At 55.8% G+C, this 115343-nt stretch carries 100 protein-coding genes and 1 riboswitch (2 of these 101 running past the window's edge); of the genes, 46 read left to right on the top strand and 54 right to left on the bottom strand.

Features of this window, described 5'->3' with window-relative positions; all coding sequences use genetic code 11:
* On the bottom strand, positions 1-1239 hold the 5' portion of the coding sequence (gene clcA / locus AC2FAJ_RS12605; protein WP_485454209.1) for a H(+)/Cl(-) exchange transporter ClcA. The gene continues 162 nt to the left of window position 1, outside the view; only the first 1239 of its 1401 coding nucleotides appear in the window; it begins with the start codon at positions 1237-1239; its stop codon lies off the left edge, out of view.
* Positions 1240-1416: 177 nt separating this feature from the next.
* Here clcA and hemL point away from each other — a divergent pair, with 177 nt between their 5' ends.
* Positions 1417-2697 carry a glutamate-1-semialdehyde 2,1-aminomutase gene (hemL, locus tag AC2FAJ_RS12600; RefSeq protein WP_041911201.1) on the top strand — a complete coding sequence of 427 codons (1281 nt, stop codon included), beginning with the start codon at positions 1417-1419 and terminating at the stop codon, positions 2695-2697.
* Between the two features lie 93 nt (positions 2698-2790).
* Here the strand turns inward: hemL and fhuB are convergent, their stop codons facing one another.
* The 10 genes from fhuB to hrpB all read right to left on the bottom strand — a co-directional run bounded on the left by fhuB (position 2791) and on the right by hrpB (position 19200).
* The gene (fhuB, locus tag AC2FAJ_RS12595) at positions 2791-4773 is read right to left on the bottom strand and encodes a Fe(3+)-hydroxamate ABC transporter permease FhuB (protein WP_041911202.1); all 1983 of its coding nucleotides are present in this window, start codon (positions 4771-4773) and stop codon (positions 2791-2793) included.
* Complete coding sequence (fhuD, locus tag AC2FAJ_RS12590; protein WP_028015564.1) at positions 4770-5660, bottom strand: Fe(3+)-hydroxamate ABC transporter substrate-binding protein FhuD; 891 nt, start codon at positions 5658-5660, stop codon at positions 4770-4772. The genes fhuB and fhuD overlap by 4 nt, the downstream gene beginning before the upstream one ends.
* A complete protein-coding gene (gene fhuC, locus AC2FAJ_RS12585; protein WP_028015563.1) occupies positions 5660-6457 on the bottom strand; it encodes a Fe3+-hydroxamate ABC transporter ATP-binding protein FhuC in 798 nt (265 codons plus the stop codon). The genes fhuD and fhuC overlap by 1 nt, the downstream gene beginning before the upstream one ends.
* Before the next feature lie 50 nt (positions 6458-6507).
* Complete coding sequence (gene fhuA / locus AC2FAJ_RS12580; protein WP_447087868.1) at positions 6508-8763, bottom strand: ferrichrome porin FhuA; 2256 nt, start codon at positions 8761-8763, stop codon at positions 6508-6510.
* A gap of 203 nt (positions 8764-8966) precedes the next feature.
* Positions 8967-9848: a fimbrial protein gene (locus AC2FAJ_RS12575; RefSeq protein WP_045631192.1), complete on the bottom strand. Its 882-nt coding sequence runs from the start codon at positions 9846-9848 to the stop codon at positions 8967-8969.
* A 135-nt stretch (positions 9849-9983) separates the two neighbouring features.
* Complete coding sequence (locus AC2FAJ_RS12570; protein WP_485454208.1) at positions 9984-12461, bottom strand: fimbria/pilus outer membrane usher protein; 2478 nt, start codon at positions 12459-12461, stop codon at positions 9984-9986.
* Between the two features lie 19 nt (positions 12462-12480).
* Complete coding sequence (locus AC2FAJ_RS12565; protein WP_041911205.1) at positions 12481-13194, bottom strand: fimbrial biogenesis chaperone; 714 nt, start codon at positions 13192-13194, stop codon at positions 12481-12483.
* A gap of 43 nt (positions 13195-13237) precedes the next feature.
* Positions 13238-13810 carry a fimbrial protein gene (locus tag AC2FAJ_RS12560; protein ID WP_193358511.1) on the bottom strand — a complete coding sequence of 191 codons (573 nt, stop codon included), beginning with the start codon at positions 13808-13810 and terminating at the stop codon, positions 13238-13240.
* A 333-nt stretch (positions 13811-14143) separates the two neighbouring features.
* Positions 14144-16669 (bottom strand): bifunctional glycosyl transferase/transpeptidase, encoded by a 2526-nt coding sequence (gene mrcB / locus AC2FAJ_RS12555; protein ID WP_485454207.1) that lies wholly within the window; start codon positions 16667-16669, stop codon positions 14144-14146.
* Between the two features lie 101 nt (positions 16670-16770).
* Positions 16771-19200: an ATP-dependent helicase HrpB gene (gene hrpB / locus AC2FAJ_RS12550; protein ID WP_485454206.1), complete on the bottom strand. Its 2430-nt coding sequence runs from the start codon at positions 19198-19200 to the stop codon at positions 16771-16773.
* Between the two features lie 73 nt (positions 19201-19273).
* Between hrpB and thpR the strand changes: the two genes are divergently transcribed.
* From thpR to AC2FAJ_RS12470, 16 genes are all read left to right on the top strand, one after another.
* Positions 19274-19828 (top strand): RNA 2',3'-cyclic phosphodiesterase, encoded by a 555-nt coding sequence (thpR, locus tag AC2FAJ_RS12545; protein ID WP_485454205.1) that lies wholly within the window; start codon positions 19274-19276, stop codon positions 19826-19828.
* Positions 19818-20522 (top strand): DNA/RNA nuclease SfsA, encoded by a 705-nt coding sequence (gene sfsA / locus AC2FAJ_RS12540; protein ID WP_041911210.1) that lies wholly within the window; start codon positions 19818-19820, stop codon positions 20520-20522. Before thpR ends, sfsA begins: the two co-directional genes overlap by 11 nt.
* Positions 20523-20698: 176 nt before the next feature.
* A complete protein-coding gene (gene dksA, locus AC2FAJ_RS12535; RefSeq protein ID WP_013095632.1) occupies positions 20699-21154 on the top strand; it encodes an RNA polymerase-binding protein DksA in 456 nt (151 codons plus the stop codon).
* Positions 21155-21213: 59 nt separating this feature from the next.
* Positions 21214-22104: a tRNA glutamyl-Q(34) synthetase GluQRS gene (gluQRS, locus tag AC2FAJ_RS12530; protein ID WP_041911211.1), complete on the top strand. Its 891-nt coding sequence runs from the start codon at positions 21214-21216 to the stop codon at positions 22102-22104.
* 42 nt (positions 22105-22146) lie between these two features.
* The gene (gene pcnB, locus AC2FAJ_RS12525) at positions 22147-23544 is read left to right on the top strand and encodes a polynucleotide adenylyltransferase PcnB (RefSeq protein ID WP_028015552.1); all 1398 of its coding nucleotides are present in this window, start codon (positions 22147-22149) and stop codon (positions 23542-23544) included.
* Positions 23541-24020, top strand: a complete 480-nt coding sequence (folK, locus tag AC2FAJ_RS12520; protein ID WP_485454204.1) for a 2-amino-4-hydroxy-6-hydroxymethyldihydropteridine diphosphokinase — start codon at positions 23541-23543, stop codon at positions 24018-24020. The genes pcnB and folK overlap by 4 nt, the downstream gene beginning before the upstream one ends.
* Before the next feature lie 123 nt (positions 24021-24143).
* Positions 24144-24935, top strand: a complete 792-nt coding sequence (gene panB / locus AC2FAJ_RS12515; protein WP_485454203.1) for a 3-methyl-2-oxobutanoate hydroxymethyltransferase — start codon at positions 24144-24146, stop codon at positions 24933-24935.
* An 11-nt stretch (positions 24936-24946) separates the two neighbouring features.
* On the top strand, positions 24947-25798 hold the full coding sequence (gene panC, locus AC2FAJ_RS12510) for a pantoate--beta-alanine ligase (RefSeq protein WP_041911214.1): 852 nt from the start codon (positions 24947-24949) through the stop codon (positions 25796-25798).
* Positions 25799-25831: 33 nt separating this feature from the next.
* Entirely contained in the window at positions 25832-26212 is a 381-nt protein-coding gene (gene panD, locus AC2FAJ_RS12505; protein ID WP_003856284.1) for an aspartate 1-decarboxylase, read from the top strand.
* Between the two features lie 319 nt (positions 26213-26531).
* Positions 26532-27116 carry a fimbrial protein gene (locus tag AC2FAJ_RS12500; protein WP_041911215.1) on the top strand — a complete coding sequence of 195 codons (585 nt, stop codon included), beginning with the start codon at positions 26532-26534 and terminating at the stop codon, positions 27114-27116.
* Between the two features lie 100 nt (positions 27117-27216).
* Positions 27217-27906, top strand: coding sequence for a fimbrial chaperone (locus AC2FAJ_RS12495; protein WP_223239617.1), 690 nt, complete (start codon positions 27217-27219; stop codon positions 27904-27906).
* Between the two features lie 55 nt (positions 27907-27961).
* Entirely contained in the window at positions 27962-30568 is a 2607-nt protein-coding gene (locus AC2FAJ_RS12490; protein ID WP_485454202.1) for an outer membrane usher protein, read from the top strand.
* Between the two features lie 27 nt (positions 30569-30595).
* A complete protein-coding gene (locus AC2FAJ_RS12485; protein ID WP_485454201.1) occupies positions 30596-31159 on the top strand; it encodes a fimbrial protein in 564 nt (187 codons plus the stop codon).
* A gap of 18 nt (positions 31160-31177) precedes the next feature.
* Positions 31178-31738: a fimbrial protein gene (locus AC2FAJ_RS12480; RefSeq protein ID WP_045631169.1), complete on the top strand. Its 561-nt coding sequence runs from the start codon at positions 31178-31180 to the stop codon at positions 31736-31738.
* Between the two features lie 23 nt (positions 31739-31761).
* Positions 31762-32364 (top strand): fimbrial-like protein, encoded by a 603-nt coding sequence (locus AC2FAJ_RS12475; RefSeq protein ID WP_072201797.1) that lies wholly within the window; start codon positions 31762-31764, stop codon positions 32362-32364.
* 24 nt (positions 32365-32388) lie between these two features.
* A complete protein-coding gene (locus tag AC2FAJ_RS12470) occupies positions 32389-33507 on the top strand; it encodes a fimbrial protein (protein ID WP_157844798.1) in 1119 nt (372 codons plus the stop codon).
* Between the two features lies 1 nt (position 33508).
* Here AC2FAJ_RS12470 and AC2FAJ_RS12465 read toward each other — a convergent pair whose 3' ends face one another.
* The 4 genes from AC2FAJ_RS12465 to AC2FAJ_RS12450 all read right to left on the bottom strand — a co-directional run bounded on the left by AC2FAJ_RS12465 (position 33509) and on the right by AC2FAJ_RS12450 (position 37059).
* Positions 33509-34756 carry a polysaccharide deacetylase family protein gene (locus AC2FAJ_RS12465; protein ID WP_047363486.1) on the bottom strand — a complete coding sequence of 416 codons (1248 nt, stop codon included), beginning with the start codon at positions 34754-34756 and terminating at the stop codon, positions 33509-33511.
* 63 nt (positions 34757-34819) lie between these two features.
* A complete protein-coding gene (locus AC2FAJ_RS12460) occupies positions 34820-35260 on the bottom strand; it encodes a PTS sugar transporter subunit IIA (protein ID WP_041911222.1) in 441 nt (146 codons plus the stop codon).
* Positions 35261-35365: 105 nt separating this feature from the next.
* Entirely contained in the window at positions 35366-36136 is a 771-nt protein-coding gene (locus AC2FAJ_RS12455; RefSeq protein ID WP_485454200.1) for an ABC transporter permease, read from the bottom strand.
* A complete protein-coding gene (locus tag AC2FAJ_RS12450) occupies positions 36133-37059 on the bottom strand; it encodes an ABC transporter ATP-binding protein (RefSeq protein ID WP_485454199.1) in 927 nt (308 codons plus the stop codon). The genes AC2FAJ_RS12455 and AC2FAJ_RS12450 overlap by 4 nt, the downstream gene beginning before the upstream one ends.
* A 107-nt stretch (positions 37060-37166) precedes the next feature.
* On the opposite strand from AC2FAJ_RS12450, the gene can reads away from it, so the two are divergent.
* Entirely contained in the window at positions 37167-37829 is a 663-nt protein-coding gene (can, locus tag AC2FAJ_RS12445; protein ID WP_485454198.1) for a carbonate dehydratase, read from the top strand.
* A gap of 91 nt (positions 37830-37920) precedes the next feature.
* Here the strand turns inward: can and hpt are convergent, their stop codons facing one another.
* Positions 37921-38457: a hypoxanthine phosphoribosyltransferase gene (gene hpt / locus AC2FAJ_RS12440; RefSeq protein ID WP_032644976.1), complete on the bottom strand. Its 537-nt coding sequence runs from the start codon at positions 38455-38457 to the stop codon at positions 37921-37923.
* A gap of 208 nt (positions 38458-38665) precedes the next feature.
* On the opposite strand from hpt, the gene AC2FAJ_RS12435 reads away from it, so the two are divergent.
* Positions 38666-41056 (top strand): glucose/quinate/shikimate family membrane-bound PQQ-dependent dehydrogenase, encoded by a 2391-nt coding sequence (locus tag AC2FAJ_RS12435; RefSeq protein ID WP_047363483.1) that lies wholly within the window; start codon positions 38666-38668, stop codon positions 41054-41056.
* A gap of 74 nt (positions 41057-41130) precedes the next feature.
* Here AC2FAJ_RS12435 and cueO read toward each other — a convergent pair whose 3' ends face one another.
* A complete protein-coding gene (gene cueO / locus AC2FAJ_RS12430; RefSeq protein ID WP_485454197.1) occupies positions 41131-42690 on the bottom strand; it encodes a multicopper oxidase CueO in 1560 nt (519 codons plus the stop codon).
* Between the two features lie 145 nt (positions 42691-42835).
* On the opposite strand from cueO, the gene AC2FAJ_RS12425 reads away from it, so the two are divergent.
* From AC2FAJ_RS12425 to speD, 3 genes are all read left to right on the top strand, one after another.
* Positions 42836-43183, top strand: coding sequence for a YacC family pilotin-like protein (locus AC2FAJ_RS12425; RefSeq protein WP_014882582.1), 348 nt, complete (start codon positions 42836-42838; stop codon positions 43181-43183).
* A gap of 115 nt (positions 43184-43298) precedes the next feature.
* Entirely contained in the window at positions 43299-44168 is an 870-nt protein-coding gene (gene speE / locus AC2FAJ_RS12420; RefSeq protein ID WP_028015536.1) for a polyamine aminopropyltransferase, read from the top strand.
* Entirely contained in the window at positions 44169-44963 is a 795-nt protein-coding gene (speD, locus tag AC2FAJ_RS12415; RefSeq protein WP_041911227.1) for an adenosylmethionine decarboxylase, read from the top strand. It abuts the gene before it with no gap.
* A gap of 31 nt (positions 44964-44994) precedes the next feature.
* Here speD and yacL read toward each other — a convergent pair whose 3' ends face one another.
* Both yacL and acnB read right to left on the bottom strand, forming a co-directional pair.
* Positions 44995-45357 carry a protein YacL gene (yacL, locus tag AC2FAJ_RS12410; RefSeq protein WP_041911228.1) on the bottom strand — a complete coding sequence of 121 codons (363 nt, stop codon included), beginning with the start codon at positions 45355-45357 and terminating at the stop codon, positions 44995-44997.
* Between the two features lie 190 nt (positions 45358-45547).
* Positions 45548-48145, bottom strand: a complete 2598-nt coding sequence (acnB, locus tag AC2FAJ_RS12405; protein WP_447087862.1) for a bifunctional aconitate hydratase 2/2-methylisocitrate dehydratase — start codon at positions 48143-48145, stop codon at positions 45548-45550.
* A gap of 891 nt (positions 48146-49036) precedes the next feature.
* Here acnB and AC2FAJ_RS12400 point away from each other — a divergent pair.
* Both AC2FAJ_RS12400 and AC2FAJ_RS12395 read left to right on the top strand, forming a co-directional pair.
* Entirely contained in the window at positions 49037-50593 is a 1557-nt protein-coding gene (locus AC2FAJ_RS12400) for a DUF3300 domain-containing protein (RefSeq protein WP_485454196.1), read from the top strand.
* A gap of 10 nt (positions 50594-50603) precedes the next feature.
* Entirely contained in the window at positions 50604-51395 is a 792-nt protein-coding gene (locus tag AC2FAJ_RS12395; RefSeq protein ID WP_041911231.1) for a DUF2950 family protein, read from the top strand.
* Between the two features lie 52 nt (positions 51396-51447).
* Here the strand turns inward: AC2FAJ_RS12395 and lpdA are convergent, their stop codons facing one another.
* The 4 genes from lpdA to pdhR form a co-directional block, all read right to left on the bottom strand.
* The gene (gene lpdA, locus AC2FAJ_RS12390) at positions 51448-52872 is read right to left on the bottom strand and encodes a dihydrolipoyl dehydrogenase (RefSeq protein WP_023332094.1); all 1425 of its coding nucleotides are present in this window, start codon (positions 52870-52872) and stop codon (positions 51448-51450) included.
* A 175-nt stretch (positions 52873-53047) separates the two neighbouring features.
* Positions 53048-54946, bottom strand: a complete 1899-nt coding sequence (gene aceF, locus AC2FAJ_RS12385; RefSeq protein ID WP_063438133.1) for a pyruvate dehydrogenase complex dihydrolipoyllysine-residue acetyltransferase — start codon at positions 54944-54946, stop codon at positions 53048-53050.
* A 14-nt stretch (positions 54947-54960) separates the two neighbouring features.
* Complete coding sequence (gene aceE / locus AC2FAJ_RS12380) at positions 54961-57624, bottom strand: pyruvate dehydrogenase (acetyl-transferring), homodimeric type (protein WP_041911233.1); 2664 nt, start codon at positions 57622-57624, stop codon at positions 54961-54963.
* Positions 57625-57747: 123 nt separating this feature from the next.
* Positions 57748-58512: a pyruvate dehydrogenase complex transcriptional repressor PdhR gene (gene pdhR / locus AC2FAJ_RS12375; protein ID WP_006173806.1), complete on the bottom strand. Its 765-nt coding sequence runs from the start codon at positions 58510-58512 to the stop codon at positions 57748-57750.
* 263 nt (positions 58513-58775) lie between these two features.
* On the opposite strand from pdhR, the gene AC2FAJ_RS12370 reads away from it, so the two are divergent.
* The 4 genes from AC2FAJ_RS12370 (at position 58776) to AC2FAJ_RS12355 (ending at position 62943) form a co-directional block, all read left to right on the top strand.
* Positions 58776-59003 (top strand): hypothetical protein, encoded by a 228-nt coding sequence (locus AC2FAJ_RS12370; RefSeq protein ID WP_485454195.1) that lies wholly within the window; start codon positions 58776-58778, stop codon positions 59001-59003.
* Between the two features lie 46 nt (positions 59004-59049).
* Positions 59050-60420 carry an aromatic amino acid transporter AroP gene (gene aroP / locus AC2FAJ_RS12365; RefSeq protein ID WP_028015528.1) on the top strand — a complete coding sequence of 457 codons (1371 nt, stop codon included), beginning with the start codon at positions 59050-59052 and terminating at the stop codon, positions 60418-60420.
* A gap of 164 nt (positions 60421-60584) precedes the next feature.
* A complete protein-coding gene (locus tag AC2FAJ_RS12360; RefSeq protein WP_045259469.1) occupies positions 60585-61982 on the top strand; it encodes a glycoside-pentoside-hexuronide (GPH):cation symporter in 1398 nt (465 codons plus the stop codon).
* A gap of 10 nt (positions 61983-61992) precedes the next feature.
* Positions 61993-62943: a glycoside hydrolase family 43 protein gene (locus tag AC2FAJ_RS12355; RefSeq protein ID WP_060573317.1), complete on the top strand. Its 951-nt coding sequence runs from the start codon at positions 61993-61995 to the stop codon at positions 62941-62943.
* A gap of 18 nt (positions 62944-62961) precedes the next feature.
* Here AC2FAJ_RS12355 and ampE read toward each other — a convergent pair whose 3' ends face one another.
* Both ampE and ampD read right to left on the bottom strand, forming a co-directional pair.
* A complete protein-coding gene (ampE, locus tag AC2FAJ_RS12350; RefSeq protein ID WP_485454194.1) occupies positions 62962-63816 on the bottom strand; it encodes a beta-lactamase regulator AmpE in 855 nt (284 codons plus the stop codon).
* Between the two features lie 9 nt (positions 63817-63825).
* Positions 63826-64377, bottom strand: a complete 552-nt coding sequence (ampD, locus tag AC2FAJ_RS12345; RefSeq protein WP_153656685.1) for a 1,6-anhydro-N-acetylmuramyl-L-alanine amidase AmpD — start codon at positions 64375-64377, stop codon at positions 63826-63828.
* A gap of 87 nt (positions 64378-64464) precedes the next feature.
* On the opposite strand from ampD, the gene nadC reads away from it, so the two are divergent.
* The 4 genes from nadC to hofC all read left to right on the top strand — a co-directional run bounded on the left by nadC (position 64465) and on the right by hofC (position 68537).
* Positions 64465-65358, top strand: a complete 894-nt coding sequence (nadC, locus tag AC2FAJ_RS12340) for a carboxylating nicotinate-nucleotide diphosphorylase (RefSeq protein WP_045259465.1) — start codon at positions 64465-64467, stop codon at positions 65356-65358.
* Positions 65359-65532: 174 nt separating this feature from the next.
* Positions 65533-65970, top strand: coding sequence for a prepilin peptidase-dependent pilin (gene ppdD / locus AC2FAJ_RS12335; protein ID WP_041911238.1), 438 nt, complete (start codon positions 65533-65535; stop codon positions 65968-65970).
* A gap of 10 nt (positions 65971-65980) precedes the next feature.
* Positions 65981-67363 carry a type II secretion system protein GspE gene (gene gspE, locus AC2FAJ_RS12330; protein ID WP_041911239.1) on the top strand — a complete coding sequence of 461 codons (1383 nt, stop codon included), beginning with the start codon at positions 65981-65983 and terminating at the stop codon, positions 67361-67363.
* Positions 67353-68537, top strand: coding sequence for a protein transport protein HofC (gene hofC / locus AC2FAJ_RS12325; RefSeq protein WP_045631157.1), 1185 nt, complete (start codon positions 67353-67355; stop codon positions 68535-68537). Before gspE ends, hofC begins: the two co-directional genes overlap by 11 nt.
* A gap of 41 nt (positions 68538-68578) precedes the next feature.
* Here the strand turns inward: hofC and AC2FAJ_RS12320 are convergent, their stop codons facing one another.
* A complete protein-coding gene (locus tag AC2FAJ_RS12320; RefSeq protein WP_028015519.1) occupies positions 68579-69622 on the bottom strand; it encodes a GMP reductase in 1044 nt (347 codons plus the stop codon).
* A 228-nt stretch (positions 69623-69850) separates the two neighbouring features.
* Here AC2FAJ_RS12320 and coaE point away from each other — a divergent pair, with 228 nt between their 5' ends.
* From coaE to yacG, 3 genes are read left to right on the top strand one after another with little or no spacing between them, the layout of a single operon-like run.
* A complete protein-coding gene (gene coaE / locus AC2FAJ_RS12315) occupies positions 69851-70471 on the top strand; it encodes a dephospho-CoA kinase (protein ID WP_041911241.1) in 621 nt (206 codons plus the stop codon).
* Positions 70471-71214: a cell division protein ZapD gene (zapD, locus tag AC2FAJ_RS12310; protein ID WP_028015517.1), complete on the top strand. Its 744-nt coding sequence runs from the start codon at positions 70471-70473 to the stop codon at positions 71212-71214. The genes coaE and zapD overlap by 1 nt, the downstream gene beginning before the upstream one ends.
* A 9-nt stretch (positions 71215-71223) precedes the next feature.
* Positions 71224-71418, top strand: a complete 195-nt coding sequence (gene yacG, locus AC2FAJ_RS12305) for a DNA gyrase inhibitor YacG (RefSeq protein WP_028015516.1) — start codon at positions 71224-71226, stop codon at positions 71416-71418.
* Positions 71419-71452: 34 nt separating this feature from the next.
* Here yacG and mutT read toward each other — a convergent pair whose 3' ends face one another.
* The 23 genes from mutT to leuO form a co-directional block, all read right to left on the bottom strand.
* Positions 71453-71845 carry an 8-oxo-dGTP diphosphatase MutT gene (gene mutT, locus AC2FAJ_RS12300; RefSeq protein ID WP_028015515.1) on the bottom strand — a complete coding sequence of 131 codons (393 nt, stop codon included), beginning with the start codon at positions 71843-71845 and terminating at the stop codon, positions 71453-71455.
* 57 nt (positions 71846-71902) lie between these two features.
* Positions 71903-74608, bottom strand: a complete 2706-nt coding sequence (gene secA, locus AC2FAJ_RS12295) for a preprotein translocase subunit SecA (protein WP_041911242.1) — start codon at positions 74606-74608, stop codon at positions 71903-71905.
* Positions 74609-74666: 58 nt separating this feature from the next.
* Positions 74667-75170 carry a secA translation cis-regulator SecM gene (gene secM / locus AC2FAJ_RS12290; RefSeq protein ID WP_028015513.1) on the bottom strand — a complete coding sequence of 168 codons (504 nt, stop codon included), beginning with the start codon at positions 75168-75170 and terminating at the stop codon, positions 74667-74669.
* 280 nt (positions 75171-75450) lie between these two features.
* On the bottom strand, positions 75451-76368 hold the full coding sequence (gene lpxC / locus AC2FAJ_RS12285) for a UDP-3-O-acyl-N-acetylglucosamine deacetylase (protein ID WP_006810110.1): 918 nt from the start codon (positions 76366-76368) through the stop codon (positions 75451-75453).
* 101 nt (positions 76369-76469) lie between these two features.
* Positions 76470-77621, bottom strand: coding sequence for a cell division protein FtsZ (gene ftsZ / locus AC2FAJ_RS12280; RefSeq protein ID WP_008501978.1), 1152 nt, complete (start codon positions 77619-77621; stop codon positions 76470-76472).
* A gap of 63 nt (positions 77622-77684) precedes the next feature.
* Positions 77685-78941: a cell division protein FtsA gene (gene ftsA / locus AC2FAJ_RS12275; protein ID WP_006173845.1), complete on the bottom strand. Its 1257-nt coding sequence runs from the start codon at positions 78939-78941 to the stop codon at positions 77685-77687.
* Positions 78938-79780, bottom strand: coding sequence for a cell division protein FtsQ (ftsQ, locus tag AC2FAJ_RS12270; protein WP_041911243.1), 843 nt, complete (start codon positions 79778-79780; stop codon positions 78938-78940). Before ftsQ ends, ftsA begins: the two co-directional genes overlap by 4 nt.
* A gap of 1 nt (position 79781) precedes the next feature.
* On the bottom strand, positions 79782-80702 hold the full coding sequence (locus tag AC2FAJ_RS12265; protein ID WP_041911244.1) for a D-alanine--D-alanine ligase: 921 nt from the start codon (positions 80700-80702) through the stop codon (positions 79782-79784).
* Positions 80695-82170: a UDP-N-acetylmuramate--L-alanine ligase gene (murC, locus tag AC2FAJ_RS12260; RefSeq protein ID WP_028015510.1), complete on the bottom strand. Its 1476-nt coding sequence runs from the start codon at positions 82168-82170 to the stop codon at positions 80695-80697. The genes AC2FAJ_RS12265 and murC overlap by 8 nt, the downstream gene beginning before the upstream one ends.
* 56 nt (positions 82171-82226) lie before the next feature.
* Positions 82227-83291: an undecaprenyldiphospho-muramoylpentapeptide beta-N-acetylglucosaminyltransferase gene (murG, locus tag AC2FAJ_RS12255; protein WP_028015509.1), complete on the bottom strand. Its 1065-nt coding sequence runs from the start codon at positions 83289-83291 to the stop codon at positions 82227-82229.
* Positions 83288-84532: a cell division protein FtsW gene (gene ftsW / locus AC2FAJ_RS12250; protein ID WP_028015508.1), complete on the bottom strand. Its 1245-nt coding sequence runs from the start codon at positions 84530-84532 to the stop codon at positions 83288-83290. Before ftsW ends, murG begins: the two co-directional genes overlap by 4 nt.
* Positions 84532-85848 carry a UDP-N-acetylmuramoyl-L-alanine--D-glutamate ligase gene (murD, locus tag AC2FAJ_RS12245; RefSeq protein ID WP_028015507.1) on the bottom strand — a complete coding sequence of 439 codons (1317 nt, stop codon included), beginning with the start codon at positions 85846-85848 and terminating at the stop codon, positions 84532-84534. Before murD ends, ftsW begins: the two co-directional genes overlap by 1 nt.
* Positions 85849-85850: 2 nt before the next feature.
* Complete coding sequence (gene mraY / locus AC2FAJ_RS12240) at positions 85851-86933, bottom strand: phospho-N-acetylmuramoyl-pentapeptide-transferase (protein WP_008501985.1); 1083 nt, start codon at positions 86931-86933, stop codon at positions 85851-85853.
* The gene (gene murF / locus AC2FAJ_RS12235) at positions 86927-88285 is read right to left on the bottom strand and encodes a UDP-N-acetylmuramoyl-tripeptide--D-alanyl-D-alanine ligase (RefSeq protein WP_045631155.1); all 1359 of its coding nucleotides are present in this window, start codon (positions 88283-88285) and stop codon (positions 86927-86929) included. The genes mraY and murF overlap by 7 nt, the downstream gene beginning before the upstream one ends.
* Complete coding sequence (gene murE, locus AC2FAJ_RS12230) at positions 88282-89769, bottom strand: UDP-N-acetylmuramoyl-L-alanyl-D-glutamate--2,6-diaminopimelate ligase (RefSeq protein WP_485454193.1); 1488 nt, start codon at positions 89767-89769, stop codon at positions 88282-88284. The genes murF and murE overlap by 4 nt, the downstream gene beginning before the upstream one ends.
* Positions 89756-91522, bottom strand: coding sequence for a peptidoglycan glycosyltransferase FtsI (locus tag AC2FAJ_RS12225; RefSeq protein WP_028015504.1), 1767 nt, complete (start codon positions 91520-91522; stop codon positions 89756-89758). Before AC2FAJ_RS12225 ends, murE begins: the two co-directional genes overlap by 14 nt.
* A gap of 15 nt (positions 91523-91537) precedes the next feature.
* A complete protein-coding gene (gene ftsL, locus AC2FAJ_RS12220) occupies positions 91538-91903 on the bottom strand; it encodes a cell division protein FtsL (protein WP_006173860.1) in 366 nt (121 codons plus the stop codon).
* A complete protein-coding gene (rsmH, locus tag AC2FAJ_RS12215; RefSeq protein ID WP_028015503.1) occupies positions 91900-92841 on the bottom strand; it encodes a 16S rRNA (cytosine(1402)-N(4))-methyltransferase RsmH in 942 nt (313 codons plus the stop codon). Before rsmH ends, ftsL begins: the two co-directional genes overlap by 4 nt.
* Positions 92842-92843: 2 nt before the next feature.
* The gene (mraZ, locus tag AC2FAJ_RS12210) at positions 92844-93302 is read right to left on the bottom strand and encodes a division/cell wall cluster transcriptional repressor MraZ (RefSeq protein ID WP_014882537.1); all 459 of its coding nucleotides are present in this window, start codon (positions 93300-93302) and stop codon (positions 92844-92846) included.
* Positions 93303-93901: 599 nt separating this feature from the next.
* Complete coding sequence (cra, locus tag AC2FAJ_RS12205; RefSeq protein WP_014168621.1) at positions 93902-94909, bottom strand: catabolite repressor/activator; 1008 nt, start codon at positions 94907-94909, stop codon at positions 93902-93904.
* 179 nt (positions 94910-95088) lie between these two features.
* Complete coding sequence (ilvN, locus tag AC2FAJ_RS12200; protein WP_045259452.1) at positions 95089-95580, bottom strand: acetolactate synthase small subunit; 492 nt, start codon at positions 95578-95580, stop codon at positions 95089-95091.
* 1 nt (position 95581) lies between these two features.
* The gene (gene ilvI / locus AC2FAJ_RS12195; RefSeq protein ID WP_485454192.1) at positions 95582-97306 is read right to left on the bottom strand and encodes an acetolactate synthase 3 large subunit; all 1725 of its coding nucleotides are present in this window, start codon (positions 97304-97306) and stop codon (positions 95582-95584) included.
* 380 nt (positions 97307-97686) lie between these two features.
* Positions 97687-98631, bottom strand: a complete 945-nt coding sequence (gene leuO, locus AC2FAJ_RS12190) for a transcriptional regulator LeuO (RefSeq protein WP_041911249.1) — start codon at positions 98629-98631, stop codon at positions 97687-97689.
* 608 nt (positions 98632-99239) lie between these two features.
* Here leuO and leuL point away from each other — a divergent pair.
* From leuL to leuD, 5 genes are all read left to right on the top strand, one after another.
* On the top strand, positions 99240-99326 hold the full coding sequence (leuL, locus tag AC2FAJ_RS12185) for a leu operon leader peptide (RefSeq protein WP_071993742.1): 87 nt from the start codon (positions 99240-99242) through the stop codon (positions 99324-99326).
* A gap of 91 nt (positions 99327-99417) precedes the next feature.
* Positions 99418-100989 (top strand): 2-isopropylmalate synthase, encoded by a 1572-nt coding sequence (gene leuA, locus AC2FAJ_RS12180; protein ID WP_028015499.1) that lies wholly within the window; start codon positions 99418-99420, stop codon positions 100987-100989.
* Positions 100989-102080, top strand: coding sequence for a 3-isopropylmalate dehydrogenase (leuB, locus tag AC2FAJ_RS12175; protein WP_485454191.1), 1092 nt, complete (start codon positions 100989-100991; stop codon positions 102078-102080). The genes leuA and leuB overlap by 1 nt, the downstream gene beginning before the upstream one ends.
* Positions 102081-102082: 2 nt before the next feature.
* Positions 102083-103483: a 3-isopropylmalate dehydratase large subunit gene (gene leuC / locus AC2FAJ_RS12170; protein ID WP_028015498.1), complete on the top strand. Its 1401-nt coding sequence runs from the start codon at positions 102083-102085 to the stop codon at positions 103481-103483.
* A gap of 10 nt (positions 103484-103493) precedes the next feature.
* The gene (leuD, locus tag AC2FAJ_RS12165; protein WP_485454190.1) at positions 103494-104144 is read left to right on the top strand and encodes a 3-isopropylmalate dehydratase small subunit; all 651 of its coding nucleotides are present in this window, start codon (positions 103494-103496) and stop codon (positions 104142-104144) included.
* A 47-nt stretch (positions 104145-104191) separates the two neighbouring features.
* On the opposite strand, the gene AC2FAJ_RS12160 is transcribed toward leuD, so the two are convergent.
* The 3 genes from AC2FAJ_RS12160 to sgrT all read right to left on the bottom strand — a co-directional run bounded on the left by AC2FAJ_RS12160 (position 104192) and on the right by sgrT (position 106012).
* A complete protein-coding gene (locus AC2FAJ_RS12160) occupies positions 104192-104344 on the bottom strand; it encodes a Hok/Gef family protein (RefSeq protein WP_010427008.1) in 153 nt (50 codons plus the stop codon).
* A gap of 216 nt (positions 104345-104560) precedes the next feature.
* Positions 104561-105739, bottom strand: coding sequence for a sugar efflux transporter (locus AC2FAJ_RS12155; protein ID WP_485454189.1), 1179 nt, complete (start codon positions 105737-105739; stop codon positions 104561-104563).
* Between the two features lie 120 nt (positions 105740-105859).
* Positions 105860-106012 (bottom strand): glucose uptake inhibitor SgrT, encoded by a 153-nt coding sequence (gene sgrT / locus AC2FAJ_RS12150; RefSeq protein WP_045631150.1) that lies wholly within the window; start codon positions 106010-106012, stop codon positions 105860-105862.
* A gap of 88 nt (positions 106013-106100) precedes the next feature.
* On the opposite strand from sgrT, the gene sgrR reads away from it, so the two are divergent.
* The 4 genes from sgrR (at position 106101) to thiQ (ending at position 111179) form a co-directional block, all read left to right on the top strand.
* On the top strand, positions 106101-107756 hold the full coding sequence (sgrR, locus tag AC2FAJ_RS12145; RefSeq protein WP_041911250.1) for an HTH-type transcriptional regulator SgrR: 1656 nt from the start codon (positions 106101-106103) through the stop codon (positions 107754-107756).
* A gap of 36 nt (positions 107757-107792) precedes the next feature.
* Positions 107793-107893, top strand: a riboswitch (TPP riboswitch).
* A 31-nt stretch (positions 107894-107924) separates the two neighbouring features.
* Positions 107925-108908 carry a thiamine ABC transporter substrate binding subunit gene (gene thiB, locus AC2FAJ_RS12140; protein ID WP_041911251.1) on the top strand — a complete coding sequence of 328 codons (984 nt, stop codon included), beginning with the start codon at positions 107925-107927 and terminating at the stop codon, positions 108906-108908.
* On the top strand, positions 108884-110494 hold the full coding sequence (gene thiP, locus AC2FAJ_RS12135; protein ID WP_485454188.1) for a thiamine/thiamine pyrophosphate ABC transporter permease ThiP: 1611 nt from the start codon (positions 108884-108886) through the stop codon (positions 110492-110494). Before thiB ends, thiP begins: the two co-directional genes overlap by 25 nt.
* Positions 110478-111179 (top strand): thiamine ABC transporter ATP-binding protein ThiQ, encoded by a 702-nt coding sequence (gene thiQ / locus AC2FAJ_RS12130; protein ID WP_485454187.1) that lies wholly within the window; start codon positions 110478-110480, stop codon positions 111177-111179. Before thiP ends, thiQ begins: the two co-directional genes overlap by 17 nt.
* A gap of 43 nt (positions 111180-111222) precedes the next feature.
* Here thiQ and AC2FAJ_RS12125 read toward each other — a convergent pair whose 3' ends face one another.
* Together AC2FAJ_RS12125 and araC are read right to left on the bottom strand one after the other, a co-directional pair.
* Positions 111223-111990 (bottom strand): DedA family protein, encoded by a 768-nt coding sequence (locus AC2FAJ_RS12125; protein WP_485454186.1) that lies wholly within the window; start codon positions 111988-111990, stop codon positions 111223-111225.
* Between the two features lie 118 nt (positions 111991-112108).
* The gene (araC, locus tag AC2FAJ_RS12120) at positions 112109-112954 is read right to left on the bottom strand and encodes an arabinose operon transcriptional regulator AraC (protein WP_028015490.1); all 846 of its coding nucleotides are present in this window, start codon (positions 112952-112954) and stop codon (positions 112109-112111) included.
* Between the two features lie 335 nt (positions 112955-113289).
* Here araC and araB point away from each other — a divergent pair, with 335 nt between their 5' ends.
* Both araB and araA read left to right on the top strand, forming a co-directional pair.
* Positions 113290-114999: a ribulokinase gene (gene araB, locus AC2FAJ_RS12115; RefSeq protein WP_485454185.1), complete on the top strand. Its 1710-nt coding sequence runs from the start codon at positions 113290-113292 to the stop codon at positions 114997-114999.
* A 10-nt stretch (positions 115000-115009) separates the two neighbouring features.
* Positions 115010-115343: the beginning of an L-arabinose isomerase gene (gene araA, locus AC2FAJ_RS12110; protein ID WP_485454213.1), read on the top strand. The gene runs 1169 nt beyond the window's last position; the window shows 334 of its 1503 coding nt (coding positions 1-334); it begins with the start codon at positions 115010-115012; its stop codon lies off the right edge, out of view.

Below are 115343 nucleotides of genomic sequence, written 5' to 3'. Positions count from 1 at the left end.
CAGCACCAGCACGATGCCGGTTAACGGCGCGCGCAGGGAGGCGGCCAGCAGCGCCCCCATCCCGGCCACTGCAAAGGTGCCGGCGTCCAGGTGGTAAGCGGGGAAACCTGCCTCAGCCGCCATACCAAACGCGGTGCCGAGCAGCGTTCCCAGCGCCAGCATCGGGGCAAAAATCCCGCCGGGCGCGCCGGAGGAGAAGCACAGTACCGTCGTAATGACCCTGGAGAAAAACATAAACAGCAGCAAACCCACGCTGAAATTCCCGGCTGCGGCAATGGGAATCAGCCCGAAACCGCCGCCCGCGGCATTCGGTTCGATAAAGCCGAGCACGCCACAAATGCCGCCCAGCAGGCCGCCCATCAGCACCCATTTCGTGGTATTGCCGCCGTGAACGCGCTGGAACATATCCTGAGCGCGTAAGATAAAGGTGTTAAACAGCGGGCCCACCACACCAAAAATCATGCCGAGGATCAGGTATAGCCACAGGGTGTTAACCGGTGCGTCGGTCAGTTTACCGACTTCAATCACCGCCCCTTCGCCATTAAAGATGCGAAAGACGATGCTCGACATAATGACGCCGGTAAACACCGCTTTAATGGAGATCAGGTTGTAGCGGAACTGCGCGCGCATCTCTTCGATGATGAACAAAATACCGGCCAGCGGCGCGTTAAACGCCGCAGAAAGCCCCGCCGCTGCACCGGTGGCCAGCAGCGTATGGCGCGCCTCGGCGCTGCGCATGCGGAACAGATCGCCCACCATGCGGCCGACGTTCCCCCCAAGCTGCACCGTTGGCCCTTCCCGGCCGAGCACCATCCCTGCGCCCAGCGTCCCCATGCCGCCAATAAACTTAACCGGGATCACCCGCCACCAGCGCACCGGGCGCAGCTCCTCCAGCGCGCCTTCAATTTCCGGGATGCCAGACCCGCCCGCCTCCGGGGCGAATTTACGCACCAGAAAATACCCCACCATGGCAAACAGCGCAGACAGGCCGAATGCCGCTACCCAGACCAGCCATTCGCGATCGGCAAAACCGGCTACGGTACCCACTCGCCAGTTGAGTACGGCGTTAACCGCTTTTTCAAACGCCACGCCAACCAGCCCTGCAAGGGTACCCACCACGGCAGCGGCTAGCAGGATCGCCAGCGGCGTTTTATCGCGATTGAGCAGCCGCCGAATGCTGATTCGGTGCTGGGCGCGCGTAAACTGTTGTTCTTCGAAAGACGGGGAATCTGATTTCATGTCCTGTTCTTATTCGTCATACAAAAAGCCGCGAAGATTTTACCAGAGACCTTCCCTGCGACGCCTGAAAAATACTTAACAAATCTTAAAGCATTAACAGGCTAAAAATTTCATAACCTTCTGCGGATCACTTAGAATAGTGTGCTTAATCATTTTATACGAACCAGGAACGACGCCATGAGCAAGTCTGAAAACCTCTACAGTGCAGCCCGCGAGCTAATCCCCGGTGGCGTGAACTCGCCAGTACGCGCCTTTACCGGCGTGGGCGGCACGCCGCTGTTTATTGAACGTGCTGACGGCGCGTATCTGTATGATGTCGATGGCAAAGCCTATATCGATTACGTCGGTTCCTGGGGGCCGATGGTTCTCGGACATAACCATCCTGCCATTCGTAACGCGGTCATCGAAGCCGCGCAGCGCGGCCTGAGCTTCGGTGCGCCGACCGAGATGGAAGTGAAAATGGCGGAGCTGGTTACCGAACTGGTGCCGACCATGGACATGGTGCGTATGGTGAACTCCGGTACCGAAGCCACCATGAGTGCCATCCGTCTGGCGCGCGGCTTTACCGGTCGCGACAAAATCATCAAATTCGAAGGCTGCTACCACGGCCATGCGGACTGCCTGCTGGTGAAAGCGGGCTCCGGCGCGCTGACCCTCGGCCAGCCAAACTCGCCTGGCGTACCTGCTGATTTCGCGAAGCACACCCTGACCTGCACCTACAACGATCTAAACACCGTTCGCGCGGCGTTCGAGCAGTATCCGCAGGAGATCGCCTGCATTATCGTTGAACCGGTTGCGGGCAACATGAACTGCATCCCTCCGCAGCCTGACTTCCTGCCGGGCCTGCGCGCGCTGTGCGATGAGTTCGGCGCGCTGCTGATCATCGATGAAGTGATGACCGGCTTCCGCGTGGCACTGGCGGGCGCCCAGTCTTATTATGAGGTTGAGCCGGACCTGACCTGCCTCGGCAAAATCATCGGCGGCGGCATGCCGGTCGGTGCTTTCGGCGGTCGTAAGGACGTGATGGAAGCCCTGGCGCCAACCGGACCGGTTTACCAGGCGGGCACGCTATCCGGTAACCCAATTGCCATGGCTGCAGGCTTCGCCTGTCTGACCGAAGTGGCGCAGCCGGGTATTCATGAAACCCTGACGGACCGTACCACGCAGCTGGCAAACGGTCTGCTGGAAGCCGCAGAAGAAGCGGGAATTCCGCTGGTTGTTAACCACGTGGGCGGCATGTTCGGGATTTTCTTCACCGATGCGAAAACCGTGACCCGCTATCAGGACGTGGTGAAGTGCGACGTTGAACGCTTCAAGCGCTTCTTCCACCTGATGCTGGAAGAAGGCGTGTACCTGGCACCGTCCGCGTTCGAAGCGGGCTTTATGTCCGTGGCGCACAGCGAAGAAGATATCAATAACACCATCGACGCGGCGCGTAAGGTATTTGCGAAGCTGTAAGATGTGCGGCTTGATGCCCTCACCCCAACCCTCTCCCACAGGGAGAGGGAGCAAACACTAAAACGGCAATCTAAAGATTGCCGTTTGCTTTTATTACCGACTCTGCTTTCTCAACAGATAGATAAAGTAAGGCGCACCGATAAAGGTCGACAGCAGGCCCGCCGGGATCTGATACGGGAACAGCACCATCCTTCCACACCAGTCGGCAAACACCAGAATGACCCCGCCCGTCAGGGCCGACATCACAATATGTGGCATCGTCCGTCGGAAACCCATCATTCTGGCGATATGCGGCGCCATCAACCCTACAAAGCTTAGTGGACCGATGGTCATGGTGGCGGTTGCCGTCAGACACGCCGCCAGCAGAAGAAGCGCGACGCGCGTTGGCGTCAGCGCTAAGCCAACCGCACGCGCGGTTTCGCCCCCCAGCGGCAGAATGGTCATCCAGCGACGGCACAGCGGTACCATCGCCAGCAGCACGATCATAACGCTTCCTGACCAGGCAACCTGGCTGGCGGTGGCGTTGTACGTTGAGCCGGAAATCCAGGTCAGGATCTTCGCCATGCGCGGATCGCCGCTCGCCTGCAGCATCATCAGCAGCATAGTAAAGGCGGTGCTGAGCGCCATACCGGCCAGCAGCATGCGGTGCGGAGAAAATCCGCCGCGGCCAGAGGCAACCAGAATAATCATCAGCGTGGCCGCCGCACCGATACTCCCGGCAGGCATCAGCCAGCCAAACGCATTGCCCGGCACCAGGAAGAGCATCAGCACCACGCCAAAGGCTGCGCCGGAACTGATCCCCAGCACTTCAGGGCTTGCCATCGGGTTACCGGTCAGACGCTGAATAATACAGCCCGCCACCGCCAGCATCACCCCGGCAATCAGCGCGGAGAGAATACGCGGCCAGCGCCACTGCAGCAGTTCGTTGAGTAAGTCACCCGTTGCCCAGTGCCAGCCTGCGGCATCGCGCCCAAACGCGAGGGCGGCAAACGAGGCGATAAGCAACACCGCAAGACCGGCAAGGCTGAACCACAGCACCGACTGACGTTCAGCGTAGACCTTATCGCCCGCGTCCATCGCTGGGGCGCTGATGCTGCGCAGACGCGGGAGCAGCCACAGCAGCAGCGGCGCCCCAATAAGCGCCGTTGCCGACCCGGTAGACACTTCCATCCAGACGCGCGCCAGCCAGATAATGATCTGATCGGAAAGCCAGAGGATCAGCGCCCCGATCAGCGGCGCCAGCAGCAGACGTGCCAGAAGGCGACGCGCCCCGAGCATTTTCGCCAGCAGCGGCGCAAAGAGGCCGATAAACCCGATGATGCCAACCGCGTTAACCAGCAGAGCGCTCAGCACAATCGCCAGCGTGAGCGCCGCCAGACGAGCCAGCGACAGCGCCAGCCCCAGGTTGCGCGCCACGCCATCATCCAGCCCCATCAGAGTGAGCGGGCGCAGCAGCAGCAGCGTGAGCACCACGCCGCCAAACAATTGTGGCCACAGGCGCTGGACGATACTCCAGTCGGTCTGGGTGAGCGTGCCGGTGCTCCACATAAACATGCTTTGCAGCTGGTCGTGGTGAAACAGCACCAGAAGCTGGTTGATCGCGCCGCAGTAGAGGCTGACGACCAGCCCGGCGAGGATCAGCGTGACCGGCGAGAGACGTTTTCCCCAGGCCACGCCAAAGACCAGCGCGCCCACGACGCAGGCACCTGCCAGCGCGGCAAACTGCGAGGTTAATGCCCCCGGCAGCGTCCAGAGGGTGGTGATGGTGATCCCCAGCTGTGCACCCGTCGCCACGCCCAGCGTGGTTGGCTCCGCCAGCGGGTTACGCAGCACCTGCTGGAACAGCACGCCCACCAGCCCCAGCCCCGCCCCGACCAGTAGGGAGATGCTAAGACGCGGCAGCAGGCTGTAGTGGAACAACATCTGCTGAATATTGTCGATATCCGGGGCGGCAAACGCGGCCGCCCACTGCTCGCGCGGCAGTGCCGTGGAGAGGTTGAACCCGGTTAGCGCCAGCGCCGCCAGAAAAATCAGCCCCAGCAGCAGCGCCGGGAAACGGGCAATACGCGTACTCATGCTTTGCCCCCCATCACGTTGTCCAGCACGCGGGCAAAGTGCATTGCCGACAGCGTCGCGCCGTAAAACCATACCGCAGGGGCGCGCAGGAAGCGCTGCTCGCGCACGAACGGCATCGCCTGCCAGAGCGGGGTCGCCATCAGGGTTTGCATTTCACGCTCGTTGCCGTGGTCAAAGCACAGCACGTCGACGTCGCGAAACGCCGCCAGGCGGTCGATGCCCACGGCGGTGCTTCCCCAGAACGTCATCTCGCCTTCCCAGGCGTTGCGAATGCCGAAGTTGTCGAGCACTTCCTGGAACAGGCAGTTCTTTCCAAAGACCAGCATATGGCGGGCATCCAGCAGCGTCACCATCAGCAAAGGCCGATCGCCACGGCGGGCAAAGCGCGGCTTAAGAGACTCAATCAGCGCGTCAAACTCATCGAGATGCTGTTTTGCTTCCGCTTCCCGGTTGAGGAACTGGGCCATCTCGTGGATGGAATTTTTTGCCATGGTCAGCGGCTTTTTACCGTCGCTAAAGGAAAAGCCTCGTCCCGGCGCAATCTTCGCCATGATCTCTTCCGACGGGCCATACCCCGCAGACCAGAATAAATAAGACGGTTTCATCTGCGTGAGAAGCTCAAGGTTTGGCTCCGTGCGCAGACCGATGTCGATGACCGAGTCCGGCAGTTTTGGCTCATTCACCCACAGGGTGTAGTTGGGAATGTCGGCCACGCCGTAGGGCGTGATACCCAGGGCCATCATCAGCTCGACGGGTAACCACTCCAGCGCCACGATGCGGTGCGGATCGATAGCGGCGGCGCGGGCCGGGGCCATCTTCAACAGCAGCGGTGAGAGCGCCATGGCCGTCAGCAGGCGACGGCGGCTAATGTATGTTGAATCCAGCATCAGTAGACAAAGCTCACGGGAGCAGCCCCGGCAGGGTGAGGCAAAATACCCATCGGAATACCGTAAATATGTTCCAGCGTTTCGCTGCGCATCAGCTCAGACGGCGTGCCCTGAGCGATCATTTCACCGCCGCGCAGCGCGACGAGGTAGTCACAGTAGCGTGCCGCCATGTTGATATCGTGCAGGACAGCGATCACCGTCAGGCCGCGCTGCTGGCTTAAGCGATGCACCAGCGCCAGCACGTCGACCTGATGGGCGATATCCAGCGCAGAGGTCGGTTCATCCAGCAGCAGGCAGCGGCTGTCCTGCGCCACCAGCATCGCAATCCACGCCCGCTGACGTTCACCGCCGGACAGACTATCCACCAGGCGATGCGCCAGCGGTTTTAGCCCTACCAGCGCAATCGCCTCTTCTACTTTCTCCCGGTCGGCGACGCCGAAGCGGCCAAGCGCCCCGTGCCACGGATAGCGGCCAATCGCTACCAGCTCACGCACCGTCATCCCTTCCGCCTGCGGCAGCTGCTGCGGCAAGTAGGCCACCTTGCGGGCAAAGGCTTTACTGCTCCAGCCCTCCAGCGGCCGATCGTCCAGCAGAATATCCCCTTCAGAAGGTGGCTGGTGGCGTCCCAGCATCTTGAGCAGCGTGGATTTACCGGAACCGTTGTGGCCAATCAGGCCCGTCACTTTACCGGCAGGAAACGTCAGAGAGAGCGGATGCAGCAGGGTGCGCCCGGGTACGCGAAAGGAGAGATTATTGAGCGTAAAGGTGGTGTCGGATTGCGTTTTATTATCCTGCATGTCAGCCAACTTAAATAAAAAGGGCACGGCGAACCGTGCCCATAAAGAGGTTAGAAGCGGAAGGTCGCGGTGGCGACAACCTGGCGTTCAGCACCCCAGAAGCAACCGTAGGTGTTGAAGCAGCTGGCAACGTACTCACGATCGAACAGGTTGTTCACGTGAAGCGCGACGTTTGAGCCGGCCATGCCTACACGCGCCAGATCATATCTGACCAGTGCATCAACCAGTGTATAGCTTCCAACAGTGAAGCTATTCGCCGGGTCACCTTTGCTGGAGCCGGTATAACGCACGCCGGTACCCAGCGTCAGGCCAGACAGTGAGCCGTCAAACATCGTGTAATCACCCCACAGGGATGCCATATGTTTTGGTACCTGCGCCGGTGTGTTGCCTTTGTAGTTGGTGTCAGTGGTGTACTCAGCATCGGTATAGGTATAAGAACCTACAACGTTAACGCTTGCAGAGAGCGCCGCTTTCGCTTCCAGCTCTACGCCACGGGCACGGATCTCACCACCCTCAACGGAGAAGGGTGAGCCCGCCGGGTCAGCCATCAGGTTGTTGGTTTTGGTCAGCTGATACACTGCACCGGTGATCACGATCGGACGATCGTTAGGCACGTATTTCACGCCCGCTTCGTACTGTTTGCCTTTAGACGGTGAGAATGGTTTACCTTGAGCGTCGGTCAGGGAAGCCGGTTCAAAGGATTCGCTGTAGCTGAAATAAGGAGTTACCCCGTTGTCGAACAGGTAGTTAACGCCGCCACGCCAGGTGAACTGAGTATCATCACGCTTGGCGGTGGTATTTAATACGCGGTTGTAGGACTCCTGATCGGCCCAATCGTAACGGCCGCCCAGTGTCACCAGCACTTTATCCCATTCGATCTGATCCTGAGCGTAAACGCCGGTCTGCTTCTGCTTGTTCAGCACCTGGTAAGCACCAGACGGTCCAGGGTGTGAACCGAAATCGAAATCGCCACGATCGAGATCGTAAATATCGGATGGCGCAACGGAGCCGGCGTAGCCAAACCAGGAGTTAATGTCATTACGCATGCGCATGAAATCAACGCCTGTCAGCAGGGTATGGTCGAGAGCCCCCGTCGCGAACTTGCTCTGAAGCTGCGTATCAACGGTGAAGTTTTGCAGCTTCTCGTCATCGATCACATACTGGCGAGTCAGCGTATGCCCCCATTGTGACTGAGGAATGCTCGCGCAAGGGCTGGATGCCGGATTACTCGAATAGAGCGGATCGGAACACATGCCGTAGCCGTAAACGCTGTTTTGCGAGGTTTTGTTCTCGGCAAAGCGCAGATTCTGACGTACGGTGAAAGTATCGTTGAATTCATGGTCGAAGCTGTATCCCACCATTTTCTGGTTACGGGAATAGGTGTTGTTCTTTGCGCCTTCATTGAAGTTAGTCGGCAGACGATCGCCGTTTGGCAGCGGGTCAACCGTCCCCTCTTTTGGCAGCCAGCCGTAGTAGCCCGTTTCAGGCTCGTTCTGGAAGTAGGAGAGGAACGTGAAGGTGGTTTTATCATCCGGACGCCAGGAGAACGATGGCGCGATAGCGTAACGCTGTTCGCCTTTACCTTCCTGCTGGGAATTGTTCGAGCGCGCAACACCCGTCAGGCGGTATGAATAGACGCCGTCATCGTCGATCGCATCGCTAAAGTCAAAGCCGGTCTGGAACAGGCTGTCCGTACCCACTTTAAACTGGATCTCTTTCAACGGCTCGGTTGTTGGGCGCTTACTTACCATGTTCAGCAGGCCGCCCGGGCTGCTTTTACCGTACAGAACGGAAACCGGACCGCGCATGATTTCAGCGCGCTCCAGCATATACGGGTCAATCACCGCGTCGTTGTAGAAGTTGCCCTGCAGCTTCATGCCGTCGAGGTAGTTATTCTGGCTCTGGCCGTCGGCCGCGAAACCGCGAATAACCAGGTAGTCGTAAGTATTGGAAGCACCACGGGTGCCTACTGCAACGCCCGGGGTATAGCTCAGAGCTTCTTTAACGGAACGTGGCTGATGCAGCGCCATCTCTTCGGCAGTTACCACAGAAATAGACTGTGGAACCTTTTGAATTGGGGTGTCTGTTTTGGTACCGGTCGCAGATTGGCGAGCGGCGATAGTCGCAGCAGGTCCCCAGGCACTTTCCTGTGCAGCAGGTGCAGCGGTAACGGTAATAGTATCTTCTTTTTTCGGGGTTTCGGCAGCGTTAGCAAATGCAGACATGCCGGCAACCGCTATGGCTACGACAACCGCGACTTTACGCAGCGACGTGTTAATTGGCTGAGCAGTATTGGAAAGCGCCATGTTTATCTCTGATGGAAAAGTGAATGATAACGTAAACGAGAATTATTATTATGACCGCAGAATAATATGCGAAACGCTGGTTGCATAGCAAGCAGTAAGCGGCCCTACAAGATTTAAGGGTTTAAGAATTAACCAGATGAAAAGAGAGGGTTAATGAGGTTAGCGAAATGATCGCTTAAGCCCGCCGAAACGGGCAGAGAGAATTAACGGTAAAACACCTCGAACGTGGCGACGGAGTCGACTTTGCCCGCTTTAACCTCTCCCGTTTTGACGTAGCGCGCCTTGAGGGGAATTTCGACAGGAACCTTGTCCTGCGTGCTGGTTATCGCCGTGTAGTTCCGATCAAACTGCAGCACGGTATTATTCTGGTCGAGGATCTGAATGCCAACGCCCTCGGCGGCAGAGTCTCCGCTAGCGATGCCCAAAATATTGCCGTTCGTTACGCCCGTCGAGCCCGCGCTCGTGAACTGATAATCAACCTTCGTCCCTGCCGCGCAGTCGGTGATTTCAATCTTAAAGCTACCGTCAGTGAGTACGTCGGAATATTGGCCGGTAAAATCCTGCGTATTGACCGTTCTTAGCGGCACATAGATGTTCCGGTCGACCAGATTACAGGTATTGGTCGTAATGTGGACGCTGGCAGGAGAAAAGCGCATTTCACCGATCGCCGCGTTGCCCAGGATATCCATTGACGTTAATCGCGACGTATCCAAATCCCCCTCCTGGATATCGCCCGTCACGACCAGCTGTGCAGCGGCGCGAAACGTCGATGTGCTCTGCGAATAACCATGTATCGAACCCAGATAGTGGATAGGCCGGACAATATCCTCTTCATTGTAACCGGGAAAGCGTTCGCTCGACGCAGCCGCGCGGATGCCAATACCCGGCACATTAGTCTGATAAACCCCGGGCATGACATCTTCTCGTGCATCGGTATCCGTGAGGTACAGATACCCTCGCCGTACTTGCGCATCACCGCTACAGTCCACCGTCACCGCTTTACTCTCAACGCTGGCGTCATAAATGACGGTGCCGACGGGCGTGTCGGGCGCAACAACGATCACCGGAGGAAGTTGAAACGTCACCACGGCATCCACATCAGAACTGCCGTTAAAGGTGCAGTCTGCTCTGGCTGTATGGAAAAAGGCCCCCGTCAGCACGAGCAGAACGGGTAAAAGAAAAGTGTTGACCGAACGACATAGATGCATGAAATACCTCTGTTAATAGCAGTTGACCGTGGCTTTCACGATCCCTGTCGGGCTCTGCGTGGAAATGTCCAGCGTCCCCTGGCACTGCCGATCGCGCTCTTCTCCCCACTGCACGCTAAACGTTGTTTTGCCGGACAGCCCGGTGAGGTAAACCTCGCCGTCATCCCCGACGATGGCCGTGGTGTTATCCAGCGCCACCACGGCACCAAACGGCACGGGCTTACCCGCGTAACGCAGCGTCACCAGCGCGCGTCGTCCAACGCGCGCATCGAAGGTTGCGCTCAGCGCAGCGCCTTTTGTCGGCACGAGATCCAGCGTTGCCGCGTCGATATCAATATCTTCCCGATCCTGGGTATTGACCGTGACGATGTTGTGCCGATAGGCGCTCAGGGAGGGAACAATGGCGTTACCAAAACGGTCCGTAGAGATGCCGCGTCCGTTTTGCACTTTGACGTTATCGCCATCCTTAATGTGCACAATGGCGAATGCGTCGCGGACGGGTTGTCCCAGCGTTACACCATGCTCGTGGGCAACGATTGAGCCCTGCGCGTTGTAGTTCCATTGTCGATTGTCGCCACCATAGCTGTAGCCCATTCCCACCTCACCGGAAGATCCGCGATAACGTCCTGACAGGCTGCCGCCGTAGCCCGTATCCTGGTTGGCATAGGTATGCTGGAGGTTATAGCTCAGCTTATTGTCCTCAAGCGCGGTACCGCCGAGCCCGACCTGGTGCGAGACAAACCCGCCGCTGGCGGTGTTGGCGCTGTAGGTTGCCCATGAATCAGGCAGCCACGTTGATAACGGAATGTTGACCGTCAACGCCATTTGCCGGTCGGTATCAGCGTCCGGCGTGCGAGTCAGGTTGTAGCTTATCGACCAGGTGATATTGCGCCAGCTGGAGCTCAACCCCGCGGTGACGCTACGCTCATGACCGTCCATATCCCAGTAATCCTGCTGATACCCGTTGAGATAGGCCGAGCCCCAGTCAGAAACCCGCTGGGAAAGGTTGAGCTGCATGCGGCTACGGCGGTTATTAGTTCTGCGGTAGGTATAAATGCCGTCATCGATTTCGCTGTCACGCTGATCGATAGCTTCCTGAAAGGTATAGAACCCCGATGTGGAGTAGCGATAGCTGGCAAGCGTGATGGTGGTATCCGTGTCGGGAATATCTTTTGAATACTGCGCCCGCCAGGATAAACCGCTGGCATCGTCGCGCCCGTCATCAAACGCGGTACGAGCGGCCGTGAGGTCGACAGAGGCGGAGCCGAAATGCCCCAGATCGGCACCGAGCCCCAGCAGCAGCGCGTGATACAGTGATGAACCCAGCGCGCCGGTATACGCCGTGACGCCGTAAGGCAGACCATAGATGGCTGTGCCTTGCGCAAAGGTGGGTTCGTCTTCACCTTCATTACCGCGATAGCGCCCTGCGGCCAGCGAATACTTAAAGCCGCCTTCCCGCTGTAACACCGGCACCGACGCGCTGGCCTGGATGAAGCTATGCTCGCTGCCGTCCGCCTCTTCGACGGTCACTTCCAGATCGGCTCCGGATGTTACCTGGCTTAAATCGCGGATCTCGAACGGCCCCGGTGAGACGTTTGTCTGATAGATGGTGTAGCCGTTTTGCTTGATAGTGACTTTCGCATCGCTATTGGCAATACCGCGCACGACGGGGGCAAAGCCCTGCTGACTAACAGGCAGCATAGAAGTATCCGTTTCCAGCTTCACGCCGGTCATCTGGACGCTGTCAAAAAGTTCACCATTGGTATATGTCTGACCAATCTCAAGCTGGCTTTTCAGCGTTTTGATGTCGCGTTGTAACGTGCTGGCAATGCCCTCCCAGCCAGAAGCGTCGCTCCAGGTGCTGTTATTCCGCAGCCGCCACGCCCCAAGGTTAATCCCCGACTCCAGGCCAAGCCAAGTCGAAGAGGTTTTGCCCGAACTGTAGTGCTGCTGAGAACCGCTGAGTTGATAGCTTGTCCAGGCGGCAGGCGCGCCGTCATCCCAGAATTTTGGATGTATCGCGCCAGCGGCAGCATGGTCGCGGTACGCCTGCGGGATGACCAGCTTCAGGGTCTGGTCATCCTGATTGTATTCGTAACGGGCATTTTCAATGAAATGGGAGATATCGCGGACGTAAGCGCCGTCATCCAGATCTTTTAAGTCCGGGATCGTGTCGACTTTCACGCCGTAATCGCGCAGATCCGCTTTCGTCAGCTCCGGCAGCAGGCGCTGTTTATCGTCAGACAGCACGAAAGCGATGGGACGTTTATCCACAACGTTCCGATCCCACATAACAGTCGTAAGGTAGCTTCCGGCAAGTAGCCCGTTATCGTTAATGAAGTTTTTTAATGTAAAGGTATTTTCGAGGGGCGTATCCAGCTCAAGGATCCGCAGGTTAAATTCGTCATCAGCACAGGCAGGCTGGATCGCGGCGAGCAGCGTCAGCGCGATCCCGTACAGTACCTGTTTGTGAAGCAGAGGTGACGACATAAAATACCAACATGATGATTTAAAGAGCCTGCTTGCGCTGTGGGGTTTGCCCACCGAAATCATTGATTGCCGTCCAGGTCACCGCGCCCTTTGCTGAATTCGGTAACGCGAAACGCTGCTCGCTGAACGGAGCCACCATCATTGAAATGGCGCCTGGCGTGGTTTTGGTCTCTTTCACCGGAACACTTTTCCCACCAACGGCAAGCTCGCCAAACGAGACGTAAAACGGGGTCGGGTTGTTTGCAATTAGCGTGTCGCCCTGACGCTGGAATGTGATTTTTGCGTAGGCTTCCAGGGCATCGCTTTCCTTCAGCTGAGCCGGACGCCAGAAAAGCTTCAGGCGCGTTTTCATCGCAAATTGCAGCGTGTTTTTCTCTTTCAGCTCCGGCGAGAGTGCCGATACGGATTTAACGTTTGCCAGAAACAGAGATTCCCGGTCTGCGGGCAGGCTTTTTTTATCGCCGGTAAAAATAACGTGCAAAAGGGTTTGACGATTTTCCTGCAATTTGTAAACAGGGGGAGTAATAATAAACGGCGCTTTCGCATCATTGGGGTAACTGACCCAGCTTTGCACCAGATAACGTGTATGCGGATCTTTATTTTTAAGTGCTATCTGAACTTCTGATTTATTCGATGGATAAATAATTCGCGTACCACCGAGAACAACACTTGCCTGTACTGAACAGCAGGAAATAATTAAACAACCACATAACAATTTAAATAAAGTCTTCATACAATGTTCCAAAAAGGCAGCCGTTCAGGCTGCCCGTCATTGCTTAGCGATAGACAACCTCGAATGTTGCAGAGGAGGAGTAATGGCCCGCGGTTGGCGCGGTATCACCCACCTGAATCACTTTCGCGGTGTAGTTAAAGACAGAAGCCGTTGCCCCGGTCGCGTCGTTATTCACATCCGTACCCGCATCCGGTACTGAGCCATCGAAAACCACATCGCCTTTCGCGCCGTTCTCATTGCTGACGATGATCCCTACGTTGGTGGCATTACCTGCGCCACTAAGATCGTTCTGGAGGCGCTTATAGGCTGCATCTGTGGTCGTGCCACTGAACTTGAGGTTCAGTTTAGCGACCAGCGGGTCACATTTTTTCACTTCAATCTTAAAGGCTTTTGAGGTGCCAACCGTACCGTCAGCGCCAAAATCCGAAGGATAGGTATCTGCGAAAGTGACGGTGGAAGCGTTAGTCCCTGTGCCATCAACGTTAATTTCACAGGTATCGGCAACAATTTTTCCGGCGAAGTTCACCGTACCGGAATCGTTTGATGCAAATACAGGCAGAGACAGCGCGGCCATAACGCTTCCGGCTAAAAATGTAGCGACAATTTTTTTGTTCATGAAAAATATCCTTATATTTGACAATTGTGGCATCCATTCGCACTACAAATATTTTGAGTCGAAATGTTATCCAGCATGTTACACATGACTGACTAAATAGGAATATCCTTTGAGCCAGTGAATTTCTTATGGCGATTACATCAGATTATTCTTCATTGTGTCCAGAGAGGATAAAGTTACGCAACATGTAGAAGATTTCAAATGCATGTTTTAGATGAAAAAAATGAGAACTTAAAAATTCTAAATTTGATATTTAATTTTTTTAAAAATTGCAGAATGTAAAAAACAAAAAAGCCGCTTTATATTAAAGCGGCTTTTTATTCAGGGAATTAATTAATTCCCACCAAACATATCCTTGATCCAGCCGGCCACGCCATCACTGTCTTTCTTCTCGTTCTGCTGCTGGGCCGGTTGTTGCTGCGGCTGCTGCGGCTGAGAAGATTGATCGAACGGGTTGCCCGTTGGCTGTTCAGGCTGGCTCTGCTGGCACAGTGAGTCCGGGTTGGTCGTCCAGACCGGGAGGGTTCGCATCCCGCCGCCGCAGATAAAGTTCCCGGAACCATCCACGCCCATATCGACGATATCTTCCGGCGCGACCAGGTTCAGCGGCACAGGTGACTGGTTCGCCAGGTAGCGCTGGTAAATCGACATCGCCCCGCTCGCCCCGTAAAGTTTGGTCGGCTGGTTGTTGTCACGGCCTACCCAGGTGATCACCACTTCACGGCCATCAATACCGGCAAACCAGGTATCGACGTTGTTGTTGGTGGTCCCGGTTTTACCCGCCAGATGCAGACCAGGATACTTCGCCCCCAGTTGACGACCGGTACCGCGCTGCACAACCTGCTGCATCGTCCACAGCGTCATGTAGGCCGCCTGCGCAGGAACGGCACGTTCAGCCTGCGGGAAGCTCTGATACAGGACAGAGCCATCTTCGGCAATCACCGAACGCAGGGCAGAGAGCGGTGCGCGGTTACCCCCGCTGGCAATGGTCTGGAACGCCTGCGCCACTTCGATCGGCGTCAGGTTAAGCGCCCCCAGAATCATCGCCGGAACAGGGTGCAGCTGATCTTTCGGTACGCCCAGCTTCTGCCAGGTGTCGACAATGGCCGGCAGGCCCAGCGCCATACCGAGGTTAACCGTAGGTACGTTCATGGAGCGGGTTAACGCATCCACCAGCATCACCTGGCCGCTGAACTGTTTATCATCGTTCTGCGGTGACCAGACCTGGCCGTTAGGCTGACGCAGGGAGATTGGCGCATCGGCGATCCAGGTGTTCAGGCGATACAAATTCGGCTGGCTCAGCGCGGTGAGATAGGTCGCCGGTTTAGCCAGAGAGCCAATCGAACGACGCGCCTGCATCGCGCGGTTGTAGCCCGCATACTGCGGCTCTGCGCCGCCCACCATCGCGCGCACTTCGCCGGTGTTACGGTCAACCACCACCATCGCGGTTTCCAGATCGCTCAGCTTGCGCTGTTTCTTCAGCGCCGGAATGCCTTCAACAGCCGCTTTTTCTGCCGCGTCCTGGGCTACCGAGTCAAAGGTTGTGAAGATCTTCACGCCGGAGAGATCTTTGACCTTATCACCGAGCTTGCTTTGCAGCTCCTGGCGCACCATCTGCATGAAAGCAGGCTGCGGAGAGATCACCCCACCGCGCGGCTGCACGCCCAGCGGACGTGCGCTAAGCATGTCGTATAATTCCTGGTCAATCACCTGCTGCTGTTGCAGCAGACGCAGTACCAGGTTACGACGCTCCAGCGCCAGTTTCGGGTTGCGCCACGGGTTATAAATGGACGCCCCTTTCACCATGCCCACCAGCAGCGCCTGCTGGTCAAGGCTGAGCTCTTCCACCGGACGGCCAAAGTAGTACAGGCTCGCCAGCGGGAAGCCGCGGATCTCGTTATCGCCGCTCTGGCCGAGGTACACCTCGTTCATGTACAGCTCAAGGATACGATCCTTGCTGTAGCGCGCATCCATCAGCACGGCCATGTACGCTTCGTTGGCTTTACGCCAGTAAGAACGCTCGCTGGAGAGGAACAGGTTCTTCACCAGCTGCTGGGTAAGCGTACTCGCTCCCTGCACGGTACGGCCCGCAGTCAGGTTCGCCAGCACCGCACGGCCGATGGAGTAGAGACTGATACCGTCGTGCTCGTAGAAATGGCGGTCTTCGGTTGCCAGCAGGGTATCCACCAGCAGATCCGGGAAGCCGTTACGCGCCACGAACAGGCGCTGTTCGCCATTGGCGGACGAGAGCATGGTGATCAGACGCGGATCAAGACGGAAGAAACCGAACTGGCGGTTATTGTCCATGTTCTCAATGGTTTCCAGCCGATCGCCGTCAAAAGTCAGACGCGCGCGCACCTGCCCCTCTTTGCTGTCCGGGAAGTCGAACGGGCGGCGGATCATCTCAATGCTTTTCGCCTGGACGGTAAATTCGCCCGGGCGGGTCATTTTCGTGACCTGACGATACTGCGTAGCTTGCAGCAGTTTCACCATCTCGTTCTTGCTGATGGACATGTCCGGCTCAAGGTTCACCATGCGACCATACACTGCCGCGGGCAATTGCCAGACTTTCCCGTCGATACGGCTGCGGATCTTCTGATCCAGATAAACGCCGTAAATCGCGATCAGCACAACAAAAACAATGAACAGCTTCAGCAGCAGCCAGAACCAGCCGCGCTTCCCACGAGGCTTACGCCCTTTGCCTTTTCCTTTACGCGGCATGGGTTCTTCATCCTCATAATCGTCTTCATAGTCATCGTCATACTCCTCATCTCTGAGGCGACGACAGCTTACCTTTTCTTTCGCCGGACGCGCGGGTTTTCCCTTACGTCCTATTGGCTCGCGGTCATTCCCCACCATGCTTTTTCTCCGCAACTTTCAGGCGCAAAGGCCAGATTTTCTTTTCTTTCACAGGCCTGTGGAAGAAGAAATCTCTCAAAATAAACAGCAAGACTTTCCTGTCAGGAATACTTCTTCGTCCGCCGCGTCGGCGCCGTATTCGCCGGATCGTCCGGCCAGACGTGTTTGGGGTAGCGCCCTTTAATCTCTTTCTGCACTTCACGGTAGCTTCCCGCCCAGAACGCCCCCAGATCGCGGGTGATCTGCAACGGACGATGCGCAGGCGAGAGCAGCTCAAGCACCAACGGCACCCGCCCTTCGGCAATAGACGGCGTGGTTGCCTCACCAAACATCTCCTGCATCCGAACCGCCAGCGCCGGAGGATTATCCTCATGATAACGAATGGCAATCCGGCTCCCGGTGGGCACAGTGTAATGCCCAGGAAGCTCACTATCCAGACGTTGACGTAATGACCAGTCCAGTAAATTCTGTAACGCGGTCTTAACATCAAGCGCCTTAAGGGCGCGCAGAGAGTGCACGCCGCTCATTTGCGGCAGCAGCCACTGCTCAAGCGTCGCCAGCAGCGTCTCATCATCCACCGCGGGCCAGGCGTATTCCGGTAGCCACTTCGCGGCGCAGTGCAGACGAATGCGATACTGTTCAGCTTCCGGCGTCCAGTTCAGAACGTTAAGGCCCTTTTCCCGAATGCCGTTCAGCATTGCCTGGTGTAACTCTTCTTCAGACGGCTTCGCCAGCGGTTTCGTCCCGAGGATCAGTTTGCCAATCTGACTACGCCGAAACGCCTTTAGCGTCCCCTGAGCGTCATCCCATTCCACGATGTCCGATTGCTGGAGCAGCTGCGGGCAGGTACGCGTCAGGGCATCTATGTCCACGGCAATCGCCTGTAAAATACGGGCATCAGGAGACTGGCTGCCCTGAAGCAGGAGCGGCGCGATCAGCCATTCATGTCGCGTCAGGGCATCATCGCTGTCCAGCATCGCCCCCATGCCGTTTGCCAGCTGGTAGCGTCCATCCAGCCCGCGGCGGCGCGCAATCCTGTCCGGGAAGGCCAGCGCCAGAAGGGAGGCAATCTTATCGCCGTCAGGTGAACCGCCCCGGCAGTTCAGGCGTTTGCACAGCTGCTGCGCCCGCTGCTGCCAGTTTCCCTGATTGCGCGAAAACGCCTGCCCCAGATCGCTGCTGCCTCCGCGCGGCGGCTCCTCAAGAATAGCCGCCAGTTTCGCCGCTGTGGCAATTTCATCTTCGCCCTGCGCGGCCACCAGCATCGCCGCCAGACGCGGATCGTTGCCCAGCGCCGCCATTTTCTGACCGCGCGCCGTCAGACGTTCACCTTCCAGCGCGCCAAGCTGGGTGAGCAGGCTGCGCGCGGCGGCGAGATTCACGACAGGCGGTGGATTAAGCCAGGTGAGCTGTTCAGGATCCGGGCAGCCCCACAGCAGGAGATCCATCACCAGCCCGGAGAGATCGCTTTGTAAAATCTCCGGCGTGCTTTGCTGTGCCGCGCGTTCAGCCTGCTCCGCGCTGGTCAAATGCAGGCAAATACCCGGCTCAAGACGCCCCGCACGGCCCGCGCGCTGCACCATTGACGCCTGACTGATGCGTTGTGTCAGCAGTTTAGTCAGCCCGGTGCGCGGATCAAAGCTCGCCACCCTCTCCTGCGCGCTATCCACCACCAGGCGAATGCCTTCGATGGTTAAACTGGTTTCGGCAATGTTGGTTGCCAGGACGACTTTACGCTGCCCCGCCGGGGCGGGAAGGATGGCTTTACGCTGTTCGGTCAACGACAGGGCGCCATAGAGCGGGCAAAGCAGTACGTCACTGCCCACCCTGGAGGCCAGCCGCTCCTGCACGCGCTGAATCTCCCCCACGCCGGGCAAAAACAGCAGCAGCGAGCCGGGCGCCTGGCGAAGCAGGTCAGCAGTGGCAATAGCTACCGCTTCGTCAAAGCGCTGATGGGCAGGAAGCGGCTGATAGCGACGCTCAACAGGAAATGCCCGTCCTTCTGAGCTGATGACCGGCGCATCGGGTAATGTCTGTCGTAGCCGCTCGTTATCCAGCGTCGCCGACATAATCAGCAGCCGCAGATCGTCGCGCAGCCCCTGCTGAACGTCGAGCAACAGCGCGAGGGCCAGATCGGCCTGCAGGCTGCGCTCGTGGAATTCATCCAGGATCACCAGCCCGACACCGTTCAACTCCGGGTCGTTTTGCAGCATGCGGGTAAGAATGCCTTCGGTGACCACCTCAAGCCGCGTGGACGGGCCGACGCAGGTTTCGGCGCGCATCCGGTAGCCTACCGTTTCGCCCGGTTTTTCATTCAGCAGTTCCGCCAGGCGCTGCGCCACGTTGCGCGCGGCCAGCCTGCGCGGCTCCAGCAGGATAATTTTCCCGGCAATCTTCCCCTCTTTAAGGATCTGCAGCGGCAGCCAGGTAGATTTACCCGCCCCCGTAGGCGCGTTAAGCAAAACCTGCGGGGCATGTTGTAAGGCAGCGAGAAGCTCAGGAAGAACGACGGCGACCGGCAATGAGGACACTAACAGCTCCAGAGGGTTAACATTAGTCGGCGTACATTGTAGCATCGGCGCATATCATTACCGAGTCCCCCGTATGTCTGATTCGAAACGGCTGTTTTTTGCCATTGAATTGCCCACCACCCTACAGCGGCAAATCGTTCGCTGGCGCGCGGAACATTTTCCACCGGAAGCGGGCCGGCCCGTTGCGGCGGCAAACCTGCACCTGACGCTGGCCTTTTTGGGTGACGTGAGCGCCGAAAAACAGCGGGCATTAGCCGCCATGGCCGGGCGTATTGTCCAGCCGGCGTTTACGCTGCACCTTGACGATGCGGGTCAGTGGCTGCGTTCGCGCGTGGTCTGGCTGGGTACGTGCCAGCCGCCGCGCGGGTTGTTACAGCTCGCCAATATGTTGCGCGCGCAGGCAGCGCGCAGCGGCTGTTACCAGAGCCCGCAGCCGTTTCATCCGCACGTCACGCTGCTGCGCGATGCCGGTCAGGCTGTTGCCATTCCGCCGCCGGGTTTTCACTGGGCTTTTCCGGTTAATGAATTCGCGCTTTATGAATCCGTCTTTGCACGGGGACGCACCCGCTACAGGCCGCTACAGCGCTGGACGTTGGGCGACACCACAAGGAATTCCGATGAAGTTTAGTCCTGCACTCCAGTCCGCCACGCTGATCCAACGCTACAAACGCTTCCTCGCCGACGTGGTGACGCCGGAAGGCGAAGAGCTCACCCTGCACTGCCCCAACACCGGCGCCATGACCGGTTGCGCCGCACCGGGTGACACGGTCTGGTATTCCACTTCAGAAAATACTAAACGCAAATATCCCCATACCTGGGAAATAACCGAAACGCAAAACGGGGCGTTTATTTGTGTTAATACTCTGCGTGCAAATCAGCTGGTTAAGGAAGCGCTGACGAATGGCGCCATTCCCGAACTAGTGGGTTACGGTACGCATAAAACAGAAGTGAAATACGGCGATGAAGGCAGCAGAATTGACTTCATGTTACAGGCGGAAGGCCGTCCTGAGTGCTATATTGAAGTAAAATCAGTGACGTTAGCGGAACAGGAAAACGGCTTCTTTCCGGATGCGGTAACGCTACGCGGGCAGAAGCATCTGCGAGAGCTAATGAGTGTTGCGGCGGCGGGCAAACGCGCCGTATTGCTGTTTGCGGTGTTGCATACAGCGATTGAACGGTTTTCCCCTGCCCGCCATATCGATCCTAAATACGCACAACTGTTGAATGAGGCACAAAAGCAGGGGGTAGAGGTTTTAGCTTATAAAGCGGAACTTTCTGCCGATAATATGACTCTGAGATCGTCTCTTCCCATTGTCTTATAAGGGATTAGACGATTGATGAATAAGTGTTCTGGCCGCGTGCGCAAATACGCTTTTCCTCACAGGCTTGTCAAGTGTTACGTTTAGATAATTGCCATACGGAAAAGCATCTGCTATTTATAGCGACCTGATTTTTCCCCCAACACGGGGATCGATAGTGCGTGTTAAGGAGAAGCAACATGCAAGAAGGGCAAAACCGTAAAACATCGTCCCTGAGTATTCTCGCCATCGCTGGGGTGGAGCCGTATCAAGAGAAGCCGGGCGAAGAGTATATGAACGAAGCCCAGCTGTCGCACTTCAAGCGTATTCTTGAAGCATGGCGTAATCAACTCAGGGATGAAGTGGATCGCACCGTTTCGCATATGCAGGATGAAGCTGCTAACTTCCCGGATCCGGTAGACCGTGCCGCTCAGGAAGAAGAGTTCAGCCTCGAACTGCGTAACCGTGACCGCGAACGCAAGCTGATCAAAAAGATCGAGAAAACGCTGAAAAAAGTCGAAGACGAAGATTTTGGCTACTGCGAATCCTGCGGTGTTGAAATCGGTATTCGTCGCCTGGAAGCGCGTCCAACCGCCGATCTGTGCATCGACTGTAAAACGCTGGCCGAAATCCGCGAAAAACAGATGGCCGGCTAACGCCAGCGCTGTTTATACACTTCAAAGGCGGGAGTCTCTCCCGCCTTGTTACTGTTGATATGTCTGAATCACACTATATTGGGCGCTTTGCGCCATCTCCTTCCGGTGAATTACACTTCGGCTCATTAATTGCCGCGCTTGGCAGCTACCTGCAGGCTCGCGCCAGTCAGGGTAAATGGCTCGTCCGCATCGAAGATATTGACCCTCCGCGTGAAGTTCCCGGTGCTGCAGACACCATTCTGCGTCAGCTGGAACATTACGGTCTTCACTGGGACGGCGACGTTCTGTGGCAGTCACAACGACATGAGGCTTATCGGGAACGTCTGGCCTGGCTCAGCGCTCAGGGGCTCTCCTATAACTGCACCTGCACCCGCGCGCGTATCCAGAGCGTGGGAGGTGTGTATGACGGCCACTGCCGCACGCTGAATCTTCCCCCGGAAAATGCCGCCGTACGCTTGCTACAGCGCGCGCCCATCACTCGCTTCCACGATCGGCTCTCCGGTGAGATTAGGGCGGATGAACGTCTGGCATGTGAAGATTTTATTATTCACCGTCGTGATGGTCTGTTTGCGTATAACCTGGCGGTGGTCGTCGACGATCATTTCCAGGGCGTGACGGAAATTGTGCGCGGGGCGGACCTGGTCGAACCGACCGTACGGCAAATCTCGCTTTATCATCAGTTTGGCTGGACGGCGCCGGATTACATTCATCTGCCGCTGGCGGTCAATGCGCAGGGCGTTAAGCTCTCCAAGCAGAACCACGCCCCGGCCCTGCCAGACGGCGATCCGCGTCCTGTTTTGATCGACGCGCTGCGATTTCTCAACCAGAATGTAACCAACGAATGGCAGGATCTGCGCATTGACGAATTGCTGAAAATAGCCATTGCCAACTGGACGCTCGCGGCAGTGCCAAAAATCCAGCATTCTCAAATGCGTTGCGCTGAGCTATGATTAGCCGCTTTTTTCATAACAAAACACACTACGAGGTGTACCATTTTTACCCGAGTCGCTAATTTTTGCCGTAAAGTGCTAAGCCGCGAAGAGAGCATGGCGAACGACGCTATTGCACAGCCACACATGTCGGTTATTCCGCGTGAGCAGCACAATATTTCCCGCAAAGATATCAGTGAAAATGCCCTCAAAGTACTCTATCGTCTGAATAAAGCGGGCTACGAGGCCTATCTCGTTGGCGGTGGGGTGCGTGATTTACTGCTGGGCAAAAAACCGAAAGATTTCGACGTGACGACCAGCGCCACGCCCGAGCAGGTGCGTAAATTATTCCGCAACTGCCGTCTCGTTGGCCGCCGTTTCCGTCTGGCTCACGTGATGTTTGGGCCGGAAATCATCGAAGTGGCGACCTTCCGCGGCCACCACGAAGCGGGTGCATCCGACCGCACCACGTCACAGCGCGGCCAGAACGGTATGCTGCTGCGCGACAATATCTTCGGCTCTATCGAAGAAGATGCCCAGCGTCGCGACTTCACCATCAACAGCCTTTATTACAGCGTGGCGGATTTCACCGTGCGTGATTACGTCGGCGGCATGCAGGACCTGAAAGAGGGTCTGATCCGCCTGATCGGCACGCCGGAAACGCGCTATCGCGAAGATCCGGTGCGCATGCTGCGCGCCGTGCGTTTTGCCGCCAAGCTGAACATGCGCATCAGCCCGGAAACCGCAGAGCCGATCCCGCGTCTGGCGACGCTGATTAACGACGTGCCGCCTGCCCGCCTGTTTGAAGAGGCGCTGAAGCTGCTGCAGGCCGGCTACGGGTTCGAAACCTACAATCTGCTGCGCGAATACAACCTGTTCCAGCCGCTGTTCCCGACCATTACCCGTTACTTCACCGAAAACGGTGACAGTCCAATGGAGCGGATGATTGCGCAGGTGCTGAAAAATACCGACACCCGCATCCATAACGATATGCGCGTGAACCCGGCATTCCTGTTTGCGGCAATGTTCTGGTACCCGCTGCTGGAAACGGCTCAAAGAATCACCCAGGAGAGCGGCCTCGCCTATTACGATGCCTTCGCGCTGGCCGCGAACGATGTATTGGACGAAGGGTGCCGCACGCTGGCTATCCCAAAACGTATTACCACGCTGGTGCGCGACATCTGGCAGCTTCAGCTGCGCATGTCCCGCCGTCAGGGCAAACGTGCCTGGAAGCTGATGGAGCATCCAAAGTTCCGCGCCGCCTTCGACCTGCTGTCGCTGCGTGCGGAAACTGAACGCAATCAGGAGCTGCAGCGCCTGGCGCAGTGGTGGGCCGAATTCCAGGTTTCCGCCCCGCCGGAGCAGAAAGATATGCTGACCGGGCTGGATGAAGAACCTGCCCCGCGTCGCCGTCATCGTCGTCCGCGCAAACGCGCACCGCGTCGTGAAGGGACAGCATGACCCTCGCGTATATCGCCATCGGCAGCAATTTAGCCTCTCCACTGGAGCAGGTGAATGCTGCCGTACAGGCGCTGGGTGAGATCCCGCAAAGCCGTATCGTGGCGGTCTCCTCCTTTTACCGCACGCCGCCGCTAGGCCCGCAGGATCAGCCTGATTATCTGAACGCCGCCGTGGTGCTGGAAACTACCCTTGATGCCGAAACGCTGCTGGACAACACCCAGCGCATCGAACTGCAGCAGGGGCGCGTACGCAAAGCCGAGCGCTGGGGACCGCGCACGCTGGACCTCGACATTATGCTGTTTGGAGATGAGGTCATAAACACCGAACGCCTCACCGTTCCGCATTACGACATGAAAAATCGCGGGTTTATGCTCTGGCCGCTCTTTGAAGTTGCCCCCGATCTCATCTTTCCGGATGACATCCCACTCAAGTCCATTCTGGACACCCTCAAAGCGGAAAAACCTGCCCGCTGGTAACACTCTTCCCTTATCGATTAACCATTAATATTTTGTGGCTAATCGGTTACCTAAAATCATTGTTCCCTCGAATGTTACTGTTAGAATGCGCAAAGATTCGCTTTTGGGCTATCAGGAAACAGTATGAAACCAACCACCATCTCCTTACTGCAGAAATGCAAACAGGAAAAAAAACGCTTCGCCACCATCACCGCGTATGACTACAGCTTCGCCAAACTGTTTGCCGAAGAGGGTATCAACGTCATGCTGGTCGGAGATTCGTTAGGGATGACGGTACAAGGACATGATTCCACCCTGCCGGTCACGGTTGAAGATATTGCATATCACACCCGTGCGGTACGCCGCGGTGCGCCAAGCTGCCTTCTGCTTTCCGACCTGCCGTTTATGGCTTATGCCACGCCAGAGCAGGCATTTGAAAACGCGGCGGCAGTGATGCGCGCTGGCGCTAACATGGTCAAAATTGAAGGCGGCGCCTGGCTGGTGGAGACGGTGAAAATGCTCACCGAACGCGCCGTGCCGGTGTGTGGTCATTTGGGCCTGACCCCGCAGTCCGTCAACATCTTTGGCGGGTATAAGGTGCAGGGCCGCGGCGACGCAGCGCAGACGCTGTTTGAGGATGCCCTGGCGCTGGAAGCCGCAGGCGCCCAGCTGCTGGTGCTGGAGTGCGTGCCGGTTGAGCTGGCGAAGCGTATTACTGAAGCCCTGTCCATTCCGGTGATTGGCATCGGCGCAGGTAATGTGACAGACGGTCAGATTCTGGTGATGCACGACGCCTTCGGGATCACCGGCGGCCACATTCCAAAATTCGCCAAAAATTTCCTGACAGAAGCAGGCGACATGCGTGCTGCTGTGCGGCAGTATATTGCCGACGTTGAATCCGGTGTTTATCCGGGCGAAGAACACAGTTTCCATTAAGGAGTCTCGTTGTGCTAATCATTGAAACCCTGCCGCTGCTGCGCCAGCATATCCGCCGCGCGCGTCAGGAAGGTAAACGTATCGCACTGGTCCCGACCATGGGCAACCTGCATGACGGCCACATGAAGCTCGTCGACGAAGCCCGTGCGCGAGCAGATATCGTGGTGGTCAGTATCTTCGTGAACCCCATGCAGTTTGACCGCGCCGACGATCTGGCACGCTATCCGCGCACTCTTCAGGAAGATTGCGAAAAGCTTAAAAAACGTCATGCGGATATCGTGTTCTCTCCGGCACCTGCCGATGTGTACCCGCAGGGTACGGAAGAGGCGACCTATGTGGATGTCCCGGGGATTTCGACCATGCTGGAAGGTGCAAGCCGTCCGGGCCATTTCCGCGGCGTTTCCACCATCGTCAGCAAGCTGTTCAACCTGGTGCAGCCGGATATCGCCTGTTTCGGTGAAAAAGATTTCCAGCAGCTGGCGCTGATCCGCAAGATGGTTGCCGATATGGGTTACGATATCGAAATCGTCGGCGTGCCGATCGTACGAGCCAAAGATGGCCTGGCGCTCAGCTCACGCAACGGTTACCTGACCGCCGATCAGCGTAAAATCGCGCCGGGCTTAAGCAAGGTGATGAACACCATGGCAGAACAGCTGCTGGCGAAAGAGTTGGCCGCAGAAGAGATCGTCGCCCTTGCAGAGCAGGCGCTGAACGACAAAGGCTTCCGCGCTGATGATATTCAAATCCGCGATGCTGATACCCTGCTTGAGCTGACGGAAACCAGCAAACGCGCGGTGATTCTGGTGGCGGCATGGCTCGGCCAGGCACGCCTTATCGATAATAAAGTGGTTGAGCTGGCGTAGTTCTTTCACCCTTGATAATTATAGGTATACGTAATGATTCGCAAAATGCTGCAAGGTAAGCTTCACCGAGTGAAAGTCACCCAGGCCGACCTGCACTATGAAGGTTCCTGCGCCATTGACCAGGATTTTCTCGACGCGGCGGGTATTCTCGAAAATGAAGCCATTGATATCTGGAATGTGAATAACGGCAAGCGTTTTTCCACCTACGCGATTGCCGCCGAGCGCGGGTCTAAAATTATCTCCGTCAACGGCGCGGCGGCACACTGCGCGGACGTCGGCGATATCGTTATTATCGCCAGCTTCGTCATGATGTCTGACGAAGAAGCGCGCCGCTGGCAGCCCAAAGTTGCTTATTTCGAAGGCGACAACGAGATGAAACGCACCGCGAAGGCGATTCCAGTTCAGGTTGCCTGATTTTTAAAGGGCTGTGGTATTATCACAGCCCTGAATAATAAACACCGCCCCAAAAATATTTATTTTAATAGTGAGCCAGACCTCACACATTAAAATCCATATTGCATTCAAAATACACCCCCTGCCAATATAGAAAGCACTAACAATTAAACACAACCCTTTGATTCCCTCGTCGAAATAAACACCTTTAAATTTACTTCATTCATTTTATAGCAAAACTTATTTAAAACCACCATGAAACAATAATATATTGAGCCAGTTTTATGCGTTAACCATAAACATCATGAATGATACTTTTTAATAAATGGATATTTAAAATATGTTCAAGAAAACAATTCTGGCTACAAGTGTCGCTGTATTAGCACTGGGTTCTGTTTCTGCAATGGCTTCTGACGTTGGCCTGATTACATTCGATGGCGCAGTAACCGATACCACCTGCGTTATTACCTCTAATAACGGTGTTGATGCCAACAACGTAACGCTAACTCTGCCAGTGGTCAAAAAAGCCGATGTAGAAGGAACCACTGTTGATGCAGGCGTAGGTTCAAAAGAGTTCGAACTGCACCTGAGCAAATGCCCGGAATCCCTGACCAAAGCGTCTGCCACCTTTACCTCTCAGCAGTTCGCTGAACTGTCTAACGGTACGCTGAAAGCTGACCCAACCGTAGCGGGCCATGCCAATAACGTCGCTCTTGCGCTGTACAACAACAGCTCAACCAGCACCGACCGCATCAAAGTGGGTCAGCCGAGCAATAACACCCAGAAAGCCACTCTTACCGCAGGCACGGGTACTCTGGCTTACCGCGTTGCTTATGTCCCTGCAGCAAACTGGGTCGCCACCACCAATCCAGTCAGCGCCGGTAAAGTCAGCAGCAACGTGACCTTTACCATGACCTACGAATAACAATTGATTGTTATTTCATGCGCTCACGGATGAGGTGGGCGCATTTCTTATTTAATGGATGAATATTATGCGCCCTTTTAATACCTGTATTACTGCACTCATGGTTTGTGCCGCTGTGACCGTTTCCCACGCAGCTTATGCCGACATTGTCATTTCAGGCACACGAGTCATTTACCCGGCATCGGCTAAAGACGTCACCGTAAAAATGGAAAACCGCGGTAACAAGCCGTTATTGGTACAAACCTGGCTAGATGATGGCCGCGACACAACGAACCCTCAAGAACTCAAACTGCCGTTTATCGTCACGCCACCGGTCTCACGTGTCGATCCTGCTAAAGGACAGACGGTACGTATTACCTGGCTTGGCCAGCCGTTGCCAACAGACAGAGAGACGTTGTACTGGTTCAACGTGCTGGAAGTACCGCCTAAAGCAAAAGCTTCTGAAGAAAATCAAAACATGCTGCAACTAGCGTTTCGCACACGTATTAAAATGTTCTTCCGTCCGGACGGCCTAAAGGGCGACCCGGCAATAGCCGCAGCACAATTGAAATGGTCCCAGCAGGCAAATGAGCTGGTGGCTAAAAATGATTCTCCATTCTACGTCTCCGTCGCCAAAATCGAAACGACCGTCGGCGGGAAGAACATCGAAATAGAGCCGCACGTGGTTGCGCCCTTTACCAGCCAGTCCTTCAGCCTTAAACCAGGCGATTCGGCACGTATTACGAAATTAACCTATACCTCGATTAATGATTTCGGAGGCGCAGAGAAACACGACGTCCCGGTTAATTAGAAAAATATTAAAAGTTTGCCCATAAATATTAGCAGCTAATGGATTAGTGATAGCAATGTTATTTCGCCGCTCAATTCTTTGTATTGCCATATGCACAGCATTTCAGTCTGCATCTTTCGCGGCTGAAGAAGTTGCTACGCCATCGTCGGGTAATGAAGAGGTCGAATTCAACGATCAGTTCCTCTTTAATACAGGAAACAGTATTGACGTGAGTCGTTTTTCACACGGAAACCCTATCGTACCCGGCACGTTTAAAACTCAGCTAATTTTGAATGGGCAAAAAAAAGCGCTGACAGACTTTACCTTTAAAGATAATGCTACGGTGCGTGCTGCCCCCTGCTTCACGCCAAAAGTATTGATGCAAATGGGCATTAAAGCGGATGCCCTGCAAAATGCGGTAGCCAACAAAAAGCCTGGAGAGAGTGATGAAACGGTCTGTATTGATATCAACAAGGCCTTCCCGGGTGCGTCCTGGGATTATAACTCCGGCTCACAGGAATTAAGCCTTAGCATGCCGCAAATTTATATCGAGCGGCACCATGGTGGCTATGTTGATCCTTCTCTTTGGGAAGACGGTATTACTGCAGGCATGCTCTCCTACGACCTCAACGCATGGCATTCGGACAGCACAGACGGTGGGCGCGACACCGCTTATGCAGGGTTAAAGTACGGTATCAACATGGGCCCCTGGCGTTTACGCTCACGCGGCACGCTGAACTGGGATGACGCAGAGGGTACCGACTACGCCAGCCAGGATATCTACCTGCAACGCGACATTACGCCATTGCGCGCTCAACTCTTGCTGGGTGATTCCTATACCCGCGGCGACACCTTCAACTCCATCAACCTGCGTGGCGTGCGCATGTATAACGATGATCGCATGTTGCCCGGGGGGATTTCAACCTATGCGCCCGTTATTCGTGGCGTCGCTAAAAGTAATGCGAAGGTCACAATTTCTCAAAGCGGAAACAAGATCTATGAATCGACGGTCCCACCGGGTGCGTTTGAAATTAACGACCTCAGTACGACGGGCTACGGTAGCGATTTGGTTGTCACCATTGAGGAGTCTGACGGCAGCGTGCGCACCTTTTCCGTCCCCTACTCTTCGGTCAGCCAGATGCTTCGCCCCGGATACAGCCGCTGGGACATTGGCGTGGGTGAGCTGAATGACAACGGACTGCGCGATAAGCCGCGTCTGGGCTATGCCACGGGTTATTACGGCCTCAGCAACATTTTCACCGGCTATGCTGGCTTCCAGTATATGGATACGGGCTATTACTCCGGGCTGCTCGGTATTGCCGTGAGCACAGGCGTAGGTGCTTTTGCGCTGGACGTAACGCATTCAGATGCAGACATCGACGGCATCGGCAATCTGACGGGGCAAAGTTACCGTCTCTCCTGGAGCAAACTGCTGGAAGAAACCAACACCTCCTTCAACGTGGCAGCGTATCGCTTCTCAACGGAAGACTACCTGACCCTCAATGATGCGGCATCGCTGACGGAAAGCATTAAATATCGTGACAGAGGCCGTAATCCGGATCATTCGGACAGCGATGTGTATAACCATTTCCAGCGAATGAAAAATCAGGTGCAGATCAACGTAAGCCAGCCGTTGTCGTCAGGAAAAACGGATTATGGTTCGCTGTATATGACCGGAAGCTGGCAGGACTACTGGTCAGAATCGGACTCAACGTCCCAATACTCAATCGGCTACAACAACGCATTCTGGTTGGGCAGCTACAGCGTATCGCTCCAGCGCAGCTACAACGAGTATGGCGATAAAGATGACAGCGTCTATCTGAACATCAGCATTCCTCTGGAAAACCTGCTGGGCCGCGGTAAGAAGCCGGGCGGTTTCTCCAGCGTGAACATGAGCGTCAACTCGGATTTCAAAAACAACTCGACCCTCAATGCCAGCGCGAACGGGAACACAGACGATTACCGCTTTAGCTATAGCGTTAACACCAGTTCCAGCCAGGGTGACAGTAGCGATCTTAACCAGATTGGCGGCTACGGCAGCTACAGTAGCGCGTATGGGCCGCTCAGCATATCGGCCTCCGCCACCGATGACAGCAGCCAGCAGTACTCGCTGAGTTACAGCGGCGGCATGGTTCTGCATTCAGGCGGCATCACGCTCTCCTCGGGCAGCATCGGCGATACCGATACTCTGGCGCTGGTCAGCGCGCCGGGCGCGAAAGGCGCGCAGCTTTCCATTGGCGATGGCGTCATCGGCAACTCAGGCTACGCGATCATGCCGTATCTGTCGGCTTACCGTGAAAACACCATTGGCATTGATATTTCTAAGCTGGAATCTGATGTGGAGGTGAAGAGCACCAGCTCAATCGCTGTACCGCGCAGCGGTGCGATTGTGCGCGTGGATTTCGAAACCGACCAAAGCCGCTCGCTGCTGCTTGATTTGCACCGCTCTGATAACGGCTTTATTCCGCTGGGCGCTGACGTTCTGAATGAACAGGGGCAATCCGTCGGCTCTGTAGGCCAGGCCGGGCAGGCTTATGTACGCGGTGCGGAAAATAGCGGTCATCTGCGTATTGTCTGGGGCAGTGATGTAGAAAGCGCGTGCACCGTGACCTATACCCTCACCCCTTCAGCCAGGAAGGTGGGTCTGACAACCATGCTGGATAACCAGACCTGTCAGATGTAATCGTTTTTTAACAAGGAGTTAATTTTAATGAAGAAAACAAGCCTAAGCGCGTTGCTTTTCGCGGCACTCAGTTCGCAGGCAACGGCAACGTCCACCAATCTGGATGTGACTTTTACCGCAACTCTGCGTGAAACCACCTGTGATATGGCCATCGAGGGTGGTACCGGCGACGGAAAAAATAATACGATTCCGATCGGTGCGGCAGGTAAAACGGCCCTGTCGGACATTATCAATAAAACAGACGGCGCCAGCACCGCGTTTAAGTTAAAAATTACTGACTGTCCGTCGAGCCTTGCAGCACTGAAGACGACAATTTCAGGCTCGAAATCAGGATACCTTGATACGGCCATCTTAAATGGTGCTACAGCCGGACCAGCTGATTATATGGGGGTCTCCATCGCACGCGCGTCAGCACCTACAGCGCCATTTACCATTAACTCAACTGACGATGCGAAACGCTTAGTCTGGACCACGGCTGAAATTAACAGCAATGAAGTTCCTCTGGTTGCCCGTCTTGTGGAAACCAAATCCGGCCTGGCGACAACCGGCAGCTTCAGTGCTATAGCCACATTCAACTTCGAATACCAATAAGCGGAAGGAAACGCGACGATGATTAAAAAATCTTTCCCCCTGATTGCACTGGCTGTCTCTGCGGGTCTGTTTAGTGCGGCATCACATGCCATTACCGGCACAAGCAGCGTGCAGGCGACATTTACCTCCACCATTGAAGCGGGCACCTGTACCGCACAAATCCAGAATGCCGGAGGCCAGCCAATCAGCACCCTGGCATTTGGTGACGTCTTCAAATCCGATCTGGTTGCCCAGACGCGCAGTGAACCTTTTAAAATCGCCTTTAGCGGCTGCGCTGGGGTGAAATCTGCAACCGTACAGGCCACCAAGGGAACGGGAGGCAGCTGTTCCGGCGCAGCGTTAACGGGTGACTCTTTTGCTGGTGGACACGAAACTGGCTTTGAAGTGTGGAAAGGTACAGCCGGAACAGGAACGCTGTTGAGCTGTAACACCACGCCCGTGCAGAACGTCACCATCAGTGGCGCAACGGCAAATGTCGATATGGCCGCGCGTATCGTTATCGCTAGCGGTAAAACGATCGCCGATGTCACCACGGGCGACGTCAGCGCGCCGGTGACGTTTGTTGTGACTTACCAGTAATACTGAGCAAGGGCAGAGCAGTCATGTCGCATCCCTATAGAAAACGAGTTTTCGGCAGATATACGCTTCTGGCCGGGCTTATAAGCTGGCACTGGTCTGCCCCCTGCCTGTCCGCAGAGGCAGGCATGGACGTTACGCTTAACGCCAATATTGTTGAAAACACCTGTCAGGTTTCCATTCCTGGCGATGGCAAGATCCACCTGCCTATTGTAGGCAAAAACTGGTTCTACAACGCGGACGGCAGTACGCGTCTGCAGCCGAGCGATGCGGCTTCCGGTACGGCGTTTACGGTTAAGGTCGACAGTTGCCCAGGTGAGGGAACCCAGGTTAACAGGCTGAAATTCAGTTTTCAGCCGCAAAGCAAAACGTGGCCAGCCGATAGTCGACAGATCTTTATCAATGAAACATCCGTTGATGAAGGCGGCGCGGCCAATACCGGCGTGGTTATTTTTTCAACCGACCTGAATACCAACGTGCTTAATACCGATGGCAGTTCAAGCGTTGTATTGAATGCAAAAACTGTATGGGCGACAGAATATGATTTCTACGCCCGCTTGCAGAATTTCGGCCCGGTCAGCGCCGGAAAAGTGACCAGTCGCGTGCTGGTCAACGCCACATACGAATAAATCAGAACAGGAAACAGGATGAGAATGTTCAGAAACATGACAGGACGTTGGTCTTTTCTCTCGTTTATAAAAATGGCGCTTGTAGGCTGGCTAAGTTTACAAGGGCAAGCATGGGCAAAGGAGTGTAAATTTTCCGACGGTGGGGGCGGTACAACCACCCTCGTAAACGGCAGCTATCCACAGGGCATCCGCTGGGCCGCCTGGGATGGCGTGAGTAACATGCGAGAACTGGCCACGTTCGAACTCAACCTTAGCCCGACGCTAACATCAAAATGTACATTCGCAGGGAATGATGGACAGCAGTTAAAGGAAAAAGATCCCAACGACTATACCTACCTTCATGGTCGCGGCCCTCAGGTTGACGGCGGTATGGGTAACTATTATTCCACCAATATTGAAGGCGTTGTATTTTCAGTGAAAATATTCTCCAGCGCAGGCGGGGGCTATTTTGGTGATGGGAATATGGAACCTAGCGGTTGGTCGACACTGGTTAGTCCCGGCCCTGATTACTACTGGGACAATCAAACCTGGAAAGCTAAAGTGACAATCTGGCAGGACGCCCGAGAGTTCCTCTATGCTAACGGCAACCGGAATAATAATCGCTACATTACGCCCGCGGCATCGTTTCCGCTGGGGCAGATGGCGATTGGCACACCTACTGACAGTAATAACCAACCCTGGACATTTATGGTCACACCCACAACCTTCCAGGTTCCCATCGTGACGTCGACCTGCCAGACCGCACAGCTGGATAAAGGCAATAACATCGATCTGGGCGAATACATGATGTCTGACTTTAACGTATCGCCCCGCACCACCAATTTCCGGGTGCAAATTTTGGGATGCGATAACGTCTGGGCGGTGGATGTAAAACTCCAGGCAAACAAAACCACGGGTTCACAGAATGAATTGCTGGGGAACACGCTGACGGGAGGCGCCGAAGGAGTGGGGGTTCAGCTTTACGCTTACAACTCAACGCCGTTACCGCCTAACGGGCTTGCTTTTACGCGTTATACCACTGCGACAGCGCCAGGGTCCGATTTCGGCATGATGGACTTTTCCGCCCAGCTCGTAAAAGACGGTAAACCGATGAAAGCAGGCGAATTTAAAGCCGTCGCGACCATCAACCTCTCCTACTATTAAGCTACCCCTGCGGCTGATTGCTGATCAGCCGCGACATCGTCTCCAGCGAATCCGTTCTTAATATATACAGGCGTTTCAGTAAGAACGGATTATCCCCCGGCTTCACCTTCCCTTTCACCGTGGTCACCGCCAGATGGAAACCGGCGTCGTTTGCCGCTTTTATCGCTTTATTGTCATAGCCACCAAAAGGATACGACAGATAAAGCACCCGCGGGTTGAACTGCGCCAGCGCGCGGCGGGAGCGCTCAAAATCAAACAGGATCACATGATAGCTGCGGCTCAATAATATGGGGTGTTTATACCCATCCACGCGATGCAGAAAGTGGGTGTGAGACTGAATGTCAAAGACATCCTGGATACTCTTGATCTCCTGGACGCTCATAAACTGCAGTGATTTAGGATCCCACTTCTGCGCATGGCCTTTGATACGTGACGAAATGATAAACGCCGTGGCGTTGAAGCCATATTCTTTCAGAACAGGGTACGCATAGCGGCTGACCGATTTCAGGCCATCATCAAAGGTGATCACCACCGCCTTAGCGGGCAGGTTCATTTTATTACGCACATACCCTTCCAGCTGATACATCGTCAGCGTGGTGTAGCCCTGGTCGCGCAGCCAGGCCATCTGGTTATTGAACGCCCTTACGCTGGTGGTCGTTGAGGTATGTCGAAAGCGCGTGTTTTCTTCATCACGCAAAATATGATGGTAGGTGAGGACCGGAAGCCCGTTATCTTCCTGCGCATCCAGGCTGCTGATCCATGCCAGGCGGTTACCAATACGGATCTGATACCAGGTCTGGTTCAGGCGATCTTTCAGTTTAGTCAGGATCGGATAGCGGAGGTTGGCGCTTAGCGTGCCAAAAGGCGCGCTGCCGCTGCTGGGGGCGTTAAAGACCGGCGTATCTTTCCAGGTAATCAGGTTCTGGTTACTGAGCGGCTTGTTCAGATCGCCCAGGCTGTCTTCAACGCGCTGTTTTCCCTGCACCTCATCCAGATGTCCTTTATCAATAAATCCGGTTCCGAAGCCGAAGCGAAATTCGTAATAATCGGCGGCAGTGGGAACAACGGCTAAGATCTGCCCGGCGCGGATATTGCCGACGTTCACCACGTCGTTACCTACCTGAGCCCAAATGGCAGCATCTTCAGTGGTTTGCATATATCGGGCGGGAAGCCCTTGCTGACTGATCAGACTGGCAGATGCGCCGCCGGATATCAGCAGTAACAGCAGGAAAACAACGCGCATGAGCATGGGATATAAATCGATACGGGAAATCAGTAGCCATTGTAACAAATGCGACATCAATACCAACGTTTAATGCTTATACAGATCGTGAAGCAGGACGAAAGGCGGGTTTTTCTGCTGCTGATGCCACAGGCTACTTAAGCCCGGAACCTGCATATTAACGAGGGTATTGCGAAATTCGGCGCTGCTCAGCGTCTCACGCAGCGGGTACATCGCTTCCAGCAGCGCATAGCTGATGCCGGAAATAACTTCGCAGTTTTCGTGCTTGTGGCTTAACAGCGCGGCGGAACGATAAGGCGCCGCGCCGGACTTATCGGTCAGAAAGATCACGCCATCGCCCGTGTCGGTTTCATGCAGCGCATCGCACATCATGCGGCTCAGCATGTTGGTGCTTAAACCGCGCCAGTAATTCACCGCACGGCATTGCGCCAGCGGACCAAATTTAGCTTCAAGCTTATCCAGCATATCCTGCGCGTGTTCATCGTGGCAGGTGATAACCCATCCCAGCATATCGTCTCTCCTTAGCAGGCGAGTAGTTTATCCAGGTGAAGGTTAGTTTACGGTGATAACTGTCAAAGAAAGTGCCCGGCAACCAGAACGTCACCGGGCAGAAGGTTAGCTACGCAGCCCACGTCCGCGCTGGATCAGATACCAGCACAGCAGGTAGAAGACGATGATGAACACTACCAGCACCGCCACCGTGGTAAACAGCGGCACATCGGTGATGCCGAGGAAGCCAAAGCGGAAACCGCTGATCATGTAGACGATCGGGTTCAGGTGCGACAGCGCCTGCCAGAACGGCGGCAGCAGCGTCAGGGAGTAGAACACCCCGCCGAGATAGGTCAGCGGCGTCAGCACGAAGGTCGGGATCAGGCTGATGTCGTCAAAGGTTTTGGCGAACACCGCGTTCAGTAACCCGGCCAGCGAGAACAGGATCGCAGTGAGCAGCAGCGTCAGCGCCACGAACAGCCATGAGTGCACCTGGAACGGCACAAAGAACAGCGAAATGGCCGTCACCAGGATCCCAACACACAGACCGCGCGCCACACCGCCACCGACGTAACCGGCAATGATCACATGCGTTGGCACCGGTGCCACCAGCAACTCCTCAATATTGCGCTGGAACTTGGCGCTGAAGAACGACGACGCCACGTTGGCATAGGCGTTGGTGATCACCGCCATCATGATCAGCCCCGGCACGATAAACTGCATATAAGTAAAGCCGTGCATCTCACCAATCCGGGAGCCAATCAGGTTACCGAAGATGATGAAATAGAGCGTCATGGTGATGACCGGCGGTACCAGGGTTTGCACCCAGATGCGCAAAAAACGGTTAATCTCTTTCGCCCAGATACTTTTCAGCGCGACCCAGTAAAGATGCGTCATGCCTTGTCTCCTTGTTTATCCTGCACCAGAGAAACAAACAGCTCTTCCAGTCGGTTCGCTTTGTTACGCATACTTAAAACCTGAATACCCTGCGCGCTCAGCTGGGAGAACACGCTGTTAATGCCCTGCTCGCGCAGCACCTCTACTTCCAGCGTCGAGGTATCGACCAGGCGATACTGATACCCTTCCAGCTTCGGCAGGGCGCTTTTCGCCGCCAGATCCAGAATAAAGGTTTCGGATTTCAGCTTGGAGAGCAGATTCTTCATCGAGGTGTTTTCCACCAGCTCGCCGTGCTGAATGATGCCGATGTTGCGGCACAGCATCTCTGCTTCTTCAAGGTAGTGGGTGGTCAAAATGATGGTGGTGCCTTTGTCATTAAGATCCTTTAGGAAACCCCACATAGAACGACGCAGTTCGATATCCACGCCTGCGGTGGGTTCATCAAGGATTAGCAGCTTCGGCTCGTGCATCAGCGCGCGGGCAATCATCAGGCGGCGCTTCATCCCCCCGGACAACATCCGCGCACGTTCGTTACGCTTTTCCCACAGATCGAGCTGTTTCAGGTACTTTTCGCTACGCTCAAGCGCCTCTTTACGCTCAACGCCGTAATAACCCGCCTGGTTAACGACAATCTGCTGCACCGTCTCAAACGGGTTGAAGTTGAACTCCTGCGGTACCAGCCCCAGCTGGCGCTTGGCGTTTACCACATCTTTTTGCAGGTCGTAACCAAAGACGCTCACCCGTCCGGACGTTTTATTCACCAGCGAGCTGATGATCCCGATGGTGGTGGATTTCCCCGCCCCGTTCGGCCCCAGAAGCGCGTAAAAATCCCCGGCCTCTACTTTTAGATCTATTCCGCGCAGCGCCTGAACGTCGCCCGGATAGGTTTTTTTAAGCTGCTCAAGCTCCAGTGCAATTGCCATGAAATTAACTTACCTTCAGTTCTGACACACGTTGTGTGGTTTCATTAAAAGTCGGGTTACCCTATAGTAGCGCAACGCAATTACTTGGTTACAGGTCGCTAACCTCCATGAACGACATAGATACACTTATTAGCAACAATGCACTATGGTCAAAAATGCTGGTGGAGGAAGACCCCGGATTTTTTGGAAAACTCGCACAAGCCCAGAACCCGCGCTTTCTCTGGATTGGCTGTTCAGACAGCCGCGTACCTGCCGAGCGCCTGACCGGCCTCGAGCCCGGCGAACTGTTTGTTCACCGCAACGTTGCCAACCTGGTGATTCATACCGATCTCAACTGCCTTTCCGTGGTTCAGTATGCCGTTGACGTTCTGCAAGTCGAGCACATCATCATCTGCGGCCACTACGGCTGCGGCGGCGTGCAGGCGGCGGTTGAAAACACGGAGCTGGGGCTCATTGATAACTGGCTGCTCCACATTCGCGATATCTGGTTCAAACATAGCTCACTGCTGGGCGAAATGCCGCAGGAGCGCCGCATGGATACCCTGTGCGAACTCAACGTGATGGAGCAGGTGTATAACCTTGGCCACTCAACGATCATGCAATCGGCGTGGAAGCGCGGGCAGAAGGTCTCGATCCACGGCTGGGCGTACGGTATTCATGATGGTCTGCTGCGCAACCTGGAAGTGACCGCCACCAACCGCGAAACGCTGGAGCAGCGTTACCGTTCGGGGATTGCCAACCTCAAGCTTAAGCACGTAAACCATAAATAAACAAAGCCGGGTGGCGGCTGCGCCTTACCCGGCCTATATGTGCCCATTCGTAGGCCCGGTAAGCGCAGCGCCACCGGGCAACAAACCGCAATTACTCGTCCAGCAATACCACTTTCCCAACATACGGCAGATGACGATAACGCTGCGCGTAATCAATGCCGTAACCCACCACGAACTCGTCCGGGATGGAGAAACCGACAAACTCCACCGGCACCTGCACTTCACGGCGCTCCGGTTTATCCAGCAGGGTGCAAATCGCCAGCGATTTCGGCTCGCGCAGGCTCAGGATCTCGCGCACCTTTGAAAGGGTGTTGCCGGAGTCGATAATGTCCTCAACGATCAACACATCTTTGCCACGAATATCCTCATCCAGATCTTTCAGGATTTTCACATCACGGGTTGTGGACATGCCGCTGCCGTAGCTGGAAGCGGTCATAAAATCGACCTCGTGCGGTACCTGCACTTCACGGCACAGGTCTGCCATGAACATGAAAGAACCGCGCAGCAGACCAACCAGCACCATTTCGCTGCCGCTGTCCTTGTAATGCTCGGTGATTTGACGACCCAGTTCGGCGATACGCGCTTTGATCTCGGCTTCCGGGATCATCACTTCAACAGTATGTTTCATATTACTAACCAAATGATTTTAATGAAAATCTCTCAATACGGATGAGTTAATATCCAGCACTGATACGCAAGCCAGCCATTATACCAGCAAATGGATAACCCTGGCGTATGAGTTATAAAAAGCAAATATTGTGATTCCGATCACACTTGTTAATACCTATAATTAGTTGCTAGCAAATTATTAACAAAAACTGACGAGTACACTTTCTATGGCTGAAACAAACTCTAAACAGCCGCGTCTACTGGTGACACTAACAGCGTTATTCGCCGCCTTCTGCGGCCTGTACCTGTTAATCGGTGGCGTCTGGCTGGTCGCGATCGGCGGCTCCTGGTACTACCCGATTGCAGGCCTGGTTATGCTTGGCGTAACCGTCCTGCTCTGGCGTAGAAAACAATCTGCACTGTGGCTGTATGCCGCACTCCTTCTTGCCACCATGATCTGGGGCGTCTGGGAAGTCGGCTTCGACTTCTGGGCGCTGACGCCGCGCAGTGACATCCTGGTCTTCTTCGGCATCTGGCTGATCCTGCCGTTCGTCTGGCGTCGCCTGATTGTGCCGTCCAGCGGTGCGGTCGCGGCGCTGGTGGTAGCGCTGTTAATCAGCGGCGGTATCCTGACCTGGGCTGGCTTCAACGACCCGCAGGAGATCAACGGTACGCTGAACGCAGAATCGACGCCTGCGGCGGCGATCTCTCAGGTTGCTGACGGCGACTGGCCTGCCTATGGCCGCAACCAGGAAGGTCAGCGCTACTCTCCGCTGAAGCAGATCAACGCGGACAACGTTAAGAACCTGAAAGAAGCCTGGGTATTCCGTACCGGCGACCTGAAGATGCCGAACGATCCCGGTGAACTGACCAACGAAGTGACGCCAATTAAAGTCGGCGATATGCTTTATCTGTGTACGGCGCACCAGCGTCTGTTCGCGCTCGACGCGGCCACCGGTAAAGAGAAATGGCACTTCGATCCGCAGCTGAACTCCAACCCGTCGTTCCAGCACGTGACCTGTCGTGGCGTCTCTTATCACGAAGCGCGCCCGGATAATGCGAGCCCGGAAGTCATTGCCGACTGTCCTCGCCGCATCATGCTGCCGGTGAACGATGGTCGTCTGTTCGCCATCAATGCCGAAACGGGCAAGCTGTGTGAAACCTTCGCCAACAAAGGCATTCTGAACCTGCAGACCAATATGCCGGACACCACGCCGGGTCTGTATGAGCCAACCTCCCCGCCAATCATCACCGATAAAACCATCGTGATTGCCGGTTCGGTAACGGATAACTTCTCCACCCGCGAAACCTCCGGCGTTATCCGTGGTTTCGACGTGAACACCGGTAAACTGCTGTGGGCCTTCGACCCGGGTGCGAAAGATCCGAACGCGATCCCGTCTGACGAGCACACCTTTACCTTCAACTCGCCGAACTCCTGGGCACCAGCCGCGTATGACGCGAAGCTGGACCTGGTCTACCTGCCGATGGGCGTATCCACGCCGGATATCTGGGGCGGTAACCGCACGCCGGAGCAGGAACGTTATGCGAGCGCTATCCTGGCGCTGAACGCGACTACCGGTAAGCTGGCCTGGAGCTACCAGACCGTTCACCACGATCTGTGGGATATGGATATGCCGTCCCAGCCGACGCTGGCGGACATTACCGTTAACGGCAAAACCGTGCCGGTCATTTACGCTCCGGCTAAAACCGGCAACATCTTCGTGCTGGATCGCAGCAACGGTAAGCTGGTTGTGCCTGCCCCGGAAAAACCGGTTCCGCAGGGTGCGGCCAAAGGCGACTACGTCAGCAAAACCCAGCCGTTCTCTGACCTGAGCTTCCGTCCGAAGAAAGACCTCAGCGGTGCAGACATGTGGGGTGCCACCATGTTTGACCAGCTGGTGTGTCGCGTGATGTTCCATCAGCTGCGCTATGAAGGCATCTTCACGCCGCCGTCTGAGCAGGGTACGCTGGTCTTCCCGGGCAACCTGGGAATGTTTGAGTGGGGCGGTATTTCCGTCGACCCTAACCGTCAGGTGGCGATTGCCAACCCAATGGCGCTGCCGTTCGTTTCCCGTCTGATCCCACGCGGTCCGGGTAACCCGATGGAGCAGCCGAAAGACGCGAAAGGCAGCGGGACCGAAGCCGGTATCCAGCCGCAGTATGGCGTACCGTTTGGCGTTACCCTGAACCCGTTCCTGTCTCCGTTTGGTCTGCCGTGTAAACAGCCTGCCTGGGGTTACATCTCCGGTCTGGATCTGAAAACCAACCAGATCGTCTGGAAAAAACGTATTGGTACCCCGCAGGACAGCATGCCGTTCCCGATGCCGGTTCCGGTGCCGTTCAATATGGGTATGCCAATGCTGGGAGGTCCAATCTCCACAGCCGGTAACGTGCTGTTCATCGCGGCAACCGCAGATAACTACCTGCGCGCGTACAACATGACCAACGGTGAAAAACTGTGGCAAGGCCGTCTGCCGGCCGGTGGACAGGCAACGCCGATGACCTATGAAGTGAATGGCAAGCAGTACGTTGTCATTTCTGCGGGTGGTCACGGTTCGTTTGGTACGAAGATGGGCGACTATATTGTCGCGTATGCACTGCCGGACGAAGGCAAATAAAAGCAAAACGGCAACGAAAGTTGCCGTATTTAGCAATCCAGGCCGGGTAAGGCGAAGCCGCCACCCGGCTTTTTTTATACGGTAAAACCGAGCATCATCCCCGTATCTTCATGCTCCAGCAGATGACAGTGCGCCATATAGGCAAACTCTTCAGGCGCTTCGTGGTCGAACTTCACCAGCACCTCGCTGACGCCGCCCTCCACTCTCACCGTATCTTTCCAGCCTGCTCGATGCGCTTCCGGCGCTTTACCGTTCTCAGACAGAATACGGAACTGCGTGCCGTGGATATGGAACGGGTGCAGCATCATGTCCCCTTCCCCTGAAACCACCCAGCGCTCAAACTGCCCCTTCGTGGCGGCAAACATCGGCGTGTTCATATCGAACGCTTTGCCGTTGATCTTGTTGGCGTTGTGGAAATCGAACCCGTGACCGCCGTGATCCATACCGCCCATTTTGCCGTGATCCATATTCATGTGGCCCATCATCTGGCCGTGGTGCATTCCCGCCATGGCCTGATAGCCATACTTTTTCATCAGCGCCTGCATGCCCATCATGTCGAGCATCGGGTCCATGGAGAGCTGAAGCTTACGCTGCGTGAGCCCATCCAGCGACGGGAGAGCTGGCAGCGTGGCTAAGGTGTCCGGCAGCGTACCGGAGGCCGTGACCTGTAGCGGCTGAATGCGCAGCACCGGATGCGGTTTATCAAACGGCGCCACTGCCATCCCCATCTGGCTGACAGGCAGCGTTACCAGGTCAAACGGCTTGCCGTCGCTGATGTCCACCAGCACTTCGAAGCGTTCGCCCATCAGCATCGGCAGCTCGCTTACTTTTACCGGTTCTGGCAGCAGGCCGCCATCGCTTGCCACCACGTAAAGCGGGCGCTTATCGCTGGTGGCGAAGTTCAACGAGCGGGCGTTACAGCCGTTAAGCAAGCGCAGGCGCAGCCAGCCTTTCGGGGCGGCGTGCTGCGGATAGATCGCACCGTTGGCCAGCAGCGTATCGCCAAACCAGCCGACCGCCGCGCTCATCACGTCCAGCTGGTAGTCAATCTGCCCGTCCGCGCTGAATTTTTTGTCCTGCACAATCACCGGCACATCGTCGATACCCCACTGTTTTGGCAGGCGCAGGAGACGGCTTTCGTCATCCTCAATCAACACCAGTCCGGCCAGCCCCATTGCCACCTGATGGCCCGTTTTGCCATGCTGATGCGGGTGGAACCAGCAGGTTGCCGCCCGCTGGTCAGGGGTAAAGGTTACGCTGCGTTTACCCCCAGGTTTGATAACGCCCTGGGGACCACCATCCACTTCGCCCGGAACTTCCAGCCCGTGCCAGTGCAGCGTGGTCTCCTCGGCAAGCGTATTGTGGATATCCACCGTCACCGCTTTCCCTTTGCGTAACTGAAGTGCCGGGCCGAGCAGATTGCCGTTGTAGCCCCAGGTAGTAGCGCTGTGCCCGGCGAAGGAGGTTTTACCGGCCTGAACAACGAGTTGAATACGGCTACGGGCGTCTGCGGTCAGTAAGTCAGGAATGGGTAAGGCAGGCCTTTCAGCCGCAAAAACCGCGCGGCTCCAGAGTGGTAATGCGCTGGCAACCCCCAGCACAGCGGAATATTTTAAAAAATCACGACGTTGCATGTTCATTTCCTTATTTCCAGCAGGCGATCTTTTGAGCATAAACCCTCCCCTTACCGGAAGGTCAAGTAAAGCGGCAATAATAAAGATCGTCGCACTGGCATCAAGTGTGCTAACGTTAATTTTCCGTGAAGAAGTGGTAGAAGCAATGAAGACGTTTTTCAGGACAATTTTGTTCGGTAGCCTGATGGCAATGTGTGCGAACAGCTATGCGCTCAGTGAAAATGAAGCGGAAGATATGGCCGATTTAACGGCGGTTTTTGTATTCCTGAAAAATGATTGTGGCTACCAGAATTTACCCAACGGGCAAATTCGCCGCGCGCTGGTCTTTTTCGCCCAGCAGAACCAGTGGGATCTCAGCAACTACGACAGCTTTGACATGAAGGCGCTCGGCGAAGACAGCTACCGTGACCTAAGCGGTATTGGCATTCCCACGGCTAAAAAATGCAAAGCGCTGGCTCGCGATTCGCTCAGCCTGCTCGCCTACGTCAAATAACCTTCCCGACGCCTCTTGTTAAACCTATAGCCGTGCAACCACGGTTATAGTTAGCTATCATGTTTCGCTCATTTTTTGTGAGCGTAACGGATGTTAACAAAGGAGGAGTCCGCGTATGGCCGACCACACGTTGTGGCATGAAACACTGCATGACCAGTTTGGTCAGTACTTTGCCGTTGATAACGTGCTCTATCATGAGAAAACCGATCACCAGGATCTCATCATCTTCGAGAATGCTGCCTTTGGCCGCGTCATGGCGCTGGACGGCGTCGTGCAAACGACCGAGCGCGACGAGTTTATCTATCATGAGATGATGACCCACGTTCCGCTGCTGGCCCACGGACACGCGAAGCATGTTCTGATTATCGGCGGCGGCGACGGCGCAATGCTGCGCGAGGTTTCACGTCATCGTTCCATTGAAACCATCACCATGGTTGAGATCGATGCGGGCGTGGTCTCTTTCTGCCGCCAGTACCTGCCCAACCATAATGCCGGCAGCTATGACGATCCGCGCTTTAATCTGGTTATCGACGACGGCGTTAACTTTGTTAACCAGACCACGCAGACCTTCGACGTGATTATCTCTGACTGCACCGACCCCATCGGCCCTGGCGCGTCGCTGTTTACCTCCTCGTTCTACGAAGGCTGCAAGCGCTGCCTGAACCCTGGCGGTATCTTCGTCGCACAAAATGGCGTCTGCTTCCTGCAGCAGGATGAAGCCCTCGACAGCCATCGCAAGCTCAGCACCTATTTCGGTGACGTCAGCTTCTATCAGGCGGCAATTCCGACTTACTACGGCGGGATCATGACCTTTGCATGGGCAACGGATAACGACGTGCTGCGTCATCTCTCTACCGAAATTATCCAGGCCCGCTTCCATCAGGCCGGGCTCACGTGCCGCTACTACAATCCGGCTATTCATACCGCAGCGTTTGCTCTGCCGCAGTACCTGCAAGACGCATTATCCACTAAGGGGGTGAGCTAATTGAAAAAGCTTAAACTACATGGCTTTAACAACCTGACCAAAAGCCTGAGTTTTTGTATTTACGATATCTGCTATGCCAAAACAGCGGAAGAACGCGATGGTTACATCGCATATATCGATGAACTCTACAACGCCAACCGTCTGACCGAGATCCTGTCAGAAACCTGCTCGATCATCGGTGCCAATATTCTGAACATCGCCCGACAGGATTATGAGCCCCAGGGTGCCAGCGTCACCATTCTGGTCAGCGAAGAGCCGGTCGACCCGAAGCTTATCGACAAAACTGAACACCCGGGTCCGCTGCCGGAAGTGGTCGTCGCCCACCTCGACAAAAGCCATATCTGCGTTCACACCTACCCGGAAAGTCACCCGGAAGGCGGGCTGTGCACGTTCCGCGCGGATATTGAAGTGTCGACCTGCGGCGTGATTTCCCCGCTGAACGCGCTGAACTATTTAATCCACCAGCTGGAATCGGACATCGTCACGATTGATTATCGCGTGCGCGGTTTTACCCGTGATATCAACGGCATGAAGCACTTCATCGACCACGAGATCAACTCCATTCAGAACTTTATGTCTGAGGATATGAAATCGCTGTATGACATGATGGACGTGAACGTGTACCAGGAAAACATCTTCCATACCAAGATGATGCTTAAGGAGTTCGACCTTAAGCACTACATGTTCCACACGAAACCGGAAGATTTAAGTGAAGAAGAGCGCAAGGTCATCACCGACCTGCTCTGGAAAGAAATGCGCGAAATCTACTACGGCCGCAATATTCCGGCCGTGTAAGTGTTGCCCGGAGCAGGGACGCTTCGGGGAGTTACTTCTGTTTCATGAACTCACGATAGGCATTCACTACCTGCAGGAAGTCTTCCACGCCGCACAGCGACAGGCTCTCTTCGTCGTAGTAGCTCATCCCCTCTTCCATCTCATCCCCTGAAAACTCAAGCTGGTTGGCGCGCACCATCACCTCTTCGCCGTCCATCCACAGGGTGTACTCATGCCCGGCACGTTGCCAGGAGCGCTCACTGCCTTTCACCGTATTTGCCGCCTGTTCGACTTCATCAAGAAGGGCGAGATTTTCTTTCACCTCTTCGTTAAACCAGTGTCCAACGGCTTCGTGCCCCATCGACATGCGCACTTTCACCACGCCGGTGATGTCGCGCAAAAATTCGTAATCCATAGCGTTTTCCTCTGCAAAGCCATTAGGGTAATTATCGCAGCAGAGGGAAAGAAAAAAAGCGGGAGAGGTGGGAGGAATGAAAATAAAAAGGTGAGAGCAAGGCCCTGCGGCCTGATGCCCTCACCCCGTCCCTCTCCCACGGGAGAGGGTGCAAACACTAAAAACCGTCTCGTAGAGACGGTTTTGCTGTTTATACTGCCGTCTGGAAGATAACCCCGTCAGCCTTCTCGGTGTACTGAGAGAGCTGGTCGAAGTTCAGATAGCGATAGGTATCCACCGCCGTCTTATCCACCTGCGCCACAAAGGTCTGGTACTCTTCCGGCGTTGGCAGTTTGCCAATCAGCGCCGCAACCGCCGCCAGCTCCGCAGAGGCCAGGTAGACGTTCGCACCAGTACCTAAACGGTTCGGGAAGTTACGGGTAGAGGTGGAAACCACCGTCGCACCGTCGGCCACGCGCGCCTGGTTACCCATACACAGGGAGCAGCCAGGGATTTCGATACGCGCCCCGCTCTTACCGAACACGCTGTAGTAACCCTCTTCGGTCAACTGAGCCGCGTCCATACGGGTTGGCGGTGCCACCCACAGGCGGGTCGGCAGCTGGCCTTTGTGGGTATCCAGCAGCTTACCGGCGGCGCGGAAGTGGCCGATGTTGGTCATGCAGGAGCCGATGAACACTTCGTCGATCTTATCGCCCTGCACGTCAGAGAGCAGACGCGCATCGTCCGGATCGTTCGGCGCACAGAGGATTGGCTCTTTAATATCCGCCAGATCGATGTCGATCACCGCCGCGTACTCTGCGTCAGCATCGGCTTCAAGCAGCTGCGGATCCGCCAGCCATTTCTCCATGCCCTGAATACGACGCTCCAGCGTACGACGATCGCCGTAGCCTTCCGCAATCATCCACTTCAGCAGCACGATGTTGGAAGTCAGATACTCAATGATCGGCTCTTTGTTCAGCTTGATGGTACAGCCAGCCGCAGAACGCTCGGCGGATGCATCGGTCAGCTCAAATGCCTGCTCAACTTTCAGATCCGGCAGACCTTCAATTTCCAGGATACGGCCAGAGAAGATGTTTTTCTTGCCTTTCTTCTCAACGGTCAGCAGGCCCTGTTTGATGGCATACAGCGGGATCGCGTGAACCAGGTCGCGCAGAGTGATGCCCGGCTGCATTTTGCCCTTGAAGCGCACCAGCACAGATTCAGGCATGTCCAGCGGCATTACGCCGGTCGCTGCAGCAAACGCCACCAGGCCGGAGCCCGCCGGGAAGGAGATACCGATTGGGAAACGGGTATGGGAGTCACCGCCGGTACCCACGGTATCCGGCAGCAGCATACGGTTCAGCCAGGAGTGGATGACGCCGTCACCCGGACGCAGTGACACGCCGCCGCGGTTCATGATGAAGTCTGGCAGCGTGTGGTGCGTGGTCACGTCAACCGGCTTCGGATAGGCCGCCGTGTGGCAGAAGGACTGCATCACCAGGTCAGAAGAGAAGCCCAGGCACGCCAGGTCTTTCAGTTCGTCACGGGTCATTGGGCCAGTGGTGTCCTGAGAGCCCACGGAGGTCATCTTCGGCTCGCAGTATGCGCCAGGACGAATACCGGCGACGCCGCAGGCACGACCCACCATTTTCTGTGCCAGCGAGAAGCCGCGGTTGCTTTCTGCCACGTCTTTCGCGTGACGGAAAACGTCGGAGTGCGGCAGACCCAGCGCTTCACGCGCTTTGGTGGTCAGGCCGCGCCCGATGATCAGCGGAATACGGCCACCGGCACGCACTTCGTCAATCAGCACGTCGGTTTTCAGTTCGAAGCTTGCCAGCAGCTCGTTGGTTTCATGGTTGCGCACTTCGCCTTTATACGGATAGACGTCAATCACGTCGCCCATGTTCAGGTTGCTCACATCTACTTCAATTGGCAGCGCGCCCGCATCTTCCATGGTGTTGAAGAAGATTGGCGCAATTTTGCCACCGAGGCACAGGCCGCCGCCGCGCTTGTTCGGCACGTGCGGAATGTCGTCGCCCATGAACCACAGTACGGAGTTGGTGGCGGACTTACGGGAAGAGCCGGTACCCACAACGTCACCGACGTAGGCCAGCGGGAAACCTTTCTTCTGCAGCGCTTCGATCTGTTTGATCGGGCCAACCACGCCCGGCTGATCCGGCTCAATGCCTTCACGGGCGTTTTTCAGCATCGCCAGGGCGTGCAGCGGGATATCTGGACGAGACCACGCGTCCGGAGCCGGAGACAGGTCATCGGTGTTGGTTTCACCGGTCACCTTAAAGACGGTCACGGTAATTTTTTCCGCCAGCGCAGGGCGGTTCAGGAACCATTCGGCATCGGCCCAGGACTGCATCACCTGCTTCGCATAGACGTTGCCCGCTTTGGCTTTTTCTTCTACATCGTAGAAGTTATCGAACATCAGCAGCGTGGAAGAGAGCGCTTTAGCGGCAATCGGTGCCAGCATGTCGTTATCCAGCGCGTCAATCAGCGGATGAATGTTGTAACCACCCTGCATGGTGCCGAGCAGTTCAATGGCTTTTTCAGGAGTAACCAGTGGGGAGGTGGCTTCGCCTTTGGCGATAGCAGCAAGGAATCCGGCTTTTACGTAGGCAGCTTCATCTACGCCAGGCGGTACGCGGTTGATCAACAGATCTAACAGGAATTCTTCTTCGCCCTTAGGCGGGTTCTTCAGCAGCTCGACGAGCGCGGCCATTTGGGTTGCATCTAAAGGTTTGGGTACAATTCCCTCGGCGGCACGTTCTGCTACGTGCTTACGGTATTCTTCTAGCACGACGGTTCTCCTCGCTCTCATTGTCATATGCGGCGGGCGTTCTCTTCACGCTCCTGTGAGACAGCAGTTTGTAGGGTAAATGCCCGATACCGCGTCGGGCAGCATAGCAGGATTTCTGCACAGTGTTAATCCGTTTACAAAAAAGCAACATTAAAAAGTTTGCTGAATCGTTAAGCATGGTGTAGCGGGGAGACGAGGTGAATTTTGGGGACAAAAAAACCGCCTGATAGCGGTTATTTTGTTGCCTTGCGGTGGTAGCACACCGGGTTGGCAGGTTTGCGGCAACCCCAACGCAATGAATTTTGCATCACACCCTGCAGGCTTGCAAGCCATTATGTCAATTTTGCGTAGCACCTTCCTGTTTCGAATGAAAAACCGGTTAACTTCATTTATCAACTTCAGAATTCCCACTGAGTCGATTACGCTTCATCTCGGCCTGCTTCGCTGGTGTAGCAACCAGTCACCGGGCCCGGGAGCAGTTCCGTAACCTACGCGGCAACACCAACTTGCCTGGTTCAGTCTTTCCCGGTGAAGAATGAACCCGCGTAGCCTGTACAGGAACGCACGCAATGGAGATGCGAGTCTATGCGCTGATCGTTGTGACCGGTTTACTGCTTACCGCACTGCACGGTGGCTGGAACATATCCGACATCACGGTGCTGTTTGTGGTTAACCTCGGCAACTAGCTGCTGGCCGCTCGCAAGAGCGGCCTTCTGAATTCCCGGCGCCTTTTCCCGCATCGCATATAATTGTGTAATAAATACTCACACTCTTTATCCGGACGTACCGGACGCTTCCCAATAAAAGTCAAAACAGTAAAAGACGGGTGAATAATACTCACGCCAACCGTAACGCCTCACGGCACAGCGCCTGTCTCGTTGGAGTCATTTTATGAAGTTGCCCTTTAAGCCACATCTGCTTGTCCTTCTGTGCAGTGCCGGGCTGTTTGCCGCCTCAGGCGTCATGTTTGTCAAAAGTCGTGCAACGGAACCCGTTGCGCCAGCCCCCGTCGCGCAACAGCCAGTTGCTTCGGCTACGCCGGCAGTAGCACAACCCGCCCCTGTCGTCGCGCCAACCTACACTGCCGCGCAAATCGATCAGTGGGTTGCCCCCATCGCGCTCTACCCGGATGCTCTGCTGTCACAGATCCTGATGGCCTCGACCTACCCGGCCAACGTGATTCAAGCGGCGCAGTGGTCCAAAGACAACCCCAAAATGGAAGGGGACGCCGCGATTCAGGCCGTTGCCAGCCAGCCCTGGGATCCCAGCGTAAAATCCCTGGTCGCGTTTCCTCAGCTTATGTCGCTGATGGGAGAGAATCCGCCGTGGGTACAAAATCTGGGCGATGCGTTTCTCGCCCAGCCGAAAGATGTAATGGATTCTGTTCAACGCCTGCGCGCGCTGGCGCAGAAGACCGGCGCCTTGCAATCTACGCCTCAGCAGACGGTCACCACGGTAACGAAACCCGCACCGGCAAAAACCAGCACCACCGAGTCAACGTCAACCACCACGTCCGCACCGGCCCCGACGGTGATCAAAATTGAATCTGCCGACCCGCAGGTGGTTTACGTCCCCACCTATAATCCCAATACGGTTTACGGGACCTGGCCCAACACCGCCTATCCTCCCACCTATCTCCCGCCCACGCCCGGAGAGCAGTTTGGCAACAGCTTCGTCAACGGCTTAGGTTTCAGCCTGGGTGTCGCCACAACTTATGCCATCTTCAGCAACATCGACTGGGATGATGACGATGACTGGGACCATCATCATGACGGTGACTGGGATAATCACGGCGGCTACAACCGCAACGGTGATAACAACATCAATATTAACGTTGAGAACTTCAATAAAATCAGCGGACAACGCCTGACGGACGCCAACCGTATCTGGCAGCACAACCCGGCCTATCGGGAAGGTGTCCCCTACCCGACAAACCAGCTCAACACGCGTTTCCACTCCACCAACACGGCCACGGGGCTTAGTGCAACGCAACAACCGGTTAATCGCGATAGCCAGCGTCAGGCGGCGCTGAGCCAGATGGAGAAATCGACAGGTAAAACCTTCCCACAGACTGCTCGCCCGGGCACGAAAGCGGCGCAGCGACAGGCCTCAAGTGAACAGCTGAAACAGATTTCTCAGCGCAATAACTACCGTGGCTATGACACCAAACCGCAGACGGCGAAGCGGGCCACCACGCAGCAGCGAGAAAACCGCCAGACCACCGCGCAGAGACAAGAGAAACGGGTTCAGCCCTCTCAGCAACGTCCCTTCCAGCAGCGAAACAGTCAGCTCCGGGCCAATGCACTGAGCGGCAACGACAGCCGTTCCGCCAACTGGCAGGCGCAGCAGCAGCGTGGGGCGCAAAGCAGACACCTCGCCTCTCGTCAGCAGCAGCTACGCCCGGCAGCGGCTGGACGTGCTGAACACCGTGAATTCCGTCATCGCTAAGGGAGCCGACATGAAACGTAAATTACTCAGTGGAATGGTGTTGTTCATGGTCTCGGCGACCGTCATGGCGCAGCAATCCTTCAGCTCACCAGAACAGGCTACCAATGCGCTGGAAAGCGCCATCCGCGAGCAAAACGAAAGCGCGATGAACAACCTGCTCGGCGAAAACTGGCGCGATTTTCTGCCATCTGAAGGCGTTGATCCTGACGCAGTCGATCGCTTTCTGCGCGACTGGAAAGTCCGTCATAACACCATTGTCGAAGGCGATAAAGCGCATCTGGTTGTCGGAGACAGCGGCTGGCAACTTCCCATTCCGGTGATCAAAACCGCCTCCGGCTGGCAGTTTGACATCAAAGAAGGCGCCGAGGAGATCCTGACCCGCGAAATTGGGCGCAACGAACTTGCCGCCATCGAAGCCCTGCATGCTTACGTGGCCGCTCAGCAGAGCTATTTTGCGATGAATCAGAAATACGCGCAGAAGATTGTCAGTTCTGAGGGGAAAAAGGACGGTCTGTACTGGCCCGTCTCGCCCGGCGAAGCGCCAAGCCCGCTTGGCCCGGCATTTAGCCCTAAAGAGCCAGGCGCGGGTTACCATGGCTATCGCTTCCGCATCCTGCCAGATAATCACGGTTTCGCGATGGTGGCGTGGCCTGTCAGCTATGGTCAGACAGGCGTCATGAGCTTTGTGATAAACCAGGACGACAAGGTGTACCAGTCCGATCTCGGCAGCGATTCGGAGCAGAAGGCCCGGGCGCTGGCCTCATACGCACCTGATAACTCCTGGCAGCCTGTAGTCCCCTGAACGCCGCGCATAAAAAAAGCGGCCTCAGGCCGCTTTTTTCATCTGAAGAAACTTATTTCTTCTTCGCTTTCGCGTTTGGCAGGTCCGTAATGCTACCTTCAAACACTTCTGCCGCCAGACCCACGGACTCGTGCAGAGTCGGGTGCGCGTGGATGGTCAGCGCGATGTCTTCCGCGTCACAGCCCATTTCGATAGCCAGACCGATTTCACCCAGCAGCTCGCCGCCGTTGGTACCGACAATCGCACCACCGATGACGCGGTGAGTCTCTTTGTCGAAGATCAGCTTGGTCATACCGTCTGCGCAGTCGGAAGCGATAGCACGGCCAGAAGCAGCCCACGGGAAGGTGGCGGTTTCGTAGCTGATGCCTTTCTCTTTCGCTTCTTTCTCGGTCAGACCGACCCATGCAACTTCTGGCTCGGTGTACGCGATAGATGGGATCACTTTCGGATCGAAGTAGTGCTTCATGCCGGCGATAACTTCAGCGGCAACGTGACCTTCGTGAACGCCTTTGTGCGCCAGCATTGGCTGACCGACGATGTCGCCGATAGCAAAGATGTGCGGCACGTTGGTGCGCAGCTGTTTGTCAACGCGGATGAAGCCACGGTCGTCCACTTCCACGCCAGCTTTGCCCGCGTCGAGGTTTTTACCGTTCGGTACACGACCGATAGCCACCAGCACGGCGTCGTAACGCTGTGGTTCGGATGGGGCTTTTTTGCCTTCCATGGAAACGTAAATACCGTCTTCTTTCGCTTCAACGGCAGTCACTTTGGTTTCCAGCATCAGGTTAAACTTCTTGCTGATGCGCTTGGTGAAGACTTTAACGATGTCTTTGTCAGCAGCCGGGATAACCTGGTCGAACATTTCAACCACGTCAATGTCTGAACCCAGCGCATGGTACACGGTACCCATTTCCAGACCGATGATACCGCCGCCCATAACCAGCAGACGCTTAGGAACGGTTTTCAGCTCCAGGGCATCAGTGGAATCCCACACGCGTGGATCTTCATGTGGAATGAATGGCAGTTCGATTGGGCGAGAGCCTGCCGCGATGATCGCGTTGTCGAAGTTGATAACGGTTTTGCCGTTTTCGCCTTCCACTTCCAGGGTGTTCGCACCGGTGAATTTACCCAGACCGTTAACCACTTTGACCTTACGGCCTTTCGCCATACCCGCCAGACCGCCGGTCAGCTGAGTGATAACTTTCTCTTTCCAGGTACGGATTTTGTCGATATCGGTTTTTGGCTCGCCGAAGACGATACCGTGTTCAGCCAGCGCTTTGGCTTCTTCGATAACTTTCGCTACGTGCAGCAGCGCTTTAGAAGGGATACAGCCGACGTTCAGACAAACACCGCCGAGGGTGCTGTAACGCTCTACGATGACGGTTTCCAGACCTAAATCCGCTGCACGAAATGCTGCGGAGTAACCTGCCGGGCCTGCCCCAAGTACTACGACCTGAGTTTTGATTTCTGTGCTCATCATGACCTCTTAGTTTATACCCGTCGTCCACCGGGTCGTTCTATCCGCCCGCAGTTTACAAAATTGTTAACAATTTTGAAACAACAAACGGCTCACGAATTGTCGCTTTCACCAATAACCTCATAAACACCATGAGATTATCAGAAAAAAGCCGGCCGACTGGCCGGCTTTTCGATTACATCACCAGGCGGCGAATGTCGCTCAGCATGTTGTTGATGATGGTGATGAAACGCGCACCATCAGCCCCGTCGATCACGCGGTGGTCGAAGGACAGAGAGATTGGCATCATCAGACGCGGCACGAACTCTTTGCCATTCCACACCGGCTCCATCGCGGACTTGGACACACCGAGGATAGCCACTTCCGGCGCGTTCACAATCGGCGCGAAGTGGGTAGTACCCAGGCCGCCGATGCTGGAGATAGTGAAGCAGCCGCCCTGCATTTCGCCGGCAGTCAGCTTACCATCACGCGCTTTTTTGGAGATGGTGGTCAGTTCACGGGACAGCTCAGTGATGCTCTTCTTGTTCACGTCTTTGAAGACCGGAACAACCAGACCATTTGGCGTATCAACCGCAACACCGATGTTGATGTATTTCTTCAGCGTCAGCTTCTGACCGTCTTCGGACAGGGAGCTGTTGAAGCGTGGCATCTGCTCCAGAGCCGCAGCAACCGCTTTCATGATGAAGACCACTGGGGTGAATTTCACGTCCAGTTTACGCTTCTCAGCTTCGGCGTTCTGCTGTTTACGGAACGCTTCCAGATCGGTGATATCGGTTTTGTCGAAGTGCGTAACGTGCGGGATCATTACCCAGTTACGGCTCAGGTTAGCACCAGAGATTTTCTGGATGCGGCCCAGTTCCACTTCTTCAATTTCGCCGAACTTGCTGAAGTCCACTTTCGGCCATGGCAGCATGCCCGGGATACCACCGCCAGCGGCTGCCGCAGGTGCAGCTTCGGCGCGTTTCACCGCGTCTTTCACGTAAGCCTGAACGTCTTCGCGCAGGATACGACCCTTACGGCCGGTCCCTTTCACTTTCGCCAGGTTCACGCCGAATTCGCGCGCCAGGCGACGAATCAGCGGAGTCGCGTGGACGTAAGCGTCGTTTTCAGCGAACTCTGATTTTTCTGCTTTTGCAGCAGGGGCAGCGGCTGGTTTAGCAGCCTGAGCCGGTGCAGCAGCCGGTGCTGGAGCAGCCGCGGCAGCCGGAGCTGCGGCAGGCGCAGCGCCTTCCACTTCGAAGACCATGATCAGGGAGCCGGTAGACACTTTGTCGCCAGTGCTGATTTTGATCTCTTTAACGGTACCGGCGAACGGCGCAGGCACTTCCATGGAAGCCTTGTCGCCTTCAACGGTGATCAGTGACTGTTCAGCGGCAACTTTGTCGCCCACTTTTACCATCACTTCGGTGACTTCAACTTCGTCACCGCCGATGTCCGGTACGTTAACGTCTTTCGCACCGCCAGCAGCGGCTGGTGCAGCGGCCGGAGCCGGAGCAGCGGCCTGTGCAGGCGCGGCAGCAGGTGCAGCACCCGCCACTTCGAAGACCATGATAAGCGACCCGGTAGACACTTTATCGCCGGTGTTGATCTTGATCTCTTTAACGGTACCGGCGAATGGCGCTGGTACTTCCATAGAGGCTTTGTCGCCTTCTACGGTGATCAGTGACTGCTCGGCCGCAACGGTATCGCCCACTTTCACCAGGATTTCAGTGACTTCAACTTCGTCACCGCCGATGTCAGGCACGTTCACTTCTTTCGCTGCCGCGGCAGCTGCTGGAGCAGCGGCGGCCGGAGCGGCTTCTTTCTTCTCTTCCTGCGCAGGTGCAGCAGCTGCTGCACCGTCGGCGGAATCGAAAATCATGATCAGTTTGCCAGTCTCGGTTTTATCGCCAACAGAGACTTTGATCTCTTTAACGATGCCAGCCTGAGGAGACGGGACTTCCATAGAGGCTTTGTCGCCTTCTACGGTGATCAGCGACTGTTCAGCTTCAACTTTGTCGCCCACTTTGACCAGGATCTCGGTGATTTCAACTTCATCAGCCCCGATGTCCGGTACATTGATTTCGATAGCCATTATTCTTTTACCTCTTACGCCAGACGCGGGTTAACTTTTTCTGCATCGATGTTGAATTTGGTAATTGCGTCCGCAACCACTTTCTTATCGATTTCGCCACGTTTAGCCAGTTCGCCCAGTGCTGCTACAACCACGTAAGAAGCATCAACTTCGAAGTGGTGACGCAGGTTTTCGCGGCTGTCAGAACGACCGAAGCCGTCAGTACCCAGAACGCGATAATCATCAGCTGGAACGTAAGTACGAACCTGCTCAGCGAACAGTTTCATATAGTCAGTGGACGCCACCGCTGGCGCGTCGTTCATCACCTGAGCGATGTACGGAACGCGTGGGGTTTCCATTGGGTGCAGCATGTTCCAGCGCTCACAATCCTGGCCATCACGCGCCAGTTCAGTGAAGGAGGTCACAGAGTACACATCGGAACCCACACCGTAATCTTTCGCCAGGATCTGCGCTGCTTCACGAACGTGACGCAGGATAGAACCGGAGCCCAGCAGCTGAACTTTACCTTTGCTACCTTCGATGGTTTCGAGTTTGTAGATACCTTTACGGATACCTTCCTCGGCACCTGCTGGCATTGCCGGCATGTGGTAGTTTTCGTTCAGGGTGGTGATGTAGTAGTAAATGTTCTCTTGCGCTTCACCGTACATGCGCTGCAGGCCGTCATGCATAATGACAGCAACTTCGTACGCGTAGGACGGGTCGTAAGAGATACAGTTAGGGATAGTCAGAGACTGAATGTGGCTGTGGCCATCTTCGTGCTGCAGACCTTCACCGTTCAGGGTCGTACGACCGGAAGTACCACCGATCAGGAAGCCGCGAGCCTGCTGGTCGCCTGCCTGCCAGCACAGGTCACCGATACGCTGGAACCCGAACATGGAGTAGTAAATGTAGAACGGAATCATCGGCAGGTTGTTGGTGCTGTATGAAGTCGCAGCAGCCAGCCAGGATGCACCTGCGCCCAGCTCGTTGATACCTTCCTGAAGGATCTGACCTTTCTCGTCTTCTTTGTAGTATGCAACCTGCTCACGGTCCTGCGGGGTGTACTGCTGGCCGTTCGGGCTGTAGATACCGATCTGACGGAACAGACCTTCCATACCGAAAGTACGCGCTTCGTCGGCGATGATTGGCACCAGGCGATCTTTGATCGACTTGTTCTTCAGCATCACGTTCAGGGCACGAACGAAAGCGATAGTGGTAGAGATCTCTTTGTTCTGCTCTTCCAGCAGCTGAGAGAAGTCTTCCAGCGCTGGCAGTTCCAGCTTCTCGGTGAAGTTAGGCTGACGAGCTGGCAGGTAGCCTTTCAGCGCCTGACGACGTTCGTGCAGGTACTTGTGCTCTTCAGAGCCTTCCGGGAAGGTGATGTAAGACAGGTTTTCTACCTGCTCATCGGTCACTGGAACGTTGAAACGGTCGCGGATATAGCGCACGCCGTCCATGTTCATTTTCTTAACCTGGTGAGCGATGTTTTTACCTTCTGCGGTATCACCCATGCCGTAACCTTTGATGGTGTGGGCCAGGATTACAGTCGCTTTACCTTTGGTTTCACGCGCTTTTTTCAGTGCAGCGTAGATTTTCTTCGGATCGTGACCACCGCGGTTCAGGGCCCAGATCTGCTCATCAGTCCAGTCTGCAACCAGGGCTGCGGTTTCTGGATATTTGCCGAAGAAGTGCTCACGCACGTAGGCACCGTCTTTGGATTTGAAGGTCTGGTAGTCACCGTCAACGGTTTCGTTCATCAGCTGGATCAGTTTACCGCTGGTGTCTTTACGCAGCAGTTCGTCCCAACGGGAACCCCACATGACTTTGATCACGTTCCAGCCAGCACCTGCGAAGATGCCTTCCAGTTCGTTGATGATCTTGCCGTTACCGGTTACCGGACCATCCAGACGCTGCAGGTTACAGTTGATGATGAAGCACAGGTTGTCCAGCTTCTCACGGGTCGCGATGGTGATCGCACCTTTAGATTCTGGCTCATCCATTTCTCCGTCGCCCAGGAAGGCGTATACGGTCTGTTCAGAAGTGTCTTTCAGACCACGGTGTTCCAGATACTTCAGGAATTTCGCCTGGTAGATAGCACCGATTGGGCCCAGACCCATTGATACGGTCGGGAACTGCCAGAATTCAGGCATCAGTTTAGGGTGCGGGTAAGAAGACAGACCTTTACCGTGAACTTCCTGACGGAAGTTGTTCATCTGCTCTTCAGTCAGACGACCTTCCAGGAATGCACGTGCATAGATGCCCGGAGAGATGTGGCCCTGGAAGTACACCAGATCGCCGCCGTCTTTCTCGTTCGCTGCACGGAAGAAGTGGTTGAAGCACACTTCGTAAATGGTCGCAGAAGACTGGAAGGACGCCATGTGGCCACCCAGTTCCAGGTCTTTCTTGGATGCGCGCAGAACGGTCATGATGGCGTTCCAGCGGATTGCAGAACGGATACGACGTTCCAGATCCAGATTGCCCGGGTATTCCGGTTCGTCTTCTACGGCAATCGTGTTTACGTAGTTGCTAGCCCCTGCACCTGAAGCAACCTTCACGCCGCCTTTGCGGGCTTCAGAAAGCAGCTGATCAATCAGATACTGAGCGCGCTCAACACCTTCTTCACGGATGACCGATTCGATCGCCTGTAGCCAGTCGCGAGTTTCGATCGGATCCACGTCATTTTGGAGACGTTCTGACATGGGGGTATTCCTTATCTATCTAATACGTTGATTTGTCTGGAACCTGTCCCATTGTGCTCTTGGGCAAGAACACAATAAGACAGGTTCTGCGTTTAGTTGCCGCGCTCTAAAAGTACCTGGCGCTTAATCCTTTCGTTGCTGTATGCGGCGTAATGAACGTTCGCGACGCGATTGTTCACGGCTGCGGTCCAGCAAGATTTCCTCAATGAAAGCCAGGTGACGGTGCGACGCTTCGCGCGCCTGCTCCGGCTCCCCGGCCATTATCGCCTCGAATACTCGGGTGCGATGGTTGCTTACCAGCGGGAGCATCTCCCGACGGGCATACAACAATTCAAAATTCTGACGAACGTTCTGGGCCAGCATCGGCTCCATGCAGCGTAGCAGATGGAGGAGCACCACGTTGTGTGCCGCTTCGGTGACGGCGATTTGATACTGGACAACGGCGCTGGACTCGGCGTCTAAATCGCCGGACTGCTGTGCCCGTTCAATGGCCTGATGCAGTTCGCGGATACGCACGCGATCTTCATCAGTGCTGCGAAGGGCGGCGTAATAGGCCGCAATACCTTCAAGCGCGTGACGGGTCTCAAGCAGGTCAAACTGGGATTCTGGGTGGTCAGAGAGAAGTTCTACCAGCGGATCGCTGAAGCTCTGCCACAGGCTGTTTTGCACAAAGGTTCCGCCGCCCTGGCGACGAAGCAGCAAGCCCTTTGCTTCGAGGCGTTGAATCGCCTCACGCAGAGAGGGACGTGAAACGTCGAACTGTTTTGCCAGCTCGCGTTCTGGCGGAAGTTTCTCACCCGGGCGCAGAGTCCCTTCGAGGATTAAAAACTCCAGCTGCTGCTCAATCACATCAGATAGTTTTGGTTGGCGAATTTTGCTGTAGGCCATATTCCCTGTCTTACGCCTTTTTGCCCGGAGTCAATTGGTCTTACCAATTTCTAGTTCGTATCGCTAAAGTAACAAAGTATTCACCTTCTGTCCATATTGGTTTTGATTGAAATCAGTAAACCCTGCACATTTTAACAACCTTACAGAAATAACGTTTCAGAAATGTAACTTTGCACAAATGAGTTGATTACTCCCAAAGAGGGAGTTTTAACCATAATGAAACGAGGGGTTTTGCAATCTGAAGCGATTCAACATGGCAAATAATGAAAATTCGCCCACTTAAGAAGCATTTCTATTCTATAGGTTGGGTTAGGAAGAATAAGCGGGCCGATTTACAAATGCTTTCTTTTTATTCAAGTCGTCAGCATCCCTTCATAAAGCAGGTGCATTCGCAGGCGCTTACCACTATTCTGGCGCGTACGGAAGTCATCTCCGCTTTTTTCGGTTTGTTTAACCGTAAAGAAATAAATACAGAATATGGATTTTCATAATTACACACGCACAGCGTGAACATAACAACCACACACGAGGTTTCAAATGGAAGCTCAACAGCACGGCGATCAGCTAAAGCGCGGACTTAAAAACCGCCATATACAGCTCATCGCACTGGGCGGTGCGATTGGTACCGGCCTGTTTCTGGGCAGCGCATCCGTTATCCAGTCAGCCGGTCCGGGTATTATTTTGGGTTACGCGATTGCGGGTTTCATTGCTTTTCTGATCATGCGCCAGCTTGGCGAAATGGTCGTTGAAGAGCCGGTCGCAGGCTCGTTCAGCCACTTTGCCTATAAATACTGGGGCAGCTTTGCGGGCTTCGCCTCCGGCTGGAACTACTGGGTGCTGTACGTTCTGGTTGCTATGGCCGAGCTGACCGCCGTCGGGAAGTACATTCAGTTCTGGTACCCAGAGATCCCCACCTGGGCGTCTGCTGCAGCCTTCTTCGTGATTATCAACGCCATTAACCTGACCAACGTAAAAGTATTCGGCGAGATGGAGTTCTGGTTTGCCATTATCAAAGTCATTGCCGTTGTGGCGATGATCATCTTCGGTGGCTGGCTGCTGTTCAGCGGCAACGGCGGCCCGCAGGCTACCGTGCGTAACCTCTGGGAACAGGGCGGCTTCCTGCCTCACGGCATGACCGGTCTGGTGATGATGATGGCGATCATCATGTTCTCCTTCGGCGGCCTGGAACTGGTGGGTATTACCGCCGCCGAAGCCGATAACCCGGAGCAAAGCATTCCGAAAGCCACAAATCAGGTTATCTACCGTATTCTGATCTTCTATGTGGGCTCACTGGCCGTGCTGCTCTCCCTGCTGCCGTGGACGCGCGTGACCGCTGACACCAGCCCGTTTGTTCTCATCTTCCACGAGCTGGGCGATACCTTTGTCGCCAACGCCCTGAACATCGTGGTGCTGACCGCAGCGCTCTCCGTTTACAACAGCTGCGTATACTGCAACAGCCGTATGCTGTTCGGCCTGGCCCAGCAGGGCAACGCGCCGAAGATGCTGCTCAACGTGGATAAACGCGGCGTGCCGGTGAATACCATCATTGTTTCAGCCATCGTGACCGCGCTGTGCGTGCTGATTAACTACATGGCACCGGAATCGGCGTTTGGCCTGCTGATGGCGCTGGTAGTCTCCGCTCTGGTTATCAACTGGGCGATGATCAGCCTGGCGCACATGAAGTTCCGCCGCGCGAAACAGCAGCAGGGCGTCACCACGCGCTTCCCTGCCCTGCTCTATCCGCTGGGTAACTGGATTTGCCTGCTGTTTATGGCGGCCGTGCTGGTGATCATGCTGATCACGCCGGGCATGGCGATTTCCGTCTACCTGATCCCGGTCTGGATTGCGATCCTTGGCGTTGGCTATCTCTTCAGCCAGAAAAGCCGTAATGCCATGAAGGCGCACTAAACCTCTCGCCGCGGCACCTGTTTTTGAGGGTGCCGCGCGTTGTTACCTCCTTCACACTTTCACGCCAACAGCACATTTATCCATATCACCGCCCTGATACTGCAACGCATATATTCCTTTGCCAGCGAATAATTCTCCCCATACCGTAAACCGGAGAGCTGTCGATGGATAACAACAAACTGTCAGTAAAAGAAAAGATCGGCTATGGGATGGGCGACGCGGGATGCAACATCATCTTCGGCGCCATCATGCTGTTTGTTAACTATTTCTATACGGATATTTTTGGCCTGGCGCCTGCGCTGGTCGGCGTGCTGCTGCTGTCTGTCCGCGTGATTGACGCCGTAACGGACCCGATCATGGGGGCGATTGCCGACCGTACCCGCAGTAAATATGGCCGGTTTCGTCCATGGCTGCTGTGGATTGCGTTCCCCTACGCGCTGTTCAGCATTCTGATGTTCACCACCCCGGAGTGGAGCTATAACAGCAAAGTTATCTATGCGTTTGTCACCTACTTCCTGCTCTCGTTAACCTATACGGCCATCAACATCCCTTACTGCTCGTTAGGTGGAGTGATCACCAACGATCCAAAAGAGCGCGTGGCCTGCCAGTCGTATCGCTTCGTGCTGGTCGGCATCGCCACGCTGCTGCTCTCCTTAACGCTGCTGCCGATGGCCGACTGGTTTGGCGGGGATAACAAAGCCAAAGGCTACCAGATGGCGATGACCGTCCTGGCGCTGATTGGTACCTGTATGTTCCTGTTCTGCTTCGCCACCGTGCGCGAGCGCGTGCGTCCGGCAGTGCAAACCAACGACGAACTGAAAAACGACCTGAAAGACGTGTGGAAAAACGATCAGTGGGTGCGCATTCTGCTGCTGACGCTGTGCAACGTCTGCCCGGGCTTTATCCGCATGGCGGCGACCATGTATTACGTCACCTGGGTGATGGGCCAGAGCACACACTTCGCCACGCTGTTTATCAGCCTGGGCGTTGTCGGCATGATGCTTGGCAGCGTGCTGGCGAAAGTGCTGACCGACCGCTGGTGTAAGCTGAAGGTCTTCTTCTGGACCAATATCGTGCTGGCGGCATTCTCCTGCGCCTTCTATTTCTTCGACCCGAAAGCCACCGTTACCATCGTGGTGCTCTATTTCCTGCTTAATATCCTGCACCAGATCCCGTCTCCGCTGCACTGGTCGCTGATGGCCGACGTGGACGACTACGGCGAATGGAAAACCGGGAAGCGCATCACCGGGATCAGCTTCTCGGGTAACATCTTCTTCCTGAAACTGGGCCTGGCGATTGCCGGGGCGATGGTCGGCTTCCTGCTCTCCTGGTACGGTTATGACGCGGGCGCAAAAGCGCAAAGCGCGGACGCCATCAACGGGATCGTGCTGCTCTTTACCGTCATTCCGGGCATTGGATACTTAATTACCGCTGGGGTGGTACGTCTGCTGAAGGTGGACCGCGAAACCATGAAGCAGATCCAGGCCGATCTGGAAAAGCGTCGCACCAACTACCGCGAACTGAACGACTATCAGGAACTCAAAGCCGCTGAGACTAAATAAGGAAAGCCGCATGCATAACTGGCCAAACCCGTTTATCGAACAACGTGCCGACCCGTACATTTTACGCCATGAGGGACAGTACTATTTTATTGCCTCCGTGCCTCAGTACGACAGGCTGGCGATCCGCCGCGCGGACTCGCTGGAAGGCTTACGTCATGCCGAAGAAGTGGTGGTCTGGCGTAAACCCGACGTTGGAGCAATGAGTCAGCTGATTTGGGCACCGGAACTGCACCACATTGATGGAAAGTGGTACATCTATTTTGCCGCGGCGCACACCCAGGCGCTCGACGCACTCGGGATGTTCCAGCACCGCATGTTTGCGATTGAGTGTGCGGACCGCGATCCGCTCAGCGGTACCTGGATCGAGAAAGGGCAAATCAACACCCCGTTCGACACCTTCGCCCTGGACGCCACCACCTTTGTTCATCAGGGCAAACGCTGGTACCTGTGGGCGCAAAAAGCCCCGGATATTTCCGGCAACTCTAACCTCTATCTGTGTGAAATGGAGAACCCGTGGACGCTGAAAGGCGAGCCGGTGATGCTCAGCAAGCCAGAATACGACTGGGAATGCCGTGGTTTCTGGGTCAACGAAGGTCCGGCGGTGCTGGTTCACAGCGATAAGCTGTTTATCAGCTACTCCGCCAGCGCCACCGATGAGAACTACTGCATGGGGTTACTGTGGATAGACCTGAACGCCGATCCGCAAAACCCGGCAAACTGGCACAAATCCCCTCGCCCGGTTTTCGTCACCAGCTACGAGAACCGCCAGTACGGGCCTGGCCACAACAGCTTTACGCAAACGCCGGAAGGGGAAGATGTATTGGTGTACCACGCAAGAAATTACACCGAAATTGAAGGCGATCCGCTTTACGATCCGAACCGTCATACTCGCCTGAAGCTTGTCCGCTGGGACGAAAACGGGATGCCTGATTTCGGCATCCCGCCTGCGGATACGTTATAGCGTCTGCGGCGCGCTGGGTTACACCAGCGTGCCGTAAATCGTCAGCAGCGCCACAATCACCACCACCACAAACGAGGTTTTCTTCGCCATGGAGACGGCGGCTTTTGGCGTTTCGATCTTGTCGGTATGCGGTTCGCGCGCCAGCGAGAACTGCGCCAGGCGCGTCAACACCTGGTACTGGGACGTATGGCGGTCCCCAAGAGAAGCGAACCATGCGGGCAGCGCTTTTTCACCGTGGCCAATTAAGGCGTACACCACGCCCACCAGACGCACCGGGAGCCAGTCGAGCACGTGCAGGATGGCATCAATGCCGGACAGCAAACGCTCATGCGGCGTCAGATAACGGGCAAGCCAGGTCTGCCAGGCGCGCAGGAACGAATAGCCCATCAGCAGTACCGGCCCCCACAGGCCGCCCACCACAAACCAGAACAGCGGAGCAAGGTAGTAGCGGAAGTTAATCCACAGCAGCGCGTTTTGCAGCTCGCGCAGGAACTCGCGCTCGTCGCAGTCCGGCGGCACGCCGTGGATCATCGTCAGCTCGCTCGCCATCGCGCCGCGCGCGTGGGCATCGTCACGGGAGGCGGCTTTCAGGTAGGCGTGATAGTGCAAACGCACCTTGCCCGCACCAATGCACAGCACGCCGAGCAGGATCCACACCACCAGCAGCGGCACGTTGAAAAAGAGTCCGTACAGCGAGCGCAGCAGCAGGAAGGTAATCAGCATGACGCCCGCCATCATCAGCAGCGTGCGCAGCATGGAAAAGTGCTTGATGCGGCGGAATAACACCTCCAGCCGGTGATCCAGTTGCCAGTGCTCGCCGAGCTTGAACAGGCGTTCAGCGATGATAACCAGCAGCATGGTAAACAACGTCATGGTATCTCCTTATTCTGACGACGCGGCAAGCATGGCGCGAAACCGCGACCAGTCAAATGCCGGGCCGGGATCGGTTTTTCTCGCCGGAGCGATATCGCTGTGCCCGGTAATATTGTCGGCGATTGCCGGGTAGAGTCCGATAAGCGTGTGGGTAATAGCAACCAGCTGCTGATACTGGGCATCGGTGTAGGGGGTACTGTCCGTGCCTTCCAGCTCGATCCCAATCGAGAAATCGTTGCACCGTTCGCGCCCGTGATACATCGATACCCCGGCATGCCAGGCGCGCTTATCAAAAGGAACATACTGAACCACCTCACCATCACGGCGAATCAGGCAGTGAGCCGACACGCGCAGATGCGCAATCTCAGCGAAGAAGGGATGAGCATTGGGATCTATCTTTCCCGTGAATAACGCATCGATCCACGGGCCGCCAAACTCACCCGGCGGGAGGCTAATATTATGAACCACCAGCAGTGTGGGCTTTTCATCCTCCGGGCGGCAGTCGTGGTGCGGCGAGGGCACATGCCGCGCATCCACCAGCCATCCGTTTTCTAACAACATGCTGGAACTCCTTCTGTATGGTGCAATGACTCGGTTCAGAGTAGCATGTTTCAATATTATGATTCGTTACCAATTTGGAGTTTTATCATGCCGCCTCGCCGCTACAACCCCGACCACCGACGTGAAGCGCTTCTGGAACGTATTAATATGGATATTCCGGCAAGCGTCGCCCATGCGTTGAAAGAAGACCTGGGGGGTGACGTTAACGCCGATAAAGATATTACCGCACAATTGTTGCCAAAAGAGACACGCTCGCACGCGGTCATTATCACCCGTGAGGAGGGCGTTTTCTGCGGCAAGCGTTGGGTTGAAGAGGTCTTTACTCAGCTGGCGGGTGACGATGTACAGGTGACATGGCACGTTGATGATGGTGATGCAGTGACCGCCAATCAGCCGCTGTTCGAGCTGGACGGTCCTTCCCGCGTATTACTGACCGGCGAGCGTACCGCGCTCAATTTTGTCCAAACGCTCTCTGGCGTCGCCAGTGAAGTGCGCCGCTACGTTGACCTGCTGGCCGGCACCCGTACCCAGCTGCTTGATACCCGCAAAACGCTGCCGGGCCTGCGCACTGCGCTGAAGTACGCGGTGCTCTGCGGCGGCGGCGCAAACCATCGTCTGGGCTTATCCGATGCTTTCCTGATTAAAGAGAACCACATTATTGCTTCTGGCTCCGTGCGTCAGGCGGTGGAAAAGGCCTTCTGGCTGCATCCGGATGTGCCGGTTGAGGTGGAAGTTGAAAGCCTGGAAGAGCTGGAGCAGGCGATCAAGGCCGGGGCCGATATCATCATGCTCGATAACTTCGAGACGGAGCAGATGCGCGAGGCGGTGAAACTGACCAACGGCCGGGCCCAGCTTGAAGTGTCCGGAAACGTCACTTTCGAGACGATCCGTGAGTTCGCCGAAACCGGCGTGGATTACATCTCCGTTGGCGCGCTGACCAAGCACGTTCGCGCCCTCGATCTCTCAATGCGCTTCAAATAACGCACGCTCCCCTCTCTGCCCGGAGAGGGGGATTTCAGCCTCGCTCGCAAATCCATTGTCCTTCTCTGCAACACGGAATGAATTCTCTGAAGCTCCTTTCTCGTTCTCTTTTTTGCCCCTCGTTTCTGCCCTGTCCCGCTGACAAACTAGCGCCACTTTGCATAAGGAGCAGATATGGACAGACAACAAGGATTCACACTCATTGAGCTGATGGTGGTCATTGGCATCATTGCGATTCTGAGCGCCATCGGCGTTCCCGCCTATCAGAACTACCTGCATAAAGCAGCTCTCACCGATATGCTGCAAACTTTCGTTCCCTATCGCACTGCCATTGAGCTTTGCGCGCTCGATCGCGGCGGCGTGGAAAGCTGCGATGCCGGCAGTAACGGTATTCCCTCTCCTGCCACGACGCGTTACGTTTCAGGAATGAGCGTGGCGAAAGGGATCGTGACCTTAACAGGCCAGGAGAGCCTGAACGGGCTGACGGTAACCATGACGCCGCAGTGGAGCAACGGCAACGGTATGACGGGCTGGACGCGTGACTGCAATATCAGTGCTGACAGCGCGCTTAAGCAGGCCTGCGAAGACGTCTTCCGCTTCGACACTAACTAAGGAGCGGATAATGAACACCGATCAACTCGTGGCGCTTTGTCTTCGCCACCATGCCCTGCTGCTCACCAGCGACAGCGACATGATTAGCATCGCCGTCGTGGGAACCCCCGCGCCTGAACTGATGGAGGCCCTGCGCTTCGCGACCCAGAAGCGGATTGATATCGAATGCTGGAGCGCTGAACGCATGGAAAAGCACCGGCAGTTAACCGCGCAATCGCATCTGCCCGTCGTTTCGCAACCCCACTCCGCGGTGGACATCCTCAACCATACGCTGCAGCAGGCAGTAAACCAGCGCGCGTCTGACATCCATATCGAACCAATGGAGCACGCGTGCCAGATCCGCTTACGTATCGACGGGGTACTTTATCCGCAGCCTCCCCTTTCCGCCGCGCTGGCGACGATGCTCAGCGCCCGGTTAAAAGTGCTGGGTAATCTGGATATTGCGGAACGGCGCTTACCTCAGGACGGTCAGTTTACGATTGAGCTGACAAACGAGCCGGTCTCGTTTCGTATCGCCACGCTTCCCTGCAACGGCGGTGAGAAAATTGTGCTGCGTTTGCTACATCAGGTTCAGCAGGCGCTGGAACCGAACGCGCTTGGCATGAGCGCTAAACAGCTGGCCTGTTTTAATGAGGTACTCCACCAGCCTCAGGGGCTAATTCTGGTCACCGGCCCGACGGGCAGCGGCAAAACCGTAACGCTCTACAGCGCGCTGCAGGCGCGTAACACCCCTGACGTCAACATCTGCAGCGTGGAGGATCCCATCGAGATCCCGCTTGCGGGGTTAAATCAGACGCAGGTTAATCCCCGCGCGGGCTTAACATTCCAGAACGTACTGAGAGCGCTGCTCCGTCAGGATCCGGACATCATTATGGTCGGGGAAATTCGCGATGGTGAAACGGCAGAAATTGCCATTAAAGCCGCGCAGACCGGGCATCTTGTATTGTCGACGCTGCACACCAACTCGACGACGGAAACCCTCATTCGTCTGGAGCAGATGGGCGTGGCGCGCTGGATGATCTCTTCCGCGCTCTCGATGGTAATTGCCCAGCGGCTGGTTCGGCGCCTTTGCCCGCACTGCCGACAGAAAACAGGCGAGCATACGGACCTGCCGCGCTCGATTTGGCCGCGGCAACTTCCTCGCTGGCAGCCTGCAGGCTGCGATCGTTGTTATCATGGTTTTTACGGGCGCGTGGCCATTTTTGAAGTACTTGCGATCGATAATCCCCTGCGCCAGGCTATTGCCAGCGGGGCAGGCACCGAGGTGATTGAAGCCAGCGCCCGACAGGCTGGACTCATCTCGCTGTTTGAACACGGCTGCATGGCCGTTGAACAAGGGATGACCACGCTTGAAGAGTTAGTGCGTGTTCTGGGTATGCCCGATGGCTGCTAATCAACTCTGGCGCTGGCGAGCAATCTCCGCTGAAGGAGAACCCCGAAACGGGGTTCTCTGGGCCACCGACCGCAACGCAGCCTTCACCAGGCTGATGCGTAACGACCTCCATCCTCTGGCCCTGACCCGATGCGCTCAAAGGCACCGCTGGCGTCCACATCACTGCTACGAGATGTTTCGTCAGCTCGCAACGCTCCTGCAGGCCGGGCTGACGCTCGCGCATAGTCTGCAAATGCTGGCAGACCAACATCCAGTAGAACCGTGGCGGGGGCTACTGCAAAACGTTGCCGATGAACTCAGTGAAGGCTGTCCTTTTTCTGAGGCGCTCAAACGGTGGCCAGCAGTCTTTAGCCCACTGCATATCTCAATAGTGAAAACCGGAGAGCTAACGGGGAAGCTTGAAGCGTGCTGCCGAGAGCTTGCAGAGCAGCAAAAAGCGCAGCAGCAGCTCAGCGCGAAGGTGAAAAAAGCGCTGCGCTACCCGGCGATCGTCCTGACGCTGGCCGTGCTCGTCGTGCTGGCAATGGTCACCCTGGTTTTGCCCGAATTTGCCGCGATCTACAAAACCTTTAATACCCCGCTTCCGGCGCTGACGCGAATTGTTATGGGGATAGCCGCGTTTATGCAGTCATATGCCCTTGCGCTGTTCGCGATGCTGCTTGTTCCCGTAACCGCAGCCTGGCCTCTGCGACACCATCCTCGCTGGCAGCGTATTCTGCTGAGTTTTCCCGTAATGGGCGCGCTGGCGAAAGGGCAAAAACTGGGGCAGATCTTCACCGTGCTGTCGCTCACGCAGCAGGCGGGCATTGCATTCTTACAGGGGCTTGAAAGTGCAGAAGAGACTGTTGAAAGCCGGTACTGGCAGGGAATACTCCGCAGCATACGCGAGAACATTGAAAAAGGTCTCCCCGTCTGGTCATCTTTTCAGAAGGCGGCAATGTTTACCCCGCTCTGTATTCAGCTTTTACGAACCGGTGAGATGTCAGGTTCGCTGGACGTCATGCTGGCAAACCTTGCTCGCCATCACACGGAACAGACCTTTCAACGGGCAGACAACCTGGCGGCGCTTCTGGAGCCACTGCTCCTGGTTGTTACGGGGGTTATCATCGGCACGCTGGTGGTGGCAATGTATCTGCCGATTTTCCATCTGGGTGATGCGATGAGCGCGGGGTAGTGCAGCAGCGCTGGCGCACGAGCATGCGCCAGCGAAAGCCATTACAGGCTATTGAAAACGCGGTTTTCCTGCTCCTGAACGCGAATAAACGTTGTGCGTTTCGTCAGCTCTTTCAGGCGGGATGCCCCCACGTAGGTACAGGCTGAGCGCAGGCCGCCCAGGATGTCGCGCGCGGTGTTTTCAACCGGGCCGCGCAGAGGCAGCTTCACGGTTTTGCCTTCTGCCGCACGGTATTTAGCCACGCCACCGACGTGACGGGTCATAGCGGATTCAGAGCTCATACCGTAGAACAGCATGAACTTCTCGCCGTTCTCTTCCACCACGGTGCCGCCGCTCTCTTCGTGGCCTGCCAGCATACCGCCGAGCATCACGAAGTCCGCGCCGCCGCCAAAGGCCTTTGCGACATCGCCCGGCATAGTGCAACCGCCGTCGCTGATGATCTGGCCGCCCAGGCCGTGCGCCGCGTCGGCACATTCAATGACCGCGGAAAGCTGCGGATAACCCACACCGGTTTTCACGCGCGTGGTGCATACGGAGCCCGGGCCAATGCCCACTTTCACGATGTCGGCACCGGAAAGGATCAGCTCTTCACACATTTCACCGGTCACCACGTTGCCCGCAATGATAGTTTTGGTCGGCCAGGCTTCGCGCGCCTTGCTGACGAACTGCACGAAGTGCTCGGAGTAACCGTTCGCCACATCAATACAAACGAAGCTAAGCGCCGGGTTGGCATTCAGGATCTGTTTGGTTTTCTCGAAATCGGCATCGGAAGTACCGGTGGAAACCATCACGTGCTTCACCACGTCAGCAGAGGCGGACGCAACAAACGCATTCCACTCTTCAGGAGTGTAGTGCTTGTGGACTGCAGTAAGAATATCGAACTGAGCCAGCGCCGTTGCCATCTCAAAGGTACCGACTGTATCCATGTTGGCAGCAATGATTGGCACGCCAGACCACGTCTGACCGGAGTGTTTAAAGGTGAATTGACGTTCGAGTTCAACGTCTGAGCGACTTTTCAGTGTAGAGCGTTTAGGGCGGATAAGAACGTCTTTGAAACCTAACTTCAGATCTTCTTCGATACGCATGTGCGGATTCCTGGGGTTAGAGGCAAATATGTTAAAAGCACAACTCCAGTGACGCTATCATACGCACTAATACCTGCTCCGCAAGACTGCGAAATTCTCTTTTTTTACGCTACAATCCTATAAATTTACCTGGTAAAAAGCCGGTAAAGAGAATCAAACAATTACTGTCGCACGTTTGTTTTTTAAGCAACTGATTTCCATAATGAATAATTCCCAGGATTTGATTTAATGGGGTATATCGTCGCAGTAACCGGCGGCATCGGTAGTGGCAAAAGTACCGTTGCGGACGCGTTTTCTCGTCTCGGCATCGCGATTATTGATGCTGATATTATTGCCCGTCAGGTGGTAGAGCCCAATACACCCGCGCTAAAGGCCATCGCCGACCATTTCGGCCAGGCAATCATCAATGCCGATGGCACACTGAACCGCCGTCAGCTTCGCGAATATATTTTTTCCGATTCTGCGGAAAAAGCCTGGCTTAATGCCCTGCTCCACCCCATTATCCACCAGGAAACTCAGCGTCAGATAGCCGCAGCCCGCTCGCCCTATGTCCTGTGGGTGGTTCCGCTCCTGGTAGAAAATCAGCTGTATAAGAAAGCCAATCGGGTATTGGTGATTGATGTCACACCCGAGACGCAAATCCAGCGAACCATGACGCGCGACCACGTCTCGCGTGAACATGCTGAACAAATTCTTGCCGCTCAGGCCACTCGCGCTCAGCGCCTTGCCGTTGCGGATGATGTTATTGATAATAACGGCGCACCAGATGCCATTGCATCGGATGTTGCCCGCCTGCACGAGCAGTATCTAACCTTCGCCGCGCAGGCCGTTGCACAGGAAAAACCATAATGTCGACTCACATCCTTTTTGAGCACCCGCTTAATGAAAAAATGCGTACCTGGCTGCGCATTGAATTTCTCATCCAACAGCTTTCACAACATCTGCCTGTTAACGATCATGCCACGGCGTTGCACTTCTTTCGCAACGTAGGCGATCTGCTGGATGTGATTGAACGTGGCGATGTCCGCACGGAGCTGTTGAAAGAGCTGGAGCGCCAGCAGCGTAAATTACAGGCCTGGGCCGAAGTACCGGGCGTGGATCAAAGTCGAATTGACGCCTTACGCCAGCAGTTGAAAAATAGCAGCACGACGCTGATGGCCGCGCCGCGCGTTGGGCAATATTTACGAGAAGACCGTTTGATAGCGCTGGTGCGCCAGCGCCTGAGCATACCGGGCGGTTGCTGTAGCTTTGATCTGCCAACGCTGCATATGTGGCTGCATATGCCGCAGGAACAGCGCGATCGCCAGGTAAACAGCTGGCTGGGTAGCCTGGAGCCGATGAATCAGACGCTATCGCTGATCCTCGATCTTGTGCGTAACTCTGCCCCGTTCCGCAAGCAAACCAGTCTCAACGGTTTTTATCAGGACAACGGCGACGACGCCGATCTTCTGCGTCTAAATTTGTCTCTTGGCGAGCAGCTTTATCCGCAAATTTCCGGGCATAAAAGCCGTTTCGCGATCCGCTTTATGCCGCTGGACAGTGAAAATGGCACCGTGCCGGAACGCCTCGATTTTGAACTGGCCTGTTGTTAAGGAGTGCCAATGTCTGACGTCACCACCGTAAACTGCCCAACCTGTGGGAAAACTGTCGTCTGGGGAGAAGTGAGTCCGTTTCGCCCGTTCTGCTGCAAGCGCTGTCAGCTCATTGATCTGGGCGAATGGGCGGCGGAAGAGAAACGAATTCCGAGCGAAGGCGACCTCTCGGATAGCGATGACTGGAGCGAAAGCCAGCAGTAACGTTCAAAGCCTGCTGGCGATTCGTTCGGCAGGCCTACATGTTTGTCGCTAAGCGGCGGATCACAGGCTCATTGGCTGGCGGGAATTTGTCGGCATCACTGACCTGAAGTTCCACCCAGTTACCCGGCTGTCCCTCTTTTCCCCAGGGTTCACCTTCCCAGCTTTCCACCAGCCAGAACCACAGCGTGATGTGCCTGTCGGGAAACTGATACTCCAGCTTATCGAACAGCGTGGCGCCAAGCGGGGTAATCCCCACCTCTTCCTGCAGCTCACGCACCAGCGCCTCTTCCGGGGTTTCTCCTGATTCGATTTTCCCGCCAGGAAACTCCCACTTGTTCGCCATATGGGCGTCAGCAGCGCGCTGGGTGATGAAGATTTGGTTTTGCGGGTTGCGAATGATCCCGACGGCAATTTGCAGTATTTTCATAGCGTCACTTCCATAAAAAAGGCGCAGATATCTGCGCCTTTTCAGTTAGTTATGTTCTTAGCTCAGGCGGCCGTGGCACGCCTTGTATTTTTTACCGGAACCACACGGGCACGGATCGTTACGACCGACTTTACGATCGCCGGTCTGCGCGGCGATCGCTGCTGCGGCTTCGCTTTCGTCAGTCTGGTGGCTCAGCTGCTGCATCTGCGCCAGACGCTCAGCTTCTTCACGGCGCTGCTGCTCCATCGCTTCCACTTCTTCCGGCATGCGCACCTGAACCTTGCTCAGGGTGCTGATCACTTCGTACTTCAGTGACTCCAGCATAGAGGCAAACATGGAGAAGGATTCACGCTTGTACTCCTGCTTCGGATCTTTCTGCGCATAGCCGCGCAGGTGGATACCCTGACGCAGGTAGTCCATCGCCGCCAGGTGCTCTTTCCACAGGGAGTCCAGCGTTTGCAGCATCACCCCTTTCTCGAAGTGACGCATCATCTCAGCGCCAACCACTTCTTCCTTACGCTTATAAACCTCCAGCGCGGTTTCAAAGATACGTTCGCGCAGGGTCTCTTCATGCAGCTCAGGCTCTTTGTCCAGCCACTCTTTGATTGGCAGATCGAGATCGAAGTCGTTTTTCAGACGTTCCTGCAGGCCTTCAACGTCCCACATCTCTTCCAGAGACTGCGGTGGAATATGCGCGTCGATGGTGGCTTTGAACACATCTTCGCGGATGCTGTTGATGGTTTCGCTCACGTCGGACACGTCCAGCAGTTCGTTACGCTGGGTGTAGATCGCGCGACGCTGATCGTTGGCCACGTCATCATATTCCAGCAGCTGCTTACGAATATCGAAGTTGCGGCTTTCAACTTTACGCTGGGCGTTAGCGATCGCTTTAGTCACCCATGGGTGCTCAATGGCTTCACCAGGCTTCATGCCCAGCTTACGCATCATGCCGGACACGCGGTCGGAGGCGAAAATACGCATCAGCGCATCTTCCATAGACAGGTAGAAGCGGGAAGAACCGGCATCACCCTGACGGCCCGCACGGCCGCGCAGCTGGTTGTCGATACGACGAGATTCGTGACGCTCGGTACCGATGATGTGCAGACCACCGGATGCCAGCACCGCGTCGTGACGCACCTGCCAGTCGGCTTTGATCTGCTCGATCTGCTCTGGCGTTGGGTTTTCCAGCTCAGCGACTTCAGCCTGCCAGCTACCGCCGAGCATAATATCGGTACCACGACCCGCCATGTTGGTGGCGATGGTCACGGCTGCCGGATAGCCCGCCTGAGCAACAATGTCCGCTTCTTTAGCGTGGAACTTGGCGTTCAGAACGTTGTGCTTGATGCCTGCTTTGGTCAGCTCATTGGAAACCACCTCGGATTTCTCGATGGAGATGGTCCCCACCAGAACCGGCTGACCATTGGCAGTACGGTCGCGAATATCTTCGATGATCGCCTGAATTTTTTCCGCTTCGGTCATGTACACCAGGTCCGGCATATCCTTACGGATCATCGGACGGTTGGTTGGCACCACCACGGTATCCAGCTTGTAGATGGAGCTGAATTCAAACGCTTCGGTATCTGCGGTACCGGTCATCCCCGCCAGTTTCTCATACAGACGGAAGTAGTTCTGGAAGGTGATTGAGGCCAGCGTCTGGTTTTCGTTTTGAATGTCCACGCCTTCTTTCGCTTCCACCGCCTGGTGCAGGCCATCGGACCAGCGACGACCCTGCATGGTACGGCCGGTGTGTTCATCGACAATGATGACTTCACCGTCTTTCACGATGTAGTCAACGTCGCGGGTGAACAGCGCGTGGGCGCGCAGCGCGGCGGTCACGTGGTGCATCAGCATGATGTTGCTCGGGGAATACAGGGACTCGCCCTCTTCCATAATGCCTTCAGCCACCAGCAGCTCTTCGATTTTCACCAGACCGCGTTCGGTCAGGTTCACCTGGCGCGCTTTTTCATCTACGGAGAAGTGGCCTTCACCCTGGAAGGTATCGGAGTCTTCTTTCTCCTGACGCAGCAGGTGTGGAATGATTTTGTCGACTTTACGGTACATGTCAGAACTGTCTTCGGCCGGGCCGGAGATGATCAGCGGGGTACGCGCTTCATCGATCAGAATGGAGTCAACCTCATCCACCAGCGCATAGTGCAGCTTACGCTGGACGCGCTCTTCCGGGCTGAACGCCATGTTGTCACGCAGGTAGTCGAAGCCGTATTCGTTGTTGGTGCCGTAGGTGATGTCCGCGTTGTAGGCTTCGCGCTTGGCGGGTGCCGGCAATCCGGACATGTTGATGCCGACGGTCATGCCGAGGAATTCGAACAGCGGACGGTTGTTTTCGGCATCACGCTGGGCCAGATAGTCGTTGACGGTAACGACGTGAACGCCCTTACCGGTCAGTGCATTCAGGTAAGCCGGCAGCGTTGCGGTCAGGGTTTTACCTTCACCGGTACGCATTTCCGCGATGCAGCGTTCGTTAAGCACCATACCGCCCAGCAATTGAACGTCGAAGTGACGCATGCCGAACACGCGTTTGCTCGCTTCGCGCACCACGGCGAAAGCTTCCGGGATCAGGCTCTCTAAGGTTTCGCCTTTTTCCAGGCGTGCACGGAACTCCGCGGTTTTCGCCTTCAGCTCATCATCAGAGAGCTTCTCCATCGCCGGTTCCATACCGTTGATGACGTTTACAGCTTTGCGCATACGGCGCAGAGTACGATCGTTACGACTACCAAAAACTTTGGTTAATAATTTGATTAGCATAATAAATTCTCAAACGCCCCAGACGGGCAGATAAATTAAGGTATTGAAAAAGGTTAATTTAGCTGAGGCGTTGAGGCCCGGCACGGATGCCGTGAACCTGGCTAATCCATGTCGAAACGGAGAATGATACAGGAGGAACAAACCAGGTTTGCGCCGTCTGACTCACGGTTACAGGCGGCTGGTTATCCTGCGTCAGAAGCGCATTAAGCGTATCGAGCAGGGCAAGGTGCTGAGCCTGAACCGGCAGCGACTCTTCAGCAACAGGCATCGTCTGCGGCGCCATCGCGAACGACAGATGACGAATAACCGTGCGGATGGCGTGCTGCTGCCAGTAATCAACGGAGAAATTAGGACGACGGCTGGCTTCAAGCCACGCGAGATTAGTAAAGTTAACCCGCGTCGAGAGATCGTGTTTAGTTGTCGTGGAACGTGCTGGCGTCGCCGCTTCCGCACTGTTGCTGAGCGCAGGCAAGCCGAAACTTGCCGCGACCATCCCTAATAAGAGATGCGGCCAGAAGTAACGTCTGCCAAATTGTCGCCAGCGCGTCAGTATTCCGCTCACTTGCTCCACCACAATCGCCCGCCAGTGCAGGCTGAGTTCAGTTATTCTTTTTTAGCGCCCAGATATTACCACTAAAGCCAATACGCAGCAGCAGGAATGACACCTTGCAGCAGGTAAAAACGGTCAATAATGCAGCGAACACACCGTTATTCGGCACCCGACAATGGCCAGGGAGTAGAGGGGCAAATCAAAGAAGGGCAGAAATAAAAACGACTGGCTTCCCTGGTCGGAGAGAGTACCAGGTGAACCAGTCGCTTTTCTTACGAAACGGCGTTAACCGTTACGCCAGGACCATAGTCGGTGCTTTGAACGCCAGCGGCAGTTCCGCTTCGTCTTCAAAGGTCACATATTCCCAGGCTTCCTGTTTTGCCAGGACGGCCTGCAACAATTTGTTGTTCAGTGCATGACCGGATTTGAATGCGGTAAATGCACCAATGATGTTGTGACCACACATGAACAGGTCGCCGATCGCATCCAGCATTTTGTGACGAACGAATTCATCTTCAAAACGCAGGCCGTCTTCGTTCAGTACGCGATAATCGTCAACAACGATGGCACAATCGAAGCTGCCGCCCAGGCACAGGCCGCGGGACTGCAGATATTCGATATCACGCATGAAGCCAAACGTACGAGCGCGGCTGATCTGGCGCATAAACGCATCAGCAGAGAAGTTCATCGCGTAGCGCTGAGTGCTGGAGTCAATCGCCGGATGGTTAAAGTCGATGGTAAAGTCCAGCGAGAAACCATTGTACGGTTTGAATTCAGCCCACTTGTCGCCATCTTCGACGCGAACGGTCTCTTTGATGCGAACAAATTTCTTCGCACAGTTCAGCTCTTCGATGCCGGCATCCAGCAACAGATAAACGAACGGCGCAGCACTACCATCCATAATCGGGATTTCTGGCGCATCGACTTCAACAATAATGTTGTCGATACCCAGCCCCGCCAGGGCGGCGTTCAGGTGCTCTACGGTAGAAATCCGCACGTCATGCTCGTTCACCAGACAAGTACAGAGCATTGTATCACGCACAGATTTGGCATCGGCCGGAAAATCTACCGGTGGATTCAAGTCGGTGCGACGATAGATGACCCCGGTATTGGCCGGCGCAGGGCGTAACGTCAGTGTGACTTTCTTGCCGGTATGTAAACCGACACCCGTCGCCTGAACGATACGTTTAAGTGTCCTTTGTTTGATCATCGTATAATCTCGCCAAATTAACTATCCAACCGAGAGTGTATATCACTAACGGTGGGCCAGTTTAGCACAAAGAGCGCAAATCCCCAAATTCCAGCCAATTCTTAGTCAGCTTGCTTACGCAGGAACGCCGGGATGTCCAGATAATCTGGCTCTTTTGCAGTTTGCGGCGTTGGGTCGTTCACCACTTTCGCGGCCGGTTTTTGCTCCTGAGTCAGAGGAGACATACCGTGCTGCTGATAACGATCCATTACCGGTTGCTGAGTCTGCTTGTTGGTCACGAGGGTGATCTCAGGACGCTTGTCCATACCGATACCGGTCGCAACAACGGTAACACGCAGCTCGTCGTTCATTTCCGGGTCAAGGGAAGTACCAATTACCACGGTCGCGTTGTCAGAGGCGAACGCGCGGATGGTATTACCGACGGTTTCGAACTCATCCAGACGCAGGTCAAAGCCAGCGGTAATGTTGACCAGCACGCCGCGCGCACCGGACAGATCGATATCTTCCAGCAGTGGAGAAGAGATAGCCATTTCAGCCGCTTCTTCCGCACGGTCTTCGCCGCTCGCCACGCCAGAGCCCATCATCGCGTAGCCCATTTCGGACATCACGGTGCGAACGTCTGCAAAGTCAACGTTCATCAGGCCAGGACGGGTAATCAGTTCTGCGATACCCTGGACAGCGCCTTTCAGCACGTCGTTTGCTGCGCCGAAGGCGTCAAGCAGGGAGATACCACGACCCAGAACTTTCAGCAGTTTGTCGTTCGGGATGGTGATCAGCGAGTCCACATGCTTGGACAGCTCGGTGATACCCTGTTCCGCGAAGGCCATACGCTTTTTGCCTTCGAAGTTGAAAGGCTTGGTCACGACAGCAACGGTCAGGATACCTAAATCTTTAGCTACTTCAGCGACAACAGGTGCTGCACCGGTACCGGTACCGCCGCCCATGCCTGCTGCGATGAAGACCATGTCCGCACCTTCCAGTGCAGCACGCAGGGCTTCACGATCTTCTTCAGCCGCGTTGCGACCGACTTCCGGGTTAGCCCCAGCGCCCAGCCCTTTGGTGATGCCACCGCCGATCTGGATAGTCTGGCCAACTGCCGTTTTACGCAGTGCCTGCGCATCGGTGTTAACTGCGAAGAATTCAACACCTTCAATGCGTTCACGCACCATATGCTCTACGGCGTTACCGCCGCCGCCACCGACGCCGATGACTTTAATCACCGCGTCGTTGGTCAGTTCCATAGGTTCAAACATAATTTCTCTCTCCGTTGTGCCTGTCGCCCGAGACCGCTAATTCTCTCCGGTCTCTTTAAAAAATTAAAACTCTTTTCGCAGCCAGTTGTTCAGTCGTTTGACCCACGACCCCACTGAGACGCGTTTTTCCACTTCTGCTTCACCACTGAGATGAGATTCCTTCCCGTAGTGGAGCAGGCCCACAGCCGTTGAATAGTACGGCTCCTGAGCATAATCCGTTAAACCGGTAATATTCAGCGGCGCACCAATACGCACCTGCGTATGGAACACGCGCTGAGCGCAGGCCGCAAGACCTTCAATTTGCGCTGCACCGCCGGTTAATACAATCCCCGCCGCAAGATGATGCTTAACACCCTGCTGACGAAGCTGTTCCTGAAGCTGTAAAATCTCTTCGTTGACCAGGTTGAGCAGCTCGGTATAGCGCGGCTCAATTACCTCTGCCAACGTCTGGCGCTGCAGGCTACGCGGCGGACGGCCGCCCACGCTCGGCACCTCAACGCTCTCATCTTTACCAACGATAGACCCCAGCGCACAGCCGTGGCGTACTTTAATCGCTTCTGCATCGCTCGGTGGCGTACCAAAAGCGTAAGCAATATCGCTGGTCACAACGTTCCCTGCGTAAGGGATCACTTTGGTGTGGCGCAGCGCACCGCCGGTATACACGGCCATGTCCATTGTACCACCACCGATATCGACCACACAGACACCCAGTTCACGTTCGTCTTCGGTCAGCACGGAATAACTTGCCGCCAGACCGGCGAAAATAAGTTGGTCAACTTTCAGGCCACAACGTTCAACGGCTTTTACGATGTTCTTCGCCATATCGTTGTGACATGTGATCAGGTGCACTTTTGCCTGCATACGCACGCCAGACAGACCAACCGGGTTCTTGATCCCTTCCTGGTAGTCAATCGCATATTCCTGCGGGATCACGTGCAGCACGCGATGCTCATCGCGAACGCGCACGGACTTCGCCGTATGCACAACGTTTTCAACGTCTTCCTGCGTCACTTCTTCTTCAGAAATCGGCACCATACCGATTTCGTTCTGGCAGCTAATGTGCTTGCCAGAAAGGGCCAGATAGACAGAAGAAATCTGGCAATCTGCCATTAATTCAGCCTGGTCGATGGCGCGCTGTACGCATTTCACCACCGACTCAAGGTCGTTTACCCCACCTTTATCCATACCACGGGACGGGCAACTGCCCACGCCAATGATATTGACCATACCGTCGGGCAGAACTTCCCCTACTAAAGCGGCAACCTTCGCGGTGCCAATCTCCAGTCCAACTACCAGTTTTCTGTCCGTCGCCTTGATCATTGTTGTTCTGCCTGTACCTGTGCCTGATTCTGTTGCTGATTAGGTTCCTCGACCGGAGCCGGCTCCCAACCGACTGCTGCGCCTGAGTCATAGCGCAAATCAACGTAGCTTATCCGTTTGCCGTCCGCCTGCGCCTGCTGTTGTAAAACCGGGTAAAGTTCTACAAAACGCGCAAGACGTTTCATTGTGTCGCCGCGTCCCAGGTTGAGCTTAATGCCGTTTGTCAACGTCAGCTGCCAGGAGCGGCGCGCCGTCATCGCAGCATCTTTTAACGTAAACCTGTCCTTCGCCAGCACCTGCCCCATTTCACGAAAACCCTGCAATACTTCGTTTTCGCTGCCTTCAGGGCCATACAACATCGGTAAATTTTGCTTGTTGACACGATCGCTCGGGACGCTGAAGGAATTTCCATCTACGTCAACCATGTGCTGATCATTCCAACGCGCAATGGGCACATATTCAACCAGATGAATCTTCAATTCATCAGGCCATTGTTTTCTGACACTCGCCTGTTTTATCCATGGCAGACGTTCAATCTGGCTCTGGATAATATTGACGTCCTGCGTCATAAAGGTGCCGGGCGATCCCAGCGCCAGAATAGACTGGCGAATATCATCGTTACGCGTGTAGTGACGCTCGCCGGTCACCACCAGCTTTGACAGCGGCAACCGCTGTGCGTCTTCCATCCAGCCCAGCACCATCCAGCCGCTGATAAACACGGTGCACAGCACCCCGAGCAGGAAAATAATCCCTGCAAGACGCGTTCCATTACTCCGGCGTGAAGACGTATATTCTTCCTCTTCATCGCGGTTGCGCGTGTTCAATGCAGCCTGAGACATATCAGCCCGCCTGGTCCAGAATACGTACGACTAACTGCGAGAAGCTCATTCCCGCCTGACGCGCCGCCATCGGCACAAGGCTGTGGCTGGTCATTCCCGGTGAGGTATTGGCTTCCAGCAGATAAAACTGCCCGTCATTGTCCTGCATCACATCAATGCGCCCCCAGCCGCTGCAGCCCAAAACATTCCAGGCTTTAAGCACCAGGGACTGTAATTCGGCTTCGCGCTCTGCTTCAAGACCACAAGGGCAGAAATATTGCGTCTCATCAGAGAGATACTTCGCCTCATAATCATAGAAGACTCCGGCGGGTTGGATGCGAATTGACGGTAAAATTTCTTCTCCAAGCATCGCGACGGTAAATTCCGGCCCGCTGAGCCATTTTTCAATCAGAACTTCTTCATCGTGTTGAAATGCCAGCGCTAAAGCAGATGTTAAATCTTCAGCTTTATCGACCTTTGACATCCCGACGCTCGACCCTTCCCTGCTCGGCTTTACAATAACCGGTAAGCCCAGTGCCGCAATGCGTGTATTAACGCTGTCCGACAGGCCCAATTCAAATTCGCCGCGCGTCAGCGCCACCCACGGCGCAACGGGTAAACCCGCTCCCTGCCAGAGTAACTTACTGCGCAGTTTATCCATAGAGATGGCGGATGCCATCACGCCGCTGCCGGTGTAAGGCAGGCCGATCAGCTCCAGAAGCCCTTGCAGGGTTCCGTCTTCACCGCCACGACCATGTAACGCGATAAAGACCTTATCGAAGCCCATCGCTTTTAATTGCGTCACGTCGACCTCTTTTGGATCGACAATATGTGCGTTTACGCCGCCTTCACGCAGGCCCGCCAGCACGGCAGCGCCGGAATTCAGAGAAACCTCGCGCTCGGCGGAGTTGCCGCCAGAGAGGACTGCAATCTTATCAGCCATGATGCTCATCCTCCTGGGTTTGCGGCTTCAGTTTGATTTCAGCTAAGGTACGGGCGATCTTGCCGATATTTCCCGCACCCTGAATCAGGATGAGATCGTTACCGGTCAGGACCGGTGCCAGAATTTCCGCCACCTGTGCCGGGTCAGAAACCAGAATAGGGTCAACTTTACCGCGCCCGCGGATGGTACGACACAGGGAACGGCTGTCTGCGCCTGGAATTGGCGTTTCGCCGGCGGCGTAAACATCCAGCATCAGCAGGGTATCTACCTGTGACAGCACGCTGGCGAAATCGTCATACAGATCGCGGGTACGCGTGAAGCGGTGCGGCTGGAAGATCATCACCAGATTCTTCTCCGGCCAGCCCGCGCGTGCGGCTTTGATGGTCGCGTCCACTTCCGTCGGATGGTGACCGTAGTCGTCCACCAGCATCGCGGTACCTGGCTTACCATTCACCGCATCCAGCGGGAACTCGCCGAGGAAGTCGAAGCGACGCCCCGTCCCCTGGAAGCTTTCCAGCGCGCGCAGGATCGCCTCATCATCAATGCCTTCTTCCGTCGCAACAGCCACTGCCGCTGCGGCGTTGAGCGCGTTATGGCGCCCTGGCGCATTCAGCGTGACGTGCAGCAGCTCTTTGTCCTGACGCGCCAGAGTGAAATGCCCCTGCGCACCAATCTGTTTGTACTCTTCCACGCGGACGTCAGCGTCTTCGCTGAAGCCGTAGGTGGTGATTTGACGACCTACACGCGGCAGCAGCTCGCGGATCACCGGGTCGTCCACGCACATCACCGCGCGGCCATAAAACGGCAGGTTGTGCAGGAAGTTGATGAAGGTCTGCTTTAAGTTTTCGAAGTCGCCCTGGTAGGTATCCATATGGTCAGCTTCGATATTGGTGACAATCGCCACCATCGGCTGCAGGTGCAGGAACGACGCGTCGCTCTCATCCGCTTCCGCAATCAGATAACGGCTGTGGCCCAGACGCGCATGGACGCCTGCGGCTTTCACCAGACCGCCGTTGACAAACGTCGGATCGAGACCCGCTTCCGCATAAATGCTGGAAACCATCGCCGTGGTCGTGGTTTTACCGTGGGTACCGGCAATCGCAATGCCGTGACGGAACCGCATCAGTTCCGCCAGCATTTCTGCGCGGCGGATCACCGGAATGCGCGCTTCGTGCGCGGCAACGATTTCCGGATTGTCAGAGGAGATGGCGCTCGATACCACCACCACGCTTGCATCGCGCACGTTTTCCGGGCGATGGTTGAAATAGATAGTCGCCCCAAGCGACGCCAGCTGCTGCGTGACAGGGTTTGGCGCCAGGTCAGACCCGCTGATCTGATAGCCTTCGTTAGCTAACACTTCGGCAATACCGCCCATGCCGGCACCACCGATGCCAACAAAGTGAATGTGCCGGACGCGACGCATCTCGGGCACGATTGAACGCAGTTTTGCCAGTTGTTGTGTATTCATTCTCTAAACGCCATCGACTACTTAAAATTCGTGCAGCGCAACACGCGCTGCGAGGGTTAAGCCTGGGCTGCCAGGCTCACTTCTTTTGCCACCCGTTCTGTCGCATCCGGGATAGCGGCAGCGCGCGCGCGCTGCGCCATCTCCAGCAGTGCGTCTCTGTTCCAGCCCGCCAGGGTGGTGGCGACCGCATCGGCGGTAAAGTGTGGCTGCTCAAAAATTTTCGCCGCGCCGGCTTTCTCAAGCGGCAGCGCGTTCCAGTACTGCTGTCGGTCTTTGTGCTGGAACGGCACGAACAGCGCTGGCAAGCCGGCGGCGGCGATTTCGCTCACCGTCAGCGCGCCAGAGCGGCAGACCACGACATCGGCCCAGGCATAGGCTGCGGCCATATCGTCAATAAATTCCGTCACTTTATGCTGCGGCTGGCCTTCATCAGCGTACGCCTGCTCAACGGTCTGCTGAGCGCCTTTACCGCTTTGGTGCCAGATAGTCACGGCATCACCCAGCTTTGCCGCCACCTGCGGCATTGTCTGATTCAGAATGCGCGCACCCTGAGAACCACCAACGACCAAAACACGAACCGGGCCTTCACGTCCCGCCAGGCGGGCATCCGGTAGAGGCAGCGCCAGCACGTCGACGCGCACCGGGTTACCCACCACGTCCGCTTTCGGAAACGCGCCGGGAAACGCCTGCATCACTTTGGTGGCGATTTTCGCCAGCCACTTGTTGGTCAGACCGGCAATACCGTTCTGCTCGTGCAGAACAACGGGAATGCCTAACGACCACGCGGCCAGCCCGCCGGGACCAGAAACATAGCCGCCCATACCCAGCACCACATCGGGCTTAAAGCGCTTCATGATGGTGCGCGCCTGACGCCAGGCGTTAAAAATACGCACCGGCGCCAGCAGCATGGCCTTGAGGCCTTTGCCTCGCAGGCCGGAAATACGAATAAAGTCAATCTCAATACCGTGCTTCGGTACCAGATCGGCTTCCATGCGGTCTGCGGTTCCCAGCCAGCGTACCTGCCAGCCCTGCTCCATTAAATGGTGCGCAACCGCCAGCCCCGGGAACACGTGTCCACCGGTACCGCCTGCCATCACCATTAACCGCTTCGGTTGATTCATCGTGAACCTCGTGTAAACGCCTGGGCTTTCTCCAGACGCGTCTCATAATCTATGCGTAACAAAAACATAATGGCCGTCGACATGATCAACAGGCTCGAACCACCATAGCTGATCAGCGGCAACGTCAGACCTTTGGTCGGCAGCATACCCGCTGCGGCCCCGACGTTAACCAGCGCCTGGAAGCTAAACCAGATACCAATTGAGCAGGCTAAGAAGCCTGAGAAGCGGTGATCGATCTCCAGCGCTTTTCGGCCAATCGACATGGCGCGGAAAGCGACGAAGAATACCATTAAAAGCGCTAATACCACACCGATATAACCCAGTTCTTCCCCAATAATGGAGAAGATGAAGTCGGTGTGCGCCTCCGGTAAATACTCCAGTTTCTGTACCGAGTTGCCCAGACCTTGCCCCCAGACTTCACCGCGGCCAAACGCCATCAGCGACTGCGTCAGCTGGTAACCGCTACCGAACGGATCTTCCCATGGGTTCCAGAACGAGGTCACGCGGCGGATACGGTAAGGCTCGGCGAGGATCAGCAGCACCACTGCTGATATTCCCATTCCGATAATGGCGATGAACTGCCACAGCTTGGCTCCTGCCAGGAACAGCATCGCCAGCGTGGTGACAAACAGTACAACAACGGTCCCGAGGTCAGGCTGCGCCAGCAGCAGGATCGCCAGCACCAGAATGACGCCCATCGGCTTTAAGAAGCCGCGAAGGTTGTTACGCACCTCATCGACTTTTCGTACCAGGTAGTTTGCCAGGTAGCAGAATAACGAAAGCTTGGTGAACTCCGCAGGCTGAATACGCAGCGGGCCGAAGGCGATCCAGCGTGATGCCCCGTTAACGGAGCTCCCGACAACCAGCACGATCAGCAGCATGATAATGGAGGCGATCAGCATCGCGGTACTGTGGCGCTGCCAGAACGCCATCGGCAGACGAAGCGTTACCAGCGCCAGGCAGAACGCCAGAATGATGTACAGCCCGTCACGCTTGGCGAACAGGAAAGGATCGTTCGCCAGACGCTGTCCAACGGGCATAGAGGCCGACGTCACCATGATAAAGCCGATCGCCGCCAGCCCCAGCGTCAGCCAGAACAGGGTGCGGTCGTACATAATCAGGCTATCGGAATCTTTATCCCGTGAAGCCATCACCCAGCCTTTCAGCGCCGCAAACAGCCACACCAGAATTCCAAATCCTGGCAGGCGCGGCATTTTCAGGCGAGGGAGAGATAAACGCATCAACCTAACTCCTTCGCAAGGCGGGTAAAGACATCGCCACGCTGTTCGAAATTCTTAAACTGATCGAGGCTGGCGCACGCCGGGGAGAGCAGAACCATGTCGCCAGGCTGCACGCGCGGGGCAATCAGGCGCATCGCCTGTTCCATCGTTTCAGTTTGCTCAGCAACTTCCGGGCGTAGTTCAGCCAGCTCGCTGCCGTCACGGCCAAAGCAGTACAGGCGGATGTTATCGCCGGTGAGGTACTGTTTCAGGGAGGAGAAATCAGCGGATTTGCCGTCGCCACCCAACAGAAGATGCAGGGTGCCGTCAACGTGCAGACCGTTCAGCGCGGCCTCCGTGCTTCCCACGTTGGTCGCTTTGGAGTCGTTAATCCAGCGCACGCCGTTATGCTCCAGCGCCAGCTGGAAACGGTGTGCCAGGCCGGAAAACGTGGTCAACGCTTTCAGGCTGGAAGAGCGCGGCAGCCCTACGGCATCTGCCAGTGCCAGCGCCGCCAGGGCATTGGTATAGTTGTGCTGGCCGGAAAGCTTCATCTCCTTCACGTTCAGCACCTTTTCACCTTTCACGCGCAGCCAGGTTTCGCCCAGCTGGCGGTTCAGATGATAATCACCCATGGTGATACCAAAGCTGATGCAGCGCTCGTCCGCGCCGCGCACCGGCATGGTCAGCGCGTCGTCGGCGTTAACCACGCAAACTTTGGCATTTTCGTAAACACGCAGCTTGGCCGCGCGATACTGCTGCAGACCAAACGGATACCGATCCATATGATCTTCCGTCACGTTGAGGATCGTTGCCGCCGCCGCATGCAGGCTGGAGGTGGTTTCAAGCTGGAAGCTGGAAAGTTCCAGAACGTACAGCTCGCAGCCTTTGTCCAGCAGCATCAGCGCGGGCAGACCGATATTGCCGCCTACCCCTACGTTCATGCCTGCGGCTTTCGCCATTTCACCCACCAGGGTAGTAACGGTGCTTTTGCCGTTAGAACCGGTGATCGCGATAACCGGCGCCTGCGCTTCGCGGCAGAACAGCTCGATATCGCCGACAATCTCAACGCCCGCATCCGCAGCAGCGCTCAGTGAAGGGTGCGCCAGCGCCATACCCGGGCTGGCGACAATCAGATCGGCTGCCAGCAGCCAGTCATCATTCAGACCACCAAGGTGGCGTTCAACCTGTTCCGGCAGTTTGTCCAGACCCGGCGGAGAGACACGCGTATCCATCACACGCGGCGTCACGCCGCGCGCAAGGAAAAAGTCCACGCAGGAGAGGCCAGTGAGGCCTAACCCGATGATAACGACTTTTTTACCCTGGTAATCTGCCATGATTAACGTACCTTCAGCGTTGCCAGGCCAATCAGCACCAGCATCAGCGAAATAATCCAGAAGCGCACAATCACGCGCGGCTCCGGCCAGCCTTTCAGTTCATAGTGGTGGTGGATCGGCGCCATACGGAAGATGCGCTGACCGCGCAGCTTGAAGGAGCCGACCTGCAAAATCACCGACAGGGTTTCAACCACAAACACGCCGCCCATGATCACCAGCAGGAACTCCTGACGCAGCAGCACGGCGATAATGCCGAGCGCGCCGCCCAGCGCCAGAGAACCGACGTCACCCATAAAGACCTGCGCCGGATAGGTGTTGAACCAGAGGAAGCCCAGCCCCGCGCCGACAATCGCCGTACAGACGATCACCAGCTCACCCGCATGACGCAGATAAGGGATGTGCAGGTAGTTCGCAAAGTTCATGTTACCGGTCGCCCACGCCACCAGCGCAAAACCAGCCGCCACGAAGACGGTTGGCATAATCGCCAGACCATCAAGGCCATCGGTCAGGTTAACGGCGTTACCGGTACCAACAATTACAAAGTAGGCCAGCAGGATGTAGAACAGCCCCAGCTGCGGCATCACGTCTTTAAAGAACGGCACCACCAGTTCGGTGGCGGGCGTATCTTTTCCTGCCAGATACAGCGCGAAGGCAACGCCCAGCGCAATCACTGACATCCAGAAATACTTCCAGCGGGCAATCAGGCCCTTCGTGTCTTTGCGGACGACTTTACGGTAATCATCCACAAACCCGATAATGCCGTAGCCCACCAGTACGGTCAGCACGCACCAGACGTACGGGTTAGACGGATAGGCCCACAGCAGTACGGAAACGACGATCGCGGTCAGGATCATGATCCCGCCCATCGTCGGCGTACCGCGCTTGCTGAAGTGCGACTCCGGACCGTCGTTACGTACGACCTGGCCGAAAGAGAGTTTTTGCAGACGGGCAATCATGCGCGGGCCCATCCACAACGAGATGAACAGCGCAGTCAGCAGGCTGACGATGGCGCGAAACGTCAGATACGAAAAGACGTTAAAGCCTGAATAATATTTGACCAAATGTTCGGCCAGCCAAACTAACATGTCCCGTTCTCCTGTAATGCGTGCACAACCTCTTCCATGGCGGCACTACGTGAACCTTTCACTAACACTGTCACAATTTGTTTTTCTGTAATTAATGCCTTAAGGCGCTCAATCAACGCGGCTTTGTCGGCAAAATGTTCGCCAACGCCGCTGGCATGGCTAATCGCCTGGCTCAGTTTTCCTGCGCTCAGCACACAGTCCAGTCCCGCCGCTTTCGCCGCTTCACCCACCTGGGTATGACAGGCTTCGCTTTCCTCGCCCAGCTCCGCCATGTCGCCAACCACCATGACGCGGTAGCCCGGCATTTCAGATAGCACCTGCACCGCCGCCGTCATTGAGCCGACGTTCGCGTTGTAGGAGTCATCCAGCAGCAATTTGTTTTCTGCAAGCGGGATCGGGTACAGGCGTCCCGGCACGGCTTTCAAATTCGCCAGTCCGGTTTTAATCGCCTCGTGTGACGCTCCCACCGCCGTCGACAAGGCCGCTGCCGCCAGCGCATTGGCGATGTTATGGCGTCCCGGCAGCGGTAACAGCACGTCTACGTCACCCGTTGGGGTAGCAAGCGTGAATTCCGTACCGTGCGACGTCACATGGATATTGGTCGCGGTAAAGTCACTGTTGGCCGCATTCGGCGAGAAGCGCCAGGTTTTACGCGAGCCAATGATGCTCTGCCAGTTCAGCCAGTCGTTGTTGTCGGCATTGAGAATGGCAATGCCGTCAGCAGGCAGACCGGTGTAGATTTCGCCTTTCGCTTTCGCCACGCCTTCCAGCGAGCCAAAACCTTCCAGATGCGCTGCCGCAAGGTTATTCACCAGCGCCGCTTCCGGGCGAGTCAGGCTCACGGTCCAGGCGATTTCGCCCTGGTGGTTTGCCCCTAACTCGATCACCGCAAACTCATGCTCTTTGGTCAGGCGAAGTAATGTCATCGGCACGCCGATGTCATTATTGAGGTTGCCTGCGGTATAAAGCGTATTACCGCACTGGCTGAGGATGGCCGCCGTCATCTCTTTCACTGACGTTTTGCCCGATGACCCGGTCAGCGCGACAACGCGAGCAGGCACCTGATGACGAACCCAGGCGGCCAGTTCACCGAACGCGAGACGCGTATCGTTCACCACTATCTGCGGTAAATCGATATCCAGCCTGCGGCTGACCAGCAGCGCGCCAGCGCCGTTTTCTTTGGCCTGTCCGGCAAAATCATGCGCGTCAAAACGTTCGCCTTTCAGCGCCACAAACAGACAGCCCGCGGTCACTTTGCGGGTGTCGGTGGTGACCGCGTCAATGGTCAGATCCTGGCCCAGCAGCTCGCCGTGCAGTACCGCAGCGGCCTGGCTTAAGGTGATGCTAATCATGCGACGACTCCCAGCAGACGCGCTGCTGTTACGCGGTCGGAGTAGTCCAGACGACGATTGCCAACAATCTGATAGTCTTCATGGCCTTTACCGGCCAGCAGAACGACATCATTTTCTTTTGCCTGCATGATGGTGTTTGTCACGGCTTCCGCGCGGCCTTCCACCACACGGGCGCGACCGGCGTCCAGCATACCCGCCAGAATGTCGTTAATGATGGCGCGCGGCTCTTCGGTACGCGGATTGTCATCGGTGACCACAGGAATGTCCGCGAACTGCTCCGCAATGGCGCCCATCAGGGGACGTTTACCTTTGTCGCGATCGCCACCGCAGCCGAAGACGCACCAGAGTTTACCGGTGCAGTGCAGGCGTGCCGCTTCCAGCGCTTTTTCCAGCGCATCCGGCGTGTGGGCATAATCGACAACCACGGTCGGTTTGCCCGGCGCGCTAAACACTTCCATACGGCCGCAAACCGGCTGGAGACGCGCTGACGTTTTCAGCAGTTCCGCCATCGGATAACCCAGCGCCAGCAGCGTTGCCAGCGCCAGCAGCAGGTTGCTGACGTTGAACGCCCCCATCAGGCGGCTTTCGATTTCACCGTCCCCCCAGGAAGAGGCAAAGCGGATCGTCGCGCCACTGTCGTGATAGTTAACGTCTACGGCCTTCAGCCAGCGGCCGTGGCAGTTCGGATTGATATGGTCTTCCATCGACACCGCTACCGCGTCTGGCAGCTTCGAAAGCCAGCGGCGGCCCACTTCGTCGTCGGCGTTGATGATAGCCTGGCCGTAATGGTGAGTAGAGAACAGCAGCCATTTGGCGGCTTCGTAGTGTTCCATATCACCATGATAATCAAGGTGATCGCGGCTCAGGTTGGTGAACACTGAAGCAGCAAACTTCAGTGCCGCGACGCGGTGCTGTACCAGGCCGTGCGAAGAAACTTCCATCGCGGCAAAGGTTGCCCCCTGCCCTGCCAGACCGGCAAGCACGTGCTGTACGTCAACCGCAGAACCGGTGGTGTTTTCCGTCGGGCTCACTTTGCCCAGCAGGCCGTTACCCACGGTCCCCATCACCGCGCCGGTTTCACCCAGCAACTGAGCCCACTGCGCCATCAACTGCGTGGTGGTGGTTTTTCCGTTCGTGCCCGTCACGCCAACCAGACGCAGTTGGTCGGAAGGTTCGTGATAAAAGCGTCCTGCCAGTGCAGAGAGACGCTCATTCAACTGGCTGAGATAGATAACCGGCACCCCGTGCATTTCCCGGATCTCACCGTCGGTTGCCTCGTCTTTAGCCTCAGCAATAATGGCAGCCACACCTTGCGCAATCGCCTGCGGGATATAACGACGCCCGTCCGCCTGATGACCAACCACTGCCACAAAAAGATCGCCAGAAGCAGCCACGCGGCTGTCCAGTACCATCTCTCGCAGTGCTCGCTCCGGTGCATTTGGCACCCACGGAGCGAGAAGGTCGCGCAAATTACGATCTGCCACCTGTACCCTCGCCTTGATTAATTACAAATTCACTTTTTTCGCCCGTCGCCAGCGCATCTGGTTCAACGTTCATGGTGCGTAACACGCCACCCATGATGGCGCCAAACACAGGCGCGGAAACGGCGCCGCCGTAGTATTTACCCGCCTGTGGATCGTTAATCACGACCACCAGCGCAAAACGCGGATTGCTAGCAGGCGCAACGCCTGCGGTATAGGCAATGTATTTGTTGATGTAGCGGCCGTCTGGCCCCACCTTTTTCGCCGTACCGGTTTTAATGGCGATGCGATAGCCTTTGATGGCCGCCTTCACGCCGCCGCCGCCCGGCAGCGCCACGCTTTCCATCATGTGCACAACGGTACGAACGATGGATTCCGGGAAGATACGCTCGCCCGGAACCGGTGGATCAACTTTGGTGATGGACAGCGGGCGATAGACGCCGTAGCTGCCAATCGTTGCGTAGACTCGCGCTAACTGTAACGGGGTTACCATTAGCCCGTAGCCGAAAGAGAAGGTGGCCCTCTCTATGTCAGACCACCGTTGTTTTTGAGGATATAAGCCACTGCGTTCTCCGACCAACCCCAAATTGGTCGCCTTTCCAAGTCCAAAACGTGAGTAAGTCTCTACTAACGCTGAGGACGGCATCGCTAACGCCAGCTTTGAAACACCGACGTTACTCGACTTCTGCAACACCCCGGTCAGGGTCAATTCGCTGTAGCGCGCCACGTCTTTAATCTCGTGGCCGTTAATACGGTAAGGGATCGTGTTCAGGACCGTGTTTTCATTGACGATACCGCGCTGAAGCGCCGTCATCACCACCATCGGCTTCACCGTGGAGCCGGGTTCGAACACGTCGGTAATCGCCCGGTTACGCATCGCATCTTTTGCGGTGCCGGTAAAGTTGTTCGGGTTGTAGGAAGGACTGTTGGCCATAGCCAGCACTTCTCCGGTGCTGACATCCACCAGCACGGCGCTGCCGGATTCTGCCTTGTTAAACGCCACGGCGTTGTTCAGCTCGCGGTAGACCAGCGCCTGCAGGCGCTCGTCGATACTCAGAGCCAGGTTATGCGCCGCCTGGCTGTCCGTAGAGGAGATATCTTCAATGACGCGCCCGTAGCGGTCCTTACGCACAATTCGCTCGCCAGGCTGGCCGGTGAGCCACTTATCGAAGCTTTTTTCAACGCCTTCAATCCCCTGGCTGTCGACGTTGGTGAAGCCGATGAGGTGAGCGGTTACTTCGCCGGACGGATAGTAACGACGGGATTCTTCGCGCAAATGAATGCCCGGCAGCTTGAGTTTTCGAATGTAGTCCGCCATGTCAGGGTTAACCTGGCGCGCCAGATAGATAAAACGCCCTTTCGGGTTCGCGTTGACGCGGGAGGCTAGCTGATCCAGCGGCATTTTGAGCGCATCTGAAAGCGCTTTCCAGCGGTTATCAAGCGTGATGCCACCGGCGTCGTGCAGCTCTTTCGGGTCGGCCCAAATCGCTTTCACCGGCACGCTCACCGCCAGCGGGCGACCTGAACGGTCAGTGATCATTCCGCGAGAAGTCGACACTTCCTGAACGCGAAGGGAGCGCATATCTCCCTGGCGTACCAGCATGTCAGGGGCGATGATTTGCAACCACGCCACGCGTCCCAGCAGGAAACCCAGCGCCAGTAAAATGCAGCCGCAAAGCAACGCAAAACGCCAACTGATGAAGTTGGCCTGTTCTTCCTGACGTTTTGGTTTAAGCGTTTTTGCCGCTGCTTTCATGCGTCGCGTGTTCCCTTATTTTTGTACTACGATATTTTCCTGGGAAGGATCAACATGCTGCAGTTGCAGCTTTTCCGTTGCGATCCGTTCAACCCGGCTGTGATCGCCGAGCGCGTTTTCTTCAAGGATCAGATTTCGCCATTCAATATCCAGCGCATCGCGTTCCAGCACCAGCTGCTCGCGTTGCGCAGTCAATAAACGTGTATGGTGAGCTGTGGTCACCACCGTAACTGCCGTAACAATGATGCAAATGAACAGGCAGAGTGGCAGTTTCCCGAATCGCAAAAGATCGTCGCCGATCACGCCAGGCAAGGCATGGCGCTCGTTGCTTCCTAACGATCCCTTAACTTTGCTTAGGGTTTCTGTCACTCTGCCGATCATGCGTTCGTCCTCTCTGCAACTCGCAGCACTGAACTACGGGCACGTGGATTCTCTGCCACCTCTTCTTCGCCCGGCATCAACTTGCCTAATGCTCGCAACTGACGGCCCCCCAGCTTCCTGAGTTGTTCTTCCGTCATCGGCAGCCCCGCTGGAACCTGAGGACCGCGGCTCTGTTCACGCATGAAGCGTTTTACAATGCGGTCTTCCAGCGAATGGAAGCTGATGATGGATAACCGCCCACCCGGGGCCAGCACGTCGAGCGAGCTTTTTAGCGCCAGCTCTATTTCCTCCAGTTCACTGTTTACCCAGATGCGAACCGCCTGGAAGGTACGGGTCGCGGGATGTTTGTGCTTATCCTTCACCGGCGTCGCCGCCGCAATCACTTCCGCCAGCTCTTTGGTGCGGGTCATTGGCTCAACGCGGTTGCGCTCAACGATGGCGCGCGCAATGCGCTTGCCAAAGCGTTCTTCGCCGAAGGTTTTGATCACCCAGGCAATATCTGCTTCGTCAGCGGTCTGCAGCCATTCGGCGGCAGACTGGCCGCGCGTCGGGTCCATACGCATGTCCAGCGGACCGTCGCGCATAAAGGAGAAGCCGCGTTCTGCATCATCAAGCTGGGGTGAAGATACGCCAAGATCGAGAAGAATCCCGTCGATCTTGCCCGTGAGATCGCGCTCGGCCACGTAATCAGCGAGCGCAGAAAAAGGTCCATGCACGATGGAAAAGCGTGGGTCATTGATGGTCTGTGCCACGGCAATCGCCTGCGGATCGCGATCGATTGCCAGCAGTCGCCCTTCCTCTCCAAGCTGGGAGAGGATCAAACGCGAGTGACCACCGCGACCAAACGTGCCATCAATGTAGATGCCATCCGGACGAATATTCAGGCCGTTCACGGCCTCGTCCAGTAACACCGTTTTATGTTTATAATTTTCCATCATATTTATAGAGACAAGTCCTGCAGCCGTTCCGATAAAGTTGCGGAATCAGACTGCTCAGCGTCGATATCTTCCTTGACCTGTTGATACCAGGTCGTTTCGTCCCACAGTTCAAACTTGTTGAACTGCCCGACCAGCATCACTTCTTTGGTCAGACCGGCATGTTGCCGCAGCACGGGCGCAATCAGTAATCGCCCGGCGCTATCCATCTGACACTCACTGGCATGTCCCAATAACAGCCGCTGCACGCGGCGCTCTTGCGGGTTCATGCTCGACAGTCGCGACAGCTTTTGCTCAATGATTTCCCATTCAGGTAAGGGGTAAAGCAGCAGGCAGGGGGAGTTGATGTCAATGGTGCAAACCATTTGACCCGAAGCATTCTCAATCAGCTGGTCGCGGTATCGGGTTGGGACCGATAAACGCCCTTTGCTGTCGAGATTGACTAACGTAGCTCCACGGAACATGCCAGTCTCACCCCTCCTCACCACTTTAACCCACAAATTCCCACCTAAAGGAGTTTACGGAGCGAGGGAAAAGCTTGTCAAGCCAGGACTCTCCCTGTAGAGACCCGAAAGCCCTCTATTTACAGAGATAAACAGTCCTGGTTAATAACTGCACAACTGGCGAGGCAAATTAACGTTATGAATATTTGTAAGAAAAAAACCGAATATGCACACTAGCGTTAAGGCTCACTCAATATCATCGCAGATAAATATAAAGTGTCAGTTTGCGACGCGGGCAGCATTTTATGACAGATTGTCAGGGGATAACAGCGCCAGATTCACTCAATCGGTCGGTGGAAGCGGCGGTTGCGTTGCTGGCCGGTCGAGGGGAAGGAAAAACGTCTGAATATTCATCGACCGAAGAGGGTTTGTAACAAAGTAATACAAAGAGAGGGTTTTAAAAATCGCTTCATGATTCTTTAAGGACCATTTTAAACGGCAAAATGAATTAAGAAAAATAGTAGATTAGGAACTCTCAAGAATTATCCTAATTTCACTGCGGGAATTAACTCGGCGATTTATTCCAGTAAAAAGGGGCGGTTTTTCGCCGCCCCGTCATTTCATTTATGGCGGCTCAAAATTCCGCGATGATAGAGATTACGTTTGATACGCGTCAGACCCGGCTTCGGTTTGCGCGGCTCATCCAGGCTCGCCAGAACAATCTCCAGGACGCGTTCCGCTACATCTCGGTGACGCTGGGCCACCGCCAGCACCGGGCACTGAAGGAAATCGAGAAGCTCGTTATCCCCAAACGTGGCGATCGCCAGGTCAGAGGGAAGCTTGCCTTCACGACGCAAGGTGACATCCATTACCCCCTGCAGAAGGGCAAATGACGTGGTGAACAGCGCCTGGGGCATCGGGTGCGTCTCCAGCCATTTTTCGAACAGCTGCGCAGCGGCTTCGCGTTCATAGCTGTTGGCATAGAGATAGTGGACTTCACGTGGATCGTCTTTCCATGCGGTTCTGAACCCTTGCTCACGCAGGAAGCTTACGGAAAGCTCGGGCAGCGCGCCAAGATACAGCACCGTTTCAGCGGGGAAGGTTCTCAGCTCAGCGGCCAGCATTTCCGCGTCATCCTGATCGGCACCCACTACGCTTGTGAAATGCTCACGATCGAGCGCGCGGTCCAGCGCCACGATGGGGAACGGATCGTTCGCCCAGCGCTGGTAAAACGGATGCTCCGGCGGTAAGGAGGTCGAGACGATGATGGCATCGACCTGACGCTGGAGCAGATGTTCAATGCAGCGCATCTCGTTATCGGGCTGGTCTTCAGAACAGGCTATCAGCAGCTGGTAACCGCGCTGGCGGGCCTGACGTTCAAGATAGTTGGCGATACGGGTATAGCTGGTGTTTTCCAGATCCGGGATCACCAGACCAATAGAGCGGGTGCGCCCGGCACGCAGGCCGGCAGCGACAGCATTCGGATGGTAGTTATGCTCACGAACCACCGCCATAACTTTTTCAACGGTCTTATCGCTGACGCGGTACTGCTTTGCTTTGCCGTTAATCACATAGCTGGCCGTTGTTCGTGACACGCCGGCTAGCCGGGCGATTTCATCCAGTTTCACAATTGCCCCTTAAAAAAAGAAAAGAGTCCATGGCCCTGTCAAGGTTATGGTTAAATCTTTTAACATCTAAACGCAGAAAAGCCTTCGCGGCAACCGCTTTTATCTGCGTTGTCGGCTGATTACGCAAAAAAAAGCCCGGCTTTGGTGACCGGGCTGAAAGAGGCGAACCTTTTTAACAACTACCGCATGATTTTCTCGCCGCGTGACAGACCAACGATCCCCGATCTCGCCACCTCAACAATTTTTGCTACATCCCGCACGGATGCCAGGAAAGCGTCCAGCTTGTCACTGGTTCCGACCAGTTGAACCGTATAAAGAGAAGGCGTGACGTCGATGATCTGCCCGCGGAAGATATCCGCATTGCGTTTGACCTCTTCGCGCCCGTAACCGCTGGCCTGTATTTTTACCAGCATGACCTCACGCTCAACGTAAGCGCCCTGCCCCAGCTCGCTTACGCGCAGCACATCGACCAGCTTATGCAGCTGTTTCTCGATCTGCTCAATTACCTTGGCATCGCCAACGGTCTGAATCGTCATACGCGACAGCGTCGGATCGTCCGTTGGCGCCACGGTCAGGCTTTCAATGTTATAGCCACGCTGCGCAAAAAGCCCAATGACGCGCGACAGTGCGCCAGACTCGTTTTCCAGTAATACCGATAATATCCGGCGCATATCAGGTTCTCTCCGTTTTGCTTAACCACATCTCGTCCATACCGCCGCCGCGAATATGCATCGGATAAACGTGCTCGGTTCCATCAACGATGACATCCATAAAGACGAGGCGGTTGTTTTTAACGTGCTCAAGCGCTTCGGCGAGCTTCGTTTCCAGCTCAGCCGGATCGGTCACCCGCATCCCTATATGACCGTAAGCTTCAGCAAGACGAACAAAATCCGGCAGCGATTTCATATATGACTGAGAGTGGCGGCCCGAGTAGATCATATCCTGCCACTGCTTCACCATACCGAGATAGCCGTTATTAAGGTTGAGCACCAGTACCGGCAGCTCATATTGCAGCGCGGTGGAAAGTTCCTGAATGTTCATCTGAATACTGCCGTCTCCGGTCACGCAGACGACGGTTTCATTTGGCACCGCCAGCTTCACGCCCAGCGCGGCAGGCAGGCCAAAGCCCATCGTGCCTAAACCTCCCGAGTTGATCCAGTGACGCGGTTTATCAAACGGATAATAGAGGGCGGCAAACATTTGATGCTGGCCCACGTCAGAGGTCACATACGCGTCGCCTTTCGTCAGTCGCCATACCGTTTCGATGACCGCCTGCGGCTTAATATGCTCGCTTTGGGTGTCATATTTCAGACACTGCCGCGCGCGCCATTGCTCAATTTGCTGCCACCAGTCACGGATTTCATCCAGCGGTTGCGCTGAGTTTTCCAGCGCCAGCAGATCCAGCATTTGTTCAAGGACCTGTCGCGCGTCGCCGACGATAGGTACATCAGCAGACACCGTTTTTGAAATTGACGTCGGATCGATATCAATGTGCAGCACGGTGGCGTTCGGGCAATACTTCGCCAGATTGTTGGTCGTACGATCGTCAAAACGCACGCCGACGGCAAAGATGACGTCAGAATGATGCATCGTCATGTTGGCTTCATAGGTACCGTGCATACCCAACATGCCGAGCGCCTGACGGTGGGTGGCGGGAAACGCTCCGAGTCCCATCAGCGATGACGCAACAGGAAGATTGAGCTTTTCAACCAGTTCACGAAGCTGTGCCTCACACGCTGAATTGACGGCCCCGCCACCGACATAGACCACCGGTTTTTTAGCGGCCAGCAGCGTTTGCAGCGCGCGTTTGATCTGACCTTTGTGACCCTGCGTTGTTGGGTTGTAAGAGCGCATGCTCACCGATTCCGGCCAGACATAGGGCAGCTTGTTTGCCGGGTTCAGGATATCTTTAGGGAGATCGACCACCACCGGCCCCGGGCGCCCGCTTGCCGCCAGCCAGAACGCCTTCTTCAGAATGCCCGGAATGTCTTCGGTTTGCTTGACCAGGAAGCTGTGCTTCACGACGGGACGCGAAATCCCGACCATGTCGCACTCCTGAAACGCATCATAGCCAATCAGTGATGTCGCGACCTGTCCGGAAAGGATCACCAGCGGAATAGAGTCCATGTACGCGGTCGCAATGCCGGTAATGGCGTTTGTCGCACCGGGCCCCGACGTGACCAGGACCACGCCCACTTCACCCGTCGCACGCGCCAGGCCATCGGCCATATGTACCGCCGCCTGCTCATGGCGTACCAGCACATGGTCAATACCCCCTACCGTATGCAGTGCGTCATAAATATCGAGGACCGCGCCGCCAGGATAGCCGAACACTTGCTTTACGCCCTGATCGATCAGCGACCGGACGACCATTTCCGCGCCAGACAACATCTCCATGCTTTGCCTCCAGGCATTTTGTTATAGACGGACCGCCGAATTCATTTCCGCACCGTCTTGCGATCGGGATGAACCCGTCTTCTATTTTGCAGAGTGATACTTACCTTAACCGCTCGTTATGAGGCAGGCAATTCGCAAACCAGGAGAGAGAAGAGGCCGCGAAAGCAGAAAAAACAGACATTGTCAGAGGATATGGTTAATTCATCTGAAATTAGGGGATGAGATGATAAATCATCGCTGAAAAGCGCGGCGATGTAGAAAATCATCTATTTTTACGGGCCTGGCAGGCGCCAGATAAAATACACAACAGAACAAAATATCAATAAAAGAAACAAAACCAGGATAAATCACATGCAAAGATGCAATTTATCCTGACTCGATTACCGACGGCAGATGCTAATAAGTAGCTCTTCCATCCACTGATGTCCTTTATCCCGTCCAGCAGCTTCATGCCAGGAGAGATAGCAGGTGCGGCTATTTAGCTTGAGCGGCAGAGGCAAAATTTGCAGATTTAACGCGCCAGAGAACTCTTCTGCCAGCCAGCGTGGGGCAATTGCCACCAGCTGCGTCTGGGAAACGACGTTTAATACGCTGACCATGGCCATCCCCTGATAAGCCACGCTCGCCTGTTTCTCCGCAGTGTCGTACCAGGGCAGGCTAAAGGAGGCATATCTGTCGAGCGCAACAACGGCATGCTGTTCGCTATAAACGTCACTTTCACGTAACGGCGCATTCAGTCGTGGATGTTTTTTGCTGGCAACCAGCACCATTTCATCTTTAAACAGCGGTACACAGGAAAATTCAGGACGGCGGAATTCTTCATAACCCAGGACGAATTCGATTTCCTGGTAACGTAACTGGTGTTCGGTGTTTTGATTTAAGGACGATTTAAAGACGAGATTAATATTAGGTGCGATCTCTTCAACTTTATTATAAATAATTGACGTCAGATAATTATCTAATGGACTGCAGACGCAGAGATGGAATACTCGCTCACTGCTTAAGGGTTCAAAGCCCGAGCCCGGCAGCTCATTTTGCACCAGCTGCAGCGCCTGGCGGATGGAGCCGAAAAGCTGGAAAGCCCGCGCAGTAGGCTGGATCCCTCTTCCATAACGAACAAACAATTCGTCGTTGAACATAACCTTAAGCCTGGCAACGGCATTACTTACGGCAGGCTGTGACATACCCAGGGCTTGTGCCGCACGCGTGATATTCTGCTCCTGCATGACAGCATCAAACACCGTCAGTAGATTAAGATCCACCGTGCGTAACTGTGGTTTAATTCCATCAGTAATCTGTGGTTGTTTAATATTATTTTCTGGCACTTCTGACTCCACTGTCACGCTACACTCCCTTCGCCAACGCACTGTAATAATTTCGAAAAATATGATTTACCATGCAGATACGACCAGCGAAAGAAAATTGTTTAAAAATCGGAATATATAAAGATTATCTAATAATGCTATAATGCAAAACGGCACAAAGGATATGCTTAACTTTAGTGTTTGAATGAAACCATAAACCAAATCAATATACAATAACCATCCAGTTAAGGATGACTTAAGTATAATTAAACTGTTATCGACATTGAGCAGAATTAAGTTAACAATCTGTTATCAATGATTCTATTTGAAGGGAGGAAAAGTTCTCTCAAAAAAGATAACTCGATGATAGTAAAACGGTTTAAAGAGAAAGCATTTGTGAGGACTGCGTCACCTGAAAAATACCCGTTATGTTTATTCGTTTCTGCAAATGTTTTTTAAGTCCAAAAATAGACAATTAGTTAAGTTAAAAATCAAAAACCCAGCACAATAAGCTAAACAACACACCCTCTCTGTTTAGCCTTCTGGGGCCGTTTTTACCATCAGGGGTTGACATGCACAGCTGTATCCAGTACCACTAAAAGCATATTGAATTTAACGGAGCACGATTCATGACACGCACCATTCGTTTCATCGGTCTACTACTACTAAACGCATCCACTGTGCGCGGTAGACTGGCGGGCGAAATTCAGCGTTGAATCGTCACCAGTAAGACTAAAAACCCGCGCCACTGCGCGGGTTTTTTTATGCTCGTAGCAAGGCGCCCTAAGACTGACAAGGACCTAACCCATGAGCCAGCAAGTCATTATTTTCGATACTACTTTACGTGACGGTGAACAGGCATTACAGGCAAGCCTGAGTGTAAAAGAGAAACTGCAGATTGCGCTGGCTCTCGAGCGTATGGGCGTCGACGTGATGGAGGTCGGTTTCCCCGTCTCCTCTCCGGGTGATTTTGAATCCGTACAGACTATCGCCCGCACCATTAAAAACAGCCGCGTGTGCGGTCTGGCGCGCTGCGTAGAGAAAGACATCGACGTTGCGGCTGAGTCGCTGAAGGTGGCCGAAGCCTTCCGTATTCATACCTTTATTGCAACCTCACCAATGCACATCGCAACCAAGTTGCGCAGCACGCTGGATGAGGTCATTGAACGCGCGGTATACATGGTTAAGCGCGCACGCAACTACACCGATGACGTTGAATTCTCCTGTGAAGATGCGGGCCGTACGCCGATTGAAGACCTGGCGCGCGTAGTCGAAGCCGCCATCAACGCGGGCGCTAAAACCATCAACATCCCGGACACCGTCGGCTATACCATGCCGTTTGAGTTCTCCAACATCATTACCGGCCTGTATGAGCGCGTACCTAACATTGATAAAGCAATCATCTCCGTACATACCCATGATGATTTGGGCCTGGCCGTAGGCAATGCCATCGCTGCGGTGCACGCCGGTGCACGTCAGGTAGAAGGTGCAATGAACGGTATCGGTGAACGCGCGGGCAACTGTTCACTGGAAGAAGTGATCATGGCGATCAAGGTGCGCAAAGACATCATGAACGTGCACACCCGCATCAATCACAATGAAATCTGGCGCACCAGTCAGACCGTCAGCCAGATTTGCAACATGCCGATCCCGGCTAACAAGGCGATTGTTGGAACCGGCGCGTTCGCCCACTCCTCCGGTATTCACCAGGACGGCGTGCTGAAAAACCGTGAAAACTACGAAATCATGACTCCGGAATCCATCGGCCTGAACCAGGTTCAGCTGAACCTGACCTCCCGTTCCGGTCGTGCGGCAGTGAAACACCGGATGGAAGAGATGGGCTATCAGGACAGCGATTACAACATGGATCAGCTGTACGACGCGTTCCTGAAGCTGGCCGACAAGAAAGGCCAGGTATTCGATTACGACCTGGAAGCGCTGGCCTTCATCAACAAACAGCAGGAAGAGCCAGAGCACTTCCGTCTGGACTACTTCAACGTGCAATCCGGCTCCAGCGACATCGCTACCGCCTCGGTCAAGTTGGCCTGCGGTGATGAAATCAAAGCGGAAGCCGCCAACGGTAACGGCCCTGTGGATGCCATCTATCAGGCGATCAACCGCGTTACCGAGTACGACGTAGAGCTGGTGAAATACGACCTGACGGCGAAAGGGCACGGTAAAGACGCGCTGGGTCAGGTGGATATCGTCGTCAACTATAATGGCCGCCGTTTCCACGGTGTGGGCCTGGCGACGGATATTGTCGAATCCTCCGCGAAAGCGATGGTGCACGTCCTGAACAACATCTGGCGCGCCGCTGAAGTCGAAAAAGAGTTGCAACGCAAAGCTCAGAATAAAGAGAACAACAAGGAAACCGTGTAATGTCGAAGAACTACCATATTGCTGTGTTGCCGGGTGACGGTATTGGTCCGGAAGTGATGGCACAGGCGCTGAAAGTACTGGAAGCCGTTCGCTCGCGTTTTGCGATGAAAATTACCACCAGCCACTACGACGTGGGCGGTATTGCGATTGATAACCACGGTACGCCACTGCCGAAAGCCACCGTTGAAGGCTGCGAAAATGCCGATGCCGTGCTGTTTGGCTCCGTCGGTGGTCCAAAATGGGAACACCTGCCGCCGGCAGAGCAGCCAGAGCGCGGCGCGCTCCTGCCGCTGCGTAAACATTTTAAGCTGTTCAGTAACCTGCGTCCGGCTAAGCTGTATCAGGGGCTGGAAGAGTTTTGTCCGCTGCGCGCGGATATCGCGGCCAACGGTTTCGACATCCTGTGCGTGCGTGAGCTGACGGGCGGGATCTACTTCGGTCAGCCAAAAGGTCGCGAAGGCAGCGGTCAGCACGAGAAAGCGTTTGATACCGAGGTGTACCACCGTTTCGAAATTGAACGTATCGCCCATATCGCCTTTGAATCTGCACGCAAGCGCCGCCATAAGGTGACCTCTATTGATAAAGCGAACGTGCTGCAGTCGTCCATTTTGTGGCGCGAGATCGCCAGTGAAGTCGCTAAGCAGTACCCGGACGTTGAGCTGTCGCATATGTACATCGACAACGCGACCATGCAGCTGATTAAGGATCCGTCCCAGTTTGACGTGCTGCTCTGCTCCAACCTGTTCGGCGATATTTTGTCTGACGAGTGCGCGATGATCACCGGCTCTATGGGCATGCTGCCATCCGCCAGCCTGAATGAAGAAGGCTTTGGCCTGTACGAACCTGCAGGCGGTTCCGCGCCGGATATCGCAGGCAAGAACATTGCGAACCCGATTGCGCAGATCCTCTCCCTGGCCCTGCTGCTGCGCTACAGCCTCGATGCAGGCGACGCAGCAACCGCAATTGAAAACGCCATTAACCGGGCGTTAGAAGAAGGCGTCCGTACCGGTGACTTAGCGCGCGGCACGGCAGCAGTCAGTACTGATGAAATGGGCGACATCATTGCCCGCTATGTCGCTGAAGGGGTGTAATCATGGCCAAGACGTTATATGAAAAATTGTTTGATGCGCACGTTGTCTACGAGGCGCCAAACGAAACCCCGCTGCTGTACATTGACCGCCACCTGGTGCACGAAGTGACCTCTCCACAGGCCTTCGACGGCCTGCGCGCGCACAAGCGTCCGGTGCGCCAGCCGGGTAAAACCTTTGCCACGATGGATCACAACGTCTCCACCCAGACCAAAGACATCAATGCTTCCGGCGAGATGGCGCGCATCCAGATGCAGGAGCTGATCAAGAACTGCAACGAATTTGGCGTGGAGCTGTACGACCTGAACCACCCGTATCAGGGCATCGTCCACGTTATGGGACCTGAGCAGGGTATTACGCTGCCGGGCATGACCATCGTCTGCGGCGACTCCCATACCGCGACCCACGGCGCGTTTGGCGCGCTGGCGTTCGGCATCGGCACATCGGAAGTTGAGCACGTTCTGGCGACGCAAACTCTGAAACAGGGCCGCGCCAAAACCATGAAGATTGAGGTGAAGGGCAAAGCCGCGCCGGGTATCACTGCGAAAGATATCGTGCTGGCGATTATCGGCAAAACCGGCAGCGCAGGCGGTACCGGTCACGTGGTGGAATTCTGCGGTGAAGCCATTCAGGCGCTGAGCATGGAAGGCCGTATGACCCTGTGCAACATGGCGATTGAGATGGGTGCTAAAGCAGGCCTGGTCGCACCGGACGAAACCACCTTCAACTATGTGAAAGGCCGTCTGCACGCGCCGAAAGGTCAGGATTTTGACGACGCGGTCGCGTACTGGAAAACCCTGAAAACTGACGACGGTGCCACCTTTGATACCGTTGTCACGCTGCAGGCAGAAGAGATTGCGCCGCAAGTCACCTGGGGTACCAATCCTGGCCAGGTCATCTCCGTCAACGACAGCATTCCTGACCCGGCTTCCTTCGCCGATCCGGTCGAACGCGCCAGCGCGGAAAAAGCGCTGGCCTATATGGGGCTGAAACCCGGCGTACCGCTGACCGACGTGAACATTGATAAGGTGTTTATCGGCTCCTGCACCAACTCCCGTATCGAGGATTTACGCGCGGCGGCAGAGATTGCCAAAGGTCGCAAAGTGGCGCCGGGCGTGCAGGCGCTGGTGGTTCCAGGCTCCGGTCCGGTGAAAGCCCAGGCGGAAGCGGAAGGACTGGATAAGATCTTTATCGAAGCAGGCTTCGAATGGCGCCTGCCGGGCTGCTCCATGTGTCTGGCGATGAACAACGACCGCCTGAATCCGGGCGAGCGCTGCGCCTCCACCAGCAACCGTAACTTTGAAGGCCGTCAGGGCCGGGGTGGACGCACCCACCTGGTCAGCCCGGCAATGGCCGCCGCTGCGGCAGTCACCGGCCATTTCGCCGATATTCGCAGCCTGAAATAAGGAGACATTCATGGCAGAGAAATTTACCCAACATACGGGCCGTGTTGTCCCGCTGGACGCCGCTAACGTCGATACGGACGCGATCATTCCGAAGCAGTTTTTGCAGAAAGTAACCCGCACCGGTTTTGGCGCACACCTGTTCAACGACTGGCGTTTTCTGGACGACAAAGGCGAAGTGCCAAACCCGGAGTTCGTCCTGAACTTCCCGGAATACAAAGGTGCATCCATTCTTCTGGCGCGGGAAAACTTCGGCTGCGGCTCCTCGCGTGAGCATGCGCCCTGGGCGCTGACCGACTACGGCTTTAAGGTGGTTATCGCCCCGAGCTTCGCGGATATCTTCTACGGCAACAGCTTCAACAACCAGTTGCTGCCGGTGACGCTGAGCGACGAGCAGGTCGATGAACTGTTCGCGCTGGTTAAGGCAAATCCGGGGATGGCGTTTGAGGTGGATCTGGAAGCGGAAGTGGTGAAAGCCGGGGATAAGACCTACAGCTTCAGCATTGATGCCTTCCGTCGCCACTGCATGTTGAACGGTCTGGACAGCATTGGCCTGACGCTCCAGCACGAGGACGCCATCTCAGCGTACGAGAAAAAACAGCCTGCATTTATGGGCCAAAGGCAATGGCCCGCAGGGCGCGGGCCATTGATAAGGGTGCGTTGAGGCTCAACCACTCTGGAGAGGCGGGGACACTTCCCCCGCCAATACCGCTAACGTTTTGCTTCGTAAGCCAACACTGCCGCCAGCTCTGTTTTCTCCTGTCTGAAGTGCAACTCACACAGCGAATCACGCACCATCCAGGTGAAGATCAATAGCGTCGTACAGATCAGAAACAAACCTAACAGCAGAGTACGTTTTGGCATTCCAGCCTCCTTATTGCTTTTCGGCAATGAAGAGACTAACCTCGCAATGTTGGTTGTGAAGTTGGTCTCCCCATCAGTTTTTTGATGTGGGACTCTCCACTGTTTGCCTCTTGCGAAAGCCTGAGGCAAACAGCCTCAAGCACCCGTCACGCACTCTATGCGCCTTCTCTGTATCTGTCAGAAAATCGTTTCATTTCGTGAAGCCGCCTTCCAGAATCAAACATCCTTGACCCGGCAGGTCAGCCCAAGCGTTACCACCGAAATCGCCGCAATCATCCAGTAAACCGAGGCATGACCATAACTTTGCGCCAGCGCGCCCTGAATCACTCCCGCCAGAATAACGCCCGTCGAAATACTGTTGGTAAAAAGCGTTGTCGCAGAGCCGGCGCGGCCGGGCATGAGATCCTGGAACCAGAGCATGCCGATCCCGGCAACGATGCCAATAAACACGGCATTAAACAGCTGCAGCGCCAGCAACGCTTCACGCGAATGGAAAAGGAGCAGCCCCGCGTAGAACAGCACCCCAGCCGCCACGGCAACGATCATCATCCGACGCTTTCCGAAGCGCTTAACGTAATACCCCGCCAGAATCATCGCCGGAATTTCCAGCCCGGCGGCGGTCCCCATTAAGATCCCCGCAAGCTTGTTCGGTAGGCCTAGATCGCTGCTGATCCACAGCGGCATATCAATAATGTACATGGTGTTGCAGGTCCACATCAGCGTGGAGGCGATAAACAGCATCCGCACGTTTTTATCCTGCCAGCCGCTCACCTGAGTGATGGGCTTATCCGTCGTCTGCTCAACCCGGGCGACAGACGGCAGCGCAAAGGCAATCAGAGCCAGACTGATAATAAAAATGCCTGCCGCGATAGAAAACATGACCGTAAAGCCATAGTTCAGCGCCAGCATGAAGGCCAGCGGCGGGCCGATGACCCACGCCAGCGAGAGCTGTGCGCGCATCACCGAGCTGAACATCACTACCTCTCGCGCCGAGCTGTCGGCGTATTCACGGGCCAGCGCGAACAGCTGCGGCATGGCGGTGTTCGCCAGAGAGGCCAGCAGCACGCCGCAGGTGATGAGCGTCAGGTAATGACGGTTAAAGGCAAAAAGCAGCGCGTTGCCCACGGCCATGGCGCAGCAAAAGAGGATCAGCCTGCGGCGATCGCCCTGGCTGTCGGATCGTTTCGCCAGCCCCAGGCTAACGAGGATCCCGGCAATTGCGTTAACGGTATAAAACAGGCCCACCCAAAACGGCTGCGCCCCCACCTCGCGGCTGAGAAACAGGCTCAGCGTCGGTGCCTGTAGCGCACCGGCCACGCCCATCATGAAGGCCACCAGCATAAAAGCAGCGTACACGCCATTCAGGCGGCGCCCCATCGTCATCAACCACAGCATGCGCAAGTCCTTGTGAAAGCGAATCGAAATTGGGTGAAAGAATAAACGAAAAAAGCCAGCAAAAACATTTTGCTGGCGGGTGATAAACACCAATACTCAGTCACACATGATCGAGGCGAGTTAGCGAGAAGAGGTCGGTTTCGTAACGTCCCACTGCATCAGATCTTCCAGGATTCTCAGCCGTTGCTCTGCACACTGGCGGGCCAGCCAGGACACTCCCTTTGTCGCTGAAAAGTACTGCTGATAAAACTGACGTGCGGTAGACCTCTTCATAATTTACCTCCTCACTTCATCAGGAAGCATTATTGGCTTAATATAGGGATTAATAAATTGCTGATTTTTTGTCAGGAGTTCCTCTTTTATGCCATCCGGTCGACTGCAACAACAATTCATTCGTCTGTGGCAGTGCTGCGAGGGTCAATCGCAGGAGACCACGCTTAACGAGCTGGCAGAACTCCTCAACTGCTCTCGCCGCCATATGCGCACGTTACTCAACACTATGCAGCAGCAGGGCTGGCTAAGCTGGGAGGCCGAGGCGGGACGCGGCAAGCGCTCACGCTTGACCTTCCTGTATACCGGCCTGGCGCTGCAGCAGCAGCGGGCGGAGGATCTGCTGGAGCAGGACCGCATCGATCAGCTGGTCCAGCTGGTGGGCGACAAAGCCGCCGTGCGCCAGATGCTGGTCTCGCACCTGGGACGCAGCTTTCGCCAGGGCCGCCACATTCTGCGGGTGCTTTACTACCGCCCAATGAAAAATCTGCTGCCCGGTACGGCGCTGCGTCGCTCAGAAACTCATATGGCACGGCAGATATTCAGCGGCTTGACGAAAATAAATGAGGAAAACGGGGAACTGGAAGCGGATATCGCCCACCACTGGCAGCAGCTTTCCCCCCTGCACTGGCGTTTCTTTTTACGCCCGGGCATTCACTTCCACCATGGCCGCGAGCTGGAGATGCGTGACGTTATCGCCTCTTTAGAGCGCGCCCGCACGGTGCCGCTCTATTCGCATATCACGCGGATCCACTCCCCAACGGCCTGGACGCTGGATATTGAGCTGTCCCAGCCAGACAACTGGCTGCCGTGGCTTCTGGGCTACGTGCCCTCGATGATCCTGCCTGCCGAGTGGCGATCCCTGAACAATTTTTCCAGCCAGCCGATCGGTACAGGCCCCTACTCCGTTACGCGCAATAACAGCAATCAGCTGAAGATCCGCGCCTTTGATGACTATTTTGGCTATCGGGCGCTGATCGACGAAGTGAACGTCTGGGTGTTACCGGATCTCAACGAAGAGCTGAGCGCAGGCCTCACCCTGGAGGGGCCCACAACCAGCGAAAAGGCGTTCGAGAGTCGCCTGGAGGAGGGCTGCTACTATCTTCTTTTTGACAGCCGCAGCCATCGCGGGGCGAATCACGATGTCCGCAAGTGGATCAGCCACATTCTGGCCCCGGCTAACCTGATTTATCACGCTGAAGAACACTACCAGACCTGGTGGTTCCCTGCCTATGGCCTGCTTCCGCGCTGGCACCATGCACAGCCGGTGCGCAGTGAAAAACCCGCCGGGCTGGAGACCATCACCCTCAGCTACTATCGCGATCACATTGAGCACCGGTTTATCGCGAGGATCATGAGCAAGCTGCTCGCGGCCGAAGGCGTGACGCTGGCGATACAGGAAGTCGATTATGATGAATGGCACCGCGGGGATGTCGTCAGCGATATCTGGCTCAACAGCGCGAACTTCACGCTGCCGCTGGATTTCTCGCTCTTTTCGCACCTGTATGAAGTGCCCCTCATTCAGCACTGCATCAGCCGGGACTGGCAGCAGGACGCCGCGAAGTGGCGGGCAGGAGAGATGGATCTGGCCGCGTGGTGCCAGGAGCTGCTGGCCGGGCAGACGATCGTACCGTTGATCCACCACTGGCTGCTGATCCAGGGGCAGCGCAGCATGCGCGGCCTGCGGATGAACACCCTGGGCTGGTTTGATTTTAAATCCGCCTGGTTTGCGCCGCCGGAGCCATAACGCTTTCGTAATATTCACCAAATCATTACAATAGCGCCGTTCTCAACGGGGTGCTGCATCACAGATGTGCGCTGAGATAATACCCGTCGAACCTGATCCGGATAACGCCGGCGAAGGGATTTGAGGCTGTTTCTCAAAATCCTTTGCCACTCAACCCTGAGGTGCAAAGTGTTAAAAAACGTTCTTCCTCTGCTGGCGCTGGTTGCGCTGCCTGTTTTTGCTAAGCCTGTTCTGACGGTCTACACCTACGACTCCTTCTCCGCCGACTGGGGCCCTGGCCCGGTCGTCAAAAAAGCCTTTGAAGCGGACTGCAACTGCGAGCTGAAGTTCGTGGCGCTGGAAGATGGCGTTTCGCTGCTCAACCGCCTGCGCATGGAAGGGAAAAACAGCAAGGCCGACGTGGTGCTCGGACTGGATAACAACCTGCTGGAGGCCGCCTCGCAAACCAAACTCTTTGCTAAAAGCGGCGTCGCGGCAGAGGCCGTTAACGTGCCGGGCGGCTGGAAAAACGACACCTTTGTGCCGTTCGACTACGGCTACTTTGCTTTCGTCTACGATAAAAACAAGCTGAAAAACCCGCCGAAGAGCCTGAAAGAGTTGGTGGAAAGCGACCAGAAGTGGCGCGTGATTTATGAAGATCCGCGGACCAGCACGCCGGGCCTGGGTCTGCTGATGTGGATGCAGAAAGTCTACGGAGACAAAACGCCGGAGGCGTGGCAAAAGCTGGCTGCGAAAACCGTTACGGTCACTAAAGGCTGGAGCGAAGCCTACGGCCTGTTCCTTAAAGGCGAAAGCGATCTGGTGCTGAGCTACACCACCTCTCCGGCCTATCATATTATTGCCGAGAAGAAAGATAACTACGCGGCTGCGAATTTCTCTGAAGGTCACTACCTGCAGGTTGAAGTGGCTGCCCGCACCGCCGCCAGCAAACAGCCGGAACTGGCCGAGAAGTTCCTGAAATTTATGGTCTCCCCGGCATTCCAGAACGCCATTCCGACGGGCAACTGGATGTACCCGGTTACCGACGCGACGCTGCCAGCAGGCTTTGAGCAGCTGAACAAACCGCAGACCGCGCTGGAATTTACGCCGCAGCAGGTTGCCGCTCAGCGTGCCGCATGGATAAGCGAATGGCAACGCGCCGTCAGCCGCTGATCCCCGGCTGGTTAGTTCCCGGACTGATTGCCGCCATACTGATGGTGGTCGTCAGTCTGGGAGCGTTTCTGGCGCTGTGGTTTAACGCGCCAGAGAGCGATCTGCTCGCGCTCTGGCACGATAGCTATCTCTGGCACGTTATCCGTTTCTCCTTCTTGCAGGCGTTTCTTTCCGCGCTGCTGTCAGTCATCCCGGCCATTTTCCTTGCGCGCGCCCTCTATCGCAGACGTTTCCCCGGCAGGCTAGCCCTGCTGCGCCTGTGCGCCATGACGCTGATCCTGCCCGTGCTGGTGGCCGTCTTTGGCATCCTGAGCGTATACGGTCGCCAGGGCTGGCTGGCCTCCCTCTTCGCGTCTTTAGGCCTGGAATGGACCTTCTCTCCCTACGGGCTGAAGGGCATCCTGCTGGCACACATTTTCTTCAATATGCCGATGGCGACGCGCCTCTTTTTGCAGGCGCTGGAGAACATACCCGGCGAGCAGCGCCAAATTGCGGCCCAGCTCGGCATGCGCGGATGGTCATTCTTCCGCTTTGTCGAATGGCCGTGGCTGCGACGCCAAATTGCCCCGGTGGCCGCGCTGATCTTTATGCTCTGTTTCGCCAGCTTTGCGACCGTGCTTTCTCTCGGCGGCGGCCCGCAGGCCACCACCATTGAGCTGGCGATCTATCAGGCATTAAGTTACGACTACGATCCGGGCCGCGCCGCGTTGCTGGCGATCGTACAAATGGTGTGCTGCCTGGCGCTGGTGTTACTCAGCCAGCGGCTGAGCAAAGCGATCCCCGCAGGAAGCAATAATCTTTCTGGCTGGCGCGATCCGCAGGACAGCCTGCACAGCCGCATCTCGGACGTGATGCTGATTGCGCTGGCGCTCCTGCTTCTGCTGCCGCCGCTGCTGGCCGTGATCGCCGATGGCCTCAACCGGAATGTGGTATCGGTACTTCAACAGCCGGTCCTGTGGCAAGCCACATGGACCTCATTGCGTATCGCGCTGGCAGCCGGGCTAGTGTGCGTGACGCTCACCATGATGCTGCTCTGGAGCAGCCGCGAGCTGTACGCGCGACATGCCCGTGAAGCCGGACACGCGCTGGAACTGACGGGCATGCTGATTCTGGCGATGCCGGGCATTGTGCTGGCGACCGGCTTCTTTTTACTGTTTAACAGCACCATCGGCCTGCCGGAAAGCGCCGACGGCATCGTCATTTTTACCAACGCCTTAATGGCCATACCGTACGCGCTGAAGGTGCTGGAAAACCCGATGCGGGATGTTAACAGCCGGTACAGCGCCCTGTGCCAGTCCCTTGGCATTATGGGCTGGCGGCGGCTGAAAGTGGTCGAACTACGCGCCCTGAAGCGGCCGCTCGCCCAGGCGATGGCCTTCGCCTGCGTGCTGTCGATTGGGGATTTTGGCGTGGTGGCCCTCTTTGGCAACGAGGATTTCCGCACGCTGCCTTTCTGGCTTTATCAGCAAATTGGCTCCTATCGCAGCCAGGACGGCGCGGTCACGGCACTTTTACTGCTGGTGCTGTGCTTTGCGTTATTTACCGTTATCGAACAACTCCCGGGGCGTGATGTTAAAACTGACTGATGTAACCTGGCTTTACCAGCATCTGCCGATGCGTTTTACCCTCTCCGTTCGTCAGGGAGAGCGAATTGCGGTGCTTGGCCCAAGCGGGGCCGGTAAAAGTACCCTGCTCAATTTGATTGCCGGTTTTTTGCAGCCTGTCAGCGGGTCGATAGTCATTGATAATGGCGAGTATACCTACGCTCCGCCGGCTAAGCGCCCGGTGTCGATGCTGTTTCAGGAAAACAATCTGTTTAATCACCTTACGGTGTGGCAGAACATCGCGCTGGGAATCGATCCGGGGTTAAAACTCAATGCTGCGCAGCGTCAGAAGCTGGAGGTGATTGCCGAACAAATGGGCCTGTCCGCGTTGATTTCAAGACTGCCCGGTGAGCTTTCCGGCGGCCAGCGTCAGCGCGTGGCGCTGGCACGTTGTCTGGTGCGCGAGCAGCCGCTGCTGCTGCTCGACGAACCCTTCTCGGCACTCGACCCGGCCCTGCGCCAGGAGATGCTCTCGCTGGTGGAAGAGGTTTGCCAGCGCCAGCAGATCACGATGCTGATGGTTTCGCACAGCATTGAAGATGCCGCACGCATTGCGCCGCGATCGGTAGTGATCGCGGAGGGACGGATTTTTTGGGATGGAGAAACAGAAGAACTTCTGAGTGGTAACGCGGGGGCGTCTTCATTGTTGGGCATTCGTGCGGTCTGACGCCCTCACCCTGGCCCTCTCCCACGGGGAGAGGGAAAACACCTTAACGGCTCACTACCTTCAACAGGATCTCGCCGTACACCGGCATCAGCGGATGACGAATCAGCGCGACCAGCGCTACCACCGCCACGCCCAGCGTCAGCGGGGCCAGCCAGAGCAGGCGCGTGCGCGGAAGAAAGCGCGTCAGGCGATCGACGCTGGCTTTCGCGCTGCGCCATAGCCGCCAGCAGAGCCAGACCGCCAGCCACAGCAGCACCGCCGTTCCCAGCAGCAGCCACTTGAACTCACCGCTTTGCATACCGTCAGGGATATCAATGGCCGCACCCGCGAGGATCCCCGGCAGGAAGTAAAACGGCGGCCAGAATACGCAGCCGATAATGTTCGGCACCACGAATTTTGCGACGGGCAGATCCAGCATCCCCGCCACCATCGGCACCAGCGGACGCGTTGGCCCGACAAAGCGGCCTACCAGAATGGTGAACATGCTGTGCTGGTGCAGCGCATGTTCGGTTTTATCCAGCAGCGCTTTGTTCTTTTTCATGAACGACCAGCGGTGCAGCGGCTTCTTAAAGCGCCAGCCCAGCCAGAAGGAGATCCAGTCCCCCAGCAGGCAGCCGATAATCCCGGCCAGCCACGCCTGCCAGAAATTGACCTCACCGCTGCCAATAAGCGCCCCAAGCCCCGCCATCATCACGGTGCCGGGCAGGATCAGCCCAACCAGCGCCAGCGATTCCAGAAACGCCACCAGCGCCACAGCGATGAGCGAGTACATAACGGACTGGGTAATAAAGTGTTCCAGCAATGCCTGCATAACTATTCCGGTCAGAAAACGAATCAGCGATTCTGCTTAGCGCCCCGCACCGCGTCAAGGCATCAATTGTCTGAATAGTTTACAGGATGCTCCTGAAGTTCACCTGAATGTTTACCGTTTATTCACATCCCGCGCGGAATTCACTGGGACTGGCGCCGGTGCACTTCTTAAACACGCGAGAGAAATAGAGCTGATCTTCAAAGCCCACGTTGCGTCCGACGGTCGCGATAGGCATCCGGGTGGTGCTGAGCAATAGCTTTGCCTGGCTGATGCGCTGATCCTCACGCCAGCTCAGCACGCTCACGCCAAGCTGCTGGCGGAACAAGTGTGACAGGCGGGACGGCGAAAGACAGACGTGCTGGGCAACGCTGGCGATATCAAACTGGCTGTCGGCCAGATGGTCGCTGATGTACTGGCAGGCGTCGCGGACGCGGTTATCCAGCGGTGGGTTAAGCGACTCGTTGATCGCCTCCATGCGGCGCAGCAGCACCTGCTCAAGCAGGTTGATCGCCAGCAGTTCGGCATAGCGCCCGCCCGCCTGCCCCGCCTCAATAATTTGTGCGAACAGTTCACGAAACTGCGCCAGATGCGCCTCATCCGGACGATAAAAACCGGTTTGCGCGAAAATAGCCGGCCATGAGAGCCACTCCTGCCAGTAGGCGCGCGGGCGGAAATAGACCCACTGGTGATACCACTCTTTGGCGTCCGGGTGACGCCCGTAGTGGTGGATCTCCCCCGGCGGGAACAGCAGCATATCGCCCGGGCGGCAAACAAACTGCCGATCGCCGTTTTTTATCACCCCTTCCCCGCGTACGGTCAGGTTCAGAATATACCCTTTCATGCCGAGCGGTCGGTCGACGTAAAAATCGAGATACCCCTCGGCCTCAATTGGCGTCAGCCCCGCCACCAGATGGGCGTTAAATGAGTATCCCGGCAGCAGGGGATCGTTTTGCGGTTCGGCCATAGATTCAGTTCTCCCAAGGGTCCTGAAGGAAACCATTTGTCCATATCGTTAAAAGCAGTATAAAAATGGCCTGCGAAAAGATCCAAAAAGCATCACGCCTCTTTTACGTCCGCCATGTTTCAGCCTTTTCCCCTGATTTTTCTGCCAACACGGGCAGAGAAGCAGTAACAAAAGTGTCTATAAGTGCGGCAGAAATGTCCACATTGAATATTTGCACGGCGTCACACTTTCCGTCGTAACAGCAATTTAGTCCATAAGATTAGCGGATCCTGCCTGACGATTTTTATCCCCAGTCTCTAATGTTCTTCCATACCTGTTTCGGATGGAGCAACACCATGGCAATTGCAATTGGCCTCGATTTTGGCAGCGACTCGGTTCGCGCGCTGGCAGTGGACTGTACGACTGGCCAGGAGATAGCAACCAGCGTTGAGTGGTATCCGCGCTGGCATGAGGGGCGCTACTGCGACGCGCCAAACAACCAGTTCCGTCACCACCCGCGCGATTACATTGAATCGATGGAAGCGGCGATTAAAACCGTGCTGGCTGAACTGACTGACGCCCAGCGGGCCGACGTCGTGGGGATTGGCGTCGACAGCACCGGTTCAACGCCAGCCCCGGTGGACGCTGAAGGCCGCGTGCTGGCGTTGCGCCCGGAGTTTGCCGACAACCCGAACGCCATGTTCGTGCTTTGGAAAGACCATACCGCCGTGGAAGAGGCGGAAGCCATCACCCGCTTATGCCATCAGCCGGGCAAAACCGACTACTCGCGCTACATCGGCGGCATCTACTCCAGCGAATGGTTCTGGGCCAAAATCCTGCACGTTACCCGCGCGGACGCTTCGGTCGCCCAGGCCGCGGCATCCTGGATTGAGCTGTGCGACTGGGTTCCCGCCCTGCTCTCCGGCACCACTCGCCCGCAGGATATCCGCCGCGGCCGCTGCAGCGCCGGGCATAAATCCCTGTGGCATGAAGGCTGGGGCGGTCTTCCTCCGGCAGCGTTCTTCGATGAACTTGACCCGATTATCAACAAAAACCTGAAATACCCGCTCTTTACCGACACCTTTACCGCCGATATTCCGGTCGGCACGCTCTGCGAAGAGTGGGCGACGCGTCTCGGCCTGCCACAAAGCGTGACCATTTCCGGCGGCGCGTTCGACTGCCACATGGGTGCCGTGGGCGCGGGTGCGCAGCCTAACACGCTGGTGAAAGTGATCGGCACCTCCACCTGCGACATCCTGACGGCAGATAAGGCCAGCGTTGGCGACCGCGCGGTAAAAGGCATCTGCGGCCAGGTGGACGGCAGCGTGGTGCCGGACTTTATCGGCCTCGAAGCCGGTCAGTCCGCGTTTGGCGATATCTACGCCTGGTTTGGCCGCGTGCTGGGCTGGCCGCTGGATCAGCTGGCGGCGGCGCATCCTGAACTGAAAACCCAGATAGCCGGGAGCAAAAAGCAGCTTCTGCCGCAGCTCACCGAAGCCTGGGCCAAAAACCCGTCACTCGATCACCTCCCGGTGGTGCTGGACTGGTTTAACGGTCGCCGCACGCCGTTTGCCAACCAGCGCCTGAAGGGGGTGATTACCGATCTCAACCTGGCGACCGATGCCCCGGCGCTGTTCGGCGGTCTTATTGCCGCCACCGCGTTCGGCGCGCGCGCCATTATGGAGTGCTTCACCGAACAGGGCATCGACGTGAACAACGTGATGGCGCTGGGCGGTATCGCCCGTAAAAACCCGGTGATTATGCAGGCCTGCTGCGACGTGCTGAACCGTCCGCTGCAGATTGTGGCCTCCGATCAGTGCTGCGCGCTGGGCGCCGCGATTTTCGCTGCCGTGGCCGCAGGAGTGCATGCGGATATCCCGACCGCGCAGCAGCACATGGCAAGCGCCGTCGAAAACACGCTCCAGCCGCGTATCCAGCAGGCACAACGCTTTGAACAGCTTTATCAGCGCTACCAGCAATGGGCAAAAAGCGCCGAGCTTCACTATCTCCCTGTCGCCGCCCCGGCCAAAAGCACCGCGGACACTACGGCAACCCTGACCCATTAAGGACACGATGATGACCATTTTTAATAATTATGAAGTGTGGTTTGTGATTGGCAGCCAGCATCTGTACGGACCGGAAGCGCTGCAGCAGGTAACGAAACACGCGGAGCAGGTGGTTAACGCGCTGAACGCGGAAGCCAAACTGCCGTGCAAACTGGTGCTGAAGCCGCTGGGTACGACGCCGGACGAAATCACCAACATCTGCCGTGACGCCAACTACGACGACAAATGCGCCGGCCTGGTCGTGTGGCTGCACACCTTCTCACCGGCCAAAATGTGGATCAACGGCCTGGCAATCCTCAACAAACCGCTGCTGCAGTTCCACACTCAGTTCAATGCCTCCCTGC

Source organism: Enterobacter cloacae complex sp. 385G4 (assembly GCF_057320665.1).
This window is presented reverse-complemented; position numbering and strand designations above follow the sequence as displayed.

Bases quoted from the DNA above. Each gene is read 5' to 3' on its own strand.
- hemL (WP_041911201.1), top strand. From the start codon at position 1,417: ATGAGCAAGTCTGAAAACCTCTACAGTGCAGCCCGCGAGCTAATCCCC.
- fhuB (WP_041911202.1), bottom strand. From the start codon at position 4,773: ATGAGTACGCGTATTGCCCGTTTCCCGGCGCTGCTGCTGGGGCTGATT.
- fhuD (WP_028015564.1), bottom strand. From the start codon at position 5,660: ATGCTGGATTCAACATACATTAGCCGCCGTCGCCTGCTGACGGCCATG.
- fhuC (WP_028015563.1), bottom strand. From the start codon at position 6,457: ATGCAGGATAATAAAACGCAATCCGACACCACCTTTACGCTCAATAAT.
- fhuA (WP_447087868.1), bottom strand. From the start codon at position 8,763: ATGGCGCTTTCCAATACTGCTCAGCCAATTAACACGTCGCTGCGTAAA.
- AC2FAJ_RS12570 (WP_485454208.1), bottom strand. From the start codon at position 12,461: ATGTCGTCACCTCTGCTTCACAAACAGGTACTGTACGGGATCGCGCTG.
- AC2FAJ_RS12565 (WP_041911205.1), bottom strand. From the start codon at position 13,194: ATGAAGACTTTATTTAAATTGTTATGTGGTTGTTTAATTATTTCCTGC.
- AC2FAJ_RS12560 (WP_193358511.1), bottom strand. From the start codon at position 13,810: ATGAACAAAAAAATTGTCGCTACATTTTTAGCCGGAAGCGTTATGGCC.
- mrcB (WP_485454207.1), bottom strand. From the start codon at position 16,669: ATGGTGGGGAATGACCGCGAGCCAATAGGACGTAAGGGAAAACCCGCG.
- thpR (WP_485454205.1), top strand. From the start codon at position 19,274: ATGTCTGATTCGAAACGGCTGTTTTTTGCCATTGAATTGCCCACCACC.
- sfsA (WP_041911210.1), top strand. From the start codon at position 19,818: ATGAAGTTTAGTCCTGCACTCCAGTCCGCCACGCTGATCCAACGCTAC.
- dksA (WP_013095632.1), top strand. From the start codon at position 20,699: ATGCAAGAAGGGCAAAACCGTAAAACATCGTCCCTGAGTATTCTCGCC.
- gluQRS (WP_041911211.1), top strand. From the start codon at position 21,214: ATGTCTGAATCACACTATATTGGGCGCTTTGCGCCATCTCCTTCCGGT.
- folK (WP_485454204.1), top strand. From the start codon at position 23,541: ATGACCCTCGCGTATATCGCCATCGGCAGCAATTTAGCCTCTCCACTG.
- panB (WP_485454203.1), top strand. From the start codon at position 24,144: ATGAAACCAACCACCATCTCCTTACTGCAGAAATGCAAACAGGAAAAA.
- panD (WP_003856284.1), top strand. From the start codon at position 25,832: ATGATTCGCAAAATGCTGCAAGGTAAGCTTCACCGAGTGAAAGTCACC.
- AC2FAJ_RS12500 (WP_041911215.1), top strand. From the start codon at position 26,532: ATGTTCAAGAAAACAATTCTGGCTACAAGTGTCGCTGTATTAGCACTG.
- AC2FAJ_RS12495 (WP_223239617.1), top strand. From the start codon at position 27,217: ATGGTTTGTGCCGCTGTGACCGTTTCCCACGCAGCTTATGCCGACATT.
- AC2FAJ_RS12490 (WP_485454202.1), top strand. From the start codon at position 27,962: ATGTTATTTCGCCGCTCAATTCTTTGTATTGCCATATGCACAGCATTT.
- AC2FAJ_RS12485 (WP_485454201.1), top strand. From the start codon at position 30,596: ATGAAGAAAACAAGCCTAAGCGCGTTGCTTTTCGCGGCACTCAGTTCG.
- AC2FAJ_RS12480 (WP_045631169.1), top strand. From the start codon at position 31,178: ATGATTAAAAAATCTTTCCCCCTGATTGCACTGGCTGTCTCTGCGGGT.
- AC2FAJ_RS12475 (WP_072201797.1), top strand. From the start codon at position 31,762: ATGTCGCATCCCTATAGAAAACGAGTTTTCGGCAGATATACGCTTCTG.
- AC2FAJ_RS12470 (WP_157844798.1), top strand. From the start codon at position 32,389: ATGTTCAGAAACATGACAGGACGTTGGTCTTTTCTCTCGTTTATAAAA.
- AC2FAJ_RS12465 (WP_047363486.1), bottom strand. From the start codon at position 34,756: ATGCTCATGCGCGTTGTTTTCCTGCTGTTACTGCTGATATCCGGCGGC.
- AC2FAJ_RS12460 (WP_041911222.1), bottom strand. From the start codon at position 35,260: ATGCTGGGATGGGTTATCACCTGCCACGATGAACACGCGCAGGATATG.
- AC2FAJ_RS12455 (WP_485454200.1), bottom strand. From the start codon at position 36,136: ATGACGCATCTTTACTGGGTCGCGCTGAAAAGTATCTGGGCGAAAGAG.
- AC2FAJ_RS12450 (WP_485454199.1), bottom strand. From the start codon at position 37,059: ATGGCAATTGCACTGGAGCTTGAGCAGCTTAAAAAAACCTATCCGGGC.
- can (WP_485454198.1), top strand. From the start codon at position 37,167: ATGAACGACATAGATACACTTATTAGCAACAATGCACTATGGTCAAAA.
- hpt (WP_032644976.1), bottom strand. From the start codon at position 38,457: ATGAAACATACTGTTGAAGTGATGATCCCGGAAGCCGAGATCAAAGCG.
- AC2FAJ_RS12435 (WP_047363483.1), top strand. From the start codon at position 38,666: ATGGCTGAAACAAACTCTAAACAGCCGCGTCTACTGGTGACACTAACA.
- cueO (WP_485454197.1), bottom strand. From the start codon at position 42,690: ATGCAACGTCGTGATTTTTTAAAATATTCCGCTGTGCTGGGGGTTGCC.
- AC2FAJ_RS12425 (WP_014882582.1), top strand. From the start codon at position 42,836: ATGAAGACGTTTTTCAGGACAATTTTGTTCGGTAGCCTGATGGCAATG.
- speE (WP_028015536.1), top strand. From the start codon at position 43,299: ATGGCCGACCACACGTTGTGGCATGAAACACTGCATGACCAGTTTGGT.
- yacL (WP_041911228.1), bottom strand. From the start codon at position 45,357: ATGGATTACGAATTTTTGCGCGACATCACCGGCGTGGTGAAAGTGCGC.
- AC2FAJ_RS12400 (WP_485454196.1), top strand. From the start codon at position 49,037: ATGAAGTTGCCCTTTAAGCCACATCTGCTTGTCCTTCTGTGCAGTGCC.
- AC2FAJ_RS12395 (WP_041911231.1), top strand. From the start codon at position 50,604: ATGAAACGTAAATTACTCAGTGGAATGGTGTTGTTCATGGTCTCGGCG.
- lpdA (WP_023332094.1), bottom strand. From the start codon at position 52,872: ATGAGCACAGAAATCAAAACTCAGGTCGTAGTACTTGGGGCAGGCCCG.
- aceF (WP_063438133.1), bottom strand. From the start codon at position 54,946: ATGGCTATCGAAATCAATGTACCGGACATCGGGGCTGATGAAGTTGAA.
- aceE (WP_041911233.1), bottom strand. From the start codon at position 57,624: ATGTCAGAACGTCTCCAAAATGACGTGGATCCGATCGAAACTCGCGAC.
- pdhR (WP_006173806.1), bottom strand. From the start codon at position 58,512: ATGGCCTACAGCAAAATTCGCCAACCAAAACTATCTGATGTGATTGAG.
- AC2FAJ_RS12370 (WP_485454195.1), top strand. From the start codon at position 58,776: ATGAAAATTCGCCCACTTAAGAAGCATTTCTATTCTATAGGTTGGGTT.
- aroP (WP_028015528.1), top strand. From the start codon at position 59,050: ATGGAAGCTCAACAGCACGGCGATCAGCTAAAGCGCGGACTTAAAAAC.
- AC2FAJ_RS12360 (WP_045259469.1), top strand. From the start codon at position 60,585: ATGGATAACAACAAACTGTCAGTAAAAGAAAAGATCGGCTATGGGATG.
- AC2FAJ_RS12355 (WP_060573317.1), top strand. From the start codon at position 61,993: ATGCATAACTGGCCAAACCCGTTTATCGAACAACGTGCCGACCCGTAC.
- ampE (WP_485454194.1), bottom strand. From the start codon at position 63,816: ATGACGTTGTTTACCATGCTGCTGGTTATCATCGCTGAACGCCTGTTC.
- ampD (WP_153656685.1), bottom strand. From the start codon at position 64,377: ATGTTGTTAGAAAACGGATGGCTGGTGGATGCGCGGCATGTGCCCTCG.
- nadC (WP_045259465.1), top strand. From the start codon at position 64,465: ATGCCGCCTCGCCGCTACAACCCCGACCACCGACGTGAAGCGCTTCTG.
- ppdD (WP_041911238.1), top strand. From the start codon at position 65,533: ATGGACAGACAACAAGGATTCACACTCATTGAGCTGATGGTGGTCATT.
- gspE (WP_041911239.1), top strand. From the start codon at position 65,981: ATGAACACCGATCAACTCGTGGCGCTTTGTCTTCGCCACCATGCCCTG.
- hofC (WP_045631157.1), top strand. From the start codon at position 67,353: ATGGCTGCTAATCAACTCTGGCGCTGGCGAGCAATCTCCGCTGAAGGA.
- AC2FAJ_RS12320 (WP_028015519.1), bottom strand. From the start codon at position 69,622: ATGCGTATCGAAGAAGATCTGAAGTTAGGTTTCAAAGACGTTCTTATC.
- coaE (WP_041911241.1), top strand. From the start codon at position 69,851: ATGGGGTATATCGTCGCAGTAACCGGCGGCATCGGTAGTGGCAAAAGT.
- zapD (WP_028015517.1), top strand. From the start codon at position 70,471: ATGTCGACTCACATCCTTTTTGAGCACCCGCTTAATGAAAAAATGCGT.
- yacG (WP_028015516.1), top strand. From the start codon at position 71,224: ATGTCTGACGTCACCACCGTAAACTGCCCAACCTGTGGGAAAACTGTC.
- mutT (WP_028015515.1), bottom strand. From the start codon at position 71,845: ATGAAAATACTGCAAATTGCCGTCGGGATCATTCGCAACCCGCAAAAC.
- secA (WP_041911242.1), bottom strand. From the start codon at position 74,608: ATGCTAATCAAATTATTAACCAAAGTTTTTGGTAGTCGTAACGATCGT.
- lpxC (WP_006810110.1), bottom strand. From the start codon at position 76,368: ATGATCAAACAAAGGACACTTAAACGTATCGTTCAGGCGACGGGTGTC.
- ftsZ (WP_008501978.1), bottom strand. From the start codon at position 77,621: ATGTTTGAACCTATGGAACTGACCAACGACGCGGTGATTAAAGTCATC.
- ftsA (WP_006173845.1), bottom strand. From the start codon at position 78,941: ATGATCAAGGCGACGGACAGAAAACTGGTAGTTGGACTGGAGATTGGC.
- ftsQ (WP_041911243.1), bottom strand. From the start codon at position 79,780: ATGTCTCAGGCTGCATTGAACACGCGCAACCGCGATGAAGAGGAAGAA.
- AC2FAJ_RS12265 (WP_041911244.1), bottom strand. From the start codon at position 80,702: ATGGCTGATAAGATTGCAGTCCTCTCTGGCGGCAACTCCGCCGAGCGC.
- murC (WP_028015510.1), bottom strand. From the start codon at position 82,170: ATGAATACACAACAACTGGCAAAACTGCGTTCAATCGTGCCCGAGATG.
- murG (WP_028015509.1), bottom strand. From the start codon at position 83,291: ATGAATCAACCGAAGCGGTTAATGGTGATGGCAGGCGGTACCGGTGGA.
- ftsW (WP_028015508.1), bottom strand. From the start codon at position 84,532: ATGCGTTTATCTCTCCCTCGCCTGAAAATGCCGCGCCTGCCAGGATTT.
- murD (WP_028015507.1), bottom strand. From the start codon at position 85,848: ATGGCAGATTACCAGGGTAAAAAAGTCGTTATCATCGGGTTAGGCCTC.
- mraY (WP_008501985.1), bottom strand. From the start codon at position 86,933: ATGTTAGTTTGGCTGGCCGAACATTTGGTCAAATATTATTCAGGCTTT.
- murF (WP_045631155.1), bottom strand. From the start codon at position 88,285: ATGATTAGCATCACCTTAAGCCAGGCCGCTGCGGTACTGCACGGCGAG.
- AC2FAJ_RS12225 (WP_028015504.1), bottom strand. From the start codon at position 91,522: ATGAAAGCAGCGGCAAAAACGCTTAAACCAAAACGTCAGGAAGAACAG.
- ftsL (WP_006173860.1), bottom strand. From the start codon at position 91,903: ATGATCGGCAGAGTGACAGAAACCCTAAGCAAAGTTAAGGGATCGTTA.
- rsmH (WP_028015503.1), bottom strand. From the start codon at position 92,841: ATGATGGAAAATTATAAACATAAAACGGTGTTACTGGACGAGGCCGTG.
- mraZ (WP_014882537.1), bottom strand. From the start codon at position 93,302: ATGTTCCGTGGAGCTACGTTAGTCAATCTCGACAGCAAAGGGCGTTTA.
- ilvN (WP_045259452.1), bottom strand. From the start codon at position 95,580: ATGCGCCGGATATTATCGGTATTACTGGAAAACGAGTCTGGCGCACTG.
- ilvI (WP_485454192.1), bottom strand. From the start codon at position 97,306: ATGGAGATGTTGTCTGGCGCGGAAATGGTCGTCCGGTCGCTGATCGAT.
- leuL (WP_071993742.1), top strand. From the start codon at position 99,240: ATGACACGCACCATTCGTTTCATCGGTCTACTACTACTAAACGCATCC.
- leuA (WP_028015499.1), top strand. From the start codon at position 99,418: ATGAGCCAGCAAGTCATTATTTTCGATACTACTTTACGTGACGGTGAA.
- leuB (WP_485454191.1), top strand. From the start codon at position 100,989: ATGTCGAAGAACTACCATATTGCTGTGTTGCCGGGTGACGGTATTGGT.
- leuC (WP_028015498.1), top strand. From the start codon at position 102,083: ATGGCCAAGACGTTATATGAAAAATTGTTTGATGCGCACGTTGTCTAC.
- leuD (WP_485454190.1), top strand. From the start codon at position 103,494: ATGGCAGAGAAATTTACCCAACATACGGGCCGTGTTGTCCCGCTGGAC.
- AC2FAJ_RS12160 (WP_010427008.1), bottom strand. From the start codon at position 104,344: ATGCCAAAACGTACTCTGCTGTTAGGTTTGTTTCTGATCTGTACGACG.
- AC2FAJ_RS12155 (WP_485454189.1), bottom strand. From the start codon at position 105,739: ATGCTGTGGTTGATGACGATGGGGCGCCGCCTGAATGGCGTGTACGCT.
- sgrT (WP_045631150.1), bottom strand. From the start codon at position 106,012: ATGAAGAGGTCTACCGCACGTCAGTTTTATCAGCAGTACTTTTCAGCG.
- sgrR (WP_041911250.1), top strand. From the start codon at position 106,101: ATGCCATCCGGTCGACTGCAACAACAATTCATTCGTCTGTGGCAGTGC.
- thiP (WP_485454188.1), top strand. From the start codon at position 108,884: ATGGCAACGCGCCGTCAGCCGCTGATCCCCGGCTGGTTAGTTCCCGGA.
- thiQ (WP_485454187.1), top strand. From the start codon at position 110,478: ATGTTAAAACTGACTGATGTAACCTGGCTTTACCAGCATCTGCCGATG.
- AC2FAJ_RS12125 (WP_485454186.1), bottom strand. From the start codon at position 111,990: ATGCAGGCATTGCTGGAACACTTTATTACCCAGTCCGTTATGTACTCG.
- araC (WP_028015490.1), bottom strand. From the start codon at position 112,954: ATGGCCGAACCGCAAAACGATCCCCTGCTGCCGGGATACTCATTTAAC.
- araB (WP_485454185.1), top strand. From the start codon at position 113,290: ATGGCAATTGCAATTGGCCTCGATTTTGGCAGCGACTCGGTTCGCGCG.